Source organism: Sphingomonas sp. 1F27F7B (assembly GCF_005503355.1).
Lineage (GTDB): Bacteria > Pseudomonadota > Alphaproteobacteria > Sphingomonadales > Sphingomonadaceae > Sphingomonas.
The window spans coordinates 1-112,238 of the sequence record NZ_SCMK01000011.1; the positions used below are offsets into that span (position 1 = coordinate 1).

Sequence of the window (112,238 nt, forward strand, 5' to 3'; positions counted from 1 at the left end):
CATCTCGACTCCGACCCCGGCCCTGGCGCCCGACATCACGCCGCCCGCCGCCCCCACCCTCGCGATCAGCGCCGACGGCGCCATCGCCACGGGAACGGGCGAACCGGGCGCCACGGTGACGGTCACCAACGCTGCGGGCGCCGTGCTCGGCACCGGCCATGTCGCAGGCGACGGCAGCTTCACGATCACGCTCGCCACGCCCCAGGCCAATGGCGGCACGGTCAGCGCGACTCAGGCCGATGCCGCGGGCAATGTCTCGCCTCCCGGCACCGCCCTCGCTCCCGACATCACGCCTCCGGCGGCCCCCGTCGCCACGCTCGATGCGACGGGAGCTGTCGTCTCGGGGACGGGGGAGCCGGGCGCGACGGTCGTGGTACGCGACCCTTCCGCGACGGTGATCGGGACAGCAATGGTGAGCGCGGCGGGAACCTTCTCGATCGTGCTCTCGACGCCGCAGATCGACAGCCAGGTGCTGAGCGTGATCCAGACGGATGCGGCGGGGAATCACTCCCCGGCCTTGTCGCTCACTGCACCCGATCTCACCGCGCCGCCCGCACCTGTCGCGACGGTCGCGGCGGATGGCGCCTCGATAACCGGCACGGGCGAAGCGGGGGCGACCTTGGTCATCACCGATCCCACTGGCCTGCACATCGGGACCGCCGTCGTAGCTTCGGATGGCACCTTCACCACGACGCTCGTCCCGCCACAGACTAATGGGCAGTTGCTCGGCCTCGTCCAGACGGACGCCGCCGGCAATGCCTCGCCCCAGGGGACCGCGGTCGCCCCCGACCTTGTCCCGAACGACTCCCCTGGGGCACCTACCGCAACGGTGGCGGCAGATGGCGCGACTGTGTTCGGCACCGGCCAGGCCGGCGCCACGGTGAGCGTGGCCGGCCCCAATGGCGCCGTGCTTGGCACCGCGACGGTCACGCCGGGCGGCACCTATGTGGTGATCCTCACCACGCCGCAGCTGAACGGCGAGGTCCTGCACATCACCCAGGCCGATGCGGAAGGCGATGTCTCGCCGCCGGCCACAGCTATCGCGCCCGACCTGACCCCGCCCGCCGCCCCGGTGGCAGCGATCGATGCGACCGGCACGATCGTCACCGGTACCGGCGAAGCGGGTGCGACGGTGCGCGTCGCCGATGCGGGCGGCACCGTGCTGGGCACCACGACGGTCGGCGCCAACGGCAACTACACGGTGGTGCTCAGCACACCGCAGACCAACGGCCAGGCTCTGTCCGTCACGCAGACGGACCCGGCGGCGAACGTCTCGCCGCCCGCGCCGATCACCGCTCCGGATACGACGCCTCCGCTGGCACCCACCGCCACCGTGGCGGCGGACGGGCTTACCGTCACCGGCACCGGCGAGCCCGGCGCCACGGTTACGATCACCAATGCCGCGGGCACGACGATCGGCACCGCCACGGTCGCGCCCGGCGGCACCTACACCGCCACGCTCGCAACGCCGCAGCTGAACGGCGAGACGCTCACCGCGCTCCAGACCGACCCGGCGGGCAACCACTCGCCCTCGGTAACCGCGATCGCGCCCGACACGACGCCGCCGGCGGCTCCGGCCGCGACGGTCGATGCCAGCGGTACGATTGTAACCGGTACCGGCGAACCCGGCGCAACGGTCACCGTACGCGATCCGGCGGGCGTGCCGATCGGCACCGCGGTCGTCGGCGCCAATGGCAGCTACACCGCCACGCTCTCCACGCCGCAGCTCAACGGGCAGTTGCTGCAGGTCACCCAAGCGGATGCCGCGGGCAACGTCTCACCGCCGACGCCGGCCGCGGCACCCGACATCACGCCGCCGCTCGCCCCGGCCGGCACGGTGAACGCCGACGGCACCGCCGTCACCGGCACCGGCGAGCCCGGCGCCACCGTGCACGTGCTCAACGCCGCCGGCACCGAGATCGGCACCGCCGTCGTCGCCGGCAACGGCAGCTTCAGCGCGACGCTCACGCCGCCGCAAGTCAACGGCCAGGTCCTGACGTTCAGCCAGACCGATCCGGCGGGCAACCACTCGCCGAATGTCACGGCGACCGCGCCCGACATCACGCCGCCCGCCGCGCCCGTCGCGACAGTCAACGGCACCGGCACAATCGTCACCGGGACCGGTGAGCCCGGCGCCACCGTCACTGTCCGCGATCCCTCGGGCATCGCGATCGGCACGGCGACCGTCGCCGCCAACGGCGCCTATGCCGTCACCCTGACCACGCCCCAGGCCAATGGCCAGACGCTCCACGTGACCCAGGCCGATGCCGCGGGCAACGTCTCGCCGGCCACTTCCGCGCTGGCCCCGGACATCACGCCGCCGCTCGCCCCGGCAGCCACGGTGAACGCAGACGGCACCGCCGTCACCGGCACCGGCGAGCCCGGCGCCACCGTGCACGTGTTCAACGCCGCCGGCACCGAGATCGGCACCGCCGTCGTCGCCGGCAACGGCAGCTACACCGCGACGCTCACCACGCCCCAGGCCAATGGCGAGACGGTCACGGTCTCCCAGACCGATCCGGCAGGCAACCACTCCCCCAACACAGTGGTCACGGCGCCCGACATCACGCCGCCCGCGCCGCCCGCCGGCGTGGCGATCAACGGCGAGGGCACCGTCGTCACCGGCACGGGCGAGGCCGGCGCCTCGGTCGAAGTGCGCAATGCCGGCGGCACGCTGCTCGGCACCGGCACAGTGGCCGCGAACGGCAGCTTCTCCGTCACGCTGAACGATCCCCAGACCGCCGGTGAGACGCTGAGCGTCGCGCTGCGCGATCATGCGGGCAATCTCTCCGGCGCGGTGCCGCTCATCGCCCCCTTCGATATCGTGGCGTTCAACAATACGGCCGATGCCTCGATCGACCTGGTGCCCGTCACCACCAACGAGAATCTGGGCACCGCCAATTATCTCGCGCTGGTCTCGCTCGGCATCCTCAATCTCGACGCGCAGGTGCTGGCGACTCCCAATGTCCAGTTCACCGTCGCCGCCGGCAATTCGCTCGCCGCGAGCTTCACCTATGACGCGACGCTCGCGATCGGCGTGCTGAGCGGCTACAGCGTGGTGGTCCAGCGCTTCGACGGCACCAACTGGGTCGCGGTGCAAGGCCCCGGCAACAGCTCGCTGCTCCAGCTCTCGCTGCTCAACGGCAATCTCGTCGCGACCGACACGCTGGGCCCGGGCCAGTACCGCGCCTTCGTGACTTTCGACGGCGCCGCCGGCGTGGGGCTGCTCGGCGGCCTGGCGGTCACGGGAGTCAACAGCGACTATACCCATGTCGGCGCCGTGCAGCCGAGCACGGCCGCGGGCAATGTGATCACCGATCCCGGGCCTGGCGGCGCGGTCGACATCGTCAGTCCGCAAACCGTGGTGCAGAGCGTCACCGTCAACGGCGTGACCACCGCGGTCGCCACCGGCGGCACTTCGATCCACGGCGACTGGGGCACACTCGTCATCAACCCCAATGGCAGCTACACCTATACGCCCGATGCCAATGCCGCGGCGATCGGCCATGCCGATGTCTTCACCTATACGCTGGTCAACCCGACCAGCGGCGAGCTGGAGAGCGCGACGCTGACTGTGACGATCGGCAGCCCGGACGTCACCGGCGCGCCGCTGGCGGTCGACGATGCGGCCATCGCGACGGCGACTTTCGACCATGTCGTCACCACCATCCCGGCAACGATCGACTCCAGCTTCGCCACGCCCACGGCGCTGATCATCACCGGCGCGCAGACCGGCAGCGTGCATGACAGCTTCACCGTGGGGCCGAACAGCACGGCGGACGTGACGCTTTCCGCGATCCAGTCGAGCGGGCTCAGCGTGCTGCCCACCTACACGATCACCGTCACCGATGCGCAGGGCACGGTCGTCGGGACGATAACGCAGACCTCGGTCGCCAATCTCGGTCTCGGCACCGGCGTGGCGCTGGTGCTGCACGACCTGCCGTCCGGCACCTACAACTACACCGTCTCCAGCACCAACCTGCTCGGCACCGGCTATGGCACCAATGTCTATGTCGGCGAGACGGTGACGCATCTCGACCAGTACAGCCTCACCGGCAGCACGAGCGTGACGGGCGAACTGCTCGCCAACGACACGCTCGGCACGGACTTCCCGGTGGTGCGGGTCCAGGTAGGCGGCAATTTCGTCCAGGTGGGCGACACGCCGCTCACCATCACCGGCGCCTATGGCACGCTGACCGTCACCGACACCGGCCACTACACCTACCAGCCGAGCGCTTCGCTCACCTATGCCGCTACCGATCCGGTGGACAGCTTCACCTATCAGCTGGTCCAGCCCAACGGCACCGTCGCGACGGCGCACCTGGACGTCACCATCGACATCAACAACGGCGTCGCGCCCACGGCGATGATTTTCGAGGCGCCTTCGCTGGCGGATACCGTGCCGCTCGCCATGGTCTCGGCCGAAACCGCGGCGCCGCCGACGACAGCGTCCACGGATCACGCCCCGATCGCATACAGCCTGAACGACAGTCAGGGCAGTGTCGAGGATCTGCTCGGCCAGTTCCTCCACGATCGCCAGGTCGCAGCCGACACCGCCGCGCCGTCCGTGGCGGCGAGCCCCGCCCCGGCCACGCCGGACATCGCCGCAGCGCCGGTGCCGGACGATCCGCTGCACTATCTCGTGACGGCGAGCGATCTCGATCAGGATCGCCACCAGCTGACGCATGTGGTGTGAAATATCACTCCGAACTCGGAGTCGATTTTCGAAAATCATCCATGATTCCAAAAGGGTGATTAATCTAAATCGTAAGACGACACGCAATGCGCACAGGGAGGCTGTCGCTTGGGAGAAGGGTTGCGACGGGGCCGGTTCGGCGGTGCGATCGGTACCATGGCGATCGGAACGCTGGCGGTCTTCCTGGCCGGTACCGTGTACGCGCAGGAAAGTGCCGGGCTCTCGCTCGAAGCGGCAGTCCGGCGGGCCGTGGCCTGGCATCCGAATGTCGTGGCGGCCGCAGCGACGCTCGATGCGCGCGGCGCGGATGTCGACGCGGCGCGCACCGGCTATCTGCCGCAGGTGAGCGCGGGCATCGGCACCGGCTACGACAATCGCCTGGGCTCGAGCTGGCGGCCGCGCCCCCAGATTTCCGCCTCGCAGATGCTCTATGATTTCGGCAAGGTCCACAGCGCCGTCGACTATGCCCAGGCAGGCACCCGCGTCGGCCGCGCCGACCTGCTGCTCGCGATCGACGGGCTGATCCACGACACCGGCTATGCCATCGTCGAGCTCCAGCGCAACGCGGCGCTCCGCGACATCGCCGAGGAACAGCTGGCGCGCATCCGCGAGATCAGCGGGCTGGTCGCAAATCGTGTCGCCAAGGGCGCCTCGACGCGGTCGGACGGGCTCCAGGCGGAATCGCGCGTCGCCGCCGCCAAGGCGACACTGGCGCAGATCGATGCCGAGCAACGCCGCTGGACCAGCAATCTCGCCTTTCTGCTCGGCGACGAGAAGAGCCCGGCCTCGATCAGCGCCGACATGCCCGACTGGCTGATGCGCAGCTGCGCGGCGGGCCTTGCCGATTGGAGCGCCGTGCCCGCGGTGATGCGCGCCGACGCCCAGCGCGAGCAGGCCGCCGCCCAGCTCCGCCGCAGCCGGGCCGACCGCTTGCCCACCCTGTCGCTCGCCGGCGACGCGGCGGCGGATATCGGCTCACCCTTCTCCGATCGCAGCGCCTACAGCTTCGGACTCAGCGTCTCGAGCAACATATTCGGCGGCAACGCCACCCGGGCGCGGGTCCGCAGCGCCGATTATTCGCTTGCGGCCGCTGAGGCCGCCGCACGCCAGGCACGCAACGAGATGAGCCAGCGGCTCGCCGAGGCGCGGCAGCAGATCGGCAGCCTCACGCGGCTGCTCGACACGCTCAACCTGCGCGAGGCGGACATGGCGGAGACCGGCCAGCTCTATCGCGCGCAATATCTCGAAATGGGCACGCGGACGCTGGTCGATCTGCTCAATGCCGAGCAGGAGCTGCACCAGGCGCGGTTCGACGCAGTCAATACCGAGCACGACCTGCGCCGGCTCCAGCTCGACTGCCTCTATTATTCGGGCCGCTCGCGCGATGCCTTCGGGCTGACCGGCACCCGCCTGCGGGGCGTGACGCTGTGAGCGCGGCGCCGGCCGAGGCCTGGCTCGACATCCTCTGCCAGGCCGCGCGCCATTATCGCCTGCCCGTCTCCGAGCAGCGCGCGCGCCTCGCAAGCCTCTGGGACGCCGCTTCCCCGGAGGAGAACCGGGCCCGTGCCCTCGCCCGCTCCCTGGGCCTCGCCCTCCGCTTCGCCGATCCCGCGGCCGTGCGGCTGACGAGCTGGCGCCTGCCGGTGATCGCCTGCCTCGCCGATGGCGAGCTGGCGCTGATCACCGCGCTGGACGGCGACGGCGAGGCGATGTTCACTGTCGCCGGCGAAAGCGGCATGGCCTCGCGCCGCCCGCTCGCCGAGCTGCTCGCCGCCGCCACGCGCATCGTGGTGCCGCGCCCCGCCCGCTCCGCCGCCGATGCGCGGGTGGACACCTATATCCGGCCCTATGAGGAGCATTGGCTCCGCCGCATCCTGCTCCAGGACGCGCCGGCCTATGGCCATGTCGCGGTCGCCTCGGTGGTGACCAACCTGCTCGGGCTCGCCGGCATCCTGTTCTCGATGCAGGTCTATGACCGCGTCATTCCGGCCCAGTCGATGCCGACGCTGGTCATCCTCTTCCTCGGCGTGCTGCTCGCGATCGGCTTCGATTTCCTGCTGCGCAAGCTGCGCGTCGCCATCACCGACGTGCTGGGAAAACGCGCCGATCTCCGGCTCTCCGACCTCGTCTTCGGCCATGCCCTGCGCGTCCGCAACCGGGAGCGGCCGACTTCCACCGGCACCTTCATCTCGCAGCTGCGCGATCTCGACCAGGTCCGCGACATGCTCACCTCGACCACCGTCTCCGCGGTGGCGGACCTGCCCTTCTTCCTGCTGTTCCTCGCCATCCTCGCCTTTATCGGCGGCGTGCTCGCGATCGTGCCGGTCGTCGCGGTGATATTGCTGCTCGTGCCGAGCCTGCTCGCGCAGCGGCGCCTGCGCGTCCTCGCCACCGAATCGATGCGGGAAAGCTCGCTGCGCAACGCGCTGCTGGTCGAAGCGGTACAGGGGATAGAGGACATCAAGGCGCTCCAGGCCGAGGAGCGCTTCCAGCGCCAGTGGAACCATTACAACAGCGTCGCGGGGGAAGCGCAGCTTCGCCTGCGCGGGCTCACCGCCAGCCTCTCGACCTGGTCGCTGAGCGTGCAGAACGGCGTCTATGCCGCCGTGATCTTCGTGGGCGCGCCGATGGTGATCGCCGGCGACATCACCACGGGCACGCTCGTCGCCACCTCGATGCTCGCTTCCCGCATGATCGCGCCGATGGCGCAAGTCTCCGGCCTGCTGGGCCGCTGGCAGCATGCCAAGCTCGCGATGCAGAGCCTCAACCAGATAATGGGGTTGTCCACGGACAGCCCCGACGCCGAGCACCGCATTCCCCTCCCCGCGGTCACCGGCAGCTTCGCGCTGCGCTCGGCGGTATTTTCCTATGCCGATCCCAATGCCCCGCCTGCGCTGACCGTGCCGAGCCTCAACATCGCCCCGGGCGAGAAGGTGGCGCTGCTCGGCCGCAACGGCGCCGGCAAGTCGACCATGCTCCAGGGCCTGTCGGGCATGCTCCAGCCGGTCTCCGGGGAAGTCCTGCTCGACGATCTCGCGCTGCACCAGATCGATCCCGCCGATGTGCGCCGCGACGTCTGCCTGCTCACCCAGAACAGCCGGCTGTTCCACGGCACGCTGCGCGAGAACCTCACCATGGGCGCACCGCATGCCAGCAATTCGCAGATATTGACGGCGCTCGAAATGGTCGGCGCGCAGGATTTCGTACGGCGACTGGGCGACGGGCTCGAGCATGTCGTCCTCGAAGGCGGGCTTGGCCTGTCGGGCGGCCAGGTCCAGTCGCTGCTCCTCGCGCGCCTGTTGCTGAGGCGCCCCATGGTGGCGCTACTCGACGAACCCACCGCGGCGATGGACGAGCTGGCCGAGCGGCACTTCATCACCCGTTTCCGTGAATGGAGCCGGAATCGCACGGTGGTGGTAGCGACGCACCGCCTGCGCGTGCTCGAGCTGGTCGATCGCGTGATCGTCATCGACCACGGCATGGTGATCCTCGACCAGCCGAAGGAAGCGGCGCTCGACGCAATGCGCGGCGCAAGGACCCAGGCGGCATGAGCGCGGCCTTCGGCACCGACGAGCGGCTGTTCGACGAAGAGGGTCGCGGCCGGCTGCGCGACGCCACGCGCATGCTGTGGGTATTGGCGGCGATGGTCGTCGCCTTCCTCGTCTGGACCTGGTTCGCGGCGCTCGACGAAGTGGCGACCGGCACCGGCAAGGTGGTGCCGACCAGCCATGAACAGGTCCTCCAGTCGCTGGAGGGCGGCATCCTCGCCAAGCTCCACGTGCGCCAGGACGACATCGTCAAGCCCGGCCAGGTCCTCGCGCAGCTCGATCCCACCCAGGCCGGCTCGACGGTGGAGGAAGGCGCCGCGAAATATCGCGCCGCGCTCGCCGCCCAGGCGCGGCTCCGGGCAGAGGTGGACGGCACCCCGCTTCGCTTCCCTCGGGAACTGAACGGCTATCCGGCGCTCAAGGCCGAGCAGCAGCGGCTCTATGACACGCGCCGCCGCAGCCTGGCCGGCTCGACCGGCCTGATCGACGAATCGCTGGCGCTGATCAATCGCGAGGTCGGCATCGGCGAATCGCTGATCGCGACCGGCGCGGCGAGCAACGTCGAAGTGCTGCGGCTCAAGCGCCAGCGCGCGGACCTGGATCTCAAAAAGGCCGATCTGCGCTCGCAATATCTGGTCGAGGCAAGACAGGATCTCGCCAAGGTGAGCGAGGAAGTCGAAGCGCTTGCCCCGGTGGTTCGCGGCCGGTCGGACACGCTGCAGCGGCTCACCCTGCGTTCTCCCGTGCGCGGCGTGGTCAAGAACATCGAAGTCTCGACGATCGGCGGCGTCGTGCCGCCCAACGGCAAGGTGATGGAAATCGTCCCGCTGGACGACCGGTTGCTGATCGAGGCCCGCATCGCGCCGCGCGACATCGCGTTCATCCGCCCGGGCCAGCGCGCCAGCGTGAAGATCACGGCCTATGACTATTCGATTTTCGGCGGCCTCGAAGGCGAAGTCAGCAGCATCTCGCCCGACACGATCCGCGACGAAGTGAATCCCGACATCTATTACTACCGCGTATTCGTCCGCACCCGTTCGGACGCGCTGGTCAACAAGGCCGGCCGTCGCTTTCCGATCGTGCCCGGAATGATTGCCACCGCCGACATCCACACCGGAACCAAAACGATACTTCAATATCTACTGAAGCCCCTCAACCGCGCCCAGGAAGCACTCAGAGAGCGCTAAATCATATAATACGCAAATTACGACTTTGATTTGATTTACGATATTTTGACAATCTAATTTACTATGATATATTTAGAAGATGATGCTATACATTACGGATACGATATCATTCCTTCTTGTATTTGGATGATAGTGTGACGAATAGCGTAAGCATTGGGGACGGATCCCTACTCGACCTCGCGCGCCAGCTGCAACGCATGCGCGCCAAGGCAGCGAAACTCTTTCCGCGCGACGTCTTTCGTGATTCCGCATGGGACATGGTGCTGGAACTGTTCATCGCGGGACAACAACATCGCGTCGTCTGCGTGAAGGAGCTCATCTTTGTCTCCGGCGAGACGTCGACGAGCGCGCTGCGCCGGATCGATCGCCTCGAGGCGGCCGAACTGCTTCACCGCTCGCACGATCCCGACGATCATCGGCGGATGGCCGTGACGCTGACGGACAAGGGCGACGCGGCAATGCGCGCCATGCTGCACAGCCTCTTCCCGGGCGACGCTTCCGCCTTTGCGGAGAAGCGCGCGCACGGCACCGGAGCGCCGCCGGGGCCAGGATCCTCGTCCGTAGCGGTCTCTCTATGAGGGATCGTCGAGGCTGAAGCGGTCCGCCGCTTCGTCATAGGCGAAGGCTTCGGCATAGCGGCCCCATTGGATCACCGATTTCAGCGTCTGCTGGGCATATTCCTCGGACAGGAAATCCTCGACTTCGTCGCGGAATCGGCTCCCCGGCGCCTCGTGGCTGGCGCGGTCGTCGAGAACGCGGCGGATATGCCCGGCAAGCGGCACATGGCGCAGCAAGTGCTGGGCGAAGAGCTGCTTGCGCTCGTCCACTTCCGCATCGACATAGCGCTGCGCCGCCGGCAGCAGCTTGAGATCGCCGCCGCCGAGTTCGGCGAAGCGCAGCAATTGCAGCACCTCGGCGATCGGGAACAGCTCGTCCGCCTCATATTGGAGCTCGCTGGCAAGATCCGACAGCGGCGCGCGGCCGAGATAGGGCTCCGCCGCCACCGCCTCCATCAGGCCGGCGAGCGTGTTGGTCGACACGCGCGGCAGCGCCATCCCGATGCCGGTGCCCGGAAACAGCCCCTCGCGCGGCTGGCCCGTCTCGGTCCGCGCCGTCATCCGGGCATAGATGTCGTCCACCAGCGCCTGGAACGCGGGGTCCTGGCGATTGCGCGGCTGGGGCAAGGTCACGCTGATCTCGGTGACCACCCGCCCCGGATTGGACGAGAAGACGAGGATACGGTCGCACATGAGCACGGCTTCCTCGATATTGTGCGTGACGATCAGGATCGACTTGATCGGCATCCGCCCCTCCGACCAGAGATCGAGCAGGTCGGTGCGCAGCGTCTCGGCGGTCAGCACGTCGAGCGCCGAGAAGGGCTCGTCCATCAACAGGATGTCGGGATCAACCACCAGCGCGCGCGCCAGGCCCACGCGCTGGCGCATGCCGCCCGACAATTCCTTCGGATAGGCGCTCTCGAAGCCGTCCAGGCCGATCAGGTCGATCGCCTTCAGCGCACGCCGGCGGCGTTCCTCGGCGGCAACGCCCTGCGCTTCGAGGCCCACTTCGACATTCTGGAGCACCGTGAGCCAGGGGAAGAGCGCGAAGGTCTGGAACACCATCGATACGCGCGTGTCGGCGTGCGGGAAGCTGACCTCGCCCGAGGTCGGCTGGATCAATCCCGCGATCGAGCGCAAGAGCGTCGACTTGCCCGACCCCGAGCGGCCGAGCAGCCCGACGATTTCGCTCTCGCCCAGCGTCAGGTCGACTCCGTCGAGCACGAGCAGGCCGGCTCCGCTCGACTTGCCATAGACGTGGCGGACGTCGCGGACCTCGACCAGGGGGAGGGTTTGGGTGAGGGTATTCATGGCGATGCTCCCGATGCTCAGTCGAGACGAAGACGGCGCTCGGCGTACCGGTACATCGGGCGCCACAGCGTGCGATTGAAGGTGATGACGAAGATGCTCATCACCGCGATGCCCAGGGCGACGCGTGGATAGTCGCCGGCCTGGGTGGCACTGGCAATGAACGATCCGAGCCCGGCTGCCTCGAGATGCTTGTCGCCCCAGCTCACCGACTCGGCAACGATGCTGGCGTTCCACGAACCGCCCGAGGCAGTCAGCGCACCGGTCACGTAATAGGGGAAGATCGCCGGGATCGCCACGCGCCGCCACCATTGCCAGCCGCGGATGCGGAACATCGCCGAGGCTTCCTTCATGTCCGTCGGGATCGCGCTCGCCCCGGCAATGACGTTGAACAGGATGTACCACTGCGTGCCGAGCACCATCAGCGGCGACAGCCAGATGTTCGGATCGAGGTGCAGGCCGAGAATGGCGATCACTGCGAAGGGGAACATCACATTTGCGGGGAAGGCGGCCAGGAACTGCGCCACCGGCTGCAGCCGCTCGGCCCAGGCGTGCCTCAGCCCGATCCACACGCCGATCGGCACCCAGATGAGACTGGCGATCACGATCAGCACCGCCACGCGCAGCAGCGTGAGCAGGCCGAGCCCGAACACGATCAGCCCGTCCCGCCAGGTGAGGCTCTGCGCGATATAGCTTGCGAGCATCCAGAGCGCCGCCAGCGCGGCCAGGGCGACCAGCGCCAGCCACAGGCCGTCCAGCACGCGGCTCGCGGCGGGCGCGATCCGCAGCGGGCGTGTCGCCGGCACGTGCGGCAGGCGCACCCTGCCCAGCCAGCGCAGCGGCGCGGTGAGCACCCGACCGAGCCGGCCCAGCCAGCGGGTGCGGCGGATAAGGTCGTAAAGCCAGGAGTGCGGCCGCTGCTGCGAAGCAGTCTGCTCGAAGCGGAACTTGTCTGCCCAGGCCACGATCGGGCGGAAGACGAGCTGGTCGTAGAGCAGGATGACGATCGCCATCACTCCCACCGCCATGCCGATCGCACCGAAATCCTCGCGGTCGATCGCAAGCGCCAGCCAGGATCCGATGCCGGGCAGCGTGATGGTGGTGTTCCCGACGGTGATCGCCTCGGACGCGACGACGAAGAACCAGGCACCCGACATCGACATCATCATGTTCCAGACGAGCGCCGGCAGCGCGAAGGGCAGTTCCAGCCGGACGAAACGCCGCCATGCGGAAAAGCCGAACTGGCGCGAGACTTCGTCCAGGTCCTGGGGCACGGTGCGCAGCGACTGGTAGAAGCTGAACGCCATGTTCCAGGCCTGGGCCGTGAAGATCGCGAAGATCGCCGCGCATTCGGCGCCCAGCTGGCTGCCGGGAAACAGGCCCAGGAACAGCGTGACGGTGAAGGTGAGGAACCCCAGCACCGGCACCGACTGGAGAATGTCGAGCGCGGGCACGATGACCAGCCCCGCCTTGCGGCTCTTGGCTGCGAGCGTGGCGACCACGAAAGTGAACACCAGCGAGGCGGCAAGCGCGGCGAACATGCGCAGCGTGGTGCGCAGCGCATATTCGGGCAGCATCGCGGGATCGAGCACCACCGGCGCGGTGCGCAGCTGTGCCAGCGGCGCACCCATGTCCCCGGCACCGCGGAACACCAGCACCGCCCCCGCAGCGAGCAGGATGAAAACGACCAAATCCGCCCAGGAAGGCGCCCCGCCCGCACGCACCCAGCGCGCCAATGGGCGTGCTCCCTTGGAATCTTCGAAAATGAAGACCATGGCTCACCTCGTGACCGGCCGTCTCGGCCGCCACGGGCGAGCACTAGCGACTAGGCCCGGCCGGGCGCCCTCGACGGCGCGTTAGATCGACTACTATCGCTCGGCATTTGCTAGCGTTCCTCAAACACCCTCGGCCCCGCAAAAGCGGAGTGGGCGTGGCGGGCGGATACCAAGCGGGGACAAGTCCCGCCAGTAGGGAATTTTGCGGCGCACGAATGCCAATCGGATAGGCGACATATACTTTGGTATATCGAAGCGTCCCGCCGCGCCTGCCCTATGCCGAAGGCGGGAACAGCCGATCGTGGATACGCACCAGATCGGGCACCGATTGCGCATGCATCTTGCGCATCACCTGGCCCCGGCGCACCTTTACAGTGACTTCGCTCACGTTCAGCCGTGCCGCGATCTGCTTGTTGAGCAGCCCCTGCGCGACCAGTTCCATCACATCCCGCTCTCCCATGGTCAGCGTGCCGTGGAGCGCGCGCAGGCGGGCCAGGCCAGTCGCCTCGCGCCGCCGGGCGCGGTCCCTGGCGATCCCGTCGTTGATCGCGTCGAGCAGCGCCTGTTCGTCGAACGGCTTTGCCAGGAACTCGATCGCGCCCGCCTTCATCGCGCGGGCCGTCATCGCGATATCGCCATGGCCGGTGACGAAGATCACGGGCAGCCCGATGCCGAGGCCCTTCAGCTGGCGCTGGAAATCGAGGCCGCTCTGCCCCGGCATGCGGACGTCGAGCACGAGGCAGCCGGGCGCATCCACCAGCGGCTGGGCGAGAAAGGCCTGAGTCGAAGCGAACGCCCGGCATTCGATGCCGACCGACGCGAGCAGATCTTCCAGGCCCGCGCGGACCGAGGCGTCGTCATCGATGAGGTAGACGATCGGCGTCGGGCCATCATGCTGGGTATGTGCCTCGATCGTCATTGCCTTGCTCCCGAAACCGGCAGGCTCACACGGAAGACGGCCCCGGAAGGGACGTTCGCCGCGGCCCAGATACGCCCGCCATGCGCTTCGACGATAGCCCGGCTGATCGTCAGGCCGATGCCGGTGCCGCCTTCCCTGGTGGTCCAGAACGCCTCGAACAGATGCTCCTGGTCCCCGGCCGCGAAGCCGATGCCGTGGCGATCAAGCTCCCCCTGCGCCAGCGCGATCGCTTCGTCCACGATATCGTTCAGGTCGACTCTTTCACGCTTTGGCGCCTCGTGCCGGACAAGGCTCCGCACCCGCTGGATCACTGCGGCCGCGCGGTTCGCGTCGCTGAGGATCCGCTCGGCCGACGCGCACGCCTTTTCGAGATTGGGCGAATCCTGGCCCAGCCATCGCAGGCAGGCATTGCTGCTGCTGACGATACCGGCCAGCGGCTGGTTGACTTCATGTGCGATCGAAGCGGTGAGCTCGCCGAGATTGGTCACCCGCGCGATCCGGATGAGCTGAGCCCGCGCATCATGTGCCGCGGCCTCGGCCGCCACCACGCGGAGCGCCAGCAAGGTCGCGATGCCGATCGCGGACGTACTGATCGCCCGTTTCCTTCATCCTCGCAATGTCCGGTCCCGTCCCAAGCATGCCGGCATATATCCACGACTGGACCGGGTATCGCCACCGGAACGCCCCCGGGGATCGCGGCAACGCTTTGACAAGCAATGGCTGGTAGCATCGCGGCTGAGAGGTCTCGCATGAATTGGCCTGCGATCCGGAGTTTCGTCATTCGCCACCGTTTCGCCATCCGCGATCTGGGGCTGGTGCTGGCAGCGGTCGCGGCACTCGCCTATTGCGCCTTTGCCTATGACCTGTTCGAGAATGAAGACGGCCTCACCGTTCACAAGGCCGAGATCGAACTCGACGAGGCGCTGCTGCTCGGCGCGGTGCTGGCGCTCGGGCTGCTGCTCTTCGCCACTCGCCAATATCTGCGCCAGAAGCGCGAAATGGCCCGGCGGCTGTCCGCGGAAGGCGAAGTGCGCAGGCTGGCCTATCAGGACGTGCTGACCGGGCTGCCCAATCGCCGCCGGTTTGACGACGCGCTTGCCGCGGCGATCGGAGCCCCCCCGCGGGCAGGCGCCTCGCATGCGGTGTTCCTGCTCGATCTCAACGGGTTCAAGTCGGTCAACGACGTGCATGGGCACGCGGCGGGCGACGAGTTGCTGATCCTCATCGCCCAGCGCTTGCTCGGGGCCATCCGCGACGGCGATCTGGTCGCGCGCTTCGGGGGCGACGAATTCGCGATCCTCGCCACCCATCTCGCTGATCCCGAAGCCGCGACCAACATCGCGCTTCGGATAATCGACGCACTCGACATGCCGGTTCACGCGGCCGGCGCCACGCACCGCATCGGCGCGGGCATCGGGATCGCCCTGGTTCCGGACGACGCGACCAGTATCGAGGAAGCGATGCGCAAGGCGGACGTCGCGCTATATCGCGCCAAGGCGGAGCGGCGTTCGGCGCTCCGGTTCTTCGAGCCGCAGATGGATACACGAATCCGCGAGCGCGCGGCAATGGAGGCGGCGTTGCGGCGGGCGCTCGACGAGGAGCGGATCGACATCGTCTACCGACCGACCTTCGACCTTCGCACGCGCGGCGTGGTCGGCTTCGAAGCGGCCCCACGCTGGATCGACCCCGAGCATGGCGAGATCCCGATCGAGCGGTTCCTGGCCATTGCCGACGAAGTCGGCCTCATCCATGCGCTGGGCGAGCGCGTGCTGCGCCTGGGCTGTGCCGCGGCGCGATCCTGGCCCGCGAACATAACGCTTTCGATCGACGTGCACGCCAGCCAGCTCAGGGACAATCTCCTCGCCGCCCGGATCCTGCGCATCCTGGGCGAGGCGGGCATCTCCCCAACCCGTCTCGAAGTCGACGTGACCGAGAGTGCGTTCGTTGCCGATCTGGACAATGCCCGCATGGTGCTCGGGAACCTCCGGGCCGCAGGCGTCCGCATCGCGCTGGACAATTTCGGGACCGGCTATTCGAGCCTCTACCATTTGCGCAGCTTCCGGCTCGACAAGGTGAAGATCGACCGCAGCTTCGTACAGGCGATGACGCGCGAGCGCGAGAGCGCCGGGATCGTGCAGGCCCTGGTCGGTCTCGGCCACGGGCTCGGGCTCACCATTGCCGCGGAAGGCATCGAGGCCAGCGACCAGGAAGGCGCGCTGTTGGGTACCGGTTGCGAGCAGGGTCAGGGAGATCTGCTCGGAGCCCCCCTGGACGCCGCCGCCGCCGCCGCGTTGTTCGAGCACAGAGCCACGGGAAGCACGACCCAGGCGTGAGCGCTCCGTTGCAAGAGAGCAGCGGAGAGGTTCCGGCACCGGATCGACGCGACGCCAAGGCTGGAGGCGCGGCCCACGGCCGTGCGGTCATGTTCCGAAGCCACCTTCCGTCCGTCGCGGCCGGGCCTGGACTATCTCGGCCATGGTACCGGTCACCCGCCTCCGGCCAGCGCCGCCTGGGCAGCCCTCAGACTCAGAACGCGCTCGGAGCTGTCGGAAGTCAGCTCGCCCCAGCCAAATGCCGAGCGACCGCTTCGCATGTCGTTCCAGATGAAAGCAGCGACGCGAAACAGCTCATCGGCATTCGCTCGCCGCCCCTCCGAGATGCAATCTACGATCTCGGGCGCGATCCTCGCCTTCCCTGATTTCATGGCCATCCTTCCTGAACGGAGGAGCTAGGTGCGCCTTGGCATATTGGAAGGGGAAGGATCGCACCGATGCGACGAATTGCTCGATCGCGCCGCCACCCTGCCAGGCTTGGAACATGGGCATCACCGCATTCCACCGCCACTTCGTGGGCGCGACCTCGCCGAGGCCGATCCAGTATCGGAAGCAGTCCGCCTCCAGGCCGCCCTTGGATGAAGGATGGCGAAAGCCGATCGAGACCATAAATGCAGTGCCACTCCAGCAAGGCGGAATTCCACTAGTATGGCTGCCGGCGTGGTCCGCCGTCTTCGCACCGGCGCGGTTCGCCATCATGCGCTGGGCGGGAACCGGGATCATGTGGTCGTCGGTCGCCACCAGATACCAGGACGGCTTGGTCTTCCAGGCGGGATTGGTCACTTCCCCATTCAAGGCATCCAGCCCCAGCGCACCTGGGACTTCGCCATGAAGTCCGCCTGTTCGGGGCCCACATCGGCAGCGAACGCAGCCGCGAACCTGTCCTGGTCCAGCATCAGCAAGCCGTCGACCGGCGCCAGGATCGGCGGGGCGGGTGCGCCCGGCGCGGGGTCGGCGATCAGCTTGCCGACGGACTCGCCGGCATCGGGGGCAAAGGCAGTGCTACAGCGGCAGGATGCGGCGCACGGTGTTCCAGTTCGCATGACGGTTGATGGGCCGGTAGCGGACAGGCGGCTTTCGACGCCTGCTGACCAGTAGCGGACATGCTTGCCTAGAGCGCGCCGGTATTTTTCAAGAAAGGAGAAATGCTGCGAGCGACGACGTATCGGTGGCGCAGTGCCCGCCATAGATCGGATGCCATTCGGTCTCGATCCCGCGCCGAAGTGCAAGCTCGGCTAGCCGTTCGGTGCCTTCGTAATTGCCATAGGCATCGTAGAGGCCGTTGGAGAGATAGAGCGCTGGATATTTGGGACCAGCCCGCTCGATCAGGCTGAGCGGTGAAATGCGTTGCCACTCGCCCTCATTGGCGAGATATTGGTTTGCCATCAGCCAGACGCCCATGGCGATCTTGGGATCGGCGCCGGTGCGCGCTATTGCCGCCTGGATATTGGCCTGCGGCCCGAACGGCGAGAAAGCATATACGCCGGGACACAGGGCGGCGATCTTGACGAACTTCGATGGGTGGGAAAGCCCCGCCACCAGCACGTTGAGCCCGCCCATCGATTCGCCCAACAACAGCCGGCGGCGGGGCGCGCCGATCTTCGCCTCGATCGCCGGCAGGCGCGCCATCATGTCGTCAAGCAAGCCGCTGTCCGGCTTTGCGCCCTTCGGCGTCAGCAGCCAAGTCTTACCATAGGAAAGGGTGACGACAACAGGCGGCAGCGCTTTACCCTGCTGCCATTGCTGCTGGACCATTGCGGTGAAATAAGTGTCGTCGTTCCAGATCTGTTCTTCGAGATTGCGGCCGTGGAGATGGTAGACGATGTCACCATTGGTGCCGCGCTTGTCGCGATTGATGCAGTAGCGCAGCGGTCCGTCGGTGGCGCAGACCTGATCGGCCGGGACAAAGCTGACCTTCTGATCGCCCCACGGGCGGGTGATCGCGCCCCAGGCATAATGGGTGACGGTGACGAGGAGAATCGCCAGCAGCCAATAGCGGTGCGGGCCGCTGAGCAAGGTCCGGCAGGCAAGGTCTGCCATGCGGCGGCGGACACCCGCACTCATATCGTCGCCTCCCGGCCGGCGGGAGCGGCGAGTGCCGGCTGCCCCGGAGGGTTGGCACGCGCCAGCTGCAGGCCGCTGGCAGTCAGGCGATAGGCATGGCGCGGCGGCCGGCCTCTCTCCGGGGGCTGCTGCCATTCGGCATCGAGATAGCCTTGGGCTTCGAGGCGGATTAGCAGCGGATACAGGGTGCCGGATTTGACGTCGGCAAGCCGGGCTAGGTCGTAGCCGTGCGACCAGCCTCCCTCTGCTTCGAGAAGCGTAAAAGGGACCATGCGGGCGTGATGTGAGAGTGCACGTTTTCGAGGCATGTCAGAATAAATCTACCTAGGTAGATTTATAGTCAAGACCATTCTTGCCCCCCGACCACATAGCCCCCTTACCCTGCGACATCGTAGATTTATGCGCTTTTCAGGTTCGACCGGGTCTCTGATGGAGGTCGGCTATTAGGAGCAGTTTGTGGCGCGCTGAACGGCTGGAATTAGGGCGCGTTGCTGCCGGAGCTACGGACCAACAGCCGAGCGTCAGTTCATAACCCCATTTGGGCCACCCGCCACAAGTCCTGCAGTGCCCATAACCGGTCGCCCTTGACGGCATGTTATACGTTTCATAGATGATTCGTATATTATGCGACATCCGAGGTAGCCCATGGGCATCGTGAAGATCGACGACGACCTGCATGATGATATTCGTCGAGCCAGCACGGTGATGTGCCGCTCCATCAATGCGCAGGCGGAGTTCTGGATGAAAATCGGAATGTTGGCTGAGGCCAACCCGACGCTTTCCTTCAACGACATCACGAGGATGCAGCTGGAAGCGGCAGACGTGCATCCAAAGGATCTGGTGGCCGCCTGACATGGTGAAGACACCCGACGAACTGGCGCTCATGCGTGCGTCAGGCAGAATGCTGGCATCGGTCTTCGAGATGCTGGACGGACAGGACCTTATCGGCATGTCGACCCTGCACGTCAACGATCTGGTCGAAGCTTTCATAACCGACGATCTCGCCGCCCGCCCAGCAAGCAAGGGACAATATGGATTCGAGTATGTCCTGAACTGTTCGATCAATCATGTAGTCTGCCACGGCGTACCCAACTCGGGCGAGATCATCCGTGACGGCGACATCGTGAATTTCGATGTCACCCTGGAAAAGAACGGCTTCATCGCGGATTCGAGCAAGACCTACCTGGTCGGCAACGTCCTACCTGCTGCGCGGCGGCTTGTGCGGGTCGCCCGCGAGGCGATGTGGCAGGGTATAAGACAGGTCCGCCCCGGAGCCCATCTTGGCGACATCGGCTTTGCGATAGAACGGCATGCCAAGAGGAACGGATACTCGGTCGTGCGAGAATTTTGCGGGCATGGCATTGGCCGAGAGATGCACGAGGAACCACAGATCCTCAATTTCGGGCGGCCCGGAACGGGTATGAAACTGCGCGAAGGCATGGTCTTCACCGTCGAGCCGATGTTGAACCAGGGCACCCGCAAGGTTTCCACTGCTGACGACGGTTGGACGGTCGTAACCAATGACGGGAAACTCTCCGCCCAGTTCGAGCATACGGTCGCCGTCACGAGAACCGGCGCCGAAATCCTGACGCTGCGTGGTGACGAAACAGCGATGCTGGAAGGCAGAGTGTGATGTTTCCGATGCCCGCTTTGCTGCATCAGTTCGCTCGAAACTGACAGCCCTCCTTCCAACCTCCGCAGTCGCCAAACCAGCGACTGGACGAACGTCGGCCTTTCGGATCGTCGGAAGACGGGCTGAAGGACCGCCATGGGGCGCAAAGCCGTCATGTCACCAAGCGATGGGTACGAAACATATCCCACCGGCCAACTTCCCGACGGCGAATGGCACACACATCATCGGCGACGCGACCGTCTTACAGGGGCCGAACCCGCTTGCGACGCTTCTCATCCGCGCCATTCGCCATGCTCGCCCCGCGACCCGCTACCGCGAGGCGCAATATGCAGTATGGCGTAGTAGAAATGGCGGAGAGGGAGGGATTCGAACCCTCGTTACGGTTCCCCGTAAACCGCATTTCGAGTGCGGCGCATTCGACCACTCTGCCACCTCTCCGCGAGGCGATTGTGCGCGGAAGAACTCCGCGTCGGTCGCTGTGAGGGGCGGCCCCTAGCGCAGCATTTCGGATACTGCAAGCACGTCCTTGTACCTGAACGCAGAGATATTAGATTGTGATCATGACCCAGACACCCGGCGCCCCGATTCCCTATGAACCCGGAATTCCGATGCCGCCGGTCGCCACCGCCCGCTTCGCGATTGGCGACGTAGTGCGCCACCGGCAGTTCGAGTTCCGCGGCGTGATCTTCGACGTCGATCCCGTCTTCGCCAACAGCGACGAATGGTACGAGGCGATTCCCGAGGAAGTGCGCCCGCGCAAGGACCAGCCCTTCTACCACCTGCTCGCGGAAAACGACGAATCGAGCTACGTCGCCTATGTCAGCCAGCAGAATCTGGTGGCTGACGATAGCGAAGAGCCGGTCGACCACCCCGCGATCAACGGGCTTTTCGACGGCTATGCGGCCGGACGCTACACCTTGAAGCGCACGCACCGGCATTAACTGCCCCTTTTGGGTAGTTACCGGTTGACTTCCGATCGCACCTCCCTTAGCTGCGCCCTTCCTCCTGCCGGGGTGCAACCTTGGCGGGCACAAGCATTTGAACCAGAGAAGAGACCGATGTTCGCTATCGTGCGCACGGGCGGCAAGCAGTATCGCGTTGCCGCGGGAGACAAGATCGTGGTCGAGAAGCTCGACGGCGAGGCCGGTTCGACGGTCACGCTGGGCGACGTGCTGCTCGCCGGCGAAGGTGGCGAGCTGAAGTCCACCGAGGGCCTCACCGTTTCGGCCGAGATCGTCGCGCAGGCGAAGGGCGAAAAGGTCATCGTCTTCAAGAAGCGCCGCCGGCACAATTATCGCCGCCGCAACGGCCATCGCCAGAACCACACCATCCTGAAGATCACCGCCATCGGTGCGCAGGAAGAGAAGAAGAAGGCCGCCCCCAAGGCGAAGAAGGCCGCTGCTGCCGAGGGCGAGACCCCGGCCGCGGAAGCGTAAGCCAGAGATTCGAGGAGTATAGGCAATGGCACATAAGAAGGCAGGCGGCTCTTCGCGTAACGGTCGTGATTCGGCCGGCCGTCGTCTCGGCGTGAAGAAGTTCGGCGGTGAGCTCGCAGTCGCGGGCAACATCCTCGTGCGTCAGCGCGGCACCAAATTCTATCCGGGCGTGAACGTGGGCATGGGCAAGGACCATACCCTTTTCGCGCTCGTCGACGGCCGCGTGTCGTTCAAGGAAGGCAAGCTTGGCCGCAAGTTCTGCTCGGTGGACATGATTGCGGAGGCTGCCGAATAACATCGGGCAACCGGCCGGGTTGCCCACCAGGGTGACCCGGGTTCGACGAACGAACCAGCTGAAAAGGGAGACGGGTCGCCCCGGCTCCCTTTTTTATTTCCTCCCTGACACCACGGCGCAACAACCTCGTCACAGTAGCGTGGCGTGGGGCGTCGCAGGACCAAGGAGATGGTCATGTTCATGCGAACGCAAAGACTGACATTACGGCCCGGCTGGCCCGAGGACGCCATGGCCCTGGCGCAGGCGATCGGCCATGAGAGCGTGGTGCGCAACCTCGCCATGCCGCCCTGGCCCTATCCGATCGAAGCGGCCGAGACGTTTCTCGCCGGTTTCGGCAACCCGGTCGAACCCAAGTTCCTCGTGTTCGAGCATCAGGACGGCGCGGTGCGCCTGATCGGCGGCATGGCAGTGGGCGCGTGGAAGGACGAGCCTAACGAACTCGGCTATTGGCTGACTCCGCAAGCCTGGGGCCACGGCTTCGCGACCGAGGCCGGACGCGCCGTGCTCCGGGCCGCGCGGGCCCGCGGCGTCCGTCGCATCACCGCCGGCCATTTCATCGACAATCCCGCTTCGGGCCGGGTGCTGCGCAAGCTGGGCTTCCGCCCGACGGGCCAGCTCGTCACCATGTACTCGCGCGGCCGCGGCTGCGACGTGGCCAGCGCCCGCTACGAAATCGACCTTTCCGAGGGCGATTGCGGCGGCGACGGGGATGCCCGAATGGCGGCGTGATGTCCGTTCCTCCCCCTTTGGGGAGGAGCGGACATCTCCGTGCTTTCCCCCTTGGAAATCATGCCCTAAGCCGGGGGTTTCCGGGGACGACACTGCACGAGATGACTGCCGCACCACGCAAACGCCTTTCTCCCGAAGAATCCCGCGACGCCGCGCTGGAGGCCGCACGCGCGCTGCTGCTCGAGGCGGGGCCGCAGGCAGTGACGCTGAAGGCAGTCGCGGCGCGGATCGGCCGCACCCATGCCAATCTGCTCCATCATTTCGGCTCGGCCGCCGGGCTGCAAAAGGCACTCGCCGCCAATATCGCCTGCGGGGTGACCAGCAAGATCGGCGCCGCGGTGATGCGCGCGCGCGCCGGCGACCATGACGATCACGAAGTGGTGAACCTCACCTTCGATGCCTTCGACAAGGGCGGCGCCGGTGCGCTGGCGAGCTGGATGATCCTGACCGGCAATCAGGACGCGCTGGATCCGATCCTGGAAGCGATCCACCGGCTGATCGACGAGCTGGCCGAGGGGCATGCCGACAAGTCGCATTCGCTGCATGAGGAAACGCTGCAACTGGTGCTGATGGCGGTCGGCGACGCACTGCTCGGCGCGCCGATGGCCCGCGCGCTCGGGCTGCCGCGCAACAAGGCGCGCGAGATGGCGGTCGCCCAGCTCTCGCGTACCATGGCCGAGCATCATGGCGACATGGAGAAGCCGCAATGATCCTGTTCTCGCTCGCGCTCGGCGCGCTCACCTTGCCCGACAAGAGCTGCAATCTCTCTGCCCAATGGGGCACGAAGCTGCCCAGGAAGAGCGCCGACGCCTATGCCGTGCGCGACGATGGCGGCCAAGCCATGTGGGGTTTCATCCGCGCCAGCGACACTTCGCTGGAGGATTTCGCCAGCGGCGCCGGCCGCGAGACGCCGCATCGGCCGATCATCCTCTATGCCGCCGACACCGACTGCAGCATTGTCGAGCGCTATGCCGCGATCATCGAGGCTGCCGCCAATTGCGCGCCGGACTGGTGCGTGGTGAGCTACAAGCCCGCCTCGCCCGCACCAAGGGCCCCTGCCAACTGACTTGTTCCGCCGCCCCGGCGGCCCGATCATTCCGCCGCCTGCCCGCCCCTGCGGGTTTCCTGTGCCATTGCTTCCGTCACTGCCGCGGCCAGTCCGGCGATCGTGAAGGGCTTGCGCAGCACGGTGCGCCCCTGAAAGATCGCCGCATCCGCCTCGCCCGCGAAGCCGGTGACGAACAGCACCGCGACCCCCTCGATCCGCTCGCCCAGCGCGGCGATCATCTCGGGGCCGGTCCGACCCGGCATCAGCACGTCGGACACGATCAGATCGAGGGTCGGCAAGGTCGCGATCGCTTCCGTCGCGGCAAGCGGATCGTCGCAACCGGTGGCGCGATGGCCGAGCTCCCCCAACGCGCCCAGCGTCGCGGCCAGCACGCGCGGATCGTCTTCCACCACCAGGATGTCGAGCGCCCGGCTTTCATGCTCGGAGGCACCTTCGAAGGCGGGGGCCGCCTCGGGAACCGCACCCACGCCGACATGGCGCGGCAGGTACAGCACCACCTGCGTGCCCCGGCCCGGCTCCGTATCGATGCCGATCTCGCCTCCCGACTGGCGAACAAAGCCGAAGATCTGGCTGAGCCCCAATCCCGTGCCCTTGCCTACCGGCTTGGTGGTGAAGAAGGGCTCGAACACGCGTTCCAGCACCTCGGGCGTCATCCCCATGCCGGTATCACCCACCTCGATCGTGACATAGTCGCCCGCGGCGCATTCGCCGACCTCGTTCTCGGCGAGCGTGATACCGCCGGTGACGAAGCTGAGCGTCCCCTGCCCCTCCATCGCATCGCGCGCGTTGACGGCGAGATTGAGCAGCGCATTCTCGAGCTGATGGCGATCGACCCAGACCCGCCAGCCCGTGCCCGCATCATGCGTCTCGACCGCGATGCCGTCACCCAGGGTGCGGTCGAGCAGATCGGTCATGCCCTCGATCAACGTGCCCGCTTCCACTGCTTCGGGCAGCAACGGCTCGGCGCGTGAAAAGGCGAGCAGGCGGCGCGTCAGCGCGGCAGCGCGGTTCGCGCCTTCCATCGCGTTCTCGATATGCCGCTGCGCATCGGGGCCGCCGGTGTGGAGGTGGCGCTTGGCAAGCTCCAATCCACCAAGGACTACGGCAAGCATATTATTGAAATCATGCGCGATACCACCGGTGAGCTGGCCAACCGCCTCCATCTTCTGCGCCTGGCGGAGCTGTTCCTGCGCAGCTTCGCGTTCACTCGCCTCGGTGCGCAACTGCTCGGTCGCCTCGGCTACCGCTTCCTGTAGTTCGGCGGCGCGCTCGCGCTCGGCATCGGCCATGGCGTCGGCGACCGCGCGCTCGCCCTGGGCCTCGATCGCCATCCAGCCGAGCAGCACCGCGCCGAGCACGATCAGGATGCCGAAGCCGGTGAGCAGCCGCGAGGCGAAGCCCGAATTGGCGAGCAGGTCCGCAGCGGCCTTGCTGCGGCCGTGGAGCGTGACCCGCTCGGCATCGACCACTTCGTTGAGCACTTGTTCCAGCTGGCTGCGCGCCGGGCTGGCACGGACCTGATAATAGCTGCCCCAGGCATCGCTGTGCCGCTTATAGGCGGAATAGAGCGCGGTGGTGGCCAGTTCCTTGCCGCGCGCATCGAATGCCCGCTTGAGCCGGATCATCCGCGCGCGCTGATCGCCATTGTCGGCCGTCAGCTGCTGAAGCCGGGCGAGCTGTTCGGTCGCGCGCTCCCATTGCGCGCCATATTGCTGGCCGAGCTTGCGATCGGCGCTGACGACATAGCGGCCCAGCGCGGCCTCCGCCCCGGCGATCGCGCCGGAAAGCTGGTTGGCCCGCATGATCACGTCGAAGGTGTGCTGCTGGCGCGCGATCGCCCGATCACGCTCCGCATCGGTGCGCTGCTGGATCACCGCCACAGCCGCAAGCACGGCGATCCCGAGCAACGCGAGCGCGCCGAGCAGCATGAACCGCCAGTTCGTCGCCCGGACAGCACGCTCCAGGGCGTTGTTGATCTCACTCATTACGGGCTCGATTTTAGTCGAGCCGGGGCGCGCTGGAAAGCGCCCTCAGCCGATAACCCCCACTGCCTGGCCCGCGGCGCGGAACATGCCCAGCACGCGCCGGATCTGCTCGGCACTATGCTCGGCGCAGAGCGAGCAGCGCAGCAGATAGGTGCCGGCCGGCGTCGCGGGCGGGCGCGCCATGTTGACGTAGAGGCCGGCATCCAGCAGCGCCTGCCACATCATCACCGCCTGCGTCTGATCCTCGAGGATCACGGCGATGATCGCGCTGTCGCAAGTCTCGGTGCCGAGCCTGAAGCCCATTTCCTTGAGGCCGCCATGCAGCGTGCGGGCATTCTCCCACAGATGCGCGCGCTTGTTGTGCGCATGCATCAGCTTGCGGATCGAAGTCGCCGCGGTGGCCACCACGCTGGGCGGCAGGGAAGCGGTGAAGATATAGGGGCGGCAGGCGAGGCGGATCGCCTCGAACTTCGGATGGTCCGAGATGCAGAATCCGCCGACGGTGCCGACCGATTTGGAGAAGGTGCCGACGACGAAATCGACCTGCCCCTCCAGCCCCTGGTCCTCATAGACGCCGCGACCATTGGGGCCGAAAAAGCCCATCGAATGCGCCTCGTCGGACAGGACCATGCAGCCATGCTTCTTGGCGACGGCGACCATTTCCTTCAGCGGGGCGATGTCGCCGAGCATCGAATAGACGCCCTCGAGCACCACCAGCTTGCCCGCTTCCCTGGGCAGGCGGCCGAGGCGCTTGTCGAGATCTTCCACGTCGTTGTGGCGGAAGCGGACGATCTCGGCATAGCCCTGCTTGCAGCCGTCATAGATCGAGGCGTGGCTGTCCGCATCGAGGATGACATATTCGCCCTTCCCCACCAGGGTGGAGATCATGCCGAGATTGGCCATGTAGCCAGTCGAGAAGACGATCGCACCCGATACGCCGTAGAATTCGCGCAGCGCCTGCTCGACTTCCATATGGTCCTGGAAGGTGCCGTTGAGCATCCGGCTGCCATTGGTGCCCGAGCCGAACTTGTCGAGCGCGTCCTTGCCGGCCTGGATCACGTCCGGATCGAAGGTCATGCCCATATAGTTGTAGGTGCCGAGCAGGATCGTGTCCCGGCCCTTGATCACCGCCTCGGTGGGCGACTTCACCTGCTCCATCACGATCGCGAAGGGATCGGTGACGCCGCTGTCGAGCAGCGCCTGGCGCTCGGCGATCAGGCCGTCGAACTTCGACATGAGATCACGTTCGGGAGCGACCTGGGCCGGGTTGGCGGGAAGCGCGTCGGCGGTGTTCAGGCTGTCGGTCACGTCTCTCAGCCCTTGAGCTTCTGGACGGCGTCGACCAGCTGGCCGACATTCTCGATCTCGGCCTGCATGTTCATCGTGATGATGATGTCGAACTCGTCCTCGATCGCCGCGACGAAATCCATCACGGTAAGGCTGTCCCACTCCAGGTCCCCGGCGAAGGTGGTGCTGTCGGTCAGCGCGACGCCCTTCTTGTTGAAGGGCTCGATCTGGGCGGTGACGGTCTCGAAGACGGAAGCGCGGTCGGTCATGGGGTCCCTCTAGTGATATCGTTCTGCAGTGCCAAGCGATTGCGGCGGAAACGCGCCGCTGGCTGGGCAGCGCGCGGCGGCAAAGCGAAGGGAGTCGGGGGAAGGGAGTCGGGGGAAATCACTTCACTTTGAATCGGAGCGATCGGGGATGGCACAAAAATGCCCTTGCCCGGCAGCATCGCCCTCGACCCGATCATCGGGCGAAGGAACCAGACGATATCCTACATTGCAAGGGCACCGTCGCGCCGAGCCGACGAAATGGACCGCGGATTTGAGGCGCGGCGCAGTTGGCGCTAGAGGCTCGCGATGCTTCGCCTCTCCGGACTCTATCTGCCGCTCGACCACCCGCCCGAGGCCCTGCCCAAGGCGATCGCGACGCGCCTGGGCATCGCGCCCGACGAGCTGAGGAGCCACTTCGTCTATCGCCGCGGCAACGACGCGCGGCGACGCAATGCGATCCAGCTGGTCTATGCCGTCGATGTCGAGCTGGCCGACGAGGCTGCGGTGCTCGCGCGCTTCCCGGGCGACAAGGACCTGCGCCCCACACCGGACATGGCATATCATTTCCCGGTCACGGCGCCCGCGGGCTGGAGCGGCCGGCGTCCCGTGGTGATCGGCGCCGGGCCGTGCGGGCTGTTCGCGGGGCTCATCCTGGCGCAAATGGGCTTCCGGCCGATCATCCTCGACCGCGGCAAGGTGGTGCGCCAGCGCACCAAGGATACCTGGGGCCTGTGGCGCCGTGCCGAGCTGAACCCCGACAGCAACGTGCAGTTCGGCGAGGGCGGCGCCGGCACCTTCTCCGACGGCAAGCTCTATTGCCGGGTCAAGGACCCGCGCTTCCTCGGCCGCAAGGTGCTGGAGGAGTTCGTCAGGGCCGGCGCGCCCGACGACATCCTGTGGGAAGCGCATCCGCATATCGGCACCTTCCGCCTGGTCACCATGGTCGAGAGCATGCGGCGCACGATCGAGGCGCTGGGCGGCGAATATCGCTGGGAGACGCGAGTCGACGATATCGCGCTGGAGCGCACCCCCGAAGGCAACCAGCGGATATGCGGGCTGCATCTGCACGATCTTTCCGATGGCAAGGATAGCTTCCTCGAAGCGGACCATGTCGTGCTGGCGGTGGGGCACAGCGCCCGGCCGACCTTCGAGATGCTCCACCGGCGCGGCGTGTACATGGAAGCCAAGCCCTTCGCGATCGGCGTGCGGATCGAGCATCCGCAGAGCTGGATCGACCGGGCGCGCTTCGGCAACTGCGCCGGCCATCCGGACCTGGGCGCGGCGGCATACAGCCTCGTCCACCACGCCTCGAACGGGCGCAGCGTCTACAGCTTCTGCATGTGCCCGGGTGGGCGCGTGGTGGCGGCGACCAGCGAGGAGGGCCGGGTCGTCACCAACGGCATGAGCCAATATTCGCGGGCCGAGTTCAACGCGAATTCGGGACTGGTCGTCGCGATCGATCCGGCAAGGGACTATCCGGGCGACCCGCTGGCGGGGATCGCACTGCAGCGGCACTGGGAGGACCTGGCCTATGTCGCCGGCGGCTCCAACTATCATGCGCCGGGGCAGCGCGTCGGCGACCTGCTCGCCGGCCGGCCCTCGACGACGCTGGGCGAGGTCATCCCCTCCTACAAGCCGGGGGTGAAGATGACGGACCTTTCGGAATGCCTGCCGGGCTTCGTGATCGAGGCGTTCCGCGAGGCGCTGCCGGTGTTCGGGCGGCAGATCGCGAATTACGATCATCCCGACGCCGTGATGACCGGAGTGGAGACGCGCACCTCCTCCCCGGTGCGGATCACGCGCGGCAAGGACCATCAGAGCCTGAACGTGGCGCAGCTGTTCCCGGCGGGCGAAGGCGCGGGCTATGCGGGCGGGATCCTCTCGGCGGCGATCGACGGCATCAAGACCGCCGAGGCAGTGGCGCGGAGCATGATGGCGACGGCCCAGGGCTTCTCCTTGTCACGCTGAACTTGGTTCGCGGCTATCCCCTTGCGACGAGGATGACCCAATAGCCGTCATCCCCGCGCAGGCGGGGACCCAGAGTCGCGGGCGATACGGCGGAGAAACCCTGGATCCCCGCCTTCGCGGGGATGACGGAAGAGGGATATTTGTCCGAAGGGGACGCGAGCCAACTCGTTTCAGGATGACAGTGGCTGGGGAGCGGGCATCGACCCCGGCCTCCGATGTGCCGCGAGGCAGGTAACCACGCTCGCCACCACCAGCACGAAGGCGAGCGCTTCGAGCGCGGTCGGCCCACGATGTTCCCACGCAAAGGCATAGAGCAGCGCGAACAGAGTCTCGAAGGTGATCATCTGGCCCGCGAGCGTGAGCGGGAGCAGGCGGCTCATCCGATTCCACAGCGCATTGCCGAGGATGGAGGCGAACAGCGCCACCCCCACGGAAACGGCAGCGAACAGGGCCCAGTCCCCCGCCCCGTGGCGTCCGGTGCCGAGCAGCAGCGCGAGCGGGATCAGCACCAGGCTCTGCGCACCGGTGACGAGGCCGAGCAGCAGGTTCCAGTCATGCGACGAGATGGCCTTCACCCGGGCGAGCATCTGGCTGTTGCCGACGGCGAAGGCGCTCCATGAGGCAAGCGCCCCGACTGCACAGGCGAGCCCTATGAGCTGCGCCGCCGGCGGGCGGATCGAGGGCAGGAACAATGCCTGTCCGCCGATGCAGACCGCACCGCCTGCGCAGAGCAGCAGGGAGGGGGCGAGCCGGGCGAGCGGCACGGCACCCTCTGCCCGGCTGCCGGCGATGGTGACGATCACCGGCAGGAAACCGATGACGAGCGAAGTCATCGCGATGCCACCCAGCTGCACCGCGCTGGAGAGGAGCAGGAAATAGAGCGTATTGCCCGCCAGCGCGAGCCAGGCGAGCGCGCGCCATTCGCTCGCCCGCAGCTGGGCGCGGAGGCTGGGCCAGCGCGGCGCGATCAGGGCAGCGGAAAGCAGGCCGTAAGCAAGGTAGCGGCCGATGGTCAGTTCGAGCGGGCCGAAGGCGCGGGCCAGCTCGGGCGCGACGAACACCAGCCCCCAGAGCGCGCCCGCCGCCGCGCCGCACAGCACGCCGAGCAGCATCGATCCGCGTTCGCCCATCATGTCGCCTTCCCTTCCGGTGCCTGTCACGGTGGGGAATATCATCACCATGCCGGGCGGAGCGCTCTTGATTCGGCACCCGGATGCAACAAAAACTCGGCGCATGGCGAACGAACGGAGCAGAACCATGCGCGCGCTGGATTCCTTCGACCGGGCGATCCTTCGCCTCGTGCAGGCGGACAACAAGATGCCGCAGCGCCGGATCGGCGAGGCGGTGAACCTTTCGGCGGCGGCGGTGCAACGGCGGATCGCGGCGATGGAGGCGGCGGGCGTGATCGCGCGCAACGTGGCGATCGTCGATCCCGATGCGGTGCCGCTCACCATCACGTCGATCGTCGAGGTGCAGCTGGTCGACGAGCACGCGCCGACGGTGGAACGGGCGCGCCGCCTGTTCCTCGACACGCCCGAGGTGCAGCAATGCTATTACGTCACCGGCGGCGTGAGCTTCATGCTGGTGATCGTGACTTCCGACATGCGCGCCTATTCGGCGCTGACCAAGCGGCTGTTCGCCGAGAACGGCTTCATCGCCAGCTATCGCTCGCTGATCGCGCTCGACCGCGTCAAGGCGGACACCGCGATCGTCATCCCGCCCCTGCCGTGACGGAGCGGTTGATCCGCCACCGCGCATCCAGCACCTCCAGAGCGGATCGCCATTTGCGATCGAGAAGGAGGGCGCGCATATCAATCGCCACCCCGGACTTGTTCGGCGATTATCCCCTTCAGACAAGTACCCACTTCCGTCATCCCCGCCTGCGCGGGGATGACGAAGGAAATCAGATACTTGTTTGGGTTCTCGCCCTAGAGCAGGCCCTGCTGGCGATACCAGGCGGCCGTTGCCGCCAGGCCGGCGGGAGTTTCCACCTGCGGCTTCCACAGGTTCGACGGCGGGCGCCGGGCGGCATCCACCACCCAGTCCTCATGGCAGAAATAGGCCACGCGATCGGGGGTGAGCTTCGCCTTGCCGCCCCGCACCAGCCGATCGAGATGCGCCCCCGCCATCAGCAGCGGGCGCGGCAGGGCGAAGGACGCGACTCGCTTGCCGAGCGCGGTGCCGATCGCCGCGGCGAACTCCTGGTGGCTCCAGCCGGTCTCGGTGCCGTCGTCGGCATCCAGGATCTGGTTGCACCCGTCGGTGGTGGCGAGCGCGAGCAGGAGCCGGCCGAGGTCGCCGACCTCGAGCAGCGAGATGCGGCCGCCGCGCGGCATCAGCGCCAGCCCCTTCTTTGCCAGTCGGAACAGCTCGAGCATCTCGAGGTCGCCGGGGCCGTAGATGGCCGGGGGTCGGACGATGCTCCAGTCGAGGCCCGATGCCATGACGAGCGCATCACCCTCCGCCTTGGACCAGCCATAGGCCGAAAGCCCGGGCTCACGCGCGGCGAGCGAGGAGACATGGACGAAACGGTGGACGCCCCGTGCCCGCGCCGCCTCGATCATGCCCCGCGTGCCGTCGATATTGCCGGCCGCGAAGCCGGCGCGATCGGGCGCGTTGACCACGCCCGCGACATGAATGACGGCGCCCGCCCCCTCGCACAGCTCGGCGAGCGCGGCGGTATCCGACAAGTCGCCCCGCACCCAGGCGATATGCTCTCGTCCGGCCTGGGGGCGGCGCGTGAGGGCGCGGACCTGGTGGCCGGCTTCGAGCGCGAGGGCGATCAGGCGGGTCCCGACAAAGCCGGTGCCGCCGGTAAGGGCGATGGTGGTCACAGCAGCGCCATATGGCTCCGGTGCACCAGTGTCGAGCGCGGGGCATAGCCGAGCAGCTCGGCCTGATCCTCGTTGCGACGGCCGAGGATGCGCGCGGCGTCCTCGCTCGGATATTCGGCCAGGCCGCGGGCAAGCGAGCGACCGTCCGGCCCCACGATCACGACCAGGTCGCCGCGTGCGAAATCGCCTTCGACGCGAACCGCACCGGCGGCGAGCAAGCTCCGGCCCTGCCCCAGCGCCCGGGCAGCACCGGCATCGACATGGATGGTGCCGCGCGCGGTGATCCCGCCGGCCAGCCACGCCTTGCGCGCCGGTGCCGCCTTCTCCGCCACGAACAGCGTGTGCCTGGCGGTGGCGGACAGCGGGTGCGCGATCCGGCCCGAGGCGATGGCGAGATGCGCGCCCGCGGCGTTGGCGATCCGCGCCGCGGCGATCTTCGAGACCATGCCGCCCGATCCCATGCCCGAGGCGGAACCCCTGTCGGCCATGCCCTCCACCGCGCCGTCGATCCGCTCGACACGGGGGATGTGCACCGCGCCGGGCAGCGCCGGGTTACGGTCGTAGAGCCCGTCGACGTCCGAGAGCAGCACCACGCCGCCCGCCCCCGCCGCCTGCGCCACGCGCGCGGCGAGCCGATCATTGTCGCCGAAGCGGATCTCCTCGGTCGCGACGCTGTCATTCTCGTTGAGCACCGGCACCACGCCGAGCCCGAGCAGGCGATCGAGCGTGGCCGCGGCGTTGAGATAGCGGCGGCGATCCTCGAGGTCGCCCAGCGTGACCAGCATCTGCGCCGCGATCAGCCCGTTGGCGCCGAGCACATCGGCCCAGACCCGGCTCAGCTCGATCTGGCCGGTGGCGGCCGCCGCCTGCGCATCCTCCAGGCTCGCCCGGCCGCCCCTGGCGAGATCGAGCCGGCGCGCGCCCAGGGCAATCGCGCCCGACGAGACCACCGCGACCTGCTGCCCGGCGCCGGCGCGCGCGGCGATATCCGCGGCGATGCCCTCCAGCCAGGCGCGGCGCACGCTGCCGTCCGGATCGACGAGCAGGGCCGAACCGATCTTGACGACGATGCGCGGACAGGAAGCGGGCGGGAAGAGCGACATGGCGGCCGCTATATGGTCCCCCGCTCCGCCTAGCCAGACAGGAACGCTTTGGGGATGCCGTTGCGCGGCTATTCCTCGGTCCTGAGCAGGACCGCCTCGCCGATCATCAGGAACAGCAGGAAAGGCGCCCAGGCCGCCAGGAAGGGCGGATAGGCGCCGAGATTGCCCATCGCGAGCGCGAAATTGTCGGCGACGAAATAGAGGAAGCCCAGCGCCATGCCGATGACCGCACGGACGAACAGCTTGCCCGAGCGCGCGATGCCGAAGGCCGAGACGGCGCCCAGCAACGGCATCAGGATCGCCGAGAGCGGCCCGGCCAGCTTGTGCCACAGCGCGCCTTCGAGCGCCTCGGTCTGGCGGCCGGCCACCTTCAGGTCGCCGATCGCCTGATAGAGCGCGCCGAACGCCATGGAATCGGCATCGACATGGGCGAGCGTGAACTGGTCCGGCCGGATGTTGTGGCCGATCACGACGCTACCCGCCTTGGTCTTCTGGCCCGTAGCGACGATGAAGCGTTCGGCATTGTCGACGCGCCAGCCATCGCCTGCGCGCACTGCGTGCGGCGCAGTGAGGATGCTGACCAGCGAGCGGTTCTGCCGCTCATATACGGTGACCCCGTAGAGCTGCGCTGCACCGCCGCGCCCGCGAACCTGCTGCACCGCGATCAGGTTGTTGTCGCCCTTCACCCACACATTGGCGCGATCGCCGCGATCGATGGGCAGCGGGGCATAGGACACCTTCTTCCACTGCTCGAGCGTCGCGGTGGCACGCGACACGATGCGATCGTTGAAGGAAAAGGAAATGGCGGCGACGGCGATGCCGGTGAGCAGCAGCGGCGCCAGCACCTGGTGCGCGGACAGGCCGGACGCCTTCATCGCGATCACTTCGCTGTTCTGATTGAGCTGGGACAGCGTCAGGATCGAGCCGAGCAGCACCGAATAGGGCAGGAAGGTGGAAGCGATCTGCGGCACGCGCAGGCTGACATACCGCCAGATCTCGGCATCGCCATTGCCGGCATAGGCCAGGATCGCACCGCTTTCCGTCAGCAGGTCGAGCGACTGGAGGATCAGCACCAGCGCGCCGAGAATGGCGAAGGTGCGCGTCAGGAACATGCGCGCCATGTAGAGCGACATGGTCCGCGACGGGAAGAAATTGGCCCAGGTCATGCCGCGGCGGCTTCCTCTTGGCGGATCCGGCGGCGGCGCCCCGGCAAGCGGCGGGTGATCGCCTTGATCATCTTGGAGAAGGCCTTTTCGAGCCCGCCGATCGGCTGGCCGCCCGGCACATAGGCGATCTGATAGTACATCCAGATCACCAGCGCCGCGAACAGCATGAACGGCCCCCATAGCGCGATCAGCGGGTCGACTCGGCCGAGCTCGCCGATCGACTGCCCATATTCGTTGACCTTGTGATAGGTCACGATCATCACGATCGACAGGAACACGCCCAGCGCCGAAGTGGATCGCTTGGGCGGCACGCCCAGCGCGACGGCGAGGAAGGGCAGCAGGAACATCGACGCGACTTCCGCGAGGCGGAAGTGGAAGGCCGAACGGCTTGCCTCGCGATCCTCGTCGCTCGCCTGCGGACTGCGACCGATCACGGCGAGTTCGGGCAGGGTCCGCTCGATATTCTTGCCCCCGCGGTTGCGGAACTGCTCATATTTGGGCAGCGGGATCGGCAAATTGTGAGTGGTGAAGGTCAGCACGCGCGGCACCGGCGAGTTCCTGTCCTGATGGACGAGGGTGCCGTTCTGCAGGCGGAAGATAATCACGTCCGGATCGTCCGAGCGGAGGAACTGCCCGCTCTGGGCGGTGACCGCCACGGGCGTGCCGTCCTTGGTCATCATCTGGACGAAGATGCCCGAGAGCCTGCGGCCCTCGTCCTTGCTGTCCTCGATGCGCATCGTCATCTTGGCGCCGAAACTGGTGAACTCGCCCACCTTGATCGAAGCGCCCAGCGCGCCCGAGCGCAGCTCGAAGCGCAGCTGCTCGTAATTGTAGCGCGACCAGGGCTGGATGAAGCCGACGATGGCGAGATTCAGCGCCGCCAGCGCCATCGCGTACATGAAGGGCACCTTGAGCAGGCGCGTGTAGCTCATCCCCACCGCGCGCAGCACGTCGAGTTCGGACGAAGTGGCGAGGCGGCGAAAGGCCAGCAGGCAGCCCAGCATCAGCCCGATCGGGATGCCGAGCCCCAGATATTCGGGAAGCAGATTGGCAAGCATGCGCCAGACGACGCTGACCGGGCCGCCCTCGGTCGCGACGAACTCGAACAGGCGCAGCATGCGGTCGAGCACCAGCAGCATTGCCGATATGAGCAATGTCGAGATCAGGGGCACCGCGATCAGCCGCGCCATGTACCGATCGATCGAGTTCATCTGCGCGCGACGGTTGCCTTGGTTTCTTCTCGCCGGCGCATCCCGGCGCCGCCTCAATGAACCAAAAGCCTATACTCCCGGTTCCGGGCAGCGCCAGCAGGAAAGTTGCGCCGCGGGAAAGTTGCCTGTCAGTAGTGCGAGCCGGGATTCCGCGGGCTCACCTCGGCGCCCTTGGGATCCAGCCGGCCCTTGTCCGGGTCGACCATCGGCATCGCCGCGGCAGCCTGCGCCTGGTGCTGCCGCATCTGCTCGCTCTGGCGCCGCCCCTCCGCATAGCCCGGACTGGCGCGCATCCGGCGGTCGAGGTCGAGGAACCGCTCCGCCGCGCCGGCCACCTTGCCGGTCTCGATCTCGGCGATGAGCTCGTCGAGGATGCGCCCCATCGCCTCGCGCACCTTCGGGTTGTAGTCGGCGATCGCGGCCCGGCCCTTGAAATCGGCATTGAACGAGAGCCTGGTCTTGCGGCCGTCGTCGAGCGGCGCGAACTGCAGCTTCATGTGCAGGAACTCCGCCCCGCCACGGCTCACGCGATAGTCGATCTGCTTCGAATCGACGCTGGTGACCTTGGGCCAGCTCAACCCCTCGCCCGGACCCACGCCGGGCCCATCGCCTTGCGGGCCATGACCGGTCCAGCCGTGCTCCGCGCCGTTCAGCGCCAGGTCGAAGCCACGCCAGGTATCATGCGGCGTCGCGTTCACTGTCCGCACGATGTCCGCGTTCCGATAGGTCGACATCGCATAATAGCCACCGCCCAGCAGCGCGCAGCCGATCAACGCCTCGCGAATCATTGCTTGTGCCCCTTGTTCCCCCGGGGCGATTGTTCCGCTTCGCCGTAAATAGTCCGTCACCATGGGGTGACGGATTTGCGACACTCGCTTATGGGGCGGCGATGCATTTCCTCGATCAGGCAAAGATCTTCGTCCGCTCCGGTTCGGGCGGCCCGGGCGCCGTGAGCTTCCGGCGCGAGAAGTTCATCGAATATGGCGGCCCGGACGGCGGCAATGGCGGCAAGGGCGGCGACATCATCTTCGAAGCCGTTGCCGGCCTGAACACGCTCATCGACTTCCGCTACACGCAGCATTTCCGCGCGCCGCGCGGCCAGGGCGGCTCCGGCTCGAACCGCACCGGCGCGGGCGGCGAGGATCTGGTGATCAAGGTGCCGATCGGCACCCAGGTGCTCGCCGACGACGAGGAGCGCACGCTGCTGCTCGACCTGACCGAGCAGGGCCGGCAAGTCATCTTCCTGCGCGGCGGCGACGGCGGGCGCGGCAACGCCAGCTACAAGACCTCGACCAACCGCGCCCCGCGCCAGCACGGCACCGGCTGGCCAAGCGACGAGGCCTGGGTGTGGCTGCGCCTGAAGCTCCTTGCCGATGCGGGCCTGGTCGGGCTGCCCAATGCCGGCAAGTCGACCTTCATCAACCAGGTGACCAATGCCCAGGCCAAGGTGGGCGCCTATGCCTTCACCACCACGCGCCCGCAGCTGGGCGTGGTGCGGCACAAGGAGCGCGAGTTCGTCGTCGCCGACATCCCCGGCCTGATCGAAGGCGCGGCGGAAGGCGCCGGCATCGGCGACCGCTTCCTGGGACATATCGAGCGCTGCCGGGTGCTGCTCCACCTGATCGACGCCAATGACGCGGACGTGGCGGAGAGCTATCGCGTGGTCCGCGGCGAGCTGGAGGCCTATGGCGCCGGACTGGTCGAAAAGCCGGTGGTGGTGGCGCTCAACAAGATCGACACGCTCGACGACGAGCTGATCGCCGCGCTCTCCGCCGAGCTGGAGGAAGCGAGCGGCGGGCCGGTGATCCCGATTTCGGGCGCCAGCGGCGTCGGCGTCGACTGGGCGCTCGACAAGCTGCTCGAGGAGATCGGCACCGATCACGACCAGGTGAGCGACGACGACGAAGGCGAAGAAGCAATCGAATGGTCGCCAATCTGAGGGACTAGGGCCAAAACTTGATCAAGGGCCCTGATTTCTTTCGTCATCCCCGCGCAGGCGGGGGTCCAGGCCAAGCGCGGATTGCGCGTGGCCAAGCCCTGCGCTCTCCGGGGAGCGCTCGCGTGATGGCATCGATATCCTACGCTACCCTGGATCCCCGCCTGGGCGGGGATGACGGGGTTTGCTGATTGAGTCGTGCCCCTGGTCGGTTCGGCAGGCGGACAAACGAAGAGGCCGGGCATCGCTGCCCGGCCTCTTCGTTTTCAGCCCGTCCGCTGGTTCAGCGGGCGCCCATGGTGCTGGCCGCGAGCCGGTGCATCAGCCCGCGCAGCGTGGGATAATTGGCCTTGTGATAGGCCGACGCCTCCTCAAGCGCGGCGGAAAGGCGGCGATGCGCCTCGTTCAGCGCATGATAGGGCAGGCTCGGCAGCAGATGGTGCAGGGCATGGTAGCGCAGGCCGATCGGCGCCCAGAGATAGGCGAAGAAGCCCGGCGTCGGCACGTTGACGCTGTCCAGATACTGGGCGGTGACGGTGAGCGGCTCGCCATCATTCTCCCAAAGATGGGCCACGAGCGTGCGGACCTGGTTGATCACCGCCACCCCCGCGATCACCACGAGATAGATACCGAAGGCGCGCAACGGGATCACGCTCGTCGCGACCAGGGCGAGCAGCGCGATCGAGAAGACGCTGGCGCCCAGTTCCTGCCAGAACCACTGGGTCCTGAGCTCGCCCTCGGGCTCCCGGCGCTCGAAGGCCGGATTGATCTTGAGGCCCGAATATTTGGCGACGACGACGCGGCGCAGCTTCGGGAACATCGCCGAGAGCGGTGCCAGCACGGCGAAGCGGATCAGCATCGCGACCGGCAACAGCATGGCGGCAAGCAGGAACACCGGCAGCGTCCAGGGCTTCATCAGCGCGAGCGGCAGATATTCGGGATCCTCGACCGTGCCGTAGCGCGTGCGGGCATGGTGAAGATTGTGCACGCCCTCATAAGTGAAGCTCGGCACCAGGATCGGAATACCGACCAGCAGGTTCCAGCCGAGCCGGAAATTGGGGAGCAGCGCGTGCTTCACATGCGTCAGCTCGTGGATGAACAGGCTGGCGCGATAGAGCGCGAGCACCGCCACCACGCCGGCGGGCACCGCCAGCAGCACCGAGGGGGCGAGGATGGTCGTGGCGAGCGCGGCATAGCCGATGCCGGCCGAAAGCAGCATGTCGGTCCAGTAGATGCGCGGATTGGGCGCATGCAGATCGCGCGTGAGTTCGGCCGCGGCGCGCAGCATCGCGCGATCGTCGGGCACGCCGGAAAGCTTGATACGCGCACTGGCCGGCGTCGTCACCGGCGCATCGTCGTGAACCTTGAGGGCAAGCGATTTCGTCATGATGTCCGCCATTGGCCTCAGATAGTGGCTTTATGGTGGCATTCCAGCGGTTAGGCGTGTCCCTCCCGCCGCAATTGCCGCGCTTGACACTGGCCCCCTGGCGAAGGACTGCATTGCGCTGAATCAAACCAACAGAAGGGCTCTTCCCTTGCCCAGCGGCCCCCTCAGCATCCGTCCCGTCTCGTCCAAGCGCGACACCAAGCAGTTCATCGAGATCGCCTATCGCCTGAACGGCGACGACCCGAACTGGGTCGCGCCGCTGCGTGACGAAGTGGCGGCGACGATCAGCCCGAAGAAGAACGGCTGGTTCAGCCATGCCGAGGCACAGCTGTTCCTCGCCGAACGCGACGGCGAGCCGGTGGGGCGCATCTCAGCGCATATCGACTTCCTGGCGCTCGAGATGCCGCCTGAACAGGGCTTCGGCCCGGGTACCGGCTTCTGGGGCATGTTCGAGGCCGAGGACCAGAATGCCGCCAAGGCACTGATCAACGCGGCCGAAGACTGGCTGCGCGGCAAGGGCATGACGCGCGCCCTCGGCCCGGTCAGCCTGTCGATCTGGGAAGAGCCCGGCCTGCTGGTGAAGGGGCATGACCATTCCCCCACCGTGCTGATGGGCCATCATCCGGCGCGCTACCAGCAATGGATCGAAGCGGCCGGCTACACCGAAGCCAAGAAGCTGCTCACCTATGAGCTTGACGTGAGCAAGCGCTTCCCCCCGCTGGTCAACCGCATCGTCGAGAATGGCGAGAAGAACCCCCGGATCCGCATCCGCAAGGTCAACAAGGCAAAGTTCGCAGAGGAAGCCGCGATCATCCTCGCGATCCTCAACGACGCATGGTCCGACAATTGGGGCTTCATCCCGCTGACCCAGCCCGAGATCGACGATGTCGGCAAGAAGCTGAAGCCGCTGGTGTTCGAGGATCTGATCATGATCGCCGAGCTGGACGACGAGCCGGTGGCGTTCATGGTCACCCTGCCCGATCTCAACGAAGTGCTGAAACCGCTCAAGGGCGCGCTCCTCCCCTTCGGCTGGGCAAAGCTGCTGCTGTGGCTCCGACGACCCAAGGCCCGCACGATGCGCGTGCCGCTGATGGGCGTGGTGAAGCGGTTGCAGTCTTCCCGCATGGCGAGCCAGCTCGCCTTCATGATGATCGAGTATATCCGCCGGGCGGCGGTGGCCAATTATGGCGCGAGCCGTGGCGAGATCGGCTGGATCCTCGACGACAACCAGGGAATGAACGCGATCGCCGACGCGATCGATTCCCGGGTGAACCGCGAATACGCGATCTACCAGAAGCCGCTCTGAAGACAGCCGCCGAGGGCAACGCGGCCCACTCCCCAGAGGGATCGGGGGAGCAGGCCGGTGCCGGCCGGAACCGGCTGGGAGGTCACGCAGCGGCGGCGACGTTGCACTGAGAACCGCCGTACGCGCCCTCCCGGGAGCTCAACGCTGCTTCATCGCCTCGATGGGATCGACACCGAGATCGAGCCACTCGCCGCGCGTGCGGCAATCGCGCTTGAGGATCCGCGAACCGGTCGTCTCGGTATTCATGCAGTATTTGCGGGTATCGGCCTTGGCCGACCGCCCCTGTTCCTGTTCCTGCTTGGGCTTGGCCGGATCGTTCCCGGCAGCGGCTGCCGGAGAAACGGCCCCGGCAGCGAAGGCGACACCTGCCAGCATGGCGGCGGCAGTGGCGAAGACGGACTTGCGGGTCATGGCTGAAATTCCTCTATTCATTCGGGGTTGGCGAACGGCGCAGCGCGGTCGGCGCGCTCGGCCCGTCCGCCGGAAAGGCAGCGGACGATCCGCTCAGTTCTTCCGGACTTCCTTGGCCGGATCGATGCCGGTGCGGGCAATCCACTCGGCGCGGGTATGGCATTCGCGCTTCGGCATCATCGTGCCGGTCGTCACCCCCTGGACGCAGTAGCGCTTCTGCATCGCCGCTTCCGACTGGTCGTCGGCCTGCTTGGCCGCCTTGGTCGGATCATCGGCGCGGGCGAGCGCAGGCGACACTGCGCCGGCGACCAGGGTGACGGTGGCGGCAATCGCCAGGAAAGCGGACTGGATGGGCTTGCTGTTCATATCCTCAACTCCTCTACTCGCAGACATGACAGGCGCTCCTTCCCGCCTGTGCCTCATGCTTCGCAATCCGCGTGCCAAGTTTCAGAGTCATGTAAATTCAAACACTTAGCCGTTTATGACGCCGTGATGACGTGCCATAACACAGCAATACACACCAGATTTTGGGATTTGCCCGGGATGCGCGTCCGGAAGCGGACACCGCTCCTGTCCGGAAACGGCCAGTCTAGCGGAGGCTGACCCAGGTGGGCGCGTGATCGCTGGCCTTCTCGCGGCCGCGATATGCCTTGTCGACGCCGGCACCGAGGAACCGGTCGGCCGCGATCGGGCTCAGCAGCAGATGATCGATGCGAAAGCCCGCGTCGCGCTGCCAGGCGCCGGCCTGATAGTCCCAGAAGGTCCAGATGCCGCCGCCGGGAAAGCGCGTGCGCAGCGAATCGGTCCAGCCCTGCGCCAGCAACGTGCGATAGCGTTCGCGGCTCTCGGGCTGCATCAGCGCATCGCTGGCCATGGCACGAACCGAGAAGGTGTCGTCGTCATTGGGGATGACGTTATAGTCGCCGGCGAGCACTACCGGCCGCTCTTCCGCGAGCAGCGTTCGCGCGCGATCGGCGAGGCGCTCCATCCATTTCAACTTATAGTCGAATTTGGGGCCCGGCTGCGGATTGCCGTTGGGCAGGTAGATGGACGCGACGACGAGATCGCCGATCTCGGCCTCGATATAGCGGCTGTGCGCGTCCTCCGGATCGCCTTCCAGCCCGCGCTGGCGTTCGACCGGCTGCTGGCCCCTTGCGAGCACCGCGACGCCGTTGAACCCCTTCTGCCCGTGCCACACGGCACCATAGCCGGCCGCTTCGATCTCCTTCACCGGCAAGGTTTCGTCGGCGCCCTTCAGCTCCTGGAGGCAAACCACGTCCGGCTGCTGCTCCGCGAGATATTCGAGCAGGCGCTCCATGCGCGCCTTGATGCCGTTGACATTGTAGGTGACGATCTTGGGCAAGGGGGTCTTCCGCTCAGACCGAGAAGCTGGTGCCGCAGCCGCAACCCGAAGCCGCGTTGGGATTCAGCACGGTGAAATGCGCGCCGCCGAGATTGTCGACGAAATCGACGTTCGCGCCGCGCACGAGGTCGAGGCTGACCGAATCGACGACAAGCCGAACCCCGTCCAGCTCGGCGACTTCGTCGTCGCTCTCCACTGCATCCGCGAAGCCGAACTTGTACTGGAAGCCCGAACAGCCCCCGCCCTCCACCGACAGGCGCAGGATCGCAGGCTTGTCCTGCTTGGCCGCAATCGCCGCGACACGCGCGGCGGCGGCGGGAGTCAGGCCGATCTCGGGCTGGGTCAGCGTTGCCATGGGCTGGAGATAGTAGCGCGTGCGCCGCGAGGCAATGCATCAGGCGGCAGCGATGGACGCGACCTACCGCTCCTCCCAGGCGAAGTCGTAGAAGACGCGGAGACGATTGCCGTCCGGATCCGAGGCGAAGAACTCATAGAGCTTCCAGGGCCTCGCCTCGGGCGGGCCTTCGATGCCGGCGCCCCGTTCCTGCCATTCCGCATGAAGCGCATCGACTGCCGCCCGGTCGTTCAAATTGAGCCACAGCACCAGCGGCGGAGCGTTGCCGATAGGCGCGCGATAGGCGGCGTTGCTCAGGAACATCCGGCTATCCCCGCGTGACACGCCGGCGAGGCCCAGCGCCTCGTCCGACCAGTCGATCGTGAAACCCAGCCGGTCGCGATACCAGGCCAGCGCCGCGGCCAGATCGGCGACCGGGACTTCGGGGCACGCAGCCGGGAAATTCATCGGCCGCTCAAGGATTCGCGACAGCCGCCGGCACTCAGGGCCGCCAACGATCCGAGCGGGAATTCCGGATGACGCATGCCTTCCCCCGACGACCAGCCTGCCCGCAGCCTATCCGGAAATGCGCACCATGTCTGCGGGAGATCGGCGTTGGTCCGGAGAGTGCGGCTGGCCCCGGGAGTGCAAATGAAAGGGGGCCGCCTACACGGGCAGCCCCTCTCCTCTCCCGACTCCAATCCGCTGCTTACTTGTTCGACGCCGGACCGCCGACACCGCCGGCCACGCGATCCTGCACAGCGACCAGATACTCGCCGGTCTGCAGGAACGGGATCGGGTTCACTGCCTTGCCGTCGACACGCACTTCGTAGTGAAGGTGGCTGCCGGTCGAACGGCCGGTCGAGCCCATAAGGCCGATCAGCTGGCCGCGCTTCACGCGGCTATTGTCGGCGACGAGGATCTTCGAGAGATGGCCGTAGCGGGTCTCGATGCCGCGGCCATGATTGATCTGGACGAGATTGCCATAACCGCCCTGGCGACCCGCATGGCTGATGACGCCGTCGGCCGTCGCGTAGATCGGAGTACCGAGCGCACCGGGAATGTCGACGCCGGCATGCATCGCGGCGGTGCCGCGGAACGGATCCGAGCGGACACCGAAGTTCGACGTGAAGGTGAGCTTGTCGACCGGCTGCATCGACGGGATCGAGATCACCGTCTGCTCGAGCATGTCGAGCTTCTTCCAGGTGACGAACAGCGCCCGGAACTGGGCGTCGGCAGCTTCGGCCGAGGCATCGCTGCCGCTGGCATTGTCGTTGTCGACCGGCTCATAGGGGCCGCCCATCGCCGGCACCTTTACATAGCGCTCGGGCGAGAGGCCGAGCCGGCGGAGCTCGCCGGCGGTCTGGTTGTAACGGGCCTCGCCGGCGGCGCGGGCCTTGCCCGCCATCGCCACCTGGCGCGCCTCGACCTGCTTGAGCGGCGCCAGGACTTCGCTGGCCACGGCACTGGTGCGCGCCGACGTGCTGGGGAGCGGCTGCTCGATCACCTTGCGATCGCCCTTGCCGGTGAGCGTCGCACTGATCAGCGCCTGATGCTGCTCGACACGGGCGGCCTGGAGACGCGCGGCCTCCTTGGCGGCGGCGACATCGGCCTGCATCTTCTCGACCTGCTCGCGCATCTGGGCGACCTGCGCTTCCGGCGAAGCGGGCGTGCCGGTCACGCCGCTGATCGCGATCGCGCCCACTGCGGCCTGGGCCACGCCATAGGCCGAGAACAGCACGGTGACGGTGGCGACACCGGCGAGCAGCGCCTGGGTGTGCCCCGCGACACTGAAACGCTTCAGATCGCGGCCGTCATGGAAAATAAAATCACGGGTAGTGAAAAAAGCACGGAACCGCTGGGCAGCGGTAGCGGTTTTGGTGTTCGACGCCTTGGCCATGATTCCCCGGCAGTTTCATGGAAGTCAGCACCGAAACGCGACCCGGCCGCCGTACTTCAATTGTCACATGTCGCAGGAAGCAGCCCCTCCGCCTCTGGACGCTGGCTTGTGGCCCGAGGAATCAGTTCACCGCAAGAGGTTGGTAATAATCGCGGGACAAACCGGCTGAGTTGCGCGCCGAGTCGTTGAACGGAGGCTTAAGCAAACCGCGGAAATGGCGGGTCACCAGCGCGTGCCAGGTTGTTTCGGGCACGAAACCGCTTTCGCGACAGGCCGATTCGAACCAAGTGGTTCCGGCGCGAACGTGCCGGACCTCATCGTTCAGGATCCGTGTGAGGATACGTGCGGTAACCATATCATCCGCCGCCACAAACCGCTCGATCGTGGCCGGCGTCACATCGAGCCCGCGCGCCTCCAGCACCATCGGCACCACTGCCAGCCGGGCGAGCGGATCATGCGCCGTCTCGGCCGCCGCGTCCCACAGACCGTCATGCGCGGGCATGGCCCCATAGTGACTGCCCAGGTTTCGCAGCCGCCGGTCGAGCAAGGCGAAATGCATCGCTTCGTCGCCGCCCACCTGCATCCAGTCGTCAGTGAAGCCGCGGGGAAACCGCCCGCCGAAACGCCCCGCCGCATCGAAGGCCAGGTCGATCGCGGCGAACTCGATATGGGCGAGCGCATGGATCAGCGCGATCCGCCCGCGCTCGGACCCACCCTTGCCGCGCTTGGGCATGCAATTGGGCGGAAGCAGCTCCGGCTTGTCGGGGCGCGCGGGGCGATCGGGCATCGCCATGTCGAATTCGAAGGCCAGCCGCCCCAGCCGCCAGTCACGCGCGGCGGCGCGGGCGGCCTTTACCTTGTCGGCCGGCGCCGCGGCGGCGAGCACCGCGCGGCAGGCCTCCGCAACGCTTCTCACCGCGCCTGCATTTCCTTGATCGATTCGAGCACGTCCACCGCATGGCCGGGCACGCGCACCCGGCGCCACGCGCGGAACAGCCTGCCCTCGCCATCGAACAGGAAAGTCGAGCGATCGATGCCCATATAGCGCTTGCCGTAGAGCTGCTTCTCCACCCAGACTCCGAAAGCCTCCATCGCCTTGCCTTCGGTATCGGTCGCGAGCGGAACGGTGAGGTCGTATTTGTTGATGAACTTCTGGTGCTTGATCGGCGGATCCTTGGAAACGCCGAGCACGTCGGCGCCCAGCGCCTCGAACTCCGGCAGCAGCGCCGAGAAATCCTGCGCTTCGCGCGTGCAGCCCGAAGTATCGTCCTTGGGATAGAAATAGAGGACGAACGGCTTCCCCGCCTTGTCCGCGAGCGGGATCGTCTCGCCCTCGGTCCCGTCGAGATCGACCGCGGGAATCTTGTCGCCTTCCTCGATAGCCATCTTCTTCTCCTCAGGCCGGGCCGCGCACCGCCGCCCAGCAATCGCGGACCTCCTGCCGGGTCCGGTCAAGCTGCGCAACCACCTCGTCCCAGCTGCCGAGTTCGAGCGCACGGGCAATCAGCGCCTGGATGGCGAAGCCCGGCGGCTGCGCATCGGGCGCGACGAGCCGCATGGTGACGAGCAGCCGGGTCAGGAAATCATGCGCCGGACGCATCGTGGCGGGCAACAGCCCCTGTGCCGCCAGCGCATCGATCGCCGGCCCAAGCCGCGGCTCGAAGCCGGCGCGGTGGACGAGCTGGGTCACGTGCACCGCGAACTCCAGATCGACCAGCCCGCCATCCAGCAGCTTGGCGTCGAGCGGCCCCTTGGGCGGCTTGTGCGCCGCCATGTCGGCACGCATCCTCGCTGCCTCCGCCGCAATGTCGCGGTCCGGCCTGGCGCCGCCGAGCACGGTATCGATGATCGCCTGCACCTTCGCGCGCGCTTCCTGCGAACCATAGACCGGGCGGGCGCGCGTGAGCGCCATATGCTCCCATGTCCATGCATCCTCGCGCTGATATTTCTCGAAGCCGTCGAGCGACACGACCAGCGGCCCCTGGGCTCCCGAGGGGCGCAGCCGCGTATCGACTTCGTAGAGCGGCCCGGCGGGGGTGGGCACCGAGAGCGCCGCGGTCACGCGCTGGCCGAGCCGGTTGTAGTACGTCACCGCGCCGAGCGGCTTGGCACCGTCGCTCTCCGCCGAATAATCGCCGGTGAAGAGATAGACCAGGTCGAGATCGGAGGCATGGGTAAGCGCCTGCCCGCCCATCCGGCCGAGCGCCAGGATCACCAATTCGCTGCCCGGCACCACCCCATGGCTGCGGGAGAATTCGGCTATCGTCGCGGCGGCCAACGTCCCGATCGCGGCCTCGGCGATCCGGGCATAGCCGGTGGAGACTTCGAGCGGATCGCTCGTCCCCGCGACGATCTGCGCGCCCAGCGCGAAACGCTTCTCGTTGACGAAGCGCCGGACGAATTCGAGCTGGAACTGATAGTCCGAGCCCGGTTCCCAGCGGCGCATTCCGGCAGCGAGCGCCTCGATATCGGGGACCGGCGCCAGCGCAGTCGCGTCGATCAGCCCGTCGAGCAGTTCCGCGCGGCGGCCCAGTTGCTCGGCGAGAGTGGGTGCCAACGCCAGGATCGCTCCCAGCAACTGGGCAAGGCCGGGCTGGGCTTCGAGCAGGCGGAAGAAATTGATCGCGCTGGGCAAGCGCGAGAGCATCGCATCGAACCGCGTGATCGCATGCACCGTGTCCGGCGCGCGGGAAAAGGCGTCGATCAGACCGGGCAGCACCGCTTCCAGCGCTTCCCGGGCGGCGGGCGTGCGCAGTGCCGGATAGGTACCGGCGCGCCACCCCTGGACGATCCGCGCGGCACCGTCCGGCCGTTCGAACCCGGCCGCGCCGAGCTTCGCCTCGAGCGGGACGCTCTCGTTCGGCAGCCGCTCCTCCTCCTCATCCGCCAGGCTGTCATAGATCTCGCCGACGCGGATGACATGCGGCCTGAGCAGGTCGGTGAGCGCGGCGCCGTCCGCCAGGCCATGCAGCCGGGCGACATTGTCGAGCGAGTCCGGATTTTCGGGCAGCTGATGCGTCTGGCGATCGTCGACCATCTGCAGCCGGTGCTCGATGGTGCGCAGCGCGACATAGGCCCGGGTGAGATCCTGCGCCTCATCGCGCCCGATCCGCCCCGCTTCCGCCAGTGCGGCAAGCGCGTCTCGGGTGGCGGGCGCCCGCAGCGACGGCTCGCGGCCGCCATGGATGAGCTGGTGGATCTGGGCGAAGAACTCCACCTCGCGGATGCCGCCCCGCCCCCGCTTCAGATCATAGCCGGGACCGAACGCCTGGGCCTGCGAATAATGGTCGCGGATGCGACGGCTGATGTCGCGGATCTCGCGGATCGTGCCGTAGTCGAGCGCACGGCGCCATACGAAGGGACGGATCGCGTCGAGGAAATAGCCGCCGAGCCCGAGATCGCCGGCACAGGCGCGGGCGCGAATGAAGGCCGCGCGTTCCCAGGGCAGCGCCTGGCTCTCGTAATAGGAGATCGCCGCCTCAACCGGCAGCACGATCGGCGTCACTTCCGGCGAGGGGCGCAGGCGCAGGTCGACGCGCAGCACATAGCCATCGCCATCGCGCGCCTGGAGCAGCTCGACCACGCGGCGCCCGATCCGCACCGCCGCTTCCTGCACGTCCTCGCGCGGGCGGCAGGGCAGGATCTGGGGATCGAAGATCAGGATCGGATCGATATCCGACGAATAGTTGAGTTCACGGCTGCCCTGCTTGCCGAGCGCGATCGCGGCGAAACCGCGCGGCTCGGCATCGGGGGTGCGCTCCAGAATCGCTGCGCGGATCGCGCGATCCAGCGCCTCGTCGGCGAAATCGGTGAGAAGATGCGTGACGGTGGTGAGGTCGAACCGGCCGGAAAGATCGCCCAGCGCGACGAGGAGCGCGAGCCGGCGCCGCTCGATACGCAGCCGCGCGCCCTCTCCCATGTCGCCGGCAACCGCCCGCGCGGCCGCGCGAGGATCCGCAAGGGCAGCATCGAGACCGGCGACGAGTTCCGTTTCGCGCACCAGCAGGTTGTCGAGGAAGGGCGCATGCGCCCGCGCCCGCGCTACGGCATCAGCGAGATCGGCGGAGGGAAGAGTTTCAGTCACGGAATCGGCCACCTGCGAAACGGTGCATTGCAAAAAGTCAAGCAACAAAAGGGGAATTGAATTGTTCTAGCAACATGAACCAGACGAATTCAGCCTCGGCCAGCGAAGCCCGGCAGCCCGCATATCGGGTCGAGGCTCCGCGCGCCAGCGATGCGATCGCTCTGGCGCTGCGCGATGCCTATGCACGCGACACGGGATTGCCGGACGACATGGCGGCGATCCTCCGCCGGCTCAACCGGCCCTGCTGAGCTTCACGTCTCCGGCATGAGGAAAGGCCGCGCCCCCCAGGGGAACGCGGCCTGAATTTCTTGCGGGGAATCCCGCCCTATTTGCCCGAGAGATCGCCGCGATCGCGGCTGAGCTCGTCGACCTCGCCCATGATCGTATCGAGTGCCGTCTTGCCTTCGGCAGTGCCGGGCTCGATGCGCCGCGAGGGCAATTGGCCTTCGCTGAGCAGGTGCTCGAGCGCGACGCGCCCGCGTGCCACGCGGCTCTTGATCGTGCCCACGGCGACCTGGCAGATCTCGGCCGCCTCCTCATAAGCGAAGCCGCCCGCCCCCACGAGGATCAATGCCTCGCGCTGCGGCTGGGGAAGATGGAGCAATGCGCGCTGCATGTCCGAAAGCTCGACGTGCCGGTCCTGGCTCGCCGGCGCGGCGAGCAGGCGGTCGGCGACCAGATCGTCCCATTCGCCCTTGAAGCGCGCGCGGCGCATCTGGCTGAGATACAGGTTGCGCAGGATGATGAAGGTCCAGGCCCGCATGTTGGTGCCGGCCTGGAAGCGCTTGCGCGCGGCCCAGGCCTTGAGCAGCGTCTCCTGCACCAGGTCATCCGCCAGGTCGCGGCTCCCCGAGAGCGAGCGGCCAAAGGCGCGCAGATGCGGGATGACCATCGCGAGCTGCTTCTTGAACTCGGGGTCCGAGAGCGAGATGTGCTCCTGCGGCGCCTCGGTCCCCTTGTCCTCGGGCTGTTCGGACTGACTCATTCGATCCCGCTTTTTTGCGTGGGCCGCGTGGAAGCGGCCTGTTCCAGAGATAGGCTTGGTGTCCGCGATTGCCAGCATATTCACGCCGTCCGCGGTCAGAGGAGAATGATTACGGCAAACGCGAGGATAACCAGCACCAGGCCGAAGCCCAGCACATAGCGCGTCATGTGCGGCGTGGCGCCGGCGCGGGCCTGCTCGGTGTCGAGATGGATGGTTTCATCGTTCTCAGCCATGCCATCTAAAACCCGCGAAAACCGTTTTGGGTCCGTATCAGCTGGAACCCGCGCCGGATTTTTCGCGAAAGATCAGGCCGGCACGGTCGCCTGGTCGAAGAACAGCGCCTGGCTGATCGTCGTCTTCACGGTTTCCCGCTGGAACGGCTTGGTGATCAGGAAGGTCGGCTCCGGCCGCTCGCCGGTGAGCAGCCGCTCGGGGAAGGCCGTGATGAAGATCACCGGCACCGAGAATTCGGCGAGAATGTCCTTCACTGCATCGATGCCCGAGCTGTCGTCGGCGAGCTGGATGTCGGCGAGCACCAGGCCCGGCCGATCCTCCATCGCCAGCGCAACGGCCTCGTCGCGAGTGACCGCCACCCCGGTCACTTCATGACCGAGATCACGCACGATCTGCTCCAGATCCATCGCGATCAGCGGCTCGTCCTCGATGATCATCACTCGCGTGCGCGTCTGGCGCTCGATCTCGGCCACGGCCTCGCCCACCAGCTTCTGCACCTGTCCTGCATCCTCTTCGATCAGATAGCCCGCATCCTCGATGCTGAAACCCTCGACAGTGGTGAGCAGCAGCGCCTGACGCGACAACGGCGTGAGGCGCGCCAGCCGCTTGCGGGCGATCGCCTCATTTTCGTTGGCGGCATCGTCGACGGCATCGTCTTCCTCGAGATGCGTCGACTGCCAGATCGCCTGGAAGGTGCGGTACAGCCCGAGCCGGGGATCGACTTCGCGGGGAAACTGATCCGGCGCCGCGACGATCGCCTCGAGCGCCGCGCGCACATAGCGATCGCCATCGGCCTGGCTGCCGGTGAGCGCGCGCGCATAGCGGCGGAGCAACGGAAGATGCGGCGCGAGTTGCTGTCCAAGCGACATGGTCGAACTATTCTCCTACGAGTACGGAACGGATTGTTTCATCCCCGTTCCGAGCTATTGCAATCCTCATTCGTGCCACCCGAAGGAGCCCCTCCCCGGATATTGCATCGCCTGTGGAACAAACGACGCGCTATTTGGTTTCATGGCAGATGCTGCGTAGTGTTGCCGCTCAGCCGCCGGCCCCATGCGACCGGTGGCTTTCGTTCAATTCCGGAAGTTGCATCCGGAACAGGTCGCTTTTAGTCCGGGCCGCGGGTAACGCCACGGCGCAGGGGGGAATTGGTGCGTTCCGCGGATGAGAAAATGAAAAAGCCGCCCAAATCCGATGGCGGGAAGGAAACCGGTCGCCCCGGTCGCAATGTCGGCGTCGCGCTGCGCCAGGCCTATGACGAGGCCTTGGGCGAAGCCGTTCCCGATGATCTGCTCGACCTGCTGAAGAAGCTCGACTAGTCCGGAGTCCATGGACATCGCCGATGAAGAACCGCGCGCCAGGATTCGTCCGGCCGCGGCGCTGGTGCAATTGCCCACCGGCGCCAAGGTCTTCCTCTATCTGATCGTCTGCCTGCTGCCGCTGGCGTTGATCGCCTTGTTCACCACGTTGCAGAGCACGCGAAACGCAGACACCGAAGCGCGCGCCCGGCTGGGCGCCGCCGCCAGCGAGAGCTCCAGCGTGCTGCGCGACATACTGGTCAACCATGTGAGCCAGCTCGCCGACGCCCTGGCCGCACTGGAAGCGAACCCGCACGACGTTCCGGCCTGCACGCGGCTGGCCGGTACCTTCGCCACTACCGCGGGCGCGCGCTTCTCGATCACGGACAGCGAGGGCCGGGTCATTTGCGGTCAGCGGTTCCGCGCGGAGGACAGGGCCGGGCTCCAGCACCGCCAGGTGCGGACCGTACTCGAGGACGACGGCATGACGCTGCGCATCGGGGGCAGGACGGGCAGCACCGCCACGGCATTCTATTCCAAGGCGACGCTCGCCGCAGTGACACAGCCCAGCGGCTTCGTTCCCGAATATGGCGCGGCGCTGGTGCAGCATGGAGAGCGGCTGGTGCTGCGCAGGCTCGAGGGCGCCGGACCGCTCGACCGCCGCGAGACCATTCCCAGCGACCTGGGCATCGACGGGCTCAAGCTCGAGATGTCGATGCTGGGTACGCCGATCACCTCGCCGATGATCATCAACACCGTGGTGCTGGTGCTGATGTGGCTCGCCGCGGCGGGAATCAGCTGGTTCGTAGTCGACATTCTCCTGATCCGGCCGCTCCGGCGCCTGCGCGCGAGCGTCGGCGCCTATCAGCCGGGCGAAGTCATCGACATCAAGCGCTTCGGCGACATGCCCGCCGCCGAGATCCGCGAGCTGGGCGACACGTTCCGCGAAATCAGCCGGACCGTGAAGGAGCACGAGGCCGACCTGGCGGAAGGCCTGGTCCGCCAGACCAAGCTCACCCGCGAAGTCCATCACCGCGTGAAGAACAACCTCCAGGTGATCGCCAGCCTGATCAACTTTCATGCACGCAGCGCCAGGAGCGAGGAAGCGAGCGAAGCCTATGCCTCGATCCAGCGCCGGGTGGACGCGCTCGCGGTGGTCCATCGTCACCATTATGCCGAGCTGGAGGAAAATCGCGGGCTCGACCTGCGCTCGGTGATCGGCGAGCTCGCCGCCAATATCCGCGCCACCGCTCCCGAGCGCGCCCAGGGGCTGGGCGTGACGCTCGATGTCTCGCCGGTGCTGGTGAACCAGGACGTGGCGATCGCCGTCGCCTTCCTGCTCACCGAGATCGTCGAGCTGGCGATGAACTGCAATCCGGCCGCACAACTGCGCATCTCGATCAAACCGATCGACGACGACGAGCACCGGGCACTCCTGCGCGTCTCCTCTCCCGCCCTGATCGAGAGCCCGGCACTCGAAGTGCTGGTGGAAAATCGCTATGGCCGGGTGATCGGCGGCCTCGCCCGGCAGCTACGCACCAAGCTGCACCACGACCCGCTCAGCGGCGCCTATGAAGCCGCCATCGCGATCACCGGACGCCCCTGAGCGATAGCCGGCCCGGGCATGACCCGCCCGAGCAATAACCTGGATAAAAAAGTTCGAAAAAAATCGAAGGGCGTGGAACCCGGGCCCACATGGACCGTTGTGCACCTCGGATAGTGACCTTTTGCCCCCCCGCTCTCGCTATCCAAGACATGGGCCCGGAAGCGTCAACCCTCCCCCCCCCCGGTGACGCTTCCGGGCCTAAAAATTTCGATACTCTCCTGAATTCCCAGCATCGCCAGCCACTTACCGCCTTGGCGGAACGTTTGCGCGCGCCCGTGCATTTCCTTTCCGATCCCTCAGGGTCCGGTATTTGGAGAGTGAAGATGCGTAAGATCATCGCCTGCGCGGCCCTTGCGGGCGCCATGCTGGTCTCGGCCTGCAACACGATCGAAGGTATGGGCCGGGACGTTTCCTCGGCCGGCGACACTGTCGCCAAGACCGCCGACGACGCCAAATAGGCCAGTCTTTCCAAGGCGGAACGAAAAAGCCCCTCCACTCGGGAGGGGCTTTTTCGCGTCAGGCCTCGGCCGGCTCCGCTTCGTCCTCGGTTTCGGCCTCGGCTGCCGGACGACGGCGGCGCGTGAACCAGATCGCCGCCAGCGACAGGAAATAGAGGCCGACGAGCGGGATCGCGAGCAGGAGCTGCGAACCCACGTCCGGCGGCGTCAGCACCGCGGCAATCGCGAAGGCGGCGACCACGGCGTAACGCCAGGCGCCCTTGAGCTGCTCATAGGTCACGATCCCCGCCCGTTCGAGCAGCATCAGCAGCACCGGCAGCAGGAAAGTGATGCCGAACGCGAACAGGAACTGCATCACGAAATCGAGATATTTCTCGGCATCGGGCATCGCGACCTGCTTCACGCCGCTGGTGCCGAGCTCGCCCTGATAGCCGAGCAGGAAGTGCAACGCCGTCGGGATCGCGATGAAATAGGCCAGCGCGGCGCCCGCGATGAACAGGACCGGCGTCGCCATGAGGAAAGGCAGGAGCGCCTTCTTCTCCTGCCGATAGAGGCCGGGCGCCACGAATTGCCAGAGCTGCGCCGCGATCACCGGAAAGGACAGCATCATGGCCGAGAAGAAGGCGACCTTGAGCTGGACGAAGAACGCCCCGAAGATCTGGGTGAAGATCACCTGATCCTGCCCCGCCACCGCGAGCGGATGGACCAGGAAGCCGTAAATCTCCTTCGAGAAGTAGAAGGACGCGAAGAACGTCACCAGCAGCGCGGCCACGCAATAGAGCAGGCGGCGACGCAGCTCGATCAGATGCTCGAGCAGCGGCTGCTGGGTATCGTCGATGTCCCTCATTCCGCGGCCTCGGCCGGCGGAACCGCGCTGGATTTGCGAGTGCGCGGCTTGTTGGCGGCCGGCTTGGCGGCCTCAGCCGGAGCCGGAGCGACGGCGGCGGGCGCCTTGCGCGTCCGGGGCTTAGGCGCGGCCTTGGCGACCTTCCCGGCCACCGGGGCCTCGGCCGCCGCGGCGGGCGCCTTGCGGGTGCGCTTGGGCTTGGGCGCGGAGACGCCGGGTGTCTCACCGGTGATCGCGGGCTGCTCCACCATCACGGGCGGCGCATCCTCGGCGAGATGATGCACCTCCGCCTCGGGCGCAGGCAGCGCCGCCGGCGGATGCTCGGACATGATCCGGGCATTCTCCGCCGCCCATTGCTTCTCCAGCTCGGCCAGTTCCGCCTCCCGGACCATGGCGTCGAACCCGGAGCGGAACTGGCGCGTGACGGCGCGCGCCTTGCCGAACCATTTGCCCACAAAGCGCATCGCCTTGGGCAGATCCTTGGGCCCGATCACGATCAGCGCCACGATGGCGACGACCAGGAATTCGGGCGCGTTGAAATCAAGCATCGATCAAATCGCCAGAAGCGGCTCCCGGCGCCCTGAGCCGGGAGCGGCGCGGAAGTTCAGAGCTTCTCTTCGCGCGCGGCCTCGGCCTCGCGCTGCACGGTCGGCTCCGGGGCCGCCTTGCCTTCGATGCGGGTCGCCGGCTTGTCCTCTTCGTCTTCGGACATGCCCTTCTTGAACTGCTTGATGCCCTTGGCGACGTCGCCCATCATGTTCGAGAAGCGACCGCCGCCGAGCAGGAGGATCGCGATCAAGCCCAGCACGAGCCAGTGCCAGATGCTGCCCATACCCATAACAAATCTCCTTGATTCAAGCTCTATCTAGGCCTCGCGCGCAGCAGCGGCAATGGCCAACGCGGGAGCGCCCTATTCGTCGTCTGTGACAGTTTCGCTTTCGGACGCCCCGATCTCCTCGCCGGCCGCATCGCCTTCGCCCAGCGCCTCCATGGCGAGATCGACGGGATCGAGCAGCCCGGCGGCCTTGAGATCGTCGATCCCCGGCAAATCGCGGCGGCTGGAAAGGCCGAAATGGGTAAGAAATCCGCCCGTGGTCGCATACATCAGCGGCCGCCCGGGCACTTCGCGGCGACCGGCCGGGCGCACCCAGCCCGCCTCCATCAGCACGTCGATCGTGCCCTTCGATATCTGCACGCCGCGGATCGCCTCGATCTCGGCCCGCGTCACCGGCTCGTGATAGGCGATGATCGCCAGCGTCTCGATGCCGGCGCGGCTGAGCTTGCGGCTCTCCTCCCGGTCACGGCGCAGCAGATGGGCGAGGTCGGCAGCGGTCTGGAAGTGCCAGCGGTCGCCGCGGCGGACCAGCTCGATCCCGCGCCCCGCATACAGGGCCTCCAGCGCGGCAAGCGCGCCGCGCAGGTCGATCTCCGGGCCGACATGCGCGCGAATCTCGTCCACGGTCATCGGGTGCTCGGAAGCGAACAGCACGGCCTCCACCGCGCGCGAAGCTGCATCTTCGGGAGTCATCCGGCGGCCTTGAGATAGAGCGGCGCAAAGGCCGATTTCTGCCTGAGTTCCACCCTGCCCTGCTTGGCCAGCTCGAGCGCGGCGACGAAGGACGAGGCGAGCGCCGACTTGGCATAGGGTCCGCTCGCGCCTTCGGGAAGGAACGACTGGAGCGTGCTCCACTCGATCCGCGTGCCGATCAGTGCCGAGACCCGCTCGATCGCCGCCTCCAGCGTCATCACGTCGCGGTGCGCGACCACATGCATCACCGGCCGGGTGCGCGCGCTGATCCGGCCATAGGCAGCGATCAGGTCGTAGATCTCGGCCTCCCAGCGCGCCTTGCGCAGCACCCGTAGTCCCTCCGGCGCACCCCGGAAGAAGTTATCGCGCCCGGTGCGGTCGCGCGCCATCAGCCGGGCGCCGGCATCGCGCATCGCGTTGAGCCGCTCGAGGCGCAGCTGCAACCGGAGCGCCAGTTCCTCGGGGCTCGGCGTCTCCTCGGGGTTGCGCGGGAGCAGCAGCGCCGACTTCAGATAGGCCAGCCACGCGGCCATCACGAGATAGTCGGCGGCGAGCTCGAGCCTCAGTTCGCGCGCCTGGTTCACGAAATCGAGATATTGCTCGACGAGCTGGAGGATCGAGATCTGGCGCAGGTCCACCTTCTGGTTGCGCGCAAGCGCGAGCAGCAGGTCGAGCGGCCCTTCCCAGCCGTCGATATCGATCTTCAGGGTGTCGGGTGCCTCGACGTCCATGCGCGGAGTTAAGCAGGTCGGGCGAGCGCCAGCAACTCATCCCGCCGGGCGATCAGCTCCGCGAAGTCCGCTTCGGGCTCGTCCGCTCCCGTGGTCGCCATCGCGCGGTCGAGCCGCTCGACGCATGCCGGCGTCGCGTCGGGCAGCAGGCCGGAGATCTCGATCATCTCCTCCATCCGCGCCCAGCAGTCGAGCACCACGTCGCAGCCTGCGGCCAGCGCCTGCATCGCCTTCTCGCCCGGCGTGCCGGAAAGGGCCTTCATGTCGATGTCGTCGGTCATCAACAGCCCGTCGAAGCCGATACGGCCGCGGATGATCTCGCCGATCACTCCGGGCGAGAGCGTGGCGGGGCGCTCGGCGTCCCAGGCTTCGAACACGACATGGCAGGTCATGCCCATCGGGGCTCCCTTCAGCGCATGGAAGGGCGCGATGTCGGCTTCGAGCGCCGCGGCATCGACCTTGACCCGCGGCAACTCGAGATGGCTGTCGACCAGCGCGCGGCCATGGCCGGGCATGTGCTTGACCACGCCGACCACGCCGCCCCGGCGCAGCCCCTCGACACAGGCCTGGCCAAGCGCCGCGACGCGCATCGGTTCGCCGCCAAAGGCGCGGTCGCCGATCGCCTGCGTAACTTCGGGCGTGACCACGTCGAGCAACGGCGCGCAATCGACGGTCACGCCCACATCGGCGAGCATCATGCCCAGCGCATGATAGTTCGCGCGCGCCGCCTCGATCGCAGAGATCGGCGCGACGTCGTAGAGCCGGCCGAACACCTCGCCCGCCGGGAAGGCCGGCCATTCGGGCGGCACCATCCGGCTGACGCGCCCGCCTTCCTGGTCGATCAGGATCGGCAGGTCGGCCCGGCCGCTCAGTTCGCGCAGTTCCGCGGTCAGCGCGCGCATCTGGTCGCGGCTCCCGCAATTGCGCTTGAACAGGATGTAGCCGAGCGGATCGGCGTCACGGAAGAAATCGCGCTCTTCGGCCGTGAGCGACAGGCCGGATACGCCGAAGATTACGGGCTTCATGGAAGCGTCTTAGCGGAGCCGGAGGCGCCGGATAAGCCCCTCCCCCGACATCGGCCATGCCTGCACGGCATGACGTGCCGTCAGCAGGACCGCAGGACGCGGCGCCCGGCCGTCAATTCGCCACGTAGCAGTTCTCGCCCGCCACCTTGAGCTTGCCGCACAGTTCCTTGGCCTGGCCGTTCGAACCGGCATTCACCCGCAGGCGGAACACCGTCTTGCCGTCCTTCTCGCCGGGCTCGACCGATTTGCCGAGCGGAGCGAGATAGGCGAAGCGCTTCGAAAGCCGCGCCCAGGCGGCGTTGGCACCGCCTGCGTCCGGGAAGGCGCCGAGCTGGATCAGCGCGCCCGACCCGCCGGCCTGCGGCGCGATCACCGGTACGCGCCTGGTCTGGGCCTCCGGCCCGGCGGCGTTCGACGGGATCGCGACCTTGGCATTCCTCTCGCCCGCCAGCGACGGCGCCTTCTCGGCGACCTTCTTGCCCTCTACCGGCGCCTCGGGGAGCGCGCTGGTGTCGATGCTCGAATTGCCGCTGTCGCCCTGGCTGGTAGCGAAGACGGTGTCCCCCTCGCCGTCCACCTTCATCCCGCCCGGCTCGTCGGGCTTGACCTTATAATCGCCTTCGGGCGCCGCGATCAGCTCGCCATTGCCGACCAGGCTCTTCTGCTTCTGATACCAGTAATAGCCGAATGCCCCCGCGCCGAGCACGGCAAGCAGCAGGACGACGAGCAGCAGCAAGCGGCCGAAGGACGGCCCCTCGCGATAATCCTCCTCCACCGTCTCCAGCCAGGGAAGGCGATCGTCGTCGCCGAATCCGGCCTCCCCCCCACGCATGTTCATCCCCTACATCTCCTGGACAGCCTCGACGCCCATGATGCGGAGGCCGTTACGCACAATCTGCCCAATAGAACGCGCCAAATAAAGCCGTGCACACGTCAATGCCACCTGATCGGGAATCAGGAAGCGGCGGCTCGCATCGTCCTTGCCCAGGTTCCACAAACTATGCAGCTCAGCCGCCAAGTCATAGAGATAGAACGCAATTCTATGCGGCTCCCGCGCCGAAGCGGCGGCTTCGACGATCCGCGGGAACTGCGCGGCCGCCTTAACCAGCTTGAGCTCCTGTGTATCAAGCAGAGACAGATCCACATCGGCGCAGGCGATCCCCGCCTCCGCCGTGCGCCGCTGGAGCGAAGCGACACGGGCGTGCGCATATTGGACGTAGAAGACGGGATTGTCCTTCGACGCCTCGACCACCTTGGCGAAATCGAAGTCCATCTGGGCATCGGCCTTGCGCGTCAGCATGGTGAAGCGGACCACGTCCTTGCCGACTTCCTGGACGACATCGGCAAGCGTCACGAAATTGCCCGCGCGCTTCGACATCTTCACCGGTTCGCCGTCGCGCAGCAACCGGACCATCTGGACCAGCTTGACGTCGAACTTGGTCTCGCCGCCGGTGAGCGCCTGCACCGCCGCGACGATGCGCTTCACCGTGCCGGCATGGTCGGCGCCCCAGATGTCGATCAGCTGATCGGCCGACTGCGCCTTCTGGAAGTGATAGGCAAGGTCGGCGCCGAAATAGGTCCAGGCGCCGTTCGACTTCTTGATCGGCCGGTCCTGGTCGTCGCCGAATTGGGTGGAACGGAACAGCGGCAGCTCGACCGGCTCCCAATCCTCGGGCGTCTCGCCCTTGGGCGCTTCGAGCACGCCGTCATAGACATAGCCGCGCTCGCGCAGCCACGCCTCGGCCTGCTCGGGCTTGCCGGCCGCCTGGAGTGCGGCCTCGGACGAGAACAGGTCGTGATGGATGCCGAGCAGCGCCAGGTCGGCCCGGATCATGTCCATCATCGCGGCGACCGCGGTCTTGCGGAACGGCACGAGCCATTCGCTCTCCGGCGCGCCGACATATCGGTCGCCGAACTCCGCCGCCAGCTTCACGCCGACCGGCTTCAGATAGGCGCCCGGATAGAGGCCTTCCGGAATCTCGCCGATATCCTCGCCCAGCGCCTCGCGGTAGCGCAGATGCGCCGAGCGGGCGAGCACGTCGACCTGGCCGCCTGCGTCGTTGACATAATATTCGCGGATCACCTTGTGCCCGGCGAATTCGAGCAGGCTGGCGAGCGCATCGCCCACCACCGCGCCGCGGCAATGGCCCATGTGCATCGGGCCCGTCGGATTGGCCGAGACATATTCGACATTCACCGTCGTCCCGTCGCCCACGCGCGAGCGGCCATAATCGTCGCCGCCATCGAGGATCGCCATCAGCTCGCCGCGCCACGTCGCGTCGGTCAGCGTCAGGTTGATGAAACCCGGGCCCGCGATCGAGACGGAGGCGACTTCGTCCAGCTTCTCCAGCTCGGCGCCGATCTTCTCGGCCAGCGCGCGCGGATTGGTGCCGGCGGGCTTGGCGAGCACCATTGCCGCATTGGTGGCCAGGTCCCCGTGCGAGGCATCGCGCGGAGGCTCGACGGTGACCGCGCGTCGCTCCAGCCCCGCAGGCAGGTCGCCGGCGAGGACAAGCGCATCCAGAGCGAGGTTCAGATGCGCGGCGAAGCGTGCGTAGAGCGTCATTCAGCGTTCCAATAGTGGCGGAAGCGCGGGCTCTTAGCGGATGCGGCCGAAACTGCACAGCCCCTGGCCGCACTTCGCCATTCCAGCGCGCCGCGGGGCCGAGCGTGTTGACGGATCTTGCCGCGTCCCGCCAAATGGTTCGGGGCATGACCCCGATCTTTGCCGAAACCGGCGAACGGGAAGGACGTAGGACAGCGTGGCGGCAACAGCCTCGGGCAGGAAAAGGCGGACACAGGCAGAGCGCACCGCGGAGACACGGGAGGCGCTGCTCGATGCCGCGATCGGCTTGCTTCACCGCAACGGCTATGGCGGCACCTCGACCGAGACGATCGCCGAAGAGGCGGGCGTTACCCGCGGCGCGCTCCACCATCATTTCGGCACGCGCGCGCAGCTGATGGCCGAGGTGATCGGCACCGTCTATGAACGCGAGCGGCGCGCCTATGAGCAGATCGCCGCAGACACCGGGCGCGGCGCGCGCCTCTCCGACTGGCCGGAGATGCTGTGGGAGGTGCTGAGCCGGCCTTCCGGTCTCGCCGTGCTCGAAATCCTCCAGGCATCGCGCAGCGATCCCGAACTGGCAACGCTGGTCACGCCGATGCAGGCGAAGGTGGAGCAGATGTCGCTCGAGACCATCAAGGCGCAATTCGGCAGCGGAGAGGATGCGGAGGTGCTGGCGGGAATCCGCCTGTTCGTCTGGGCCGTGCGCGGGCTCTCGATCGCGCAGGTCCTGGCGCCCAACCCCGCGGACATGCGGCGCTCGATCGATTTCCTGCGGCTGCTGATCGACGGGGCGACGAGCGCAGGCGTCATCGACTCCCGGGGACGCCCGATCGCCTCGCCCGGCGGCTGAGGGATCAGGGAATCGGCTGCCCCTCCCGGCAGACCGCGGCGATATTCCCGAAGTCCCTGGTTCCGTCGTCGGTCGCGAGCATCTTCAGATGCCCGAGCCAGACGAAGCGCCTGAACACCGGATCCCGCGACGTCCGCTTCTCGCCGCACGCGATCTGCGGCGCGTCCCGCCGGACGACGACGTCACGCAACTCGGCGCGCGGATCCTCCATCGACGCGAAGATCGCGGCTTCCACCGCCGAGCGCGGCTGCGGGGCGGGCGCCGCGGATTCCATCATCGGCGCAGGCCTGGGGGTAGGTGAAGCCTCGGCCGGCCGGACCAGGACCGTGCCGGCGTCGGCCGCGACGGGCGCGCTGCGCGGCCAGGCGAAAAGGGCAATGACGACCGCCGCCACGGCCAGAAGCGCGACGATGCCGAGGGGGCGAACCATATTCCTGCCTTCCATGGATATCGCGGGTTGGCCGTGCGCCGCCCGGACCGCGACGCACGGCCATAAGCTCAGGGAATGTTGGAGACTCGTCCGGTCCAGGCGCTCGCGGTGAAGAATTCGCCGGTGCCGTTCTTGAACGCGGCGCCCGCGACGGCATCGCCCTTCAGCTGCCAGGCGAGCCAGGCGGTCGGGAAGCCAAGATAGCCATAGACGCCGTTCGCGCAGGCCTTGAGGAAGCCGAGCGCGCCGCAACCCGGCGTGCCGGTGATGTCATTGTGGTTGGCGCCCTTCAACAGGCCCTTGGCCTTGAGCATCGTGCCCGGCGTGGCGTTGTAATAGGCAGTCTGCGAATTGAGCTGGGTACCGCCGCTCTGCGTGTCCGGCGCGATCAGGCTGTCGGCGGTGCCGCTCACATAGAAGATCGATCCCGAACCGCCGGTGAGCGTCGGCGTGAGCAGGCAATTGTCCGCCGGGTTGCACCAGTTCTGGTTCGGCAGCTCGAAAGTCACGGTGGTGGTGATCACACCGTTCGAATGGAACATCGCATTGGCCGCTCCCGAGGCACCCTGCGAATGGCCCGCCGCTCCGACATGGGCGAAGTCGATGCGATGATAGAAGGGGCTGGCCGGGTTCGCTTCCTGGGCCTGCATATAGGCCAGGGAATCCAGTACGGTGTCACCATAGCCGGTCTGCTGATCGCGTGTCGCCACGACGACGAAGCCCCAGCTGGCGAGGTGCTTCAGCCAGTTGGTGTAATTGTCCGGCGTGGAGCCGGTGCCATTGGCCCATACCACCAGCGGCAGGCGGGTGTTCAGCGACGCTATGTTGGACGGATAGAAGACATCGCACTGATTGCCCTTGGAATCGCAGGCCGCGGTGGAGCGGGTCGTGGTCGTCGCGTAGCTGCCATTGGCGTAATATTGCGTTTCCACTGGGCCGGTCGGCGCGTTGGGAACGGATTGCGCAGACGCCGGCAAGGCGGCGGCCAGCGCGGTAGTGGAAACCAATATGGTGAGAATCGCCCGAGATACTTCCTTCATTTGCCTCTCCTTGCGCTTATCTCTTCTTCAGCTTGAGCCATATCGGTTACAGCACATCGAAATCGAATTGCGCCGGACCGATCGGTTCGGCCGCGCGGAGCGGCGAGCGGGAAATACGGCTGGTCTTCGTGCGCGTCGCATCGAGCTCCCCGGGCAATCGATGCGCATTTGATCCTCCCCGATCACCGATCTCCGCCGGTCCCCAAAGCCTAGGCGCACATTTACATGCAATCAAGAACGTATGTAAATTACTGCGCGCACGCCCCCGGCGCGCGGGGATACCAACCCTATTCGGTAGCTGCCGCGCGCGGTCTTGCCGGGTTGATGCCGTTGAGCAGCATCGCCGCGAAGGGGAAGCGCCGGACGATCAGGCGATGCACCAGATAGGAGAGCCAGCCCGACAATCCCACGAGCAACAGATAGGAGACATAGGGATTGAGCCGGAGCGGATCGATCAGCAGGTCGAGCGCCAGGATGATGGGGAAATGCACCATGTAGATGGTGAAGGCCGCATCCGAGATACGCCGAAGCGGCAGCGGCGTCCTGCGCATCGCGATCGCCGAGCGCACGATCAGCACGGCGACCGCCGGCGGGCACAGGCAGGAAGTCATCACGTTGAGCAGGCTCGCCGGCCCGTCGAAGAGCGCCTTCCCGCCGCCAGGCAACAGCCGCGAGGCAAGGCAGAGCGCGAACACCATGGCCAGCACCGTGAAGGCAGGCCCGGTGCGTGCCGTCACGTGGCGGAGCAGCGCGGGCGAGCCGGCCATGACCATGCCGAACACATAGAGCGGGGCATAGCCCGGTATCTGATGCACTGCCCAGGCCGGCTCGGCAAGCCGCCCCGCATCGCTCGCCAGGCGCGCGACCAGCAGGACGCTCATGGTCGCGATCACGCCGACGGCCAGGATGATCAGCGTCACCGAAGGGCGATCGCGCTCTACCCATTGATCGATTCGGGCGAAGATCCGGTGTGCCTGGTCGGCGCGGAAGAGCCAGAAGGTGATCGGGGCATAGGCGAGCAGGTCGACCAGGAACCAGAAGTGCCACCAGCCGAGCTCCTGCAATGCCGGCGCCATGGTGCCGAACGCTCGCCAACTGGCGCAGACGCTCATCAGCGGGGCCAGCACGAACAACCCGAAGCACATGGGGACGCCGATCTGGAAACTTCGGCGCGCCAGCCAGAGATCGGCGCCGCGCTTGCGGATCGCGAGCAGGCTGAGCAGCCCGGCGATCGCGAAGAAGGTACCCATGCGAAAATTGGAAGACGTCTTAGCGATCAGCACGAACAGGGGCAGGTCGATATCCTGTACGGTGGTCGCATGCAGGAAGACCCCGGCCAGCATCAGCAGCGCGCGCCAGTTGTCCAGACCGACAATCCGCTCGCTCCGCAAAACCGCTCCCCCGCACAACTACAGCCGCAGTTGAAGGGAAGTTGATCTAGATTAAATTGCTTAATCAGCCGTTCCTTGCGGCACCGAAACGGCGTAAATACCGGCATAACCTTCCACGTCCGGGCAACAACTCATGACCGGTAGTGCAGGGCTTCCGGATTACATCGTTGCAGGACGTTCCGCGGCAAGCTTTCGTCCAGTGCACGGCGCAATGCCGCCGTCCAGCGCCGATAGCCCTCGCCGTTCAGATGCAGGCCATCCTCATTGTAGAACGGGCCAGGCCGCCCCCCCTCGATCAGCAGCGGCACGATGTCGACATAGGCCACGTCCGGGCGCTGCTTGGCGATCGCCCGCGCGGCCATGTTGTACTGATCCTGCTGGTCGCGCCGGTCCCAGCGCGTGGGGCTGGGCTTCAGCGAGATGACGAATACCGGCGTCTGGCCGAACAGGCGCGACTTGATGGCAAGGAACTCGCGCAAGTCCGCCAAGGTCTCGTCCACCGAACGGCCGAAGGCGAGATCATTCTCGCCGGCATAATAGACGATCGCCTGGGGCGCCTGCTTGGCCTGATCGTGCGCGATGTGGAGGTTGATCTCTGCCATGGTCGCGCCGCCCATGCCGCGATTCAACGCGATCCAGGGCTGGAGATCGGCCTGGAGGGAGGACCAGCGGCTCATCGTCGAGCTGCCGACGAACCACAGCACGCATGCCCCCTCGCGGTTCGACGCGCCCGGGAGGGGCTGGCGCGCGAGGACCCATTGCCACCCGCCGAAAATGGTCGTGAACACCGCGAGCGCGAGCGCGCATTTGCCGAGCGTGGCGAGCGCGACGCGTAGCGGTCCGGGCGATCGGGTCGACAGCGGCACTCTCAATCCTCAACACGCGACTTCACGCATGCTAGGGAAGGAAAGTTAAGGCCGGGTTCGCACCCGCGACGCCATTCCGGTGGCCGATCCGATCAGGCCCGCACCAGATCCTGGATCGGCCTGGCTGCCTGCACCTCCGGGAACAGTTTCCGCGCCGTCACGGCCGGACTAAGCTCGAAATGCGCGGCGAGCGTCGAGCCGATCACCGCATCGAGACCAAGGGTCGGCTTCAGGTCGCGATTCTCGTAGAGCGCGGCATCGGTAAGGCCCGGCCAGTCGGCCACCACCCGCCCCCCGTTCACTGCGCCGCCCATCAGCATCGCGACCGATCCGGTGCCATGGTCCGTTCCCTGCGTGCCGTTGATCTTCACCGTGCGGCCGAACTCGGTGGCGACGAGCACCACCGTGTTGCTCCAGAGCGGCCCGAGCCCCTTCTGCAGCGCGCCCACCATCTGATCGAGCCCGTTGAGCTGGCCCGCCAGCCGGCCGCGCTGGCCGGCATGCGTGTCCCAGCCGCCCGTCTCGATCATCGCGATGCGCGAGCCGTTCTCGGCCGTCAGCATCTTGGCGGCGAGATCGCCGGTGGCGGCGGCATTGCGGCCATTGTCCGAGGCGAGATCACTGGTGAGCATCCTGGTCGCGGTCGCCTGCTCCCAGATGCCGTGGAGTTGGGCATCGCCCTGATACATCTGAGTGACGCGCATCAGCAGGTCGTCCGAGGCATCGGGCAGCGACGAGGGAGCATAGCTCGCGACTTCCACAGGGCCGCGCAACGCCAGCGGCACCGTCGCGGCGAGCGCGATCGCCTTCTCGTCGGCGGGGAGCAGCGCGAGCAACCGGTTCAGCCAGCCGTCCTTCAGCTGATACGCCGAAGTGCCGCCGGTCTCGAGCACGTTCTGCCCGTCGAAATGCGAACGATCACGATAGGGGGAGGCGACGGCATGCAGGAACAGCGCCTGTTTCGCACCGTAGAGGCCGTAGATGTTCCGCATCGACGGATGGAGCGCGAACATCGAGTCCAGCTTCGGCGCCGAGGCGAAGTCTTCGGCGAGCTGGCCGCGCTGGCTGACATAGGCCGGATCGCCGACCGGCGCGACCGTGTGCAGGCCGTCGGCCGCACCGCGCTGGATGATGAAGACGAAGCGCCGGTCGGTCGCCGCGCGGGCAAAGGCCATGCGGGCGCCGAAGGTGGAGGCGAAGACGGCAGAGGTGCCGAGGGCGACGAAGCTGCGACGGGAAAGTGCGGTCATCAGGCTTATCTCCGCATGAATTCGGGCGAGACGAGCATCAGGGCGAGACCCTGGCCCGGGCTTTCGGCGCGCGCGATCGACTGGGTGGTGCCGGTGCTCAGCGTGCCGGGGAAGAGCTGGGCGGCGCGCTGCCGCGCATCGATCGTATCGCGGGCGCGCTGCGCCATGCGCTCGGCGGCCTCCACGCGCCGCATCACTGCATCGGGCCCGGCCCAGGCGCCGACGACATCGTCCCAGCCGGCCGGCGACCCCGGCTTCCAGGTGGGCTGGCCGAGCTGACCCAGCAGCCCGTTGACGGCATTGCCCTGTATCTGCTGCGTGCCGAGCGCACGCATCGCCGAGATCGACCATTCCCAGGGCGACTTGAACTTGGCCGGCTGGGGCGCCCAGCATTCGGGCGAGGCGATCAGCGCGCGATAGACGGTCGGCAGGTCGCCGCCCGAGCCGAGGAACGCCTTTTCCAGCCGCGCGACCAGCGGTGCGGGCGGATCGTCATTGGCGAAGTGGCGAGCCAGCTTGGTCGCAATGTGTTTCGCGGTCGCCGGATGCGTGGCGAGGTAATTGAGCACCGCGGCCGCCTGGCCTTCGCCCTCCTGCGCCCATTGCCTGCCCAGGATGGTGCGGGCGCCCGGCTCGTGCAGCCTTGGGGCGAAGGCGAAGCTGCCGGGCTCGCCATCGGCGGTGCCGGCATAGCGCGCGCCGGCGCCGCGACCGATTCCCGCCACGGTGAAGCCGGTCATCGCCCGCGCGAACTCGGTAACGTCCGCCTGGGTATAGACGCTGCGGACACCCAGCGTGTGGAGTTCCATGATCTCACGCGCCAGATTCTCGTTGAGTCCGGCGCGCTGCCGGGCCTGGCGGCGGGCAGCGAGCTGGCCGGCGGGGCTGTTCGGGCCGATCGACACCGCCTGGTCGAGATAGAGCAGCATAGCCGGGTGCCGCTCGACCGCGTTGAGCATGTCGCCGAACCTGCCCATCACGTGCGGGCGGATGGCCTCGAACTCCATCGTGCCCGCCAGCCCGACCAATTCGAGCTTGTCGGCCGAGACCGCGAAATGGTTCGCCCAGAAGTGGACGAGCCGCTCGGCAAAGGGCATGGGAGAAGTGATCGCGCTCAGTGCGCGGGCGGAAACCATGCTCACATAAAGCTGCTGCTGCTGGCGCCGCGCTTCGCGCCGGGCCACCATCGCCGCATCCTCGCCTTGATAGAGCGGCCTCGCGGCAGGTTGCATGCCGGCCTGCATCGGCTGCGCGGCGGATTGCATGTCCTGCATCGCGGCGCCTTCCGCCATGGGCGGCTGCGCGCCTGCGGGCTTCGCCGGCCCGGCGGGCGGCTGCGGCCGCTGGTTGGGCGGCCCCTCGGCCTGGCGGATCTGCCGCTGACGTTCGTAGAAATCGGCGAGATCGCGGGCCACCAGCGTGCTCGGCACCTGTGCCGCGATCATCTGCGGGCGCGGATCGAAACCCGCAATCTGCCCGGCGAGCCATTTGCGGGGATCGACCCCGGCATCCTCGCCCGGCCTGGCGCCGAGCCCGAAGCGGTTGAGCGCAATACTGGCGTCCGACATACGACTCCCCTGAGCGTTGCCTGTCCGGGCTACGCCCAAAGTGTCGCAGAAGTTTGCCACATCTTCGATTCGATGGCCCCTTCGTCACACAATCGCGTGCATTTGCTGCAACTGGCGCGCGCCGCCTTTGCGATTGCTGGACTTGCTGCATCGCAACATAATCTGCGCAAGAACAGAATAAACCGGATGCCGGTCTGGCTCCTGATCCATCAAGGAGAAAGATCGTGTCGAGATTTCCTTTCGCGGCGGCCGCTGCCGTCTTCACCTTTGCAGCCCCGGCGGCGATGGCCGGTGAGCGCAGCTTCACGCATGAAGGCGTGACCTATACCTATTCGATCACCGCCAAGAACAAGGCCCAGATCCTCGCGGGGCGTACCAGCCAGGGCGGCGAATTCCGCCTGAGCGTAAAGAACGGCTGGGTCGACGGCTATGTCAACGATATCCACGTCTCGTTCCGCGCGCCCAGGGAAAGGGGCCCGGCGCAAATCGCCGCGCGCTGAGCCTTCCCGGAACATCGCAAGGGCCGAGGCAGCGACGCTCCGGCCCTTGCCTCCATCAAAAACCTTCGGGCAAGTCGATCGTGCCGACCAGTTCCTTGTAGCGGGCGACGGCGTAGCGATCCGTCATCCCGGCGATGAAGTCGGCGATGTGACGGCTGCGCGCGGGCTCTTCGACGGGCAGTGCCTCCGTCCATTGCGCGGGCATCAGCGAGGGATCGGCGCGATAGACCTGGAACAGCCCCGCCACCACGGTGGCCGCCGCTTCCGCCGCGGCGAGCTGGCTCGGATGATGATATAGATTGGCGTACATGAAGCGCTTGAGGCCGCGTTCGGCCTCGCGCATCCCGTCCGAGAAATGCGCGAGCACATGGCCCGCCGCGCGGACATCCGCCACCGTCTCCACGCCGCTCGCGGCGATCCGGGCGCGCGTCGCGCCGATGAGATCGTTGACCATCGCGCCGATCTGGGCACGGATCAGTTCGCTGATCAGGCGGCGGCGCTCGCAGCCGGGGAACTTCGCCGCCACTTCGCGCCAGCCCGCCGCGATCATCGGCACTTCGAAGAGCTGGTCGAGCTGGAGCAGCCCGGCACGCAGCCCGTCGTCGATGTCGTGATTGTCATAGGCGATATCGTCGGCGATCGCCGCGACCTGCGCCTCCAGCGAGGGCCAGCTCGCCAGCTCCAGCGGGAATGCCGCATCCGCTTCGGCCAGCGCCCATTCGGGATGGTCGATCGGGCCATTGTGCTTGGCCAGGCCCTCCAGCGTGTCCCAGGTCAGGTTCAGCCCGTCCCAGGCCGGATAGGGGCGCTCGATGGCAGTGAGGGTGCGCAGCGTATTGCCGTTATGGTCGAACCCGCCCTGCCCGGCCAGCGCCGCGCCCAGCGCCTTCTCGCCGGCATGGCCAAAGGGCGGATGGCCGATGTCGTGCGCCAGGCAGAGCGCTTCGGTCAGGTCCTCGTTGAGCCCCAGCGTGCGCGCGATCGCGCGGCCGATCTGCGCGACTTCCAGGCTATGGGTAAGCCGCACGCGGAAATGGTCGCCATCGGGCGCCATGAACACCTGGGTCTTGTGGCGCAGCCGCCGGAAGCTGATCGAATGGATGATCCGGTCGCGATCCCGCTGAAAGGCATCGCGCGGCCCCCGTGCAGTGCCGCCGGGCTCGGGATGGAGGCGGCCGCGGCTGGCTTCGGGAGTGGACGCCCAGGAGGAAATCGCTTTCACGCGCCGGCTCCTAACGCGCGCCGAGCGGATTGTCGAAGCCGAACTCGTCCGCCCCCGGCGCGAAGAGGCGCGGCTACGGCGCCAGCTTGGTCACTTTCTGCCCGGCCTCGCTGGTGAAGACGAAGCCGGATATGCCAGCCTTGCCCAGCGTGTTCACAAAGGCCTGGGCCTCTGCGCCGGTCTTGAACGGACCGGCGAGCACGCGGTTGGTGGCGCGCAGCGGCGTCGTCCACGCGCTCCTGCCCTTCATCGCTGCCGGCGCCTTCGCGACTACGCCCTTCCAGGCCTTGGCGAGCGAATCCTCATTGGCACCGCCCGCCACCTGCACCCAGATGCGGCTGGGATCGGTCTTGGCCGGATCCGGCTTCTTGGGCTCAGGCTTCTTCGCGGCCGCCTTGGGATCCAGCTTGCCCTTCCTGGAGTCCTCGGGCGCCGTCTTGTCTTTCGGGCCCGGTTTCTTCGGATCCGGCTTGATCGCGACCGGATCGGGCTTCGGCCTGGCCGCGACGGCCTCCGGTTTCGGCTTGAGCGGCGCGACGGGTTTGGCTTCCGCGACGCGTACCGGCTCGGCGGCCGGTGCTTCCACCGGCTCGGTCGGCGTTGCCGTGACGGCGGCGAGTTCGTCGGCGGGGATCGTGATGCCGCCGACGATCGCGGCGAGCACCGAGTCTTCCTGCCCTATCTTGGCCGGTCCCGGGGGAGTCGGCTCGGGTTTCGGCGCCGGGCGCACCGGCTGCACCACCGGCTCGGCGCGCGCGAGCGTGACAGGCGCCGGAGGCGGAGCTGGCGTCGGCGCCGGCTCCACGCGCGCGGGAGCGGCGGGTGCGGGTGCCGGAACGGAAGCGAGGCGCACCGGTGCAGGCGAAGGTGCCGGACGCACCGGCGCCGGACGCTCCGCTGCTTCCGCCGGCTCCTCCTCGCGCTTCGGCGCCGGGATCGGCTGCACGATCGGCGTGGGCGGCGCCACGAAGCGCGGAGGCGGCGGAAGACTGTCGTCGGGAGCAGGCTGCGGCACCGGCGCCGCAGCCGGACGCGCCACGGCGATGGCCGCGAGTTTCTCGTCGCGCTCACGGTCCCGGCGCGAGCGGCGATCCCTGGCCTTCGGTTCCGGCGCTGCAGCCGGCGCCGGCTGGGCGGCCGCCAATTGCACCGGCCGCACCGCGGGCACGTAGCGCGGCAGCTCCGGTGCCGTCCGCGCATCGGCAAGCCGCGCCTGGGTGGGCGAGAGCTCACCGAAATGCACCGCGAAGGCGCGGTCGGCCGGCCCCAGGCCGGCGAGGCGACGGAAGAACGGCGAGAGCGCCTGCCCCATCGTGCCCGGCATCATGCTGGACGCGATCTTCTCCGCCCCCGCCGTGTCGCCGTTCATCGCCAGGATGAAGGCCCGTGCGCGCCAGGCCGCGCGATCGCTGCGGCGAAGCAGCGGATCGAGCGTGCGCATCGCCTCGTCCTTGTCGCCGGTGATGCCGAGCGAAAGCGCATAGCGGCGGAGCGTTTCGGCATCGTCATGGTCACGCGACAGCGCCAGCTTATAGTCGCGCTGGGCAAGGGCCGGCTGGCCGAGCAGATCATAGGCAAAGCCGCGATCGGCGGCATATTCGCGAGGATCGAGCCCGCGCGCTTCCGCCGCCTGGAACAGGTGCAGCGCCTCGCCGGGCCGTTCCAGTCGCACCAGCACCATGGCGCGGCCCGCGGAAATGCGCGGATCAGCGGGGCTGAGCGTCTCGGCGCGCTGGAAGAAGGCGAGCGCCGCGGACGTATCGCCCAGGCGCGCGCTGGTCATCCCCGCATCGAGCAACGTGCGCAGGTCGCGCGGATCGCTGGCGAGCATGCGGATGTCATTGGCCAGCCGGTCCGCATCGGGATTGGGCTGGGCGACGACCTCGGTCTGAGCATAGGCCGGTCCAGCCTGCGCGACGGCCAGCGCAAGTGCCGCGGCACCGATGAAACGAATCCGGTCCATGTCCCCGCCAGCCTGCGCCTTGTTGCGCTGAACCGCCGATTACGGCGCCGGCTCGGCTCGCCGAAGCGAGGCCGGCCGGCGACGAATGGCCTATTGGTTGTTCTGGCTGCGCAGGAAGCGCGGAATGTCGAGCGGATCCTTGTCGTCGTCGTCCGACTTGGATGCACCGCGCGAAGCCATGGCCATACGCTCGAACAGCGTACCGCCACTCTTCTTCGCCGGCTTCTCGGCCGGAATCGAGGGCGCGGCTTCCTCTTCGTCGCCGCCGGTCAGCCAGCGGCGGCGCGTGGTCGGCGCCGATGCCGGTTCGTCGATGGGAACCCGCGGAGCTTCGGGCACCAGGCTCTCGGCGCCAAGCACCAGCTCGTCCTCGTCGCCGTCCTTGCCATCATCGACCCAGCTCGCCTGCACGGGCGCGACCGGCTGCGGTTCGGGCTCATAGGCCTGGGGAATGGGCGGCGAGAGCGGTGCCGGTTCGGCCGCCACTTCCGGCGCATGCACCTCGGGTACCGGCGGCTCGAGCGGAGCTTCCTCCGCCACCGGCTCGACCGCAACGGGAGCCGGCTCGGCGGCCGTGGTACGGCGCGGCGTGGAGAAGGAGAAGACGCGCGGCTGCTCGGCGGCGCGCGGCGCGGCCATTGGCTGCGCATCGGCATCGATGCCGGTCGCGACGACCGAGACGCGGATCTTGCCCTCGAGCTCCGGATTGAAGGCCGAACCCCAGATGATGTTCGCGTCGGGATCGACCAGCTCGCGGATATGATTCGCGGCTTCGTCGACTTCGAGCAGGCGCATGTCCTCGCCGCCGGTGATCGAGACGATCACGCCCTTGGCGCCGTTCATCGACACGCCGTCCAGCAGCGGATTGGCGATCGCCTTCTGCGCGGCGATGAGCGCGCGGTCGTCGCCCTCGGCCTCGCCGGTGCCCATCATCGCCTTGCCCATCTCCTGCATCACCGAACGGACGTCGGCGAAGTCGAGGTTGATGAGACCCGGCATGACCATCAGGTCGGTGATGCCGCGCACGCCCTGCTGCAGCACCTCGTCGGCCATCTCGAACGCTTCCTTGAAGGTCGTGTTCGCATTGGCGATCAGGAACAGATTCTGGTTCGGAATGACGATCAGGGTATCGACGTACTTCTGCAGCTCGTTGATGCCCGCTTCGGCCGAGGCAGCACGGCGCTTGCCCTCGAAGGCAAACGGCCGCGTGACCACGCCCACCGTCAGGATGCCCATGTCGCGCGCCGCCTTGGCGATGACGGGCGCCGCACCGGTGCCGGTGCCGCCGCCCATGCCGGCGGCGATGAACACCATGTGCGCGCCCTCGAGCGCCTTCTGGACGTTGTCGATCGTCTCCTCGGCGGCGGCGCGGCCGATCTCGGGCCGCGAACCCGCGCCCAGACCCTGGGTGATCTTGGTGCCCAGCTGGATGCGATGGCCCGCGCTCGACTGCTTGAGCGCCTGCGCATCGGTGTTGGCGACGATGAAGTCGACGCCCTGCACGTCGGCGCGGATCATGTTCGCGATCGCGTTGCCGCCCGCGCCGCCCACACCGACGACGGTGATCTTCGGAGTCAGCTCGTCCACATCGGGCGGAAGGAAATCGATACTCATCGCCTTGGTCTCCCTGCGCCCGGGTGGCTGTCACAGGCGCGTAATCTGGCCCCGTTCTGCACGAACGCGGAGAGCGACTCTAGAGGGAACGCGAAGTTACCAACGCATTTCTTCTAATAATTTGCCCGGAATGCCGCGATCAGCCGCTGGATCAGGGCTCCGGGGTTGGTTCTGGTCACCATCTGGTGGTTCGGTTCGAGCGCGCGCAGGTCGATCGGATTGGCGGCGGCGAAGCGCGCCAGCCCCGCCAAGGTGGCGAAGGCGGGTCCCGCATGCGCCTCGGGCAGCGCCATCAGCCCCTTGGGCCGGCCGACGCGCACCGCGCTGCCGAGGAACTGCTGCGCATAGTCCGCCACGCCCTTCAGCTCGGCACCGCCGCCGGTCAGGACGATCTGGCGGCCGGCGGGATCCTCGAACGAGAGCTTCTTCAACTCCTTCTGGATTTCCCCCATCAGCCGCTCCAGCCGCTTGCGGATGATCGCGTTGAGCTGCGCCTTGGTAATGCGCGGCCCTTCCGCGCCGTCGTCCGGGATCGCCGGCACCACGTCGATCATCTCGTGATTGTCGCGCGGAGAGAGGTTCGCCGATCCGTGGAAGCATTTGGTACGCTCCGCCCAGGCGCGCGCGGTGCCGAAGGAGGAGGCGATGTCGTCGGTGATGTCGGCCGAGCCCATCGGAATCGAGGCGAGGCCCGAGAGCACGCCCTGCGAGAAGACCGAGACGTTGGTCACGCCCGCGCCGATCTCGACCAGCGCGACGCCCAGCTCGCGCTCTTCGTCGGTGAGGCAGGCCAGCCCGGTGGCGACCGGCGCGGCGATGATCGAGCGCACCTCCAGATGTGCCGAGCGGACACAGTGATCGAGGTTGCGCACCGGCGCCCCGTCGGTGGCGACGACATGGATGTCGACGCCCAGCCGCTCGGCATGCAGCCCCAGCGGACGGCGCACGCCGGCGAGCCCGTCCACCGTATAGCGGGTCGGCTGGGCATGGAGCACCATCTTGCCCTGCGGATCGATCGCGTCGCGGCCGGCACGGAGCAGCTCGTCGATGTCGTTCTGCTCGATGCGGTGGCCGCCCAGATCGGATTCCAGCCGCACGATGTCCGAGATCAGCCCGCCCGCGGAAAAGCTGACCCAGACGTCCTCGATGTTCTGCCCGGCGATGCGCTCCGCCTGTTCGACGGCCTCGCGGATCGCCAGTTCGGTCGCGTGCATGTCGGCGACATAGCCGCGCTTGACGCCGCGGCTCTCGCGCTGGCCGGTGCCGAGCACCACCAGCGAGCCATCGTCCGCCTTCTGCGCGATCAGCGCCGAGACCTTGGACGAGCCCACGTCCAGCGCCGTGATCAGTCCTTCCGGTGCAGCCTTCGCCATTTGCCCCTCATTCCAAAAACGCCAACTCCCGATTCAGCTTATGAATCAGTATTTTCCCCGGATGGCAACTAGGGTGTTCATCATAATCCCGTCGCTGCCGGCACGCCGATCGCGGCCGGCCGGCGGACGACCAGATTGTCGGGATCGCGCATGTCGAACCCCAGATTGCCGCGGCCGAGCAGACGATATGCCCCGTCCTTCTCGGCAAAGGTCTTCAGCGCGTCCCGCGCCTCCTTCTCGCCCTCGGGCAGCTGCAGCTTCTCGCCGGTGTCGAAGATGATGTCCCAGCGCCGGTTGCCCACCCAGGTCGCCGCGCGGACGAGCGGCTTGAGCGCCGGCGCGCTGTCCATCAGGTCGCGGCGCGCCGGCTCCTGCGCATTGGCGCCGTCGCCGACCAGCAGCGGCAGGTCGGGCATCGCCTCGCGCGAGACCGGCTCCAGCGGCACGCCTGCGGGATCGATCAGCATCAGCTGGCCATGGTTCTGCCAGATCGCCGCGGGCTCGCGCTCGACGATGTCGATCAGCAGCTTGTCGGGCAGACGGCGCGAGACGCGCGCATCCTTGATCCAGGGATAGGCAAGCAGCCGGGCGCGCACATCGGCGAGGTTCACCAGCGGCATGGCCCGCGCATTCTGGTCGAGCACCTGCTGGTACACGGTCATGCGGTTCATCCGCTTGAGCCCGTTGATCTGGATCGTGTCGACGCGCAGCCCCGCCTCGCCCACTGCCTGGGCGGCGCCGGTGCCGACGGCCTGCGGCACGCCGAACCAGGTCGCGACCGTGATCAGTCCGATCGAGAACATGCCCACGATGCCCCAGGTGGCGATGCGAGTCAGCGTCGCCTGGCTGAACGGCAGCGCGGCGAGCGCCTGGTCCATCAGCCCGGGCTGCTTCTTGCGTGCGACCTGCTTGCGCTTCTGTGCCGGCTTCGCGCCGCGACGGGTGGCCGTCCGCCTGGCGGGTGCGCGGCTCATCCCGTACAGGCCTCGCCCATCGCCTCGTCGACGATGCGCTGGCACAGCTGCGGATAGGAGATGCCGAGATGCCTCGCCTGCTCGGGCACCAGGCTCAGCGGCGTCATGCCCGGCTGGGTGTTCACTTCGAGCAGGAACAGCCCCTCGACGCCCTGGCTGTCGTCCCAGCGGAAGTCCGAGCGCGACGTGCCCTTGCAGCCGAGCAGCCTGTGCGCCTCGAGCGCGATGCGCCGACAGGCATCGGCGATGTCGTCGGGGATCTCGGCCGGGCAGACATGCTCGGTCAGCCCGTCGGTATATTTGGCGTCGTAATCGTAGAAGCCGCTCTTGGGCTTCAATTCCGTCACCCCCAGCGCCTCGTCGCCCAGCACTGCCGTGGTCAGTTCGCGGCCGCGGATGAAGGGCTCGGCGAGCAGCTCGTCGAATTCCTGCCACGGACCCATCGCGTCGGCGGAGATCGGGTTGCCGTAATTGCCTTCCTGGGTGACGATCGCCACGCCCACCGACGAGCCTTCGTTGACCGGCTTCAGGACATAAGGTCGCGGCAGCGGATCGGCGCGGTGCAGCTCCTCCGTCTTCACCATCCGCCCGCCCGGCATCGGGATGCCGTGCGGCACCAGCGCCTGCTTGGTCAGCTGCTTGTCGATCGCGATCACCGAAGTGACCAGTCCCGAATGCGTGTAGCGCACGCCCATCAGGTCGAGCATGCCCTGCACGGTGCCGTCCTCGCCGGGGGTGCCGTGCAGCGCGTTGAACACGACGTCCGGCCGTGCTTCGGCGATCTTCAGGGCAACGTCGCGATCCATGTCGATGCGCGTCACCTTGTGGCCCAGGCTCTCCAGCGCCTCCGCGATGCCCGCGCCGGACATCAGCGAGACTTCGCGCTCGGCCGACCAGCCACCCATCAGAACCGCGACGTGCAACGCCTTCACTTGCAAACCCCTATGCGTTCTTGTCAGCGTCGTCGGCAGCCATGCCGTCGCGCTTGGTTTCTTCGTCCGCGCCGTCGGCATACAGGCCCACGCGCTGGATTTCCCATTCCAGCTCGACCCCCGACTGCGCCTGCACCCGGGCGCGGACTTCCTCGCCCAGCGCTTCGATGTCGGCTGCGGAAGCATTGCCCAGATTTAGCAGGAAATTGCAGTGTTTTTCGCTGACCTGCGCGTCGCCGCGACGAAGTCCGCGACAACCGGCCGCATCGACCAGCGCCCAGGCACTATGGCCTTGCGGATTCTTGAAGGTCGAGCCGCCGGTGCGCGACCTAAGTGGCTGGGAAGCTTCGCGTTCCGCCGCGATCCGGTCCATCTCGGCGCCAATCGCCGCCTTGTCGCCGGGGGTGCCCTCGAACAGCGCCTCCACCACCACGGCGCCCGCCGGCAGCTCGGAGTGGCGATAGGTGTAGCCCAGTTTCGCCGCCGGCCAGGTCTGAACCGTCCCGTTTCGAGTCACCAGCGTGACTTCGACCAGAATATCGCTGGTGTCGCGACCATAGGCGCCCGCGTTCATCCGCACCGCGCCGCCCACCGTGCCCGGAATCCCGCGCAGGAACTCCAGGCCGGCGATGCCGGCGTCGCGCGCTGCGCTCGCCACGGTGATCCCCATCGCCGCGCCACCCGCGCGCACGCGCCAGGAACCTTCCCTGGTGCCGGGCTCGACGGTCACTTTCGCCATCGCCTTGGGCAGCCGCACGACCACGCCCGGCACGCCGCCGTCGCGCACGATCAGGTTCGAGCCGACGCCCACCGGCAGCACCGGCACATCGGGATCGAGCCCCGCCAGGAACGCCGCGAGGCTCTGTACATCGTCAGGGCGAACCAGCCATTCGGCCGGGCCGCCGGTGCGGAACCAGATGAAGTCGGCCAGGCTGCCGCGATGCTCGATCGTGCCGCGCAGCGGAGGCAGCGCGGTGCAGGGTGCGCTCACTTCCAGCCCCACATGCCGGACCATTGCTTCCAGATGGCGAGATTGGCCTCGGCGGCCTTCTGCCCGGCCTGCTGGAGCTTCATCACGTCGCGCCCGGCATCGAGCATCTTCCGCGCGGCATCCATCTGCGCCTGTTGCGCCTTGAGCAGGTCGCGCTGCATCTCGACACCCAGGGTCAGCCAGTCCTTCACGCCCGCGCCTCCTCGATCGCGCCGGCCAGGTTCGCGGCCCATTTCGTGATGTCGCCCGCACCCAGGCAGATCACCATGTCCCGGGGCTGGATCACGCCGGCGAGCGTGCGCGCCAGCATATCCTCGCTCTCGATCGCGGCGACCGCACGATGCCCGCGCCGCTGTACATTCTCCACCAGCGCTTCCGAACTGACGCCCTCCAGCGGCAGCTCGCCCGCCGCATAGACCGGCGTGACATAGACCATGTCGGCATCGTTGAAGGCCTGGGCGAACTCGTCCATCAGGTTCTTCAGGCGCGTGAAGCGGTGCGGCTGGACCACTGCGATCACCCTGCCCTCCGCGCTCTCGCGCGCCGCGGCCAGCACCGCGCGGATCTCGACCGGATGGTGGCCGTAATCGTCGATGATCGTGGTCCCGCCGATCTCGCCCACCTTGGTGAAGCGCCGCTTGACCCCGCCGAACTTGGCGAAGCCCTGCTGGATCGTCGCGTCGGGAATGCCGAGCTCCAGCGCCACGCCAATCGCGGCGAGCGCGTTCTGGACATTGTGGCGGCCCGGCATCGGCAGCTCGATGCCTTCGATCGAACGGGTGGTGCCGTCGCGGTGGCGGATGATCGCCTCGAAGCGGTTGCCGCCATGATGCGGCACGACATTGACGCCGCGCACGTCTGCCGAAGCCGCGAAGCCGTATGTCACGATCCGGCGATCGCGCACGCGCGGGATAATCGCCTGCACTTCGGGATGATCGAGACACAGCAGCGCCGCGCCGTAGAAGGGCACGTTCTCGACGAACTCGACGAACGCGTCCTTCACTGCGTCGAACGAGCCATAATGGTCGAGATGCTCGGGGTCGATGTTGGTGACGATGGCATAGGTGCCGTCGAGCCGCAGGAAGCTGCCGTCGCTCTCATCGGCCTCGACCACCATCCACTCGCTGTCGCCCAGCCGCGCGTTCGAGCCATATTGGTTGATGATGCCGCCGTTGATCACGGTCGGGTCCACCCCGCCCGCGTCAAGCAGGGCCGCGACCATCGAGGTCGTCGTCGTCTTGCCGTGCGTGCCCGCGACCGCGACGGTGGACTTGAGCCGCATCAGCTCGGCGAGCATCTCCGCCCGGCGCACCACGGGGATACGGCGCTGATAGGCCGCCTCGACCTCGGGATTGGTGCGCACGATCGCGGTGGAGACCACCACCACCGCGGCGTCGCCCAGATTCTCCGCATCATGGCCGATCGTCACCGGGATGCCCCGGCTGCGCAGCCCTTGCACGACATAGCCCTCGGCCACGTCCGAACCCTGCACCGAATAGCCGAGATTGTGCATCACCTCGGCAATGCCGGACATGCCGATGCCGCCGATGCCGACGAAATGGATGGTACCGATATCGGTTGCGACGCCCTTCATGCGCCAAACTCACTCATGCGAAAGCGGGCCTTCCCTGCATTGCGATGCGCTGGCCCTTGATCGGAGCCTCGGGCGCATCGATGGATTCGACGAGATCGGCAAGGTCGCGCGTGGCGTTGGGACGGCCCACGCTGCGCGCCCGCGCCGCTGCATTCTCAAGCCCGACCGTGTCGAGCCCGAGCTTCTGGATCTGCTTGGCGAGCTCCGCCGCGGTGAAGGCACGCTGCTGGATCGTGCGCGCGCCACCCGCCGCCGTGATCTCGCGCGCATTCGCCGTCTGATGGTCGTCGGTGGCCGTCGGCAACGGCACGAGGATCGCCGGGCGGCCCGCCGCGGTCAGCTCGGCGATCGTGGAAGCGCCGGCACGCGCGATCACGATATGCGCCCAGGCCAGCGCCTCCGGCATGTCGGTGATATAGGTGGAGACATCGGCCGGGATGCCATGGTTCTGGTATTTCGCCCGCACGGTCTCGATATCCTCGACGCGTGCCTGGTGCGTCACCTGCAGGCGGCGGCGGAAATGCACCGGGAGCAAGGCCAGCCCGTCGGGCACCACCTGGCTCAGCACGGTCGCGCCCTGGCTGCCGCCGGTGACGAGCACGCGGAAGATGCCGTCCTCCTCGAGCAGCGGATAGGGACGGTCGCGCAGGTTCAGCACGGCTTCGCGCACCGGATTGCCGACGAGATGGGCCTTGGCCTGCCAGCCCGGCTTCAACCGGTCGACCTGATCATAGGAAGTGGCGATCGCATCGACGCGGCCCGCGACGAAGCGGTTGACGCGGCCGAGCACGGCATTCTGCTCGTGGATTACGGTCGGCACGCCCGCGCGGAACGCGGCCAGCAGCGCGGGCAGCGCCGGATAGCCGCCGAAGCCGATCACCGCTGCGGGCTGGATTTCCTTGTAGAGCCGCAGCGCCATCGAGCGGCCGGCCATGATCTTGCTGGCGGCGCGCAGATAGCCGAGCGGACCTCCGCCCAGCCGGCCGGCCGGCAGCACATGCGTCTCGACACCCTCGAACAGCCCCGGGAAGCGCACGCCGCGATCGTCGCTCACCAGCGCGACGTGATGGCCCCGCTCGGCCAGCTCCGCCGCCAGCGCGGCCGCGGGCACCATGTGCCCGCCGGTGCCGCCGGCTGCGAGGACATAGCTTCGGGACTGAGTCATGCGTTGGTGCTCCAGCGGCCGGTATAGGGCGAGCGCTTCAGATACGGGTTTCGGCGCGTGAAGGCGAGCAGCAACCCATAGCCGATCGCCAATGCGATCATCGACGACCCGCCATAGGAAATGAAGGGCAGCGTCATGCCCTTGGACGGGGCGATGCCGGTGTTCACCGCCATGTTGATCAGCGACTGCACGCCGAACTGCGCCGCCAGACCGGCAGCGGCGAGCAGGCGGAAGGCGTCTTCCTCGTCGAGCAGCTTCATCAGGACGCGGATCACGATGGCGAGATAGAGGGACACGATCACCGCACAGGCAATCAGCCCGAACTCCTCGCCGATGACCGAGAAGATATAGTCGGTATGGCCCTCGGGCAGCTTGAACTTCATCATCCCGTTGCCCGGCCCGCGCCCGAGCAGCCCGCCGGCGGTGAGCGTATTGTGCGCCATCTCCACCTGGTAGCGCTCGGCGAGCGCGGCGTCCTTGGTGGGGAACAGGAAATTGTCGATACGGGTACGGGCGGTGCCGTAGAACAGATAGGCCGCGATCACGCCCGCCACGGCAGTGCCGAACAGCCCGGCGATCGCCGCCGGCGAGATGCCCGAGATCATCAGCAGGATGATCCAGACGCTGCCGAACACGATCGTCTGGCCGAAATCGGGCTGGAGCATCAGCAGCACGCCGATCAGCGCGGTGAGCGCGCCGGTGACGAACAGCACGGGCAGCTGCGGATCCTTGGCGCGGAAGCTGAGCATCCAGGCGGTGGAGACGATGAAGAGCGGCTTCAGGAACTCGGACGGCTGGAACTCGGCCAGCCCCACCCCGATCCAGCGCTTGGCGCCGTTCACCTCGTGGCCGATCACGGGCACCAGGGCGAGGCAGACGAGGAAGATCCCCGCCCCGATCAGCGCCAGCCGCCGCGCCAGCGTGACCGGCAGCATCGAGACCGCGATCAATACCGGCACGCTGATGCATACCCAGATCAGCTGACGCCAGAAATAATACATCGGCGCCATGATGTGCGTGGCGTCGGAATAGCGGCGCGCCGTGGCGGGCGACGCCGCGGCGACCGCGACCAGTCCGATCGCGATCAGCAGCAGCGCCAGCGTGAGCAGCACGCGATCGACTTCCCAGAACCACATGCCCGCGCGCGTCTTGCTCGCACGGCCGAGCTGTTGCTGGACGCGACGGCGAACCTCGCTTCCAGCTTCCGGCACTTCGACGGTTTCGTTCATCCCAGCGCCTCCACCGCGTCGCGGAAGGCCTGGCCCCGGGCTTCGTAATCCCTGAACTGGTCGAACGATGCGCAGGCCGGGGAGAGCAGCACCACGTCGCCCGGCTGGGCATGGGCGGCGGCGCTCTTCACCGCGACGTCCAGCGTGCCCGATCGCTCGACCGGCATCTCGCCTTCGAGCAGCCTGGCGAACATCTCGCCGGCGTCGCCGATCGTATAGGCCTTCACGACATGCGGAAAGCCGGGGCGGCAGGCATCGAGGTCGTCGGTCTTGGCCTTACCGCCCAGGATCCAGTGGATCCTCGGATAGGCGGAGAGCGCCGGCGCGGTGGAATCTGCGTTGGTAGCCTTGCTGTCGTTGACGAACAGCACGCCGTTCCGGGTCTTCACCCGCTCCATGCGGTGCGGCAGGCCGGGGAAGCTCTCCAGCCCCCGGTCGATCGCTTCGCGGTCGATGCCGAGCGCCCGGCACGCGGCTATCGCGGCGAGCGCGTTCTGCGCGTTGTGCGGCCCTTGCAGCGCCGGCCAGCGCGACTGGTCCAGGCAGGCGCCCGGCGCGATCCTGGTCAGGTCCTCACCACGGCCCGACGCCGCGACTTCGCGCGCGATCGCCGCCGATGGCTCGTCGCCGATGCCGATGATCGCGGCGTGCCTCCTGGACTGCATCGCGAACAACCGCGCCTTGGAAGCGGCATAGGCCTCGAAGCCGTCATACCGGTCGAGATGGTCGGGCGTGATGTTGAGCAGCACCGCGACGTCGCAGTCGAGGCTGTGGGTCAGGTCGATCTGATAGCTGCTGAGCTCCAGCACATAGACGCCGCCCTCGGGCAGCGGGTCCTGCCCCAGGATCGGCAGCCCGATATTGCCGCCGAGCCGGGCGGGTATGCCGGCGGTCTCGAGGATATGGTGGATCAGCGCGGTGGTGGTCGACTTGCCGTTGGTGCCGGTGATGCCGACGACGCGGTGCGGGGGCATTTCCGCGCGCGCCTCGGCGAACAGCTCGATGTCGCCGATGATCGGCACGCCTGCGTTCCGTGCCTTGGCGGCGAGCGGATGCTTGTTGAGAGGCACACCGGGAGAGACGACAAACCCGTCAAATCCATCGAAGTCGAGAGTTTCGAGATCGACCGCTGCAAGACCACCGAATACGGCACGCGCTTCCTCGCGCGTGTCCCAAGCCGTGACTTCCGCCCCACCGGCGATCAGTGCGCGCACGGTTGCGATACCCGAACGCGCCAGCCCAAGCACCGCATAGCGTTTGCCGCGCCAAGTGGTGCTCGTGATCACCGAAGCTTGAGCGTCGCGAGGCCCGCCAGCGCCAGCACGAAGGCGACGATCCAGAAGCGGATCACGACCGTCGGCTCCGACCAGCCGAGCTGCTCGAAATGATGATGGATCGGCGCCATCTTGAAGATGCGCTTGCCGGTGCGCTTGAAGAAGAACACCTGGATGATGACGCTCAGCGCCTCCATCACGAACAGGCCGCCGATGATGCCGAGCACCAGCTCATGGTGCGTGGTGACGGCAATCGTGCCGAGCGCGCCGCCCAGCGCCAGGCTGCCGGTATCGCCCATGAACACCGCCGCCGGCGGCGCATTGAACCACAGGAAGGCCAGCCCCGCCCCCACCATCGCGCCGCAGAAGATCGCCAGGTCGCCCGCGCCGGGCACGTGCGGGATGCCCAGATAGATCGCGTAGATCTTGTTGCCGGCCAGATAGGCGATCAGCATGAACGCCATGCTGGCGATCACCACCGGCATGGTGGCGAGGCCGTCGAGCCCGTCGGTGAGGTTCACTGCATTGCCGAACGCCACGATCACGAAGGCGGCGAAGGCGATGTAGAACCAGCCGATGTCCGGATGGATCCAGCTGAAGAAGGGCACATAGAGCTGGGTGCCGTTCTGCGAGCAGATGATCCAGGCGGCGATGCCCGCGATCAGGAACTCGCCCAGCAGCCGCACCCTGCCCGACACGCCAGCAGTCTTCTGCTTCCGCACCTTGTCGTAATCGTCGAGGAAGCCGATCATCCCGAAGCCGAAAGTGACAAACATGCACGCCCAGACATAGGGATTGCGCAGGTCCATCCACAGCAGCAGCGACAGCATCAGGCTGGTCAGGATCATTAGCCCGCCCATCGTCGGCGTGCCGCGCTTGGCGAGGTGGCTCTGGGGCCCGTCGTCGCGGATCGGCTGCCCCTTGCCCTGGCGGACGCGCAGCCAGCCGATGAACCGGGGCCCGATCACCAGGCCGAGCAGCAGCGCCGTCGCCACCGCCCCGCCGGTGCGGAAGGAAAGGTAGCGGAAGAGGTTGAAGACGCCGGGGAAGCCCAGCAGATCCGCAATCCAGTACAACATCAGGCAGGTGCCCTTTCCGCCAATGCCGCGACCACCGACCCAAGCCGCACGCCGTTCGACCCTTTTATGAGAACCGCGTCTCCCGCCTGGAGCATGTCATCGAGCCTGCCCAGCGCAGTCGCCGCGTCGGGCACATGGACGAAATCGACGCGCCCCTCAAGCGCCTCTGCCAGCGGAATCATCGCTTCGCCGACGAGAATGGCATAATCGACGCCCGCGGCCTCGATCGGGCCCGAAAGCTCGGCGTGGAAAGCCGCCGAATGCACGCCGAGCTCGCGCATTTCACCCAGCACGGCCAGCTTGCGGCCCTTCTCGTGCGCGAGAACCTCCAGCGTCGCCCGCATCGAAGCGGGATTGGCGTTGTAGCTTTCGTCAATCACCAGCGCCTCGCCGCTTCCCGCCGGCACCACGAGCCGGGCGCCGCGGCCCGCCAGCCCGCCCAGCTCCGCAAGCGCGAGGCCCGCCAGCTCGAGATCGCCGCCCACCGCATCGACCGCCGCGAGGATCGCCATCGCGTTCGACACCCAGTGTGTGCCCGGCTGCGACAAGGTGAAGCTCAGCTCGCGCTGGCCGAACCGCGCCGTGACGAAGGTGGCGCCGGTGCGGGTCCGCATCGTCTCGACCGCGCGATAGTCGGCACCTTCCTCCAGGCCGAAAGTGACGATCCTCGCCGCATGGGGCCTGGCAGCTTCGACCAGCCGGTCGCGGTGGCGGCTGTCGAAGGGGATGATCGCCGTGCCGCCCGGCTCCAGCCCCTGGAAAATCTCGCCCTTGGCGTCGGCGATCGCTTCCTCGCTCGCGAAGAAGCCCAGATGCGCCGCCGCGATGGTGGTGACGATGGCGACATGCGGACGCACCAGCCGCGTGAGCGCCGCCAGCTCGCCGGCATGGTTCATGCCCATCTCGAACACGCCGTAGCGCGTCGCGCGCGGCATGCGCGCCAGGCTGAGCGGCACCCCGGTATGGTTGTTGTAGCTCTTGACCGAGCGGTGCGCCTCGCCGGGCGCATTGCGGTCGAGCGCTGCGAACAGCGCTTCCTTGGTACCGGTCTTGCCGGCCGAGCCGGTGACTCCGATCACCTTGCCCGGCATCCGCGCGCGCGCCGCCACGCCCAGCGCGTCGAGCGCCGCAGCGGTATCCGCCACCAGCACATGCGGATGCGGTGTCGGTTCGGAAACGATCGCTCCCGCCGCGCCCTGCGCGAAGGTCTGGTCGAGGAAGCGATGCCCGTCGGTGGTCTCTCCCTTGAGCGCGAGGAACAGATCCCCCTGCCCCACTTCGCGGGAGTCGAACGCCACGCCCGTGGCCTCGAACGCGCCCGAAGCGGTGCCGCCGGTCGCCTCGGCGATCTCCTGGGATGTCCAGAGCCGCATCACCGCGCCCCCGCCGCTCGCGGAAGGGCGCACCTGGCATCACCCATATTGCTCACGCCGCGCACTCCCGCGCCACGGCCACGTCGTCGAAGGGCAGCACCATGTCGCCGACGATCTGACCCTGCTCGTGCCCCTTGCCGGCAACGAGCACGATGTCCTCGCTCCCCGCCATGTCGATCGCCGCCCTGATCGCTTCGCGCCGGCCGCCGATCTCGATCGCCTCCGGCGCGCCTTCGAGCACCTGCGCGCGGATCGCCGCCGGATCCTCGGAACGCGGATTGTCGTCGGTGACGATCACCACGTCCGCGCCGGCGGCCGCCGCCTGCCCCATCGGCGCGCGCTTGCCGGTGTCGCGGTCGCCGCCCGCGCCGAACACGATGATCAGCCGCCCCCCGGTATGCGGCTTGAGCGCCGCGATCGCCGCCTCGAGCGCGTCGGGCGTATGGGCATAGTCGACATAGACCGGCGCCCCCCGCCGGGTGATCACCGCACGCTCCAGGCGCCCGCGCACCGGCTGCAACCGGCTGAGATCGCCGAGCGTCTGGACGACATCGCCGCCGGTCGCGATCACCAGCCCGGCCGCGACCAGCGCATTGGCGGCCTGGTACGCGCCGATCAGCGGCAGGTTCACGCGATAGGTCTCGCCCCCGGCCTCGATCGTCAGGCCCTGGCCGAGCAGGGTCGGATCGCGCGCGACCAGCTTCAGCGTCTCGCCATGTTCCCCGACGGTGACGAGCCGATTGCCGCGCATCCGCGCCAGTTCCTCGACCCGCGGGCTGTGCGGATCGTCCGCCCATACCACTGCCGTGCCGTCCGGATCGAGCACATCGGCGAACAGGCGCAGCTTGGCATGGAAATACGTGGCCATGTCGCCATGATAGTCGAGATGGTCGCGGCTGAGATTGGTGAACGCCGCCGCGCGCACCGGCAGACCCTCGGTGCGATATTGCGAGAGACCATGCGACGACGCCTCGAACGCGACATGGCTCACGCCCTCGCGCGCCAGCCCCGCGACGTTGGACAGGAAAGTGACGATGTCGGGCGTGGTGAGCCCGGTGCTCACCGTGTCGTCGGCGGTGGTTACGCCGAGCGTGCCGATCGAGGCCGCGTGGAAGCCCCGCATCCGCCACAGCTGGCGAGTCATCTCCACCGTGGAGGTCTTGCCGTTGGTTCCCGTCACCGCCACCGCAGTCGCGGGGAAAGGCGCGAAGAACCGTGCCGCCAGCCGCGCGAACTTCTCCCGCGGGTTCGGATCGGCGATGTGGACCGCGCCCTCGACCCTGGCCTCGGGCCGCGCGACGATGGCGACGGCACCGGCCTTCACCGCATCGGGGATGAAATCCTCGCCGTTGAAGCGCGCGCCTTCGAACGCGCCGAATATGGTGCCGGGCGCCACCTTGCGATGGTCGATGGCAAATCCGGTGACGACGGCGTCCCCCCCGCCTTCCGTCAGCGCGCCCAGTTTCATTCGGCATCCTTCTTGTCGGCGTCCGGCCCCGCCCAGATCAGCGGCAGCAGCTCGCGCTCGTCGATATCGCGATTGGCGTCGGGCGCCACGCCGAGCAGCGAGCCGGTGCGGCTCACCACCCGCGCGACCACCGGCGCCACCGTCCAGGCGGCAGTCGTGCGATAGACGCCGATCGAGGGGTTGGCTTTGGGCGAATCGAGCATGGCGATCATCACATAGCGCGGTGCGTCGATGGGGAAAGCCGCCGCGAAGGTCGAAACGTTGCGATGCTTGTCGTAACCACCTTCGCTTGCCGCTTCCGCCGTGCCGGTCTTGCCGGCGATACGGAAGCCGGGCGCCTCGCCCTTGCGGCCGGTGCCCTTGAGCACGATCAGCCGGAGCAGCTGGCGCATCCGGTCGCTCGTCGCCTGCTGGAGCACGCGCTTGCCTTCCGGCGGATGCGCGGGATCGACCTTGCGCAGCGTCACCGGGCGCAGGATTCCGCCATTCACCATCGCGGCATAGGCAGTGGCGAGGTGCAGCGGCGTCACTGCGATGCCATGGCCATAGGCGGTGGTCATCACCGTGATCCGCCCCCAGCTCGACGGCCAGAGCGGCTTGGCGCTGGCATCGAGCTCGATCTCGGGCTTCCGGTCGAAGCCGAAGCGACGGAATATCTCCTGCATCTTCTCCGCGCCCAGTTCATCGGCGATGCGCGCAGTGGCAATATTGGAGGAATAGACCAGCGTTTCCGGGATGTTGAGCCAGCGGAACTGCTCGTCGCCCGGATCGTCATGGATCTTGAAGCGGCCCACCTGCAGCGGCACGGTCGCGTCGAAACGGCGCGACATCGACGTGATCGTGCCGGTGTCGATCGCTGCCGCCACTGCGATCGGCTTGAAGGTCGACCCCAGCTCGTAGACGCTCTGCGTCACATTGTTGCGCGGCGGCGGCCCGGCGATCGCATTGGGATTGAAGGCGGGGAGCGACGTCATCGCGATCACTTCGCCCGTATGCACGTCGAGGATCACGCCCGCGGCGCCGCGCGCCTGGAGCTGCGTCATCGCCGTGCCCAGCTCGTTCTCCAGCGCCGCCTGCACCCTCAGGTCAAGCGAGAGCGCCACCGGCTCGCCGCGACGAGCGGGATCGGAGAGCTGCGCGTCGAGCACCCGCTCCATGCCGTAGCGGCCATGGCCGGTGCTATCGATATAGCCGAGCACGTGCGCGGCGAGCGTCGATTGCGGATAGAGCCGGTCGTTCTCGCGCTGGAACTCGATCGCCGGCTGGCCGAGCGCATTCACCGCCGCCACCAGTTCCGGCATGGCCCGGCGCTTCAGATAGGCGAAGCTGCCACCCGATTTGAGCAATGCGAAATAACGTTCGGCACTTTGGTCGGGAATCAGCTCGGCCAGCCGGCGCGCCAGCTCGGCCTTGTCGCCGATCACCTGGTTGGGATGGATGGCGATCGTCCAGGAATCGATCGAGCGGGCAAGCGGCGCGCCCCGCCGATCGGTGATGTCGCCGCGCGGGGGCACCAGCGTGGTGGCGATGTCGCGCGCGGTGGCCGGCTCCGCCCAGAGCGCGAGCAGCGCCAGCTTGCCGATCACCACGAGCATGCCGAATCCAAACAGGATCGACAGGATCATCAACCGCACCTGGGCGGTGGCGACAAGCGCCTGACGGGCATCGCCCGTTCGGCCCTTGCGGGCCGGCGGGGCGACGACGACGATCAACGGAGCGCCAGCTTCTCGCGCTGCGCCAGCTTCTTCAGGTCATCGATGGTCGAAGTGCTGAGCACGCCCTTGTCCACCATCGCCACCGCGCGCCTGTCCGCCTTCTTCATGAGCTCGTGAAGTTCCCTGTCCTGCTGCGCCACGCTCTTGCCCGCGGCCGCCGGAGCGGGCCTGGGCTGCGGCGACGGGGCCGCCTGCACCGGAGATGCGGCCGCCGTCGCCACTGCTGCGACGGGCTGGGCCGCAGGCGCGCCGGCCGGAACGATCAGCGAGGCATTCTGGATCTGCGCGGGCTGGTCGAGGCTGGCCAGCGCCGTCTCGCTCGCCAGATACTGGCCGGGCGCCGGCGCGGCAAGCGCGAGGACGTCGCCGTTCCAACGCTCGATCTGCGCCAGGTTGGCGCGCGTCTGGAACTCGGTCTCCAGTCCGCGAATGTCCTTCTGCGCCTGGAGGATCGCGCCCTTCATCGCGCCCAGCTTGGCCTGTTCGGCCGCGCCGTGCGAATTGACCATGTAGCAGGCCGGCGCCACCACAACGGCGCAGAGGAGCCACCCCAGTCCCTTGAAGCTCTGAACCGCCATCTCACGCTACTCCTTCACTGGGCCACGGCGCCGCCGCGGTCCGCCGCGCCACGCGCAGCGTCGCCGAACGGGCACGCGGATTACGGGCAACCTCGTCATCGCCCGGCCGGACGGCCTTGGCGGGAGGTTCGAAACTGGGCTCGGCGCGCGGGCCGACCGCCGGGCGGTGGCGCGAGCCGGCAGGCTCGCTGCCGCTGCGCTCGCGCAGGAAGCGCTTCACCAGGCGATCCTCCAGGCTGTGGAAAGTCACCACCGCCAGCCGGCCGCCGGGCTTGAGCACGCGTTCAGCCGCGGCCAGGCCTTCCGCCAGCTCGTCCAGCTCGCGATTGATGAAGATGCGCACCGCCTGGAAGGTGCGGGTCGAAGGGTCCTTCTTGTCGTGCGGCTTGTGGCCCAGCGCCTTGCGGACGACATTGGCGAGATCGGTGGTGGTCACCAGCGGACGCGCGCGCACGATCGCGCTCGCCACCCGGCGCGAGCGCGGCTCCTCGCCATATTGATACAGCACGTCGGCGATCTCGCCCTCATCAGCCGAGTTCAGCCACTCCGCCGCCGTCATCCCCTCGCCGGCCATGCGCATGTCGAGCGGCCCTTCCTGCTGGAAGGAGAAGCCGCGCTCGGCCTGGTCGAGCTGCATCGACGAGACGCCAATGTCCATCGTAACGCCGTCGACGGGCACCAGGCCGCGGCGCTCGAGCTCGCTCTCCAGCTGGCTGAACGGCGCTTCGATCAGGATCAGCCGGCCATCCGCATGGGAGATGAGGGTTTGGCCGCCTTCGATCGCACGGGGGTCGCGATCGAAGGCGGCCACCTCGGCACCCCGCTCGAGGATGGCGTTGGTGTAGCCGCCCGCACCGAACGTGCAGTCGACATGGCGCTCGCCGGGCACAGGGGCGAGGCCGTCGACCACTTCGTCGAGCAGCACGGGGATATGCGGCTGGGTCGGGGAGCTCACAGCTTCACTCCCTTGGCCTGACACAGATATTCGCAGATCTCGCGCAGCGCGGGGTCCGCGTCGGGATCGCCCATCAGGCGCTCCGGCGCCCAGATGTCGAAGGTCTCGCCGCTGCCGTAGAACAGCGCCCATTTCTGGATGCCCGCCTTCATGCGGAAGAAGGGCGGGATCACGAAGCGGCCGCTATCGTCGTAAGGGGCCTTCTCGACCTGGCCGAAGGCGCGGCGCTTGGCCTTGTAGTCGGCCTCTTCTCCTCGATCGGCAGCCTGCTGTTCCTTGCGGTCGATGCGCTCGTACTTCTCCTTGGACCAGGACAGGTCGTGCGCCGACAGGCAGGGGTCGTGAGGATGCAGGCCCACGACGATCTGGCGGATGTCGGAATTGCGCTCGGCGGCGTTGCGCAGGTCGGCGGGGATGGCGACGCGGCCCTTCTGGTCCACCGCCTGGAGCGCAAATCCCTCGAAGAGCTCCCTGTCCGCCACGCCAATACCCCAATGGGCACAGCCTCCCCGTCTCCGGAATCAGCCCCCACGGCCGGGCCCGGCGCTTCAAATGACGGTGGAAAAGGGTGTGCCCCCTTTAAGCATCTCGTTTTACCAACAAGCGCCCGGGGATACAACGGGAGAATTGGGGATTGAGCGGGAATTTGCCCCACCAAGTGCCAATTTTCAACGATGTTTTACTTAGAATCTGCTTTTGTTCTTTGTTTGTTTCTAAACCACCTCCGTAAATGAACCCAATCGCTACGGACAATGCCGGAAAGTGGGGCGCAATCCCGCCCGATCCCGGGAAATCGCCAAGCCACGCAATTTCCTCACTTTTCTCGTTCCACGCTTAGCAGCGGCCATCTCGCCCAGCCAGCCCCGCCCCTGCAAGAAACCGCAGAAATCCTACGAGTCGCCGCGAAAACCGGCGCGCGTTAACCGATATTCTTGAGATTCAAGGCATTTCGGGAGTGGTTTGCAAGGAAATTGTGGATAGTCGGCCGCCACGCCGGCTTCGCGCCAGTGGGGCCGGATCCCCGGGCCCGCACGGGCGCCAGCGATCAGCGCGCTTCGCCGTTCTGCTGGGCTTCCTGCTGCCGGCGCGCGATCGCCGCTGCATCGACCTTCTCGGTCGTTGTGGTGCTGGGTGCGGCGCCCAGTTCGGCGAGCGGCTCTTCCTTGGTCTTCTCGCCCAGCGAATTGCCCAGGGCGGTCATATTGGCGACAACGGCGGAGTTGGAGGCGCCCACCGCCGAGACCGGCATGTCATTCGCACGCCAAGCGACGACCGCGCTCGCCAGCACGATCAGCACCGTAACCACGGCGAGCCCCGTCAGACCAACGTAGATACGTTGCATCGTCTGGGCGGTATCAGGCGAACCCACGCTCATATCTGTTGCATAAATGTAACGCCGAACTGCCCCGTTGCCAAGATGGGGCGTTCACTCCGCTGCGAGCCACTCCGGGACCGGCAATCCCTTGGCCGCGAGCCATTCTGCATTGTAGAGCGTTGAAAGATAACGGAAACCCGTATCGCACAGGGTCGTCGCGACGCGCTTGCCCGGCCCCAGCTCGCGCGCCAGCCGCACTGCGCCGGCCACGTTGATTCCCGAGGACAGGCCCAGGCAGAGCCCCTCTTCCTTGAGCAGCCGCTCGACCCATTCCAGCCCCTCCTCGTCGGAGATGCGGAACTGCGTGTCGATCGGCGCGCCCTCGAGATTGCCGGTGATCCGCCCCTGGCCGATTCCCTCGGCGACCGAGCTGCCCTCGGCCTTCAGTTCGCCGCACGCATAATAGCTGTAGAGCGCGGCACCGTGCGGGTCGCTGAGCGCGATGCGGACATTCTCGTCCCGGGCCTTGAGGCCCAGCCCGACGCCGGCGATCGTGCCGCCGGTGCCCGCCGCGCAGGTAAAGCCGTCGATCCGCCCGTCCATCTGCGCCCAGATCTCCTCGGCCGTGCCGACGATGTGCGCCTTGCGGTTGGCGGTATTGTCGAACTGGTTGGCCCAGATCGCATTGGGCGTCTCCTCGGCGATCCGCCTGGAGGTGTGCACGAAATGGCCGGGGTTCGAATAGGGCGCCGCCGGCACAAGCACCAGCTCGGCGCCGAGCGCGCGCAGCGTGTCCATCTTTTCGCGGCTCTGCGTCTCGGGCATCACGATGATCGTGCGATAGCCCTTGGCATTGGCGACCAGGGCCAGGCCGATGCCGGTATTGCCCGCCGTCCCCTCGACGATGCAGCCGCCCGGGCCGATCAGGCCGCGCTCCTCGGCATCCTTGACGATGAACAGCGCCGCCCGGTCCTTCACCGACGCGCCGGGATTGGCGAACTCGCACTTGCCGTAGATCTCGCAGCCCGTGGCCTCGCTCGGCCCCTTGAGGCGCACCAGGGGCGTGTTGCCGATCAGTGCCAGCGTATCGGATGTCGAATGCATGGCCGCTAGATGGAGCGCTTTCCGCCGCGCCGCAAGCAAGCGCTGGCAGGGCACGGCGAAGCGCGGCTTTCCGCCTTTACGAAACCCTTATGCGGGCGCCCGCAATCCGTCTCGAAGCTTAACGGGCAGCGCCCCTATCTCACGCTCCGTTCCAATCGAGGAGTGCATATGGTTTCGCGTTCCGAACATGTCCTGCGCGTCGGCCAGGACAGTCAGGGCCATTGGGTCGTGCAGGAAGAAGGCGGGATGCTCGAAGCCCTGTTCCGTTCGCGCGACGCGGCGGTCCGCTTCGCCCTGTCCGAATGCCGCGCCTTTCCCGGCGCCCGCATGGTGCTCGCCACCACGCCGCTCCATTCGATCCTGTCGCACTGATGCGCGGCCATGACCGCGCTCCTCGCGCTCACCCTGGCGCTCGCCCTGCTGCTGCGCCCGCCGCGCAGCGGAGCGCCTCACCCCACCGCCGGATTCCGGGATCCCTGTCGCTGAGGACCCGGCCCGACAACCAGGAGAAGAACCGATGACAGCCACCCAATTCTCGCTCGGCGGCCTGCTGCGCCGCGCCGGCCTGTCCACCGAGCCCGAGCGATCGCGATCCGGCCCCTGCGACGCGCGCATCGCCCGGGCGCTTGCCGAATTCCGCAACCATGGCCACCGTTCCGTCCGCATGCTCGATCTCGACTGTGCCGATGGCGGCCGCCTGCTCCGCGCCGCCGAAGCGGCCCGCGCGCTCGGTTTCGTCGCGATCGAGGGGCGCGGCGTGTCGCTATGGACCGGCGGCATCCGCCACGCACGCCGGCAGGCCGAACTCGCCGCCCATCCTTCCACCAGCCTGGCCTTCGAGATCGCCGAGCCGATCGCCGCACTCGCATCGGAGCATGACGGCGCCGCCGACCTGATCTTCCTGTCGGAGCCGATGCCCTATCCGTGCAGCCCGCTCGGCGCCGCGCTCGCCCGGCTGGGCGGCAGGGTGCTGGCCGGGGACTAGGCGGGCACGCCCGCCCGCTGGAGATGCGCGTCCAGCTTCCCCGCGAACCACAGGAAGAACATCCGATAGTCCGAGACCAGCGACCAGAGCGGATAGGTGAAGGTCGCCGGCCGGTTCTTCTCGACGCCGAAATGCGCGGCCCAGGCAAAGCCATAGCCCGCCAGCGGGATTGCCAGCCACCACCACCACCCGGCCCCGCCCAGCGCCAGCAGCAGGAACCAGAGCGTGAGGATCGTGCCCACATAATGGAGCGCCCGCGTGCTCGGCTTCGCATGCTCGCGAAGATAGAAGGGCCAGAAGTCGCGATAGCTGGTGATGGTGCCTGCCATGGCGAGAAGCTAACGCGACATCATGGATCCGCGCAAGCACAGCTTCCCGCCCGTCGTCGACGCCGCCACCCGTCTGCTCGTTCTCGGTTCGCTCCCCGGGGAGCGCTCGCTCGCCGAGCAGCGCTATTACGCTCATCCGCAGAACCAGTTCTGGCGCCTGGCCTCGCCCGCTGCCGGCCGCGACCTTGCCGCGCTCGACTATGACGCCCGCCTCGCTGCCCTGCTCGATGCGCATATCGGCCTGTGGGACGTGGTCGCCAGCGCGCGGCGCACCGGCAGCACCGACGCGGCGCTGCGTGACGTCGAGGGACATGACATCGCGGCCCTGGCTGCAACCCTGCCCGAACTGCGCGCGATCGCCTTTAACGGCGGCACGGCGTTCCGCACCGGCTCGCGGCAATTGGGCAGCGCCGCGCGGCGCTACGCGATCATCGCCCTGCCCTCGTCGAGTCCGCTCCACACCATCGGCTTCGAAAGGAAGCTTCCGCAATGGGAAGCGCTCCGCGCCCTGCTCGAATAATCCCACTGAAACACTGTGAATTTTCCGCTTGCCGATTTCGCCACAATCGTGCCACATTTACGGCAAGATTGAGGCATCATCTGGGCAGGGAGAAAGTGCATGCGTGGCAAGTTCCTGATTTCCGTCGCCATTCCGGCGGTCCTTCTCGCGAGCTGCAACAGCCAGCAGGGCAGCTCGGTCAGCTATCAATCCGGCCCGCAAGAGATGGCGGAAGCGGATTTCGTCGCGGCGCCCGAAGGCGCGGAGCGCTATGCGCGGAACGACGTGGCGGCGGTCCGCACGGTCGCGCAGGAGCCGGTCTCCACCTTTGCCGTCGATGTCGACACCGCCGCCTATGCCAATGTCCGCCGCTTCCTCACCCAGGGCCAGCTTCCGCCCAAGGACGCCGTCCGCGCCGAGGAACTGATCAACTATTTCCGCTACGATTATCCGCTGCCCACGGACCGGACCGCGCCGTTCAGCGTCACCACCGATGTCGCGCAGACGCCGTGGAATCCCGAGACCCGGCTGCTGCGCATCGGCCTGCGCGGCTATGACCTGAGCCGTGCCCAGCGCCCGCCCGCCAATCTCGTCTTCCTCGTCGACGTCTCGGGATCGATGAACGAGCCGGACAAGCTGCCGCTGGTGAAGCGCGCGCTCGGCATGGTCGCGGACAATATGAAGGCCGGCGATCACGTCTCGATCGTCGTCTATGCCGGGGCCGCCGGCGTGGTGCTCGAGCCAACTGCCAGCCCCGCCGAGGTGCGGGCGGCGCTGAGCGGCCTCGACGCAGGCGGCTCCACGGCGGGCGGCGAAGGCATCGAACTCGCCTATGCGATGGTGCGACGGAATTTCCGCGAGGACGGAGTCAACCGCGTGATCCTCGCCAGCGATGGCGATTTCAACGTCGGCATCACCGACCAGGCTCAGCTCGAGCAGCTGATCGAGAAGAACCGCGACGACGGCATCACCCTCACCGTGCTCGGCTTCGGCCAGGGCAATCTCAACGATGCGATGATGGAGTCGATCGCCGACAAGGGGAACGGCAACTATGCCTATGTCGACGGGATCGACGAGGCGCGGAAAGTGCTCGACACCGAGCTGGCCTCCACCCTCTTCACCATCGCGAAGGACGTGAAGGTCCAGGTGGAGTTCAATCCGGCGGCAGTGCGCCAGTATCGCCTGATCGGTTATGAGAACCGCGCGCTGCGCGAACAGGATTTCCAGAACGACAAGGTCGATGCGGGCGATATCGGCGCCGGACACCAGGTGACCGCGATCTACGAGATCGTTCCCGCCGGCGCCAAGGGCTGGCTGCCCGATCGCCATTTCGCCGCCAATCGCCGCCCCGAAAGCGAAGGCGAAGGCGAAGGCGAAGGCGCAGGCACGACACGGGGCGAACTGGCCCAGGTCCGCCTGCGCTACAAGCTGCCCGAGGGCGGCGCCTCGCGCCTGATCACCCGGCCGGTCGATGCCGGCCAGCTGCGGAACGCACCGATGCCGCACGGCGACCTCGCCTTCGCAGTGGCGGTGGCCGGCTTCGCGCAGAAGCTGCGCGGCGACGACCTGCTCGGCGATTGGGGCTATGCCGACGTCAAGCGGCTTGCCGGCATGCAATGGGGCTTCAGCCAGCAGGCCTGGTGGCGAAGCGAGTTCCTGCGCCTGGTCGACCTGGCGGACTCCCGCACCCGCACGGCTTCGGCGGAGCGCGGCGAGGAAGATCGGGCGCTCTAGGCTGAGGGCCCAAACAAGTATCTGATTTTCCGTCGTCATCCCCGCGCAGGCGGGGATGACGATTGAAGGAATATTGAGTCCCCAACCTAAGGCTGAGGCCCCCTATGCTTCGCGGTCACCCCGGCCTTGTGCCGGAGTGACGATGGGAAATCAGATATCAGTTTGCGTTCTCAACCCGGATCCCATCCCCCGGGCCGGCGGGGATCCAGGGCACCGCCGGCCGTCGCGGCCCGGCCCTTCCGCCCGGAGGCCGGGCCGCGGTTCCCCTGGCCCCTCCCCGCTCCGGGGAAGGGCTCGAACATCAATGTGCGTTCGTCGCTTCATCCGCCGCACTATCCGCGGCCACATTTCCCGGGGCCACCGGCGGCTGCGAATTCAGACCGTCCGCCGGCCGCTCGCCCGCGCAACCGTGGAGCTGCTTGTCGCCGATGCGGATATCGGCGGTCAGCGGCCGTTCGATCGCAGGATCGCCGCCTTCGATGCAACGCGCGCCTGTGAAAGTGATCGTCACCGGCTCCCCCGCCACGTCCTTGGTGGTCCACACCGCCTTCTTGCCATCGGCCTGCGGCGAGACCGGATAGAATTGCGTCACGCTTCCCTCGGTCCCGCGGCCGGCGAAGCGCGTGAGCGTGATCGATCCGGGCGCAAGCTCCAGCGACCAGGTCAGCGCATTGTCGGTGGCGCGCAGCGGCGCGTCGAGCGCGACATCGCCCAGCCGCGGCCCGGCCGGGCTCGGCTTGGCCGCCGGCGCTTCGGTCTTCTCGCTCGACCCGCAGCTCGCCAGCGCGAGCAGCGCGGCAATGGCGAAGGCGCGCATTACCATCCTCCCTCGGCCGCGACCCTGCACGGGCCGCACGCGCCGGGTCAAGCCATGGGGCCTGTCGGGAGTTCCCCGTTCCGGCTGTCCCACAGCATAATGTTCCTGTATTGTTCCAATCCATGCCCGACGCGATTCGCCTTGCCGCTGCCGTTTCGCCGCCCTCGCCGGCGCTTCGGGGGAATGAAACCGGGGCCCCTTGCCCGAAGCTTCCGAACCTTCCAGCGCCGATCCTCGCCTTCCCGCCCCGGCCGCTGCGCTGGCTCTATCTCGATCTCAATTCCTATTTCGCCAGCGTCGAGCAGCAACTGAACCCCGATCTGCGCGGGCATCCGGTGATCGTCGCCCCGGTGGACAGCGACACCACCGTCGCCATCGCCGCCTCGGTCGAGGCAAAGCGATACGGCATCTCCACCGGCACCCCGGTCTGGGAAGCCAAGCGCCTGTGCCGGGATCTGCGGATCACCCCGGCCCGGCACGAGAAATATGTCGAGTTCCATGAAGCGATCCTGACCGAGATCTGGAAGCACGTGCCCGTCACCCATGTCTGCTCGATCGATGAAGTCGCCTGCCGGCTGCTCGACAATGAGAACGATCCCGCGGCCGCGGTGGCGCTAGCGCATCGGATCAAGGCGAGCATCCGCGCGAATGTCGGCGCCTGCCTGACCAGTTCGGTGGGCATTGCGCCCAACCGTCTCCTCGCCAAGCTCGCCTCGGACATGCAGAAGCCGGACGGACTGGTGGTGCTGACCGCCGAGCGGCTTCCGGCGTGCCTGTTCGGCCTCAAGCTGCGCGAGATCGCCGGCATCGGCGCCAAGATGGAGAAGCGGCTGGCGCAGGACGGCATCCTCGACATCCGCCAATATTGCGAGCGCCGCCCGCGCGACGCGGGCAATGCCTGGGGCGGGGTCAATGGCGATCGGCTCTGGTATCTGCTCCACGGCGTCGAGCTGCCCGACAAGCCGACCCAGAACCGCACGATCGGGCACAGCCATGTGCTCAGCCCGCAGAAGCGCGGCCTCGAGCCAACCCGGCTCACTGCACGCCGCCTCGCGCTCAAGGCTGCCAGCCGTCTGCGCCGCAAGGGCTATCGCGCGCGGCTGCTGGTGCTCCACGGCAAGTTCGAGGACGATAAATCCGGCTGGCGCGCCTCGATCCGCTTGCCGAACACGCAGGACAGCTTCGTCATCCTCCATGCGCTCGACCGGCTCTTCCCCCGCCTGGCCGAAGCGGGGCGCGGCCGGCCCGGCGGCTTTCGACTGCGCATGGTCGGTGTCACGCTCTGCGAAATCGAAGCGGAGGAGGGAGAGCAGGGCTCGCTCTTCGCGGCGCTCGATCCGGACGATCCGCTGGCCCGCGAGACGCGCACGCTCGCACTCAGCCGCGCGATGGACCGGATTAACCAGAAATTCGGGCGAAACGCAGTTTCGGTCGGGCCGCTGCACGGCGGCAGGATCGATCGAGTGGGGACAAAGATCGCTTTTGGACGTATTCCGGAAATGAGCGAATTCCATGAATGACATCGGTGTCGGTCATGCGATCGCAATATTCCCGACGTGATACCGCACCGCACAATTGGAATGTAACTCTATAACACGAATCGCTTGACGATTCTTGCATGGTGAACGAAAGCTCCTGCCCGCTATGAATAAAGCCCCCCTTTTTGCCGCCGCCGCCGTGCTCCTGTCGCTCGCGGCCTGTGAGAACAAGCCCGAGGAAGTCTCGGGGACCGCTCCCGATCCCCAGGCCGAAGCGCTGAAGAACGCACCGAAGGTCGAGCTGCCGCCGTCGATCGCGTCCTCGGTCTCGATGCGCTGCAAGGACAACACTGTCGTGTTCGCCGACTTCTACAAGGGCGACAAGCAGGTCCTGATCAAGGAGGCCAAGGACGGCCCGGGTACCATGCTGAAGGCGCCGGAAGCCGGCCAGCCCTTCGTCGCCGCCGGCGGCTACAAGGTCACCGGCACCGCCAAGAACGCCACGATCGAGATTCCGGGCAAGGGCTCGCGCGCCTGCCACGCCTGATCGCGGCGCCAGTGTTTTCATCCAGGGGCCGGCGGGCATTCCCGCCGGCCCTTTTTCATGCGAGGTTTGAAGGCGAAGGGAGCGAATCCGGGTGGCGACTGTCGCGATCTACAGCCTGAAAGGCGGCGTCGGTAAGACGACGCTGGCGGTGAACCTGGCCTGGGCCTCCGCCACCCTGTCCGCCCGCCGCACCCTGTTATGGGACCTCGATCCCCAGGCCGCCGCCACTTTCCTCGTCGAGCCGCAGGGCAAGACCCGCGACCAGGCCCAGGCGATCTTCACCAAGGACGTGGCGCCCGCCAAGCTGATCCAGCATACCGGAATCGAGCGGCTCGACCTGATCGGCGCCGACACCTCGCTGCGTGGTCTCGACCTGACCTTTCACGAACTCGACAAGAAGAAACGGCTGGCCAAGCTGCTCGGCGAGCTCGACAAGGCCTATGATCGGATGCTGCTCGATTGCCCGCCCGGCCTGACCGAGACGAGCGAGCAGGTGATGCGCGCCGCCGACCTGATCGTCGTGCCGGTGATCCCCTCCCCGCTCTCCACCCGCGCCTTCGAGGAAGTCTCCGCGCATCTTGCCCGCAAGGGAGGCAAGGTGCCGCTGATGCCGGTCCATTCAATGGTCGATCGCCGGCGGAAACTCCATGCCGAGGCAGTCGCCGCGCATCCCGACTGGCCGGTGATCCCGATGGCCAGCATCGTCGAGGCGATGAGCGTGCATCGTGCCGCGGTAGGCGCCTATGCGCCGCGCACTCCGGGCGCCCAGGCCTTTGCCGGGCTGTGGCAAGCGATCGAGCGCCGGTTGACGGGCAAGAAGCGTTGAGCCGCGCCCAGCCGCCCCAGCAGGAGCTGGATCCGGACCTGGTGCTGCGCGCCTATGCCATGGGCGTCTTTCCCATGGCCGACCATCGCAGCGCGGCCAGCGTCTATTGGGTCGAGCCCAAGCTGCGCGGCGTGCTGCCGCTGGACGGCTTCCACTTTTCCCGCTCGCTCAGGAAGCTCATCCAGGCGGGCCGTTTCCGGCTGACCGTCGATGCCGCATTCGAGCGGATCATCCGGCTTTGCGCCGAATCCGCCGCCGACCGGCCGGATACCTGGATCAACGGCCCGATCGAGCGGGTCTTCCTCGAGCTGCACCGCCGCGGCTTCGCCCATTCGCTCGAATGCTGGGACGGCGAGACGCTCGGCGGCGGGCTATATGGCCTGGCGCTGGGCCGGGCATTTTTCGGGGAATCGATGGTCACGCGGATCCCCAATGCCTCGAAGGTCGCGTTCGCGCATCTCGTCGCACGGCTCAGGGCCGGCGGGTTCATGCTGCTGGACTGCCAGTTCATCACCGAGCATCTGACCACGCTCGGCGCGGTCGAGATTCCGCGCGACGATTATGTGGCGTTGCTGGCTGGCGCGCTGGGCGAGTCGGCGGCCGGGCTCTCGGCGGGCACACCTTCGGTTGACGGCGACTTCTTCGCGCTCGACGCATTGCCCGATCCGTTGCCGCCCGCCGCAGGCGCCGGCACCGTGTCGGGCCCGCTGTCGCGGAAGGTCATCGCGCAGCTCTTGGGCCAGACATCGTAGATCGGATGCTGGACCACGTTGAGCGCCGGGCGCTCTGCGAACAGCCAGCCCGAATGGACGCGGTGCCATTGCTTGTCGAGCTCGAGCACGTCGACCTGGACGAAGGCGCCGGTGAGCTGATCCGCTTCCCAGGGCGCCGTCCTGTCACAGGCCTTGAGGCGGACGATCACGTCGCCGATCCGCACCGCCTGGCCCGGCTTCATCTTGAACTCGCGCGCTTCGCCGTTGCGCTTGTTGAGGATGCCGAGCACCGCGACGCGATCCTTCATCGGCGTGGCGGCGGCATCCTCGATCGCCTTGCCGTCGCGATCGACCGTGATCACATCGGCCGCCTTGTCCGAATCGCCGCCGCTGGTGACGACTTCGTCCGAAACCGTCTTGTTCGTGGGACCGCTGCCGCCGCCCGAGCAGGCACCGAGGGCGAGCAACAGCCCGGCCGCAGCGGCTCCGGCGCGGCGACGGATCATGCGCCGGGGGTCCAGGCCTCGTAGTCGCCGGTGGCGCGGGCGCGGTGGCCGCCCTTCTCCAGCGCGCCGCTCGGACGATAGGCGAGCTGCGAGCCGGTCAGGTTCATCTCCGCCGGCTTTTCCCACGCCTTGGGCGCCGGAAGGGCCTGATCAGGCGCCGAATCGATCTGGTGGTGCAGCCAGCTGAACCATTCGGGCGGCACCCGGCTCGCATCGTTCGAGCCGTTGTAGATCACCCAGCGGCGCGGAATGCCGTTGGGGTCCTGGCCGCCCTCGTAATAGACGTTGCCCAGATCGTCCTCGCCCACGCGCGTCTTGCCGCGCAGGCCCATCCAGGTGCCGAAGGTGGCGCCGTTCCACCAGGTGAAGGGATTGAGATTGAGACCCATGGGCGCGGATTAGCGAGGAGCGCGAGGAGAGGCAATCCTTACTGCTTGTCCCAGCGCACCTTGTCGCCCGCCCGGATGCCGAGCTTCGCCGAAAGGCCCGCATTGATCTCCAGCACCGCCGCCACCGGCTCGCCCGACTTCACGTTATCCTCCGAGAATGGCACCGCATTCTCACCGATCCGGGCGATCGTGCCGTCTCCGCGGATGAAGAGGATGTCGAGCGCAGTGGGCGTGTTCTTCATCCAAAAGCTCGCCTCGCGCGGCGGGCCGTCGGCCGGATAGGGCGCGAAGAGCATGCCGCCGTCCTGCGGGATGTTGGTGCGGAACATCAGCCCGCGCTCCTGCTCGGCCGTAGTGCGGGCGAGCTCGACATGGAAGACGCGCGGGCCATTGGCACTGTCGACCGTCACGTCGATCTTTCGCGCAGCCTGCACCGCGGCTGGCCGGGTCTCCGCCTCGCCCTGGCACGCACCCGAGACGAGCAGCACCGAAGCGGCGAGCGCCGCTCCCAATCCACGCAGGAACTTCATCGTCTCAGCCGGTCCTTTCGACCGCCACGGCGAGCGGCCCCTTTTCGCCATCGACGATGCGTGCGCTGAGCGACTGGCCGGGCTCGACCTCCTCGATCTCGGCGCGCCGCAACGTCTCCATATGGACGAATATATCGGCCGAGTCGGACTCACGCACTAGGAATCCATAGCCCTTGAGGCGATTGAACCATTTCACCGTCACCGGCTCGAACGGGCCGGCAGTGGCGATCAGCTTCACCCGGTCGGCGCGCTCGGCCTGGCGCTTGGGCGCCTCGATCGCCTGGCTGAGGTCGATCGAGAGAATCTCGCGCGCCTGGAGGCCCCGCTGGCGCTGCACCGCCGTGCACTCCACGCGTGCGCCCTCGGGCAGCGAACGGCGGCCGTGATCCTGAAGCACGGTGAAGTGGATCAGGATGTCGCCCACGGCGGCGTCATCGGCGACGAGAAAGCCGAACCCCCGCGTAACGTCGAACCATTTCACGACACCGGCAAAGACCTGGCCTTCGTCCAGCTGGTCCTCGCCAATCCCCCCGTTATCGTTCGGCGTGTCTGTATAGTCGTTCTGCGCAACCTGTTGGTCAGCACGCATTTCCTGTTCCCCCGAACGGTCACATTAACATGGTATTTTCCATAAATGGAATTGCCTTTGTCGCCGATCTGGCATCAAGCGCCGCCAAGCGTGATTTCCGGGTCGTCCCCCGGCGCCATGCGGACGATCGCGCGGGCCAGTTCCGGCGCATGCCCGGCACGGATCATCGCCGCCATCTGCTTCTCCTGGAGCGGCCGGTCGGCCGCTTCTCGGGCATAGGGCCCGATGCGCCTGCGCCGGGCAAAGGCGATTGCGCTCGCGAGCCCATCGGCCTCGATCACGGGCGCGAGCGCGGCCGCATCCTCTTCCTCGACCCCGGCGAACCGCAGCGCTTCGCGCACCCGGCGCGCGCCCAATCCGCGCCGCGCCATCGCCCCGGCCTTGGATTCGGCATAGAGACGGTCGTCGACATAGCCGAGTTCGGCCATGCGCTGGGCCAAAGCATCGGGATCGGGGGATTTTTCTCCCGCCCAGCCGCGCTCGCGCAGCTTTCGGGACAGATAGGCCGCAAGTTTGGCCCTTGTCGTAGCGTAACGTTCGACATAGCGGAGCGCATGACGCTCCAGATCGGCGCCATTCAGCGGTGGTAGGGGGCGTCTCGGGACTGGCATGCGCCATGATTGTGCCACACTGGCAACCGATTTTGAACGACAGCGCGTAGCAGAGGCTAGCCTCAAAAATTCGTCGTGGGGGCACGACGTTGGCTACCACGCAGGGGCACGGAATAAAGAATGGTATTGGACGTTACGGGATCGCTCGAGGCAGAAAAGGAAGCGGGAACGCTCGCGCCTACGCCTACCGATGACAGCCTGCCGCGTCGCCTCGCGGACTTCGAAACGCTGGGCGAAGCGCTCGACTATGCCGCAAGGGGCAAGCGCGGGCTCAATTTCCACGATGCGCGCGGCAACCTCGTGCGTCCCTATCCCTTTGCGGAGCTGCGCGAGGATGCGCTGAAACAGGCCTGGCGCCTGATCGCCGCGGGCGTGAAGCCCGAGGACCGCATCGCGCTGATCGCGGAGACGGGCGCCGAATTCGCCTCGCTGTTCTTCGGCGTGATCTATGCCGGTGCCTGGCCGGTGCCGCTGCCGCTGCCGACCAGCTTCGGCGGCGCCCAGTCGTATATCGACCAGCTCACTGTCCAGTTGCAGAGCTGCGACCCCTCGATGCTGCTCTTCCCGCCCGAGATCGGCGCGATGTGCGCCGAGGCCGCGCGCGGTCGCGGCGTGTCGGGCATGGACTGGTCCGAGTTCGTCCAGCGCGACGCGACCCCGACAACGCTGCCCGAAGCCAAATCGAGCGACATCGCCTATCTGCAATATTCGAGCGGCTCGACGCGTTTCCCGCACGGCGTGGTGATCACGCACCATGCGCTGCTCAACAATCTGGCGGCGCACAGCCACGGCATGCACGTGACCGATGGCGACCGCTGTGTCTCCTGGCTGCCCTGGTACCATGACATGGGCCTGGTCGGCTGCCTGCTCTCGGTCGTCGCCAACCAGGTCTCGACCGACTATCTGAAGACCGAGGATTTCGCCCGGCGCCCGCTCGCCTGGCTCGACCTGATCAGCCGCAACCAGGGCAACACGCTCAGCTATTCGCCGACTTTCGGCTACGACATCTGCGCCCGCCGCATGTCGAGCCAGACCAAGGCCAGCGAGCGCTTCGACCTGAGCCGCTGGCGCGTCGCCGGCAACGGCGCCGACATGATCCGCCCGGACGTGATGCAGTCGTTCGTCGACGCCTTCGCCGATGCCGGCTTCAAGGCCACCGCCTTCCTGCCGAGCTACGGCCTGGCGGAGGCCACCCTCGCCGTCTCGATCATGCCGCCGGGCGAAGGCATCATGGTCGAGCTGGTCGAGGAAACCCAGCTCTCGGGCGGCGAAGTCGCCCGGGGTGATCGCCCGCAGCGCTTCCGCGCGATCGTCAATTGCGGGGTGCCCGCGCGCGACATGACGATCGAGATCCGCGAGGAAGACGGCACGCCGCTTCCCGAGAAGGCGATCGGCAAGGTCTGGTGCAAGGGCCCGAGCGTGATGGTCGGCTATTTCCGCGACCAGGAAGCGACCGACGCCTGCCTGAAGGACGGTTGGCTCGACACCGGCGACATGGGCTATATTTCCGACGGCTATATCTACATCGTCGGCCGCGCCAAGGACATGATCATCATCAACGGCAAGAACCATTGGCCCCAGGACATCGAATGGGCCGTGGAACAGCTGCCGGCGTTCAAGCAGGGTGATGTCGCCGCCTTCGCGATCACCACGCCGGGCGGCGAGGAGACGCCGGCGGTGCTGGTCCAGTGCCGCACCTCGGACGAGCAGGAGCGCCTGCGCCTGCGCGACGAGATTCGCGAGCGCGTCCGCTCGGTGACGGGCATGAACTGCGTGATCGAGCTCGTCCCGCCGCGCACGCTGCCGCGCACCAGCTCGGGCAAGCTCAGCCGCGCCAAGGCGCGCAACCTCTATCTCAACGGCGAGATCAAGCCCTACGCGCTGGCCGCGTAAGGCCGGGCATTTCCCCTCCCTCCGGGGAGGGGAATCCCTGCACGGACGCGCCCCGAGCGCCCTCCCGAAGTCCAGGAAGTCTGGACTTGGGAGACCGTTCCTCCCCCGCCGCAGCAAGCATCCGTCGCACATGCATGCGCCCCCGCAATGAGATGGCGTGGCGCGTTCTAATTTTCCTAAAAGAATCAATATTATGACAGGCGTCTTGCATGACCCTTCGAGGCCAGCAGACGAAATCCCGCCTTGCGATGGCCAGCCTTGCGGCCTCTACCTTCGTCATGCCGCCCCCGGGCTTGATCGGCGATAGGCTCCAACCAGTTCAGGATGATGCCCGGCTTCCACCAAAGCCCTATGACCATCCCCCGATCACCCGATCGATGATCGCGTCGTCGCCGGGGATCTGCCTGTCCAGCATCAGCATCGCCAGGCCGTGCGCGCAGGACCAGGCGTGGAAGGCGATCGCATCGGCATCGCCGCCATGCTGGGCCGCCGCGGCGCGGGCATTCTCCTTGAGGAAGGCCATCGCGCCGTCCTCATGCGACAATGCCATGGAATCCATGTCCGGATTGGCGAAGATCAGCCGGAACAGCGCCGGATTGGCCAGCGCGAAGCGGACATAGGCGGCGCCCGTCGCCGCGAAGCCCGCCTTGCCGCCCCCTGCCCGCGCCGCCGCTTCGTGCTGCACGTCCGACAGGCGCCGCAGCCCCTCCCCCGCCAGCGCGGTCATCAGCGCCTTCTTGTCCGGAAAGTGCCGATAGAGCGCCGTCGCGCTCACTCCCACGGCACGGGCGATCTCGCGGAGCCCGAGATCGTCGGCGGTGCGCGTCTCGAGCAATTTCAGCCCGGCTTCGAGCGCCGCCACACGCAGATCGCCGTGATGATAGGCCTTGCCACCCTCGGATGTTGACACTGTTACCATTTGCTCGCTATGTGAACATCGTCAACATAGCCCTGGAGGCGACAATGGCAAGCGCGATCGCACTGGACGACACGACCGATCACCCCTTCCTCACCGGCATCCACGCGCCGATGCGCGCCGAGCTGACCCTTACCGAGCTTCCGGTCACCGGCACGATCCCCGCCGCGCTGAACGGCCAATATATGCGCATCGGCCCCAATCCGGTGAACCCGGACCCCAAGAGCTATCACTGGTTCATCGGCGACGGCATGGTCCACGGCCTGGCGATCCGCGACGGGAAGGCACGATGGTATCGCAACCGCTGGATCCGCTCGGCCGCAGTCGCCGCGGCGCTGGGCGAGTCTCCCGCTCCGGGGCCGCGCCATGGCCGCTTCGACACGGTGAACACCAATGTCGTCGAGATCGCCGGCAAGATCCTCGCCCTGGTCGAGGCGGGCAGCACGCCGGTCGCCCTCTCCCGCGACATGGAGGCCCAGTCCTATACCGATTTCGGCGGCACGCTGGCCGGCAGCTTCACCGCCCATCCGCACCGCGATCCGCTGACCGGCGAGCAGCATGCGATCACCTATGCGGCGATGGTTCCCGATACCGTGCACCACGTCGTCCTCTCTCCCGAAGGCAAGGTGATCCGCGAGGAGCCGATCGCGGTGGCGCACGGCCCCTCGATCCACGACTGCGCCATCACCGCGCGCTTCGTGGTGGTGCTGGACCTGCCGGTGACCTTCTCGCTCGAGACGGCGATGCAGGGCCGCGGCTTCCCCTATCGCTGGAATCCCGAGCATCGCGCCCGGATCGGCCTGTTGCCGCGTGGCGGCCGGGGCGACGAGACGATCTGGATCGAAATCGACCCCTGCTACATCTTCCACACCCTCAACGCCCATGACCTGCCCGATGGCCGGGTGGTGCTCGATGCCGTGAGCTACGACACCATGTTCGCCGGCGAGCCAGGCGGCCCCGACCAGAGTCCGCGCGGTCTCGAGCGCTTCGTCCTCGATCCCGTGGCGCGCACCGCCGAGCGACGCATCCTCGACGCCGCCCCCCAGGAATTCCCCCGCCCCGACGAGCGGCGCTTCGGCCAGCCCCATCGCCATGCCTATACGATCGCGCTGCCCGAGAACGGCTTCGCCATCGCCGGGACGCGGCTCTACAAGCACGACCTGGAGACAGGTACCCGCGAGGTGCACGACTTCGGCGAAGGCCGGCATCCGGGCGAGTTCGTCTTCGTTCCCGCCGCGCCGGACGCCGCCGAGGACGAGGGCTGGCTGATCGGCCTGGTCGTCGACCTGCCGAACGAGACGACCGACCTGGCGATCCTCGATGCACGCGACTTCGCGGGGGCACCGGTGGCGAGCATCCGCCTGCCCCACCGCGTGCCGCCGGGCTTTCATGGCAACTGGATCACGGGTTGATTGCAAATCCTCGCCTCGCGGCAAGGATAGCCCCCTGACCGTCATCCCCGCGCAGGCGGGGATGACGAAGAGGGGGTATTTGTCGCGAGGGGATGACCGCCTTCCAGGGAGGGACGTCTGGAGAAAAATCCACCTTCCGCCGCTCCCGGCCTAACCACTCGCTAACCAGCGCCGGGCTACACCCGATGGGTGAACAGCCAGATGACCTCGCAATTCGCCCGGCCGCGCATCGACGCGCGTGCGCTTCTGGGCCTGTACGACCCGGCGGACACCACCGATTGGGGGCCGATCCGCGCCGCCCAGCTCCATGCCGGCAGCCAGCTGGCGCTGTTCATGCTCGCCGCCAATGTGATCGGCGCCTCGCTCGTCACGATGATCCTGGCGCCGCTGGTGCCGCTCTGGCAGCTGGCGAGCTGGGGAGCGATCGTCGCCGCCGCGGGCACCGCGGTCGCCTTCCGGCGCCTCGCCAAGCGCCACCGCACCGCCGTCACCGCCACGCTGGGCGATGTGCGCGACACCGTGCTCGACGGCATCGCGCTGGGCGCGGTCTGGTCGATCCCGCCGCTCGCCTTCGGCCATCTCGTCGATGCCAGTGCCGCGCTCGGCCTGTGGATCGTGGTCTCGCTGCTGATGACCGCCAGCGCCGTCGCCATGGCGGCGCTGCCGCTTGCCACCATCACCTTCGTCTCGATCGTCGGCACCGCGCTGGTGGTGACGCTGTCGCTGATCGCCTCGCCGATGCTCGCGGCCGCCTCGGCCCTGTTCACCGTGCTGCTCGTCATGGCCACCTTCGCGCGCGGCAAGGCGCTCGTGGTGATCCGCGCGGGCGAGATGGCAATCGCCGAGCGCGACGAGACGCTGAGCCTGTTGCTGCGCGAGAATGAGCGCGAGGGCGAAGCCGACTGGCTCTGGGAGATCGACGCGCAGCGCCGCGTCGCCCGCGCCAATCCGCGCTTCTCCAAGTCGCTGGGCGTCGATCCCAAGGCGATCAACGGCATGCCCTTCCTCCAGGTGCTTGCCGGGCCGACCTGGGAAGACGGCAATTTCGCCGCGGGCCTGCGCGACCTGGCCGAGAAGCTGAAGACGCGCGACCCGTTCCACGACCTGCTGCTGCCGGTCTTCGTCAATGGCGAGGAACGCTGGTGGGAGATGTCCGCCAGCCCGCGCTATGACGAAGGCGGCACCTTCATCGGCTTTCGCGGCGTCGGCTCGGACGTGACCGAGGCGCGGGCCTCGGCCGACCAGATCAGCAAGATGGCGCGGTTCGACACGCTTACCGGCCTGCCCAACCGCCTGCTGCTCAACGAGACGCTGGCCCGCGCGATGGCCGAGGCCGAGAAATGGGGATCGCGCTGCGCCTTCATGATGATCGACCTCGATCGCTTCAAGGCCGTGAACGACACGCTGGGCCATCCGGTGGGCGACCGACTGTTGATGCGCGTCTCCGAGCGGCTGAAGCAGCTGATGAGCGACAACGAGATGGTCGGGCGCCTCGGCGGCGACGAGTTCGCCGTGGTGGTTCGCGACGCAACCGACACCGCGGGCATCGAGCGGCTGGCCCAGGCGATCATCGACACGGTCTCCCGCCCCTATGAGATCGACCAGAACACGCTGTTCATCGGTGCCTCGGTCGGCCTGGCGGTGGGGCCGCGCGACGGGCGCACGGCCGAGATGCTGATCCGCTCCGCCGATCTTGCGCTCTATCGCTCCAAGGACACCGGCGGCGGCGCCTTTCATTGCTACGAGCCGCAGCTGCACATGGCCGCCGAGGAACGGCGCGTGCTCGAGATCGCGCTGCGCAGCGCAGTCGAGAATGGCGAGATGCACCTCAACTACCAGCCGGTGGTGCTCGCCGATACCGGCACGCTGGCCGGCTTCGAGGCGCTGCTGCGCTGGACCCATCCCGAGTTCGGCGTGGTCTCGCCCGCCAAGTTCGTGCCGCTGGCCGAAGATGCCCGGCTGATCCCCGCGATCGGCGAATGGGTGCTGCGCACCGCCTGCAACGAAGCGGCACGCTGGGATTCGGAAGTGCGCGTGGCGGTGAACGTCAGCCCGGAGCAGCTCCACTCGCCGAGCTTTGCCACCATGGTGGCACAGGCGCTCGCCCAGTCCGGCCTGCCGGCCGAACGGCTCGAGCTGGAAGTGACCGAGAGCGTGTTCATGCGCGAAGGCACCCAGGCGATCCAGGTGCTCGAAAAGGTGCTCGAGCTGGGCGTGCGGCTGAGCCTGGACGATTTCGGCACGGGCTATTCCTCGCTTGGCTATCTGGCGCACACCCGGTTCAGCTCGATCAAGATCGACCGCAGCTTCGTCCAGGGCGCGTCCAAGGGCACCAAGGAGGCGATCGCGATCATCCGCGCAGTGGTGGCGCTCGCCGACAGTCTGGGCATGGCGACCACAGCCGAGGGCGTGGAGACCGAGGAGGAGCACCACATGGTGCAGCAACTCGGCTGCACCAAGGTGCAGGGCTATTATTTCGGCCGCCCGCTCCCCGTGCAGGAAGCGCGCTCGCTCGCCACTCGCCCGCAAGATGGCGCCAGCGCCGCCGCCTGAAGCCGCGGCGCACGCGGATCACTTCGCCGGCCCGGTCCGGCTGGGTTCGGTCGGCAGCGGTCGCCGCGGGAACGGCTTGTCCGCATTCGCCGCGTTCCACAGGAAGCTCGCCAGGACGATCGAGGCCTGGCGCATGTCGTCGGCGTCGAGATGGTCGAACGTGTCCATCGACGTGTGGTGCATGCGGCCATAGTCGTTCCAGTCCTGGATGAACTGGAAGCCCGGGACGCCGATCATCTGCATATATTCATTGTCCGGCCCGGTATTGTCCGACGCGGCGACCGTGGTGGCACCCATCGACGCGAACGGCGCGAGCCAGGCCTGGAAGATCGGCACCGCCGCCAGGTTGCGATAGGCATAGACGCCGCGGATCTTGCCCGAGCCGTTGTCGAGATTGAAATAGACCGACAGCTCGCCCCAGGTCGGCCGCTTGACGATCGGCCAGCTGGTCGAGCGGAGCCAGAAGCGGCCGTTCGCTCCCACCTTGGGCTCGGCCGGCGGCACGCGCTGCCCGAGCCGCTCCTCGACAAAGGCCGAGCTGCCGATCATCCCCTGCTCCTCAGCCCCCCACAGCGCGAAGCGGATGGTGCGGCGCGGGCGCGGCATCTTCGAGAGGATGCGCGCGGCCTCCATCACCATCGCCATGCCCGCGCCATTGTCCGCCGCGCCGTCCGCCGCCGCCGAACTGTCGAGATGCGCGCCGGCCATCACATAGGCGGCCTTCGGATCGCTGCCGGGGATCTCGGCGAAGATGTTGTAGGCCTGCGGATCGCTGTCGTCATAATGGACCACGCTCTCGATCGCGAGCGTCGGCGTCTGCCCCGCATCGGCGAGGCGGACCAGACGGCGATAGTCTTCCGCGGCGATCTCCACCGCAGGCAAGGGCGCCTCGTCGCCCGGCGCGAAGCGATAGCCGTCGCCCATCACCAGCTTGCCGTCGCGCTTGGTCACCCGAGCATAGGCGAGCGCCCCCTCCGCCTTCAGGAAGTCCTCCATCTGGCGCGGGAAGAAATAGGATTTCTCCAGATAGGCCTTGCCGTCGGACGAGAATTTCGGCGGCTCGTACACGGCCAGCCTCGCGAATTCGTCCGCCGACAGGCGCGAGGCGGCCGGCGGCGTGTGGATGTCGTCGATGCCCGAGACCAGGACGATCCTGCCCGCCAGCTTGCCCTTCCACTGCGCGAAATCCGCCTTGCTCGTCATCGGCGCGAAGACGATCGGAGCAGCGATCACGCCGTTCGTGCCCGGCGTCCAGCTGATCGGAATGGCGATGAGCGCCAGCGGCCGGGGCGCGATCATCCGCACGCTCGAGCGCTCCATCCACCAGCCGCGCCCGAAGGGGAACCCCTGCTTGTGCACATTGGCGAGGCCCCAGCCGCGGAACTTCTCCTGGGTCCAGGCCTCGGCCTTGCGCGCACCGGGCGAATTGGTGAGCCGGCTGCCGATCTCGTCGCTCAGATAGCGCGCGATCTCCATCACTTCGCCATGCCGCTGGCCCTCGTCGACGATGCGATCGGTCATGTCGAGGTCCACGGCCTGGCCGCGGACCACGAGCGGCGCCACGCCGAACGCCAGGGCGAGCAGCGCCGCGCCGCCGCGCGGGAGAAGGCGGTTCGATCGGTTCTTCATGTCGCTCACCATGCCTTGCGCAGCGAGACGCTGACGAAGCGGCCCAGCGGCGAATAGTTGGTCGAATCATAATTGACCGTGGTGTCGTCGAACGGCGCCAGATAGGGCGGCCGCGCGTCGGTGAGATTGTTCACGTACAACCCGAGCTCGAAGCCCTTCAGCGGCCCATGGGCCGCCGGCGCCTTCCACATCAGCGACAGGTCGAGCGTGGTCATCCCTTCCCTCGGCACCGGCGGCGCCACGTTCAGGTCGGTGATCCCCCCGGCATAATTGGCGAACAGCGCGCCGGTGAACGCCCCGAAATGCCCGGTCGCGCCGCCGCGGGCGCGGAACCGCGGGGGATTGAAGTTGGTGCCGGCGAGCTGCATGAGCGGCGCGCTCGCGGTGTTGCGCTGGTTGCTGCGCAGCCAGCTCGCCTGGCCCGAGAGCGTCACGTCGCCGGTCGCGGTCGGAATCCGATAGCTGCCGACCAGGTCGACGCCCTTGATCCGCTGGCGCGCGGCATTGACGAGCTGGTTGCGGATGATCGCTACCACTTTCGCCGGATCATAGGGCTTGCCGGTGTAGTTGCCGAGGCCCCTGCTGTCGCGCGCGATCAGCGCCGCCTGCTGGGCCGGGGTCGGGGCATAGTCGATGAATTCCTGCAGCGCCGGATTGTCGAGCACCTTGAGCGTGGCGTTGCTCGCCGGCTGGACCACCCGATCGGTATAGTCGATGTCGAAATAGGTCGCCGACAGCTTCAGGCCCGGCACCGCCCGGGGATGCAGGTCGAGCGTCGTCGACAGGGTCCGCGCCCGCTCCGGCTTCAGATCGCGATTGCCGCCCGAGGTGAACAGCACCGTCGAGCCGGCGGGATAATTGCCCCCGTAATAGAAAGCGGGCTGGAGACCGACCCTGAACACCTGGAATTCGTTGCGCAGCGTCGGCGCCTTGAACGAACGACCCCAGGAAAGCTTGAGGTCGAGATCCGGCGCCGGCGCATAGACCAGGCCCAGCTTGGGCGTGGTGACGCCGTCGAAGCGATCATATTCCTCGTGGCGCAGCGCGGCCGAAAAGGTCAGCTGGTGCAGAAAGGGCGAAGCGTTGGCGGCGGAGACCAGCGGCACCGAAAGCTCGCCGAAACCATAGAAATTCCCCCGCCCATCGCCCGTCGGCACGGCGGAAGTGGCGGAATAGACCCGCAGATGGTTGTAGCGATAGCCTCCTCCCACCGCCAGCCGCACATCGCCCCCGGGAATCGCGAACAGCCGGCCATCCAGGTCCAGCTCGCCGCCATAGGCGTAATTGTCGTAGATGCTGCTGCCGCCGTCGTTGTAGCCGGTCACCTTGTCGATATAGTCGTCGAAACGGCGCGTCTTGTTGGCGCCGTACGACGCGCTGAGCGAGGCCTTCCAATCACCGGGCAGGCGCCAGGCCAGCGTCGGCGAGATCGCATAATTCTCGTTGCTGAACCGCGTCGTCGCGGCGAAGGCGACGGTCGAATATTCGGCGCCGTCGCTGTGGCGCCAGCTGTACAGGCCGTCGATGCCGAAGGTCAGGCGATCGGTGATGTCCTGGTGCGCGGTGACAAGTCCGCTGAAATGCTTGTGCGCATCGAGCAGCGTGTTGGGGCCTATGACATAGCGGGTATAGTCGCGCTGGTCCGATCGCACTGCGTTCTGCCGGTCATATTGCAGGGCGACCAGTGCGCCGCCGTTGCCCCAGCGGCCGCCGCCGACCGCGCCATATTCCTGCAGGAACCCGCCGCCATCGGTGGACGTGCCGAAGCGAAGCGAGGTGCTCACGCCCTCGAAGTCGCGCCGCAGGATGATGTTGGCGACCCCGCCGACCGCATCCGATCCATAGAGCGCGGAAGCGCCGTCGGGCATGACCTGGAGCTCCGCCACCGCATCGAGCGGAATCGCCGAGACGTCGACCGCCTGCGCGGTTCCGTCATAGGGAAGCCGGCGGCCGTTCAGCAGGGTGAGCGTCGCATCCGGGCCGAGGCCGCGCAGGTTCAGCGCGGAGGAGCCGGACGCATTGGTGTTGGCAGCCGTGCCAGCCTGAAACCGCGCGCCCGGATTCTGCCCGCCATTATAGTTGCTGGGAATGTTGCGGA

At 67.3% G+C, this 112,238-nt stretch carries 109 protein-coding genes, 1 tRNA gene and 1 pseudogene (1 of these 111 running past the window's edge); 35 read left to right on the forward strand and 76 right to left on the reverse strand.

Features of this window, described 5'->3' with window-relative positions; genetic code table 11:
• The 5 genes from FFS08_RS11650 to FFS08_RS11670 form a co-directional block, all read left to right on the forward strand.
• On the forward strand, positions 1–4,696 hold a 4,696-nt coding region (locus tag FFS08_RS11650), incomplete at its 5' end, for a BapA/Bap/LapF family large adhesin (RefSeq protein WP_212742001.1).
• Between the two features lie 120 nt (positions 4,697–4,816).
• Complete coding sequence (locus tag FFS08_RS11655) at positions 4,817–6,127, forward strand: TolC family protein (protein ID WP_249340954.1); 1,311 nt, start codon at positions 4,817–4,819, stop codon at positions 6,125–6,127.
• The gene (locus FFS08_RS11660) at positions 6,124–8,247 is read left to right on the forward strand and encodes a type I secretion system permease/ATPase (protein WP_137861169.1); all 2,124 of its coding nucleotides are present in this window, start codon (positions 6,124–6,126) and stop codon (positions 8,245–8,247) included. Before FFS08_RS11655 ends, FFS08_RS11660 begins: the two co-directional genes overlap by 4 nt.
• Positions 8,244–9,431 carry a beta-barrel domain-containing protein gene (locus FFS08_RS11665; RefSeq protein ID WP_137861170.1) on the forward strand — a complete coding sequence of 396 codons (1,188 nt, stop codon included), beginning with the start codon at positions 8,244–8,246 and terminating at the stop codon, positions 9,429–9,431. The genes FFS08_RS11660 and FFS08_RS11665 overlap by 4 nt, the downstream gene beginning before the upstream one ends.
• Before the next feature lie 197 nt (positions 9,432–9,628).
• On the forward strand, positions 9,629–10,009 hold the full coding sequence (locus FFS08_RS11670; protein WP_137861171.1) for a helix-turn-helix domain-containing protein: 381 nt from the start codon (positions 9,629–9,631) through the stop codon (positions 10,007–10,009).
• Here FFS08_RS11670 and FFS08_RS11675 read toward each other — a convergent pair.
• The 4 genes from FFS08_RS11675 to FFS08_RS11690 all read right to left on the reverse strand — a co-directional run bounded on the left by FFS08_RS11675 (position 10,004) and on the right by FFS08_RS11690 (position 14,553).
• Positions 10,004–11,299 (reverse strand): ABC transporter ATP-binding protein, encoded by a 1,296-nt coding sequence (locus FFS08_RS11675; protein ID WP_137861172.1) that lies wholly within the window; start codon positions 11,297–11,299, stop codon positions 10,004–10,006. The two genes, FFS08_RS11670 and FFS08_RS11675, sit on opposite strands and share 6 nt — an antisense overlap.
• A gap of 17 nt (positions 11,300–11,316) precedes the next feature.
• A complete protein-coding gene (locus FFS08_RS11680) occupies positions 11,317–13,071 on the reverse strand; it encodes an ABC transporter permease (RefSeq protein WP_137861173.1) in 1,755 nt (584 codons plus the stop codon).
• 274 nt (positions 13,072–13,345) lie between these two features.
• Positions 13,346–13,990, reverse strand: coding sequence for a response regulator transcription factor (locus tag FFS08_RS11685; RefSeq protein WP_137861174.1), 645 nt, complete (start codon positions 13,988–13,990; stop codon positions 13,346–13,348).
• The gene (locus FFS08_RS11690) at positions 13,987–14,553 is read right to left on the reverse strand and encodes a sensor histidine kinase (RefSeq protein ID WP_249340955.1); all 567 of its coding nucleotides are present in this window, start codon (positions 14,551–14,553) and stop codon (positions 13,987–13,989) included. Before FFS08_RS11690 ends, FFS08_RS11685 begins: the two co-directional genes overlap by 4 nt.
• Positions 14,554–14,739: 186 nt before the next feature.
• Here FFS08_RS11690 and FFS08_RS11695 point away from each other — a divergent pair, with 186 nt between their 5' ends.
• Positions 14,740–16,323, forward strand: coding sequence for a putative bifunctional diguanylate cyclase/phosphodiesterase (locus tag FFS08_RS11695; RefSeq protein WP_171012574.1), 1,584 nt, complete (start codon positions 14,740–14,742; stop codon positions 16,321–16,323).
• A gap of 294 nt (positions 16,324–16,617) precedes the next feature.
• Here the strand turns inward: FFS08_RS11695 and FFS08_RS23825 are convergent, their stop codons facing one another.
• The 4 genes from FFS08_RS23825 to FFS08_RS11710 form a co-directional block, all read right to left on the reverse strand.
• On the reverse strand, positions 16,618–17,106 hold the full coding sequence (locus FFS08_RS23825) for a hypothetical protein (protein WP_212742002.1): 489 nt from the start codon (positions 17,104–17,106) through the stop codon (positions 16,618–16,620).
• Positions 17,107–17,114: 8 nt separating this feature from the next.
• On the reverse strand, positions 17,115–17,366 hold the full coding sequence (locus tag FFS08_RS23830) for a hypothetical protein (RefSeq protein WP_212742003.1): 252 nt from the start codon (positions 17,364–17,366) through the stop codon (positions 17,115–17,117).
• 88 nt (positions 17,367–17,454) lie between these two features.
• Positions 17,455–18,387 (reverse strand): alpha/beta hydrolase-fold protein, encoded by a 933-nt coding sequence (locus tag FFS08_RS11705; RefSeq protein WP_212742004.1) that lies wholly within the window; start codon positions 18,385–18,387, stop codon positions 17,455–17,457.
• A complete protein-coding gene (locus FFS08_RS11710) occupies positions 18,384–18,659 on the reverse strand; it encodes a PadR family transcriptional regulator (RefSeq protein WP_249340956.1) in 276 nt (91 codons plus the stop codon). The genes FFS08_RS11705 and FFS08_RS11710 overlap by 4 nt, the downstream gene beginning before the upstream one ends.
• 373 nt (positions 18,660–19,032) lie before the next feature.
• Between FFS08_RS11710 and FFS08_RS11715 the strand changes: the two genes are divergently transcribed.
• Together FFS08_RS11715 and map are read left to right on the forward strand one after the other, a co-directional pair.
• Entirely contained in the window at positions 19,033–19,239 is a 207-nt protein-coding gene (locus FFS08_RS11715) for a ParD-like family protein (RefSeq protein WP_137861178.1), read from the forward strand.
• Position 19,240: 1 nt separating this feature from the next.
• Positions 19,241–20,020, forward strand: coding sequence for a type I methionyl aminopeptidase (gene map / locus FFS08_RS11720; RefSeq protein WP_137861179.1), 780 nt, complete (start codon positions 19,241–19,243; stop codon positions 20,018–20,020).
• 348 nt (positions 20,021–20,368) lie between these two features.
• On the opposite strand, the gene FFS08_RS11725 is transcribed toward map, so the two are convergent.
• Positions 20,369–20,458, reverse strand: a tRNA-Ser gene (locus tag FFS08_RS11725).
• A 122-nt stretch (positions 20,459–20,580) separates the two neighbouring features.
• Between FFS08_RS11725 and hspQ the strand changes: the two genes are divergently transcribed.
• The 6 genes from hspQ (at position 20,581) to FFS08_RS11755 (ending at position 23,546) form a co-directional block, all read left to right on the forward strand.
• Positions 20,581–20,961 carry a heat shock protein HspQ gene (gene hspQ / locus FFS08_RS11730; protein WP_137861180.1) on the forward strand — a complete coding sequence of 127 codons (381 nt, stop codon included), beginning with the start codon at positions 20,581–20,583 and terminating at the stop codon, positions 20,959–20,961.
• A gap of 117 nt (positions 20,962–21,078) precedes the next feature.
• The gene (rplU, locus tag FFS08_RS11735) at positions 21,079–21,456 is read left to right on the forward strand and encodes a 50S ribosomal protein L21 (protein ID WP_137861181.1); all 378 of its coding nucleotides are present in this window, start codon (positions 21,079–21,081) and stop codon (positions 21,454–21,456) included.
• A 25-nt stretch (positions 21,457–21,481) separates the two neighbouring features.
• Complete coding sequence (gene rpmA, locus FFS08_RS11740; protein WP_086130412.1) at positions 21,482–21,751, forward strand: 50S ribosomal protein L27; 270 nt, start codon at positions 21,482–21,484, stop codon at positions 21,749–21,751.
• A gap of 174 nt (positions 21,752–21,925) precedes the next feature.
• Positions 21,926–22,480 (forward strand): GNAT family N-acetyltransferase, encoded by a 555-nt coding sequence (locus tag FFS08_RS11745; protein WP_171012575.1) that lies wholly within the window; start codon positions 21,926–21,928, stop codon positions 22,478–22,480.
• Between the two features lie 101 nt (positions 22,481–22,581).
• A complete protein-coding gene (locus FFS08_RS11750) occupies positions 22,582–23,190 on the forward strand; it encodes a TetR family transcriptional regulator (RefSeq protein WP_137861182.1) in 609 nt (202 codons plus the stop codon).
• Positions 23,187–23,546: a hypothetical protein gene (locus FFS08_RS11755; RefSeq protein WP_137861183.1), complete on the forward strand. Its 360-nt coding sequence runs from the start codon at positions 23,187–23,189 to the stop codon at positions 23,544–23,546. Before FFS08_RS11750 ends, FFS08_RS11755 begins: the two co-directional genes overlap by 4 nt.
• A 26-nt stretch (positions 23,547–23,572) precedes the next feature.
• Here the strand turns inward: FFS08_RS11755 and FFS08_RS11760 are convergent, their stop codons facing one another.
• The 3 genes from FFS08_RS11760 to FFS08_RS11770 all read right to left on the reverse strand — a co-directional run bounded on the left by FFS08_RS11760 (position 23,573) and on the right by FFS08_RS11770 (position 27,090).
• On the reverse strand, positions 23,573–25,534 hold the full coding sequence (locus FFS08_RS11760) for an ATP-binding protein (protein WP_137861184.1): 1,962 nt from the start codon (positions 25,532–25,534) through the stop codon (positions 23,573–23,575).
• Positions 25,535–25,579: 45 nt separating this feature from the next.
• The gene (spt, locus tag FFS08_RS11765; protein ID WP_502702028.1) at positions 25,580–26,770 is read right to left on the reverse strand and encodes a serine palmitoyltransferase; all 1,191 of its coding nucleotides are present in this window, start codon (positions 26,768–26,770) and stop codon (positions 25,580–25,582) included.
• 77 nt (positions 26,771–26,847) lie between these two features.
• On the reverse strand, positions 26,848–27,090 hold the full coding sequence (locus FFS08_RS11770; protein WP_137861186.1) for an acyl carrier protein: 243 nt from the start codon (positions 27,088–27,090) through the stop codon (positions 26,848–26,850).
• Positions 27,091–27,396: 306 nt separating this feature from the next.
• On the opposite strand from FFS08_RS11770, the gene FFS08_RS11775 reads away from it, so the two are divergent.
• On the forward strand, positions 27,397–29,058 hold the full coding sequence (locus FFS08_RS11775) for an NAD(P)/FAD-dependent oxidoreductase (RefSeq protein WP_137861187.1): 1,662 nt from the start codon (positions 27,397–27,399) through the stop codon (positions 29,056–29,058).
• Between the two features lie 170 nt (positions 29,059–29,228).
• On the opposite strand, the gene FFS08_RS11780 is transcribed toward FFS08_RS11775, so the two are convergent.
• Complete coding sequence (locus FFS08_RS11780) at positions 29,229–30,188, reverse strand: DMT family transporter (RefSeq protein ID WP_137861353.1); 960 nt, start codon at positions 30,186–30,188, stop codon at positions 29,229–29,231.
• Positions 30,189–30,315: 127 nt separating this feature from the next.
• On the opposite strand from FFS08_RS11780, the gene FFS08_RS11785 reads away from it, so the two are divergent.
• The gene (locus tag FFS08_RS11785) at positions 30,316–30,789 is read left to right on the forward strand and encodes an Lrp/AsnC family transcriptional regulator (protein WP_249340957.1); all 474 of its coding nucleotides are present in this window, start codon (positions 30,316–30,318) and stop codon (positions 30,787–30,789) included.
• A gap of 197 nt (positions 30,790–30,986) precedes the next feature.
• On the opposite strand, the gene FFS08_RS11790 is transcribed toward FFS08_RS11785, so the two are convergent.
• The 5 genes from FFS08_RS11790 to FFS08_RS11810 form a co-directional block, all read right to left on the reverse strand.
• Positions 30,987–31,892, reverse strand: coding sequence for an NAD-dependent epimerase/dehydratase family protein (locus FFS08_RS11790; RefSeq protein ID WP_137861189.1), 906 nt, complete (start codon positions 31,890–31,892; stop codon positions 30,987–30,989).
• Entirely contained in the window at positions 31,889–32,995 is a 1,107-nt protein-coding gene (gene proB / locus FFS08_RS11795; protein WP_137861190.1) for a glutamate 5-kinase, read from the reverse strand. The genes FFS08_RS11790 and proB overlap by 4 nt, the downstream gene beginning before the upstream one ends.
• A gap of 68 nt (positions 32,996–33,063) precedes the next feature.
• Positions 33,064–34,161, reverse strand: coding sequence for an LPS export ABC transporter permease LptG (gene lptG / locus FFS08_RS11800; protein WP_137861191.1), 1,098 nt, complete (start codon positions 34,159–34,161; stop codon positions 33,064–33,066).
• On the reverse strand, positions 34,158–35,372 hold the full coding sequence (lptF, locus tag FFS08_RS11805) for an LPS export ABC transporter permease LptF (protein WP_171012576.1): 1,215 nt from the start codon (positions 35,370–35,372) through the stop codon (positions 34,158–34,160). Before lptF ends, lptG begins: the two co-directional genes overlap by 4 nt.
• Before the next feature lie 128 nt (positions 35,373–35,500).
• The gene (locus FFS08_RS11810; protein WP_137861192.1) at positions 35,501–36,160 is read right to left on the reverse strand and encodes a hypothetical protein; all 660 of its coding nucleotides are present in this window, start codon (positions 36,158–36,160) and stop codon (positions 35,501–35,503) included.
• A 101-nt stretch (positions 36,161–36,261) separates the two neighbouring features.
• On the opposite strand from FFS08_RS11810, the gene obgE reads away from it, so the two are divergent.
• Positions 36,262–37,311 (forward strand): GTPase ObgE, encoded by a 1,050-nt coding sequence (gene obgE, locus FFS08_RS11815; RefSeq protein ID WP_137861193.1) that lies wholly within the window; start codon positions 36,262–36,264, stop codon positions 37,309–37,311.
• 280 nt (positions 37,312–37,591) lie between these two features.
• Here the strand turns inward: obgE and FFS08_RS11820 are convergent, their stop codons facing one another.
• Entirely contained in the window at positions 37,592–38,695 is a 1,104-nt protein-coding gene (locus FFS08_RS11820) for a fatty acid desaturase family protein (protein WP_137861194.1), read from the reverse strand.
• A gap of 148 nt (positions 38,696–38,843) precedes the next feature.
• Between FFS08_RS11820 and FFS08_RS11825 the strand changes: the two genes are divergently transcribed.
• A complete protein-coding gene (locus tag FFS08_RS11825) occupies positions 38,844–40,001 on the forward strand; it encodes a GNAT family N-acetyltransferase (protein WP_137861195.1) in 1,158 nt (385 codons plus the stop codon).
• A gap of 138 nt (positions 40,002–40,139) precedes the next feature.
• Here the strand turns inward: FFS08_RS11825 and FFS08_RS11830 are convergent, their stop codons facing one another.
• From FFS08_RS11830 to FFS08_RS11870, 9 genes are all read right to left on the reverse strand, one after another.
• A complete protein-coding gene (locus FFS08_RS11830; protein ID WP_137861196.1) occupies positions 40,140–40,412 on the reverse strand; it encodes a hypothetical protein in 273 nt (90 codons plus the stop codon).
• Between the two features lie 93 nt (positions 40,413–40,505).
• Positions 40,506–40,778 (reverse strand): hypothetical protein, encoded by a 273-nt coding sequence (locus tag FFS08_RS11835; RefSeq protein WP_137861197.1) that lies wholly within the window; start codon positions 40,776–40,778, stop codon positions 40,506–40,508.
• A gap of 223 nt (positions 40,779–41,001) precedes the next feature.
• Positions 41,002–41,775, reverse strand: a complete 774-nt coding sequence (xth, locus tag FFS08_RS11840; RefSeq protein WP_283214617.1) for an exodeoxyribonuclease III — start codon at positions 41,773–41,775, stop codon at positions 41,002–41,004.
• A 13-nt stretch (positions 41,776–41,788) separates the two neighbouring features.
• Positions 41,789–42,130 (reverse strand): iron-sulfur cluster insertion protein ErpA, encoded by a 342-nt coding sequence (gene erpA, locus FFS08_RS11845; RefSeq protein WP_137861198.1) that lies wholly within the window; start codon positions 42,128–42,130, stop codon positions 41,789–41,791.
• Between the two features lie 63 nt (positions 42,131–42,193).
• The gene (locus tag FFS08_RS11850) at positions 42,194–42,577 is read right to left on the reverse strand and encodes a VOC family protein (RefSeq protein WP_137861199.1); all 384 of its coding nucleotides are present in this window, start codon (positions 42,575–42,577) and stop codon (positions 42,194–42,196) included.
• A 241-nt stretch (positions 42,578–42,818) separates the two neighbouring features.
• Positions 42,819–44,009 (reverse strand): M23 family metallopeptidase, encoded by a 1,191-nt coding sequence (locus FFS08_RS11855; RefSeq protein ID WP_137861200.1) that lies wholly within the window; start codon positions 44,007–44,009, stop codon positions 42,819–42,821.
• Positions 44,010–44,130: 121 nt separating this feature from the next.
• Complete coding sequence (locus FFS08_RS11860; protein ID WP_249340958.1) at positions 44,131–44,895, reverse strand: ferritin-like domain-containing protein; 765 nt, start codon at positions 44,893–44,895, stop codon at positions 44,131–44,133.
• 26 nt (positions 44,896–44,921) lie between these two features.
• Complete coding sequence (locus FFS08_RS11865) at positions 44,922–45,395, reverse strand: peroxiredoxin (protein ID WP_137861202.1); 474 nt, start codon at positions 45,393–45,395, stop codon at positions 44,922–44,924.
• A 10-nt stretch (positions 45,396–45,405) separates the two neighbouring features.
• A complete protein-coding gene (locus FFS08_RS11870; protein ID WP_137861203.1) occupies positions 45,406–48,093 on the reverse strand; it encodes a bifunctional [glutamine synthetase] adenylyltransferase/[glutamine synthetase]-adenylyl-L-tyrosine phosphorylase in 2,688 nt (895 codons plus the stop codon).
• A 74-nt stretch (positions 48,094–48,167) separates the two neighbouring features.
• On the opposite strand from FFS08_RS11870, the gene FFS08_RS23455 reads away from it, so the two are divergent.
• A complete protein-coding gene (locus tag FFS08_RS23455; protein ID WP_171012577.1) occupies positions 48,168–48,341 on the forward strand; it encodes a hypothetical protein in 174 nt (57 codons plus the stop codon).
• 77 nt (positions 48,342–48,418) lie between these two features.
• Here the strand turns inward: FFS08_RS23455 and FFS08_RS11875 are convergent, their stop codons facing one another.
• The 3 genes from FFS08_RS11875 to FFS08_RS11880 form a co-directional block, all read right to left on the reverse strand.
• Positions 48,419–49,078, reverse strand: coding sequence for a sigma-70 family RNA polymerase sigma factor (locus tag FFS08_RS11875; protein ID WP_137861204.1), 660 nt, complete (start codon positions 49,076–49,078; stop codon positions 48,419–48,421).
• A gap of 95 nt (positions 49,079–49,173) precedes the next feature.
• The gene (locus FFS08_RS23460) at positions 49,174–49,311 is read right to left on the reverse strand and encodes a hypothetical protein (RefSeq protein ID WP_171012578.1); all 138 of its coding nucleotides are present in this window, start codon (positions 49,309–49,311) and stop codon (positions 49,174–49,176) included.
• Positions 49,312–49,383: 72 nt separating this feature from the next.
• Positions 49,384–50,181 (reverse strand): response regulator, encoded by a 798-nt coding sequence (locus tag FFS08_RS11880; RefSeq protein ID WP_137861205.1) that lies wholly within the window; start codon positions 50,179–50,181, stop codon positions 49,384–49,386.
• A gap of 303 nt (positions 50,182–50,484) precedes the next feature.
• Between FFS08_RS11880 and FFS08_RS23465 the strand changes: the two genes are divergently transcribed.
• The 3 genes from FFS08_RS23465 (at position 50,485) to FFS08_RS11890 (ending at position 52,674) form a co-directional block, all read left to right on the forward strand.
• Positions 50,485–50,631, forward strand: coding sequence for a NepR family anti-sigma factor (locus tag FFS08_RS23465; RefSeq protein WP_167300909.1), 147 nt, complete (start codon positions 50,485–50,487; stop codon positions 50,629–50,631).
• A gap of 10 nt (positions 50,632–50,641) precedes the next feature.
• A complete protein-coding gene (locus FFS08_RS11885) occupies positions 50,642–52,216 on the forward strand; it encodes a sensor histidine kinase (RefSeq protein ID WP_137861206.1) in 1,575 nt (524 codons plus the stop codon).
• Between the two features lie 323 nt (positions 52,217–52,539).
• A complete protein-coding gene (locus FFS08_RS11890) occupies positions 52,540–52,674 on the forward strand; it encodes an entericidin A/B family lipoprotein (RefSeq protein WP_086130386.1) in 135 nt (44 codons plus the stop codon).
• A 58-nt stretch (positions 52,675–52,732) separates the two neighbouring features.
• Here the strand turns inward: FFS08_RS11890 and tatC are convergent, their stop codons facing one another.
• The 8 genes from tatC to argS form a co-directional block, all read right to left on the reverse strand.
• Complete coding sequence (tatC, locus tag FFS08_RS11895) at positions 52,733–53,521, reverse strand: twin-arginine translocase subunit TatC (RefSeq protein ID WP_137861207.1); 789 nt, start codon at positions 53,519–53,521, stop codon at positions 52,733–52,735.
• The gene (tatB, locus tag FFS08_RS24295; RefSeq protein ID WP_137861208.1) at positions 53,518–54,069 is read right to left on the reverse strand and encodes a Sec-independent protein translocase protein TatB; all 552 of its coding nucleotides are present in this window, start codon (positions 54,067–54,069) and stop codon (positions 53,518–53,520) included. Before tatB ends, tatC begins: the two co-directional genes overlap by 4 nt.
• 56 nt (positions 54,070–54,125) lie before the next feature.
• A complete protein-coding gene (locus tag FFS08_RS11905; RefSeq protein WP_086130383.1) occupies positions 54,126–54,359 on the reverse strand; it encodes a twin-arginine translocase TatA/TatE family subunit in 234 nt (77 codons plus the stop codon).
• Between the two features lie 72 nt (positions 54,360–54,431).
• On the reverse strand, positions 54,432–55,049 hold the full coding sequence (gene scpB / locus FFS08_RS11910) for an SMC-Scp complex subunit ScpB (protein WP_137861209.1): 618 nt from the start codon (positions 55,047–55,049) through the stop codon (positions 54,432–54,434).
• Positions 55,046–55,780, reverse strand: a complete 735-nt coding sequence (locus FFS08_RS11915) for a segregation and condensation protein A (protein WP_137861210.1) — start codon at positions 55,778–55,780, stop codon at positions 55,046–55,048. Before FFS08_RS11915 ends, scpB begins: the two co-directional genes overlap by 4 nt.
• Before the next feature lie 8 nt (positions 55,781–55,788).
• On the reverse strand, positions 55,789–56,805 hold the full coding sequence (nagZ, locus tag FFS08_RS11920; RefSeq protein WP_137861211.1) for a beta-N-acetylhexosaminidase: 1,017 nt from the start codon (positions 56,803–56,805) through the stop codon (positions 55,789–55,791).
• A gap of 112 nt (positions 56,806–56,917) precedes the next feature.
• The gene (locus tag FFS08_RS11925; RefSeq protein WP_137861212.1) at positions 56,918–57,643 is read right to left on the reverse strand and encodes an SPOR domain-containing protein; all 726 of its coding nucleotides are present in this window, start codon (positions 57,641–57,643) and stop codon (positions 56,918–56,920) included.
• A 3-nt stretch (positions 57,644–57,646) separates the two neighbouring features.
• A complete protein-coding gene (gene argS, locus FFS08_RS11930) occupies positions 57,647–59,371 on the reverse strand; it encodes an arginine--tRNA ligase (RefSeq protein WP_137861213.1) in 1,725 nt (574 codons plus the stop codon).
• Between the two features lie 196 nt (positions 59,372–59,567).
• Between argS and FFS08_RS11935 the strand changes: the two genes are divergently transcribed.
• Entirely contained in the window at positions 59,568–60,221 is a 654-nt protein-coding gene (locus FFS08_RS11935; protein WP_137861214.1) for a TetR/AcrR family transcriptional regulator, read from the forward strand.
• 4 nt (positions 60,222–60,225) lie between these two features.
• Here the strand turns inward: FFS08_RS11935 and FFS08_RS11940 are convergent, their stop codons facing one another.
• The 6 genes from FFS08_RS11940 to FFS08_RS11965 all read right to left on the reverse strand — a co-directional run bounded on the left by FFS08_RS11940 (position 60,226) and on the right by FFS08_RS11965 (position 66,766).
• Positions 60,226–60,651, reverse strand: a complete 426-nt coding sequence (locus tag FFS08_RS11940) for a hypothetical protein (protein WP_137861215.1) — start codon at positions 60,649–60,651, stop codon at positions 60,226–60,228.
• 68 nt (positions 60,652–60,719) lie between these two features.
• On the reverse strand, positions 60,720–61,691 hold the full coding sequence (locus FFS08_RS11945; RefSeq protein ID WP_137861216.1) for a poly(ethylene terephthalate) hydrolase family protein: 972 nt from the start codon (positions 61,689–61,691) through the stop codon (positions 60,720–60,722).
• Positions 61,692–61,978: 287 nt separating this feature from the next.
• Positions 61,979–63,082 carry an acyltransferase family protein gene (locus FFS08_RS11950; RefSeq protein WP_137861217.1) on the reverse strand — a complete coding sequence of 368 codons (1,104 nt, stop codon included), beginning with the start codon at positions 63,080–63,082 and terminating at the stop codon, positions 61,979–61,981.
• Positions 63,083–63,213: 131 nt separating this feature from the next.
• Positions 63,214–63,948, reverse strand: coding sequence for a GDSL-type esterase/lipase family protein (locus FFS08_RS11955; protein WP_137861218.1), 735 nt, complete (start codon positions 63,946–63,948; stop codon positions 63,214–63,216).
• A 92-nt stretch (positions 63,949–64,040) separates the two neighbouring features.
• Positions 64,041–65,198, reverse strand: coding sequence for a DUF1501 domain-containing protein (locus FFS08_RS11960; protein WP_137861219.1), 1,158 nt, complete (start codon positions 65,196–65,198; stop codon positions 64,041–64,043).
• 5 nt (positions 65,199–65,203) lie between these two features.
• A complete protein-coding gene (locus FFS08_RS11965; protein ID WP_137861220.1) occupies positions 65,204–66,766 on the reverse strand; it encodes a DUF1800 domain-containing protein in 1,563 nt (520 codons plus the stop codon).
• Between the two features lie 224 nt (positions 66,767–66,990).
• Here FFS08_RS11965 and FFS08_RS11970 point away from each other — a divergent pair, with 224 nt between their 5' ends.
• A complete protein-coding gene (locus tag FFS08_RS11970; protein ID WP_137861221.1) occupies positions 66,991–67,266 on the forward strand; it encodes a hypothetical protein in 276 nt (91 codons plus the stop codon).
• Positions 67,267–67,321: 55 nt separating this feature from the next.
• On the opposite strand, the gene FFS08_RS11975 is transcribed toward FFS08_RS11970, so the two are convergent.
• The 21 genes from FFS08_RS11975 to FFS08_RS12075 all read right to left on the reverse strand — a co-directional run bounded on the left by FFS08_RS11975 (position 67,322) and on the right by FFS08_RS12075 (position 91,184).
• Complete coding sequence (locus FFS08_RS11975) at positions 67,322–68,488, reverse strand: deoxyguanosinetriphosphate triphosphohydrolase (protein WP_137861222.1); 1,167 nt, start codon at positions 68,486–68,488, stop codon at positions 67,322–67,324.
• 73 nt (positions 68,489–68,561) lie between these two features.
• The gene (locus tag FFS08_RS11980; RefSeq protein ID WP_137861223.1) at positions 68,562–70,451 is read right to left on the reverse strand and encodes an SPOR domain-containing protein; all 1,890 of its coding nucleotides are present in this window, start codon (positions 70,449–70,451) and stop codon (positions 68,562–68,564) included.
• Between the two features lie 90 nt (positions 70,452–70,541).
• A complete protein-coding gene (gene ftsZ, locus FFS08_RS11985; protein ID WP_137861224.1) occupies positions 70,542–72,065 on the reverse strand; it encodes a cell division protein FtsZ in 1,524 nt (507 codons plus the stop codon).
• Between the two features lie 113 nt (positions 72,066–72,178).
• On the reverse strand, positions 72,179–73,438 hold the full coding sequence (gene ftsA, locus FFS08_RS11990) for a cell division protein FtsA (protein WP_137861225.1): 1,260 nt from the start codon (positions 73,436–73,438) through the stop codon (positions 72,179–72,181).
• 80 nt (positions 73,439–73,518) lie between these two features.
• Positions 73,519–74,412 carry a cell division protein FtsQ/DivIB gene (locus tag FFS08_RS11995; protein WP_137861226.1) on the reverse strand — a complete coding sequence of 298 codons (894 nt, stop codon included), beginning with the start codon at positions 74,410–74,412 and terminating at the stop codon, positions 73,519–73,521.
• Complete coding sequence (locus FFS08_RS12000; protein WP_249340959.1) at positions 74,409–75,350, reverse strand: D-alanine--D-alanine ligase; 942 nt, start codon at positions 75,348–75,350, stop codon at positions 74,409–74,411. The genes FFS08_RS11995 and FFS08_RS12000 overlap by 4 nt, the downstream gene beginning before the upstream one ends.
• 4 nt (positions 75,351–75,354) lie before the next feature.
• The gene (murB, locus tag FFS08_RS12005; protein ID WP_171012579.1) at positions 75,355–76,359 is read right to left on the reverse strand and encodes a UDP-N-acetylmuramate dehydrogenase; all 1,005 of its coding nucleotides are present in this window, start codon (positions 76,357–76,359) and stop codon (positions 75,355–75,357) included.
• Positions 76,332–76,526 carry a hypothetical protein gene (locus FFS08_RS12010; protein WP_137861228.1) on the reverse strand — a complete coding sequence of 65 codons (195 nt, stop codon included), beginning with the start codon at positions 76,524–76,526 and terminating at the stop codon, positions 76,332–76,334. Before FFS08_RS12010 ends, murB begins: the two co-directional genes overlap by 28 nt.
• Positions 76,523–77,929: a UDP-N-acetylmuramate--L-alanine ligase gene (murC, locus tag FFS08_RS12015; RefSeq protein ID WP_137861229.1), complete on the reverse strand. Its 1,407-nt coding sequence runs from the start codon at positions 77,927–77,929 to the stop codon at positions 76,523–76,525. Before murC ends, FFS08_RS12010 begins: the two co-directional genes overlap by 4 nt.
• Positions 77,930–77,942: 13 nt before the next feature.
• Positions 77,943–79,094: an undecaprenyldiphospho-muramoylpentapeptide beta-N-acetylglucosaminyltransferase gene (gene murG, locus FFS08_RS12020; RefSeq protein WP_137861230.1), complete on the reverse strand. Its 1,152-nt coding sequence runs from the start codon at positions 79,092–79,094 to the stop codon at positions 77,943–77,945.
• Positions 79,091–80,323 carry an FtsW/RodA/SpoVE family cell cycle protein gene (locus FFS08_RS12025; RefSeq protein WP_249340960.1) on the reverse strand — a complete coding sequence of 411 codons (1,233 nt, stop codon included), beginning with the start codon at positions 80,321–80,323 and terminating at the stop codon, positions 79,091–79,093. The genes murG and FFS08_RS12025 overlap by 4 nt, the downstream gene beginning before the upstream one ends.
• Positions 80,320–81,609, reverse strand: a complete 1,290-nt coding sequence (gene murD / locus FFS08_RS12030; protein ID WP_137861231.1) for a UDP-N-acetylmuramoyl-L-alanine--D-glutamate ligase — start codon at positions 81,607–81,609, stop codon at positions 80,320–80,322. Before murD ends, FFS08_RS12025 begins: the two co-directional genes overlap by 4 nt.
• The gene (gene mraY, locus FFS08_RS12035; protein WP_137861232.1) at positions 81,606–82,676 is read right to left on the reverse strand and encodes a phospho-N-acetylmuramoyl-pentapeptide-transferase; all 1,071 of its coding nucleotides are present in this window, start codon (positions 82,674–82,676) and stop codon (positions 81,606–81,608) included. The genes murD and mraY overlap by 4 nt, the downstream gene beginning before the upstream one ends.
• Positions 82,676–84,049 (reverse strand): UDP-N-acetylmuramoyl-tripeptide--D-alanyl-D-alanine ligase, encoded by a 1,374-nt coding sequence (locus FFS08_RS12040; RefSeq protein ID WP_137861233.1) that lies wholly within the window; start codon positions 84,047–84,049, stop codon positions 82,676–82,678. Before FFS08_RS12040 ends, mraY begins: the two co-directional genes overlap by 1 nt.
• Positions 84,050–84,101: 52 nt before the next feature.
• Positions 84,102–85,517 (reverse strand): UDP-N-acetylmuramoyl-L-alanyl-D-glutamate--2,6-diaminopimelate ligase, encoded by a 1,416-nt coding sequence (locus FFS08_RS12045; RefSeq protein WP_137861234.1) that lies wholly within the window; start codon positions 85,515–85,517, stop codon positions 84,102–84,104.
• The gene (locus FFS08_RS12050; RefSeq protein WP_137861235.1) at positions 85,514–87,229 is read right to left on the reverse strand and encodes a peptidoglycan D,D-transpeptidase FtsI family protein; all 1,716 of its coding nucleotides are present in this window, start codon (positions 87,227–87,229) and stop codon (positions 85,514–85,516) included. The genes FFS08_RS12045 and FFS08_RS12050 overlap by 4 nt, the downstream gene beginning before the upstream one ends.
• Positions 87,226–87,810: a hypothetical protein gene (locus FFS08_RS12055; protein WP_249340961.1), complete on the reverse strand. Its 585-nt coding sequence runs from the start codon at positions 87,808–87,810 to the stop codon at positions 87,226–87,228. The genes FFS08_RS12050 and FFS08_RS12055 overlap by 4 nt, the downstream gene beginning before the upstream one ends.
• Before the next feature lies 1 nt (position 87,811).
• Positions 87,812–88,765, reverse strand: coding sequence for a 16S rRNA (cytosine(1402)-N(4))-methyltransferase RsmH (gene rsmH, locus FFS08_RS12060; RefSeq protein WP_137861236.1), 954 nt, complete (start codon positions 88,763–88,765; stop codon positions 87,812–87,814).
• Complete coding sequence (locus tag FFS08_RS23835) at positions 88,762–89,247, reverse strand: division/cell wall cluster transcriptional repressor MraZ (protein ID WP_137861237.1); 486 nt, start codon at positions 89,245–89,247, stop codon at positions 88,762–88,764. Before FFS08_RS23835 ends, rsmH begins: the two co-directional genes overlap by 4 nt.
• A gap of 563 nt (positions 89,248–89,810) precedes the next feature.
• Positions 89,811–90,134 (reverse strand): hypothetical protein, encoded by a 324-nt coding sequence (locus FFS08_RS12070; RefSeq protein WP_249340962.1) that lies wholly within the window; start codon positions 90,132–90,134, stop codon positions 89,811–89,813.
• 57 nt (positions 90,135–90,191) lie between these two features.
• Positions 90,192–91,184, reverse strand: coding sequence for a cysteine synthase A (locus FFS08_RS12075; RefSeq protein ID WP_137861238.1), 993 nt, complete (start codon positions 91,182–91,184; stop codon positions 90,192–90,194).
• Positions 91,185–91,352: 168 nt separating this feature from the next.
• On the opposite strand from FFS08_RS12075, the gene FFS08_RS12080 reads away from it, so the two are divergent.
• Both FFS08_RS12080 and FFS08_RS12085 read left to right on the forward strand, forming a co-directional pair.
• Positions 91,353–91,556 carry an RAG2 PHD domain containing protein gene (locus tag FFS08_RS12080; RefSeq protein WP_137861239.1) on the forward strand — a complete coding sequence of 68 codons (204 nt, stop codon included), beginning with the start codon at positions 91,353–91,355 and terminating at the stop codon, positions 91,554–91,556.
• A 145-nt stretch (positions 91,557–91,701) separates the two neighbouring features.
• Positions 91,702–92,169, forward strand: coding sequence for a hypothetical protein (locus tag FFS08_RS12085; RefSeq protein WP_137861240.1), 468 nt, complete (start codon positions 91,702–91,704; stop codon positions 92,167–92,169).
• Here FFS08_RS12085 and FFS08_RS12090 read toward each other — a convergent pair.
• Entirely contained in the window at positions 92,166–92,498 is a 333-nt protein-coding gene (locus tag FFS08_RS12090) for an Mpo1-like protein (RefSeq protein WP_137861241.1), read from the reverse strand. The genes FFS08_RS12085 and FFS08_RS12090 overlap by 4 nt on opposite strands.
• A gap of 22 nt (positions 92,499–92,520) precedes the next feature.
• On the opposite strand from FFS08_RS12090, the gene FFS08_RS12095 reads away from it, so the two are divergent.
• Both FFS08_RS12095 and FFS08_RS12100 read left to right on the forward strand, forming a co-directional pair.
• Positions 92,521–93,018, forward strand: coding sequence for a DNA-deoxyinosine glycosylase (locus tag FFS08_RS12095; RefSeq protein ID WP_137861242.1), 498 nt, complete (start codon positions 92,521–92,523; stop codon positions 93,016–93,018).
• 99 nt (positions 93,019–93,117) lie between these two features.
• Positions 93,118–94,731: a vWA domain-containing protein gene (locus tag FFS08_RS12100; RefSeq protein ID WP_137861243.1), complete on the forward strand. Its 1,614-nt coding sequence runs from the start codon at positions 93,118–93,120 to the stop codon at positions 94,729–94,731.
• 301 nt (positions 94,732–95,032) lie between these two features.
• On the opposite strand, the gene FFS08_RS12105 is transcribed toward FFS08_RS12100, so the two are convergent.
• Positions 95,033–95,548, reverse strand: coding sequence for a hypothetical protein (locus FFS08_RS12105; RefSeq protein ID WP_137861244.1), 516 nt, complete (start codon positions 95,546–95,548; stop codon positions 95,033–95,035).
• Positions 95,549–95,670: 122 nt separating this feature from the next.
• On the opposite strand from FFS08_RS12105, the gene FFS08_RS12110 reads away from it, so the two are divergent.
• From FFS08_RS12110 to aat, 4 genes are all read left to right on the forward strand, one after another.
• Positions 95,671–97,068: a Y-family DNA polymerase gene (locus tag FFS08_RS12110; RefSeq protein ID WP_137861245.1), complete on the forward strand. Its 1,398-nt coding sequence runs from the start codon at positions 95,671–95,673 to the stop codon at positions 97,066–97,068.
• Positions 97,069–97,192: 124 nt separating this feature from the next.
• Positions 97,193–97,573, forward strand: coding sequence for a hypothetical protein (locus FFS08_RS12115; protein WP_137861246.1), 381 nt, complete (start codon positions 97,193–97,195; stop codon positions 97,571–97,573).
• Between the two features lie 91 nt (positions 97,574–97,664).
• Complete coding sequence (locus FFS08_RS12120; RefSeq protein WP_137861247.1) at positions 97,665–98,399, forward strand: ParA family protein; 735 nt, start codon at positions 97,665–97,667, stop codon at positions 98,397–98,399.
• Entirely contained in the window at positions 98,396–99,151 is a 756-nt protein-coding gene (gene aat, locus FFS08_RS12125; RefSeq protein ID WP_137861248.1) for a leucyl/phenylalanyl-tRNA--protein transferase, read from the forward strand. The genes FFS08_RS12120 and aat overlap by 4 nt, the downstream gene beginning before the upstream one ends.
• A gap of 35 nt (positions 99,152–99,186) precedes the next feature.
• Here the strand turns inward: aat and FFS08_RS24300 are convergent.
• From FFS08_RS24300 to FFS08_RS12150, 5 genes and pseudogenes are all read right to left on the reverse strand, one after another.
• Positions 99,187–99,618 (reverse strand): annotated as a pseudogene (locus tag FFS08_RS24300) (DUF2155 domain-containing protein); the annotation flags it as partial.
• Positions 99,615–100,007, reverse strand: a complete 393-nt coding sequence (locus FFS08_RS12135; protein ID WP_086130341.1) for an NADH:ubiquinone oxidoreductase subunit NDUFA12 — start codon at positions 100,005–100,007, stop codon at positions 99,615–99,617. The pseudogene FFS08_RS24300 and the gene FFS08_RS12135, both read right to left, overlap by 4 nt.
• Positions 100,008–100,045: 38 nt before the next feature.
• Positions 100,046–100,537, reverse strand: a complete 492-nt coding sequence (locus tag FFS08_RS12140; RefSeq protein ID WP_137861249.1) for a DUF192 domain-containing protein — start codon at positions 100,535–100,537, stop codon at positions 100,046–100,048.
• Positions 100,538–100,541: 4 nt separating this feature from the next.
• Complete coding sequence (locus FFS08_RS12145) at positions 100,542–101,126, reverse strand: cold-shock protein (protein ID WP_137861250.1); 585 nt, start codon at positions 101,124–101,126, stop codon at positions 100,542–100,544.
• A gap of 74 nt (positions 101,127–101,200) precedes the next feature.
• Positions 101,201–101,554 (reverse strand): regulatory protein RecX, encoded by a 354-nt coding sequence (locus tag FFS08_RS12150; RefSeq protein ID WP_331484310.1) that lies wholly within the window; start codon positions 101,552–101,554, stop codon positions 101,201–101,203.
• Between the two features lie 303 nt (positions 101,555–101,857).
• On the opposite strand from FFS08_RS12150, the gene FFS08_RS12155 reads away from it, so the two are divergent.
• Positions 101,858–103,630, forward strand: coding sequence for a fatty acyl-AMP ligase (locus FFS08_RS12155; RefSeq protein WP_137861252.1), 1,773 nt, complete (start codon positions 101,858–101,860; stop codon positions 103,628–103,630).
• A gap of 349 nt (positions 103,631–103,979) precedes the next feature.
• Here FFS08_RS12155 and FFS08_RS12160 read toward each other — a convergent pair whose 3' ends face one another.
• Complete coding sequence (locus FFS08_RS12160; RefSeq protein WP_137861253.1) at positions 103,980–104,549, reverse strand: TetR/AcrR family transcriptional regulator; 570 nt, start codon at positions 104,547–104,549, stop codon at positions 103,980–103,982.
• Positions 104,550–104,593: 44 nt separating this feature from the next.
• Between FFS08_RS12160 and FFS08_RS12165 the strand changes: the two genes are divergently transcribed.
• On the forward strand, positions 104,594–105,958 hold the full coding sequence (locus FFS08_RS12165) for an 8'-apo-carotenoid 13,14-cleaving dioxygenase (RefSeq protein ID WP_137861254.1): 1,365 nt from the start codon (positions 104,594–104,596) through the stop codon (positions 105,956–105,958).
• Between the two features lie 201 nt (positions 105,959–106,159).
• A complete protein-coding gene (locus tag FFS08_RS12170; RefSeq protein WP_137861255.1) occupies positions 106,160–108,511 on the forward strand; it encodes a putative bifunctional diguanylate cyclase/phosphodiesterase in 2,352 nt (783 codons plus the stop codon).
• An 18-nt stretch (positions 108,512–108,529) separates the two neighbouring features.
• Here FFS08_RS12170 and FFS08_RS12175 read toward each other — a convergent pair whose 3' ends face one another.
• Positions 108,530–110,140 (reverse strand): M20/M25/M40 family metallo-hydrolase, encoded by a 1,611-nt coding sequence (locus tag FFS08_RS12175; protein ID WP_137861256.1) that lies wholly within the window; start codon positions 110,138–110,140, stop codon positions 108,530–108,532.
• Positions 110,141–110,145: 5 nt separating this feature from the next.
• On the reverse strand, positions 110,146–112,238 hold the 3' portion of the coding sequence (locus FFS08_RS12180; protein ID WP_171012581.1) for a TonB-dependent receptor plug domain-containing protein. 472 nt of this gene lie beyond the right edge of the window; 2,093 of the gene's 2,565 nt are visible here — the last part of the coding sequence; its start codon lies beyond the right edge, outside the window; the stop codon is at positions 110,146–110,148.

Excerpts from the sequence above, each read along its gene's own strand:
- FFS08_RS11665 (WP_137861170.1), top strand. The coding sequence starts at position 8,244 with ATGAGCGCGGCCTTCGGCACCGACGAGCGGCTGTTCGACGAAGAGGGT.
- FFS08_RS11670 (WP_137861171.1), top strand. The coding sequence starts at position 9,629 with ATGCGCGCCAAGGCAGCGAAACTCTTTCCGCGCGACGTCTTTCGTGAT.
- FFS08_RS11675 (WP_137861172.1), bottom strand. The coding sequence starts at position 11,299 with ATGAATACCCTCACCCAAACCCTCCCCCTGGTCGAGGTCCGCGACGTC.
- FFS08_RS11680 (WP_137861173.1), bottom strand. The coding sequence starts at position 13,071 with ATGGTCTTCATTTTCGAAGATTCCAAGGGAGCACGCCCATTGGCGCGC.
- FFS08_RS11685 (WP_137861174.1), bottom strand. The coding sequence starts at position 13,990 with ATGACGATCGAGGCACATACCCAGCATGATGGCCCGACGCCGATCGTC.
- FFS08_RS11695 (WP_171012574.1), top strand. The coding sequence starts at position 14,740 with ATGAATTGGCCTGCGATCCGGAGTTTCGTCATTCGCCACCGTTTCGCC.
- FFS08_RS23830 (WP_212742003.1), bottom strand. The coding sequence starts at position 17,366 with ATGCGAACTGGAACACCGTGCGCCGCATCCTGCCGCTGTAGCACTGCC.
- FFS08_RS11705 (WP_212742004.1), bottom strand. The coding sequence starts at position 18,387 with ATGAGTGCGGGTGTCCGCCGCCGCATGGCAGACCTTGCCTGCCGGACC.
- FFS08_RS11710 (WP_249340956.1), bottom strand. The coding sequence starts at position 18,659 with ATGGTCCCTTTTACGCTTCTCGAAGCAGAGGGAGGCTGGTCGCACGGC.
- FFS08_RS11715 (WP_137861178.1), top strand. The coding sequence starts at position 19,033 with ATGGGCATCGTGAAGATCGACGACGACCTGCATGATGATATTCGTCGA.
- map (WP_137861179.1), top strand. The coding sequence starts at position 19,241 with ATGGTGAAGACACCCGACGAACTGGCGCTCATGCGTGCGTCAGGCAGA.
- hspQ (WP_137861180.1), top strand. The coding sequence starts at position 20,581 with ATGACCCAGACACCCGGCGCCCCGATTCCCTATGAACCCGGAATTCCG.
- rplU (WP_137861181.1), top strand. The coding sequence starts at position 21,079 with ATGTTCGCTATCGTGCGCACGGGCGGCAAGCAGTATCGCGTTGCCGCG.
- rpmA (WP_086130412.1), top strand. The coding sequence starts at position 21,482 with ATGGCACATAAGAAGGCAGGCGGCTCTTCGCGTAACGGTCGTGATTCG.
- FFS08_RS11745 (WP_171012575.1), top strand. The coding sequence starts at position 21,926 with ATGTTCATGCGAACGCAAAGACTGACATTACGGCCCGGCTGGCCCGAG.
- FFS08_RS11750 (WP_137861182.1), top strand. The coding sequence starts at position 22,582 with ATGACTGCCGCACCACGCAAACGCCTTTCTCCCGAAGAATCCCGCGAC.
- FFS08_RS11755 (WP_137861183.1), top strand. The coding sequence starts at position 23,187 with ATGATCCTGTTCTCGCTCGCGCTCGGCGCGCTCACCTTGCCCGACAAG.
- FFS08_RS11760 (WP_137861184.1), bottom strand. The coding sequence starts at position 25,534 with ATGAGTGAGATCAACAACGCCCTGGAGCGTGCTGTCCGGGCGACGAAC.
- spt (WP_502702028.1), bottom strand. The coding sequence starts at position 26,770 with ATGTCGAAGTTCGACGGCCTGATCGCCGAGCGCCAGGCGCTGCTCGAC.
- FFS08_RS11770 (WP_137861186.1), bottom strand. The coding sequence starts at position 27,090 with ATGACCGACCGCGCTTCCGTCTTCGAGACCGTCACCGCCCAGATCGAG.
- FFS08_RS11775 (WP_137861187.1), top strand. The coding sequence starts at position 27,397 with ATGCTTCGCCTCTCCGGACTCTATCTGCCGCTCGACCACCCGCCCGAG.
- FFS08_RS11780 (WP_137861353.1), bottom strand. The coding sequence starts at position 30,188 with ATGGGCGAACGCGGATCGATGCTGCTCGGCGTGCTGTGCGGCGCGGCG.
- FFS08_RS11785 (WP_249340957.1), top strand. The coding sequence starts at position 30,316 with ATGCGCGCGCTGGATTCCTTCGACCGGGCGATCCTTCGCCTCGTGCAG.
- proB (WP_137861190.1), bottom strand. The coding sequence starts at position 32,995 with ATGTCGCTCTTCCCGCCCGCTTCCTGTCCGCGCATCGTCGTCAAGATC.
- lptG (WP_137861191.1), bottom strand. The coding sequence starts at position 34,161 with ATGACCTGGGCCAATTTCTTCCCGTCGCGGACCATGTCGCTCTACATG.
- lptF (WP_171012576.1), bottom strand. The coding sequence starts at position 35,372 with ATGAACTCGATCGATCGGTACATGGCGCGGCTGATCGCGGTGCCCCTG.
- FFS08_RS11810 (WP_137861192.1), bottom strand. The coding sequence starts at position 36,160 with ATGATTCGCGAGGCGTTGATCGGCTGCGCGCTGCTGGGCGGTGGCTAT.
- obgE (WP_137861193.1), top strand. The coding sequence starts at position 36,262 with ATGCATTTCCTCGATCAGGCAAAGATCTTCGTCCGCTCCGGTTCGGGC.
- FFS08_RS11820 (WP_137861194.1), bottom strand. The coding sequence starts at position 38,695 with ATGACGAAATCGCTTGCCCTCAAGGTTCACGACGATGCGCCGGTGACG.
- FFS08_RS11830 (WP_137861196.1), bottom strand. The coding sequence starts at position 40,412 with ATGACCCGCAAGTCCGTCTTCGCCACTGCCGCCGCCATGCTGGCAGGT.
- FFS08_RS11835 (WP_137861197.1), bottom strand. The coding sequence starts at position 40,778 with ATGAACAGCAAGCCCATCCAGTCCGCTTTCCTGGCGATTGCCGCCACC.
- erpA (WP_137861198.1), bottom strand. The coding sequence starts at position 42,130 with ATGGCAACGCTGACCCAGCCCGAGATCGGCCTGACTCCCGCCGCCGCC.
- FFS08_RS11850 (WP_137861199.1), bottom strand. The coding sequence starts at position 42,577 with ATGAATTTCCCGGCTGCGTGCCCCGAAGTCCCGGTCGCCGATCTGGCC.
- FFS08_RS11855 (WP_137861200.1), bottom strand. The coding sequence starts at position 44,009 with ATGGCCAAGGCGTCGAACACCAAAACCGCTACCGCTGCCCAGCGGTTC.
- FFS08_RS11865 (WP_137861202.1), bottom strand. The coding sequence starts at position 45,395 with ATGGCTATCGAGGAAGGCGACAAGATTCCCGCGGTCGATCTCGACGGG.
- FFS08_RS23455 (WP_171012577.1), top strand. The coding sequence starts at position 48,168 with ATGAACCAGACGAATTCAGCCTCGGCCAGCGAAGCCCGGCAGCCCGCA.
- FFS08_RS11875 (WP_137861204.1), bottom strand. The coding sequence starts at position 49,078 with ATGAGTCAGTCCGAACAGCCCGAGGACAAGGGGACCGAGGCGCCGCAG.
- FFS08_RS23460 (WP_171012578.1), bottom strand. The coding sequence starts at position 49,311 with ATGGCTGAGAACGATGAAACCATCCATCTCGACACCGAGCAGGCCCGC.
- FFS08_RS11880 (WP_137861205.1), bottom strand. The coding sequence starts at position 50,181 with ATGTCGCTTGGACAGCAACTCGCGCCGCATCTTCCGTTGCTCCGCCGC.
- FFS08_RS23465 (WP_167300909.1), top strand. The coding sequence starts at position 50,485 with ATGAAAAAGCCGCCCAAATCCGATGGCGGGAAGGAAACCGGTCGCCCC.
- FFS08_RS11885 (WP_137861206.1), top strand. The coding sequence starts at position 50,642 with ATGGACATCGCCGATGAAGAACCGCGCGCCAGGATTCGTCCGGCCGCG.
- FFS08_RS11890 (WP_086130386.1), top strand. The coding sequence starts at position 52,540 with ATGCGTAAGATCATCGCCTGCGCGGCCCTTGCGGGCGCCATGCTGGTC.
- tatC (WP_137861207.1), bottom strand. The coding sequence starts at position 53,521 with ATGAGGGACATCGACGATACCCAGCAGCCGCTGCTCGAGCATCTGATC.
- tatB (WP_137861208.1), bottom strand. The coding sequence starts at position 54,069 with ATGCTTGATTTCAACGCGCCCGAATTCCTGGTCGTCGCCATCGTGGCG.
- FFS08_RS11905 (WP_086130383.1), bottom strand. The coding sequence starts at position 54,359 with ATGGGTATGGGCAGCATCTGGCACTGGCTCGTGCTGGGCTTGATCGCG.
- scpB (WP_137861209.1), bottom strand. The coding sequence starts at position 55,049 with ATGACTCCCGAAGATGCAGCTTCGCGCGCGGTGGAGGCCGTGCTGTTC.
- FFS08_RS11915 (WP_137861210.1), bottom strand. The coding sequence starts at position 55,780 with ATGGACGTCGAGGCACCCGACACCCTGAAGATCGATATCGACGGCTGG.
- nagZ (WP_137861211.1), bottom strand. The coding sequence starts at position 56,805 with ATGAAGCCCGTAATCTTCGGCGTATCCGGCCTGTCGCTCACGGCCGAA.
- FFS08_RS11925 (WP_137861212.1), bottom strand. The coding sequence starts at position 57,643 with ATGAACATGCGTGGGGGGGAGGCCGGATTCGGCGACGACGATCGCCTT.
- argS (WP_137861213.1), bottom strand. The coding sequence starts at position 59,371 with ATGACGCTCTACGCACGCTTCGCCGCGCATCTGAACCTCGCTCTGGAT.
- FFS08_RS11940 (WP_137861215.1), bottom strand. The coding sequence starts at position 60,651 with ATGGTTCGCCCCCTCGGCATCGTCGCGCTTCTGGCCGTGGCGGCGGTC.
- FFS08_RS11945 (WP_137861216.1), bottom strand. The coding sequence starts at position 61,691 with ATGAAGGAAGTATCTCGGGCGATTCTCACCATATTGGTTTCCACTACC.
- FFS08_RS11960 (WP_137861219.1), bottom strand. The coding sequence starts at position 65,198 with ATGACCGCACTTTCCCGTCGCAGCTTCGTCGCCCTCGGCACCTCTGCC.
- FFS08_RS11965 (WP_137861220.1), bottom strand. The coding sequence starts at position 66,766 with ATGTCGGACGCCAGTATTGCGCTCAACCGCTTCGGGCTCGGCGCCAGG.
- FFS08_RS11980 (WP_137861223.1), bottom strand. The coding sequence starts at position 70,451 with ATGGACCGGATTCGTTTCATCGGTGCCGCGGCACTTGCGCTGGCCGTC.
- ftsZ (WP_137861224.1), bottom strand. The coding sequence starts at position 72,065 with ATGAGTATCGATTTCCTTCCGCCCGATGTGGACGAGCTGACTCCGAAG.
- ftsA (WP_137861225.1), bottom strand. The coding sequence starts at position 73,438 with ATGGCGAAGGCTGCACCGGAAGGACTGATCACGGCGCTGGACGTGGGC.
- FFS08_RS11995 (WP_137861226.1), bottom strand. The coding sequence starts at position 74,412 with ATGAGCCGCGCACCCGCCAGGCGGACGGCCACCCGTCGCGGCGCGAAG.
- murB (WP_171012579.1), bottom strand. The coding sequence starts at position 76,359 with ATGGTCCGGCATGTGGGGCTGGAAGTGAGCGCACCCTGCACCGCGCTG.
- murC (WP_137861229.1), bottom strand. The coding sequence starts at position 77,929 with ATGAAGGGCGTCGCAACCGATATCGGTACCATCCATTTCGTCGGCATC.
- murG (WP_137861230.1), bottom strand. The coding sequence starts at position 79,094 with ATGACTCAGTCCCGAAGCTATGTCCTCGCAGCCGGCGGCACCGGCGGG.
- FFS08_RS12025 (WP_249340960.1), bottom strand. The coding sequence starts at position 80,323 with ATGAACGAAACCGTCGAAGTGCCGGAAGCTGGAAGCGAGGTTCGCCGT.
- mraY (WP_137861232.1), bottom strand. The coding sequence starts at position 82,676 with ATGTTGTACTGGATTGCGGATCTGCTGGGCTTCCCCGGCGTCTTCAAC.
- FFS08_RS12040 (WP_137861233.1), bottom strand. The coding sequence starts at position 84,049 with ATGCGGCTCTGGACATCCCAGGAGATCGCCGAGGCGACCGGCGGCACC.
- FFS08_RS12045 (WP_137861234.1), bottom strand. The coding sequence starts at position 85,517 with ATGAAACTGGGCGCGCTGACGGAAGGCGGGGGGGACGCCGTCGTCACC.
- FFS08_RS12055 (WP_249340961.1), bottom strand. The coding sequence starts at position 87,810 with ATGGCGGTTCAGAGCTTCAAGGGACTGGGGTGGCTCCTCTGCGCCGTT.
- FFS08_RS12075 (WP_137861238.1), bottom strand. The coding sequence starts at position 91,184 with ATGCATTCGACATCCGATACGCTGGCACTGATCGGCAACACGCCCCTG.
- FFS08_RS12080 (WP_137861239.1), top strand. The coding sequence starts at position 91,353 with ATGGTTTCGCGTTCCGAACATGTCCTGCGCGTCGGCCAGGACAGTCAG.
- FFS08_RS12085 (WP_137861240.1), top strand. The coding sequence starts at position 91,702 with ATGACAGCCACCCAATTCTCGCTCGGCGGCCTGCTGCGCCGCGCCGGC.
- FFS08_RS12090 (WP_137861241.1), bottom strand. The coding sequence starts at position 92,498 with ATGGCAGGCACCATCACCAGCTATCGCGACTTCTGGCCCTTCTATCTT.
- FFS08_RS12095 (WP_137861242.1), top strand. The coding sequence starts at position 92,521 with ATGGATCCGCGCAAGCACAGCTTCCCGCCCGTCGTCGACGCCGCCACC.
- FFS08_RS12100 (WP_137861243.1), top strand. The coding sequence starts at position 93,118 with ATGCGTGGCAAGTTCCTGATTTCCGTCGCCATTCCGGCGGTCCTTCTC.
- FFS08_RS12105 (WP_137861244.1), bottom strand. The coding sequence starts at position 95,548 with ATGCGCGCCTTCGCCATTGCCGCGCTGCTCGCGCTGGCGAGCTGCGGG.
- FFS08_RS12110 (WP_137861245.1), top strand. The coding sequence starts at position 95,671 with ATGCCCGACGCGATTCGCCTTGCCGCTGCCGTTTCGCCGCCCTCGCCG.
- FFS08_RS12115 (WP_137861246.1), top strand. The coding sequence starts at position 97,193 with ATGAATAAAGCCCCCCTTTTTGCCGCCGCCGCCGTGCTCCTGTCGCTC.
- FFS08_RS12135 (WP_086130341.1), bottom strand. The coding sequence starts at position 100,007 with ATGGGTCTCAATCTCAATCCCTTCACCTGGTGGAACGGCGCCACCTTC.
- FFS08_RS12140 (WP_137861249.1), bottom strand. The coding sequence starts at position 100,537 with ATGAAGTTCCTGCGTGGATTGGGAGCGGCGCTCGCCGCTTCGGTGCTG.
- FFS08_RS12145 (WP_137861250.1), bottom strand. The coding sequence starts at position 101,126 with ATGCGTGCTGACCAACAGGTTGCGCAGAACGACTATACAGACACGCCG.
- FFS08_RS12150 (WP_331484310.1), bottom strand. The coding sequence starts at position 101,554 with ATGGCCGAACTCGGCTATGTCGACGACCGTCTCTATGCCGAATCCAAG.
- FFS08_RS12155 (WP_137861252.1), top strand. The coding sequence starts at position 101,858 with ATGGTATTGGACGTTACGGGATCGCTCGAGGCAGAAAAGGAAGCGGGA.
- FFS08_RS12160 (WP_137861253.1), bottom strand. The coding sequence starts at position 104,549 with ATGGTAACAGTGTCAACATCCGAGGGTGGCAAGGCCTATCATCACGGC.
- FFS08_RS12165 (WP_137861254.1), top strand. The coding sequence starts at position 104,594 with ATGGCAAGCGCGATCGCACTGGACGACACGACCGATCACCCCTTCCTC.
- FFS08_RS12170 (WP_137861255.1), top strand. The coding sequence starts at position 106,160 with ATGACCTCGCAATTCGCCCGGCCGCGCATCGACGCGCGTGCGCTTCTG.
- FFS08_RS12175 (WP_137861256.1), bottom strand. The coding sequence starts at position 110,140 with ATGAAGAACCGATCGAACCGCCTTCTCCCGCGCGGCGGCGCGGCGCTG.